Source organism: Lacihabitans sp. CS3-21, assembly GCF_024343675.1.
GTDB lineage: Bacteria > Bacteroidota > Bacteroidia > Cytophagales > Spirosomataceae > Leadbetterella.
The window spans coordinates 1-115,343 of sequence record NZ_RJUD01000105.1; the positions used below are offsets into that span (position 1 = coordinate 1).

Annotated in this window: 113 protein-coding genes and 4 tRNA genes (1 of these 117 running past the window's edge); 71 read left to right on the forward strand and 46 right to left on the reverse strand. The window is 37.1% G+C overall.

Annotated elements, in window-relative coordinates; translation table 11 throughout:
* Nucleotides 1-185, reverse strand: a 185-nt coding sequence (locus EGI24_RS18380) for a hypothetical protein (RefSeq protein WP_255050026.1), incomplete at its 3' end; no start/stop codon positions are given.
* 67 nt (nucleotides 186-252) lie between these two features.
* On the opposite strand from EGI24_RS18380, the gene EGI24_RS18385 reads away from it, so the two are divergent.
* From EGI24_RS18385 to EGI24_RS18400, 4 genes are read left to right on the forward strand one after another with little or no spacing between them, the layout of a single operon-like run.
* Nucleotides 253-1,182 carry a GDP-L-fucose synthase gene (locus tag EGI24_RS18385; protein ID WP_255050027.1) on the forward strand — a complete coding sequence of 310 codons (930 nt, stop codon included), beginning with the start codon at nucleotides 253-255 and terminating at the stop codon, nucleotides 1,180-1,182.
* 2 nt (nucleotides 1,183-1,184) lie between these two features.
* Entirely contained in the window at nucleotides 1,185-1,913 is a 729-nt protein-coding gene (locus EGI24_RS18390) for a bifunctional 2-polyprenyl-6-hydroxyphenol methylase/3-demethylubiquinol 3-O-methyltransferase UbiG (protein WP_255050028.1), read from the forward strand.
* Nucleotide 1,914: 1 nt separating this feature from the next.
* Complete coding sequence (locus tag EGI24_RS18395) at nucleotides 1,915-2,580, forward strand: TVP38/TMEM64 family protein (protein WP_255050029.1); 666 nt, start codon at nucleotides 1,915-1,917, stop codon at nucleotides 2,578-2,580.
* A 3-nt stretch (nucleotides 2,581-2,583) separates the two neighbouring features.
* A complete protein-coding gene (locus tag EGI24_RS18400) occupies nucleotides 2,584-3,939 on the forward strand; it encodes a deoxyguanosinetriphosphate triphosphohydrolase (protein ID WP_255050030.1) in 1,356 nt (451 codons plus the stop codon).
* Nucleotides 3,940-4,249: 310 nt separating this feature from the next.
* Here EGI24_RS18400 and EGI24_RS18405 read toward each other — a convergent pair whose 3' ends face one another.
* On the reverse strand, nucleotides 4,250-4,555 hold the full coding sequence (locus EGI24_RS18405) for an isoamylase early set domain-containing protein (RefSeq protein WP_255050031.1): 306 nt from the start codon (nucleotides 4,553-4,555) through the stop codon (nucleotides 4,250-4,252).
* 250 nt (nucleotides 4,556-4,805) lie between these two features.
* Here EGI24_RS18405 and EGI24_RS18410 point away from each other — a divergent pair, with 250 nt between their 5' ends.
* A complete protein-coding gene (locus EGI24_RS18410) occupies nucleotides 4,806-7,205 on the forward strand; it encodes a penicillin acylase family protein (RefSeq protein WP_255050032.1) in 2,400 nt (799 codons plus the stop codon).
* A gap of 107 nt (nucleotides 7,206-7,312) precedes the next feature.
* Here EGI24_RS18410 and EGI24_RS18415 read toward each other — a convergent pair whose 3' ends face one another.
* A complete protein-coding gene (locus EGI24_RS18415; RefSeq protein WP_255050033.1) occupies nucleotides 7,313-8,455 on the reverse strand; it encodes a cysteine desulfurase family protein in 1,143 nt (380 codons plus the stop codon).
* 50 nt (nucleotides 8,456-8,505) lie between these two features.
* On the reverse strand, nucleotides 8,506-8,958 hold the full coding sequence (locus EGI24_RS18420) for an Lrp/AsnC family transcriptional regulator (protein ID WP_255050034.1): 453 nt from the start codon (nucleotides 8,956-8,958) through the stop codon (nucleotides 8,506-8,508).
* Nucleotides 8,959-9,105: 147 nt separating this feature from the next.
* On the opposite strand from EGI24_RS18420, the gene rocD reads away from it, so the two are divergent.
* The 3 genes from rocD to EGI24_RS18435 all read left to right on the forward strand — a co-directional run bounded on the left by rocD (nucleotide 9,106) and on the right by EGI24_RS18435 (nucleotide 12,769).
* Nucleotides 9,106-10,347, forward strand: coding sequence for an ornithine--oxo-acid transaminase (rocD, locus tag EGI24_RS18425; protein ID WP_255050035.1), 1,242 nt, complete (start codon nucleotides 9,106-9,108; stop codon nucleotides 10,345-10,347).
* 110 nt (nucleotides 10,348-10,457) lie between these two features.
* Nucleotides 10,458-11,726 (forward strand): DUF5690 family protein, encoded by a 1,269-nt coding sequence (locus EGI24_RS18430; protein WP_255050036.1) that lies wholly within the window; start codon nucleotides 10,458-10,460, stop codon nucleotides 11,724-11,726.
* A gap of 83 nt (nucleotides 11,727-11,809) precedes the next feature.
* Complete coding sequence (locus tag EGI24_RS18435) at nucleotides 11,810-12,769, forward strand: sugar phosphate isomerase/epimerase (protein WP_255050037.1); 960 nt, start codon at nucleotides 11,810-11,812, stop codon at nucleotides 12,767-12,769.
* Nucleotides 12,770-12,851: 82 nt separating this feature from the next.
* Here EGI24_RS18435 and ftsY read toward each other — a convergent pair whose 3' ends face one another.
* The 4 genes from ftsY to rpmG all read right to left on the reverse strand — a co-directional run bounded on the left by ftsY (nucleotide 12,852) and on the right by rpmG (nucleotide 14,849).
* The gene (ftsY, locus tag EGI24_RS18440) at nucleotides 12,852-13,808 is read right to left on the reverse strand and encodes a signal recognition particle-docking protein FtsY (RefSeq protein WP_255050038.1); all 957 of its coding nucleotides are present in this window, start codon (nucleotides 13,806-13,808) and stop codon (nucleotides 12,852-12,854) included.
* 87 nt (nucleotides 13,809-13,895) lie between these two features.
* A complete protein-coding gene (locus EGI24_RS18445) occupies nucleotides 13,896-14,291 on the reverse strand; it encodes a thioesterase family protein (protein ID WP_255050039.1) in 396 nt (131 codons plus the stop codon).
* Nucleotides 14,292-14,455: 164 nt separating this feature from the next.
* Nucleotides 14,456-14,608: a DUF4295 domain-containing protein gene (locus EGI24_RS18450; RefSeq protein ID WP_255050040.1), complete on the reverse strand. Its 153-nt coding sequence runs from the start codon at nucleotides 14,606-14,608 to the stop codon at nucleotides 14,456-14,458.
* A gap of 58 nt (nucleotides 14,609-14,666) precedes the next feature.
* Nucleotides 14,667-14,849 (reverse strand): 50S ribosomal protein L33, encoded by a 183-nt coding sequence (gene rpmG, locus EGI24_RS18455; RefSeq protein WP_255038599.1) that lies wholly within the window; start codon nucleotides 14,847-14,849, stop codon nucleotides 14,667-14,669.
* 166 nt (nucleotides 14,850-15,015) lie between these two features.
* Here rpmG and EGI24_RS18460 point away from each other — a divergent pair, with 166 nt between their 5' ends.
* The 3 genes from EGI24_RS18460 (at nucleotide 15,016) to EGI24_RS18470 (ending at nucleotide 17,496) form a co-directional block, all read left to right on the forward strand.
* Nucleotides 15,016-16,017 carry an NADP-dependent oxidoreductase gene (locus tag EGI24_RS18460; RefSeq protein WP_255050041.1) on the forward strand — a complete coding sequence of 334 codons (1,002 nt, stop codon included), beginning with the start codon at nucleotides 15,016-15,018 and terminating at the stop codon, nucleotides 16,015-16,017.
* Nucleotides 16,018-16,066: 49 nt separating this feature from the next.
* A complete protein-coding gene (locus EGI24_RS18465; RefSeq protein WP_255050042.1) occupies nucleotides 16,067-16,696 on the forward strand; it encodes a hypothetical protein in 630 nt (209 codons plus the stop codon).
* Between the two features lie 77 nt (nucleotides 16,697-16,773).
* Nucleotides 16,774-17,496: a YebC/PmpR family DNA-binding transcriptional regulator gene (locus EGI24_RS18470; protein ID WP_255050043.1), complete on the forward strand. Its 723-nt coding sequence runs from the start codon at nucleotides 16,774-16,776 to the stop codon at nucleotides 17,494-17,496.
* 167 nt (nucleotides 17,497-17,663) lie between these two features.
* Here the strand turns inward: EGI24_RS18470 and EGI24_RS18475 are convergent, their stop codons facing one another.
* The gene (locus tag EGI24_RS18475) at nucleotides 17,664-18,101 is read right to left on the reverse strand and encodes a hypothetical protein (protein ID WP_255050044.1); all 438 of its coding nucleotides are present in this window, start codon (nucleotides 18,099-18,101) and stop codon (nucleotides 17,664-17,666) included.
* Between the two features lie 203 nt (nucleotides 18,102-18,304).
* On the opposite strand from EGI24_RS18475, the gene tpiA reads away from it, so the two are divergent.
* Complete coding sequence (gene tpiA, locus EGI24_RS18480; RefSeq protein ID WP_255050045.1) at nucleotides 18,305-19,072, forward strand: triose-phosphate isomerase; 768 nt, start codon at nucleotides 18,305-18,307, stop codon at nucleotides 19,070-19,072.
* A gap of 1,292 nt (nucleotides 19,073-20,364) precedes the next feature.
* Here the strand turns inward: tpiA and EGI24_RS18485 are convergent.
* From EGI24_RS18485 to EGI24_RS18495, 3 genes are all read right to left on the reverse strand, one after another.
* Nucleotides 20,365-20,913 carry a hypothetical protein gene (locus tag EGI24_RS18485; protein WP_255050046.1) on the reverse strand — a complete coding sequence of 183 codons (549 nt, stop codon included), beginning with the start codon at nucleotides 20,911-20,913 and terminating at the stop codon, nucleotides 20,365-20,367.
* 111 nt (nucleotides 20,914-21,024) lie between these two features.
* Nucleotides 21,025-21,267, reverse strand: a complete 243-nt coding sequence (locus tag EGI24_RS18490) for a response regulator transcription factor (RefSeq protein WP_255050047.1) — start codon at nucleotides 21,265-21,267, stop codon at nucleotides 21,025-21,027.
* 222 nt (nucleotides 21,268-21,489) lie between these two features.
* On the reverse strand, nucleotides 21,490-21,858 hold the full coding sequence (locus tag EGI24_RS18495) for a DUF3127 domain-containing protein (protein ID WP_255050048.1): 369 nt from the start codon (nucleotides 21,856-21,858) through the stop codon (nucleotides 21,490-21,492).
* Between the two features lie 61 nt (nucleotides 21,859-21,919).
* On the opposite strand from EGI24_RS18495, the gene EGI24_RS18500 reads away from it, so the two are divergent.
* The 12 genes from EGI24_RS18500 (at nucleotide 21,920) to EGI24_RS18555 (ending at nucleotide 32,384) form a co-directional block, all read left to right on the forward strand.
* On the forward strand, nucleotides 21,920-22,948 hold the full coding sequence (locus tag EGI24_RS18500; protein WP_255050049.1) for a hypothetical protein: 1,029 nt from the start codon (nucleotides 21,920-21,922) through the stop codon (nucleotides 22,946-22,948).
* Nucleotides 22,949-23,033: 85 nt separating this feature from the next.
* The gene (locus EGI24_RS18505; RefSeq protein WP_255050050.1) at nucleotides 23,034-24,005 is read left to right on the forward strand and encodes a gliding motility protein; all 972 of its coding nucleotides are present in this window, start codon (nucleotides 23,034-23,036) and stop codon (nucleotides 24,003-24,005) included.
* Nucleotides 24,005-25,819, forward strand: a complete 1,815-nt coding sequence (locus EGI24_RS18510; RefSeq protein ID WP_255050051.1) for an ABC transporter ATP-binding protein — start codon at nucleotides 24,005-24,007, stop codon at nucleotides 25,817-25,819. The genes EGI24_RS18505 and EGI24_RS18510 overlap by 1 nt, the downstream gene beginning before the upstream one ends.
* 1 nt (nucleotide 25,820) lies before the next feature.
* Nucleotides 25,821-26,237: a Fur family transcriptional regulator gene (locus tag EGI24_RS18515; RefSeq protein WP_255050052.1), complete on the forward strand. Its 417-nt coding sequence runs from the start codon at nucleotides 25,821-25,823 to the stop codon at nucleotides 26,235-26,237.
* 10 nt (nucleotides 26,238-26,247) lie between these two features.
* Entirely contained in the window at nucleotides 26,248-26,850 is a 603-nt protein-coding gene (gene yihA / locus EGI24_RS18520) for a ribosome biogenesis GTP-binding protein YihA/YsxC (protein ID WP_255050053.1), read from the forward strand.
* A gap of 44 nt (nucleotides 26,851-26,894) precedes the next feature.
* Nucleotides 26,895-27,803: an ROK family protein gene (locus EGI24_RS18525; RefSeq protein WP_255050054.1), complete on the forward strand. Its 909-nt coding sequence runs from the start codon at nucleotides 26,895-26,897 to the stop codon at nucleotides 27,801-27,803.
* A 104-nt stretch (nucleotides 27,804-27,907) separates the two neighbouring features.
* The gene (locus tag EGI24_RS18530) at nucleotides 27,908-28,348 is read left to right on the forward strand and encodes a nucleoside deaminase (RefSeq protein ID WP_255050154.1); all 441 of its coding nucleotides are present in this window, start codon (nucleotides 27,908-27,910) and stop codon (nucleotides 28,346-28,348) included.
* Between the two features lie 63 nt (nucleotides 28,349-28,411).
* Nucleotides 28,412-28,534, forward strand: a complete 123-nt coding sequence (locus tag EGI24_RS18535; RefSeq protein WP_255050055.1) for a hypothetical protein — start codon at nucleotides 28,412-28,414, stop codon at nucleotides 28,532-28,534.
* 286 nt (nucleotides 28,535-28,820) lie between these two features.
* Entirely contained in the window at nucleotides 28,821-29,435 is a 615-nt protein-coding gene (locus EGI24_RS18540; RefSeq protein ID WP_255050056.1) for a superoxide dismutase, read from the forward strand.
* 431 nt (nucleotides 29,436-29,866) lie between these two features.
* Nucleotides 29,867-31,288, forward strand: coding sequence for an anthranilate synthase component I family protein (locus tag EGI24_RS18545; RefSeq protein ID WP_255050057.1), 1,422 nt, complete (start codon nucleotides 29,867-29,869; stop codon nucleotides 31,286-31,288).
* Between the two features lie 71 nt (nucleotides 31,289-31,359).
* The gene (locus EGI24_RS18550; protein ID WP_255050058.1) at nucleotides 31,360-31,806 is read left to right on the forward strand and encodes a hypothetical protein; all 447 of its coding nucleotides are present in this window, start codon (nucleotides 31,360-31,362) and stop codon (nucleotides 31,804-31,806) included.
* An 11-nt stretch (nucleotides 31,807-31,817) separates the two neighbouring features.
* Complete coding sequence (locus tag EGI24_RS18555; protein ID WP_255050059.1) at nucleotides 31,818-32,384, forward strand: aminodeoxychorismate/anthranilate synthase component II; 567 nt, start codon at nucleotides 31,818-31,820, stop codon at nucleotides 32,382-32,384.
* Nucleotides 32,385-33,157: 773 nt separating this feature from the next.
* Here EGI24_RS18555 and EGI24_RS18560 read toward each other — a convergent pair.
* Complete coding sequence (locus tag EGI24_RS18560) at nucleotides 33,158-33,427, reverse strand: hypothetical protein (RefSeq protein WP_255050060.1); 270 nt, start codon at nucleotides 33,425-33,427, stop codon at nucleotides 33,158-33,160.
* A 150-nt stretch (nucleotides 33,428-33,577) separates the two neighbouring features.
* Here EGI24_RS18560 and EGI24_RS18565 point away from each other — a divergent pair, with 150 nt between their 5' ends.
* From EGI24_RS18565 to EGI24_RS18615, 11 genes are all read left to right on the forward strand, one after another.
* Nucleotides 33,578-34,246 carry a SprT-like domain-containing protein gene (locus tag EGI24_RS18565; protein WP_255050061.1) on the forward strand — a complete coding sequence of 223 codons (669 nt, stop codon included), beginning with the start codon at nucleotides 33,578-33,580 and terminating at the stop codon, nucleotides 34,244-34,246.
* A 57-nt stretch (nucleotides 34,247-34,303) separates the two neighbouring features.
* Nucleotides 34,304-37,615 (forward strand): type IX secretion system sortase PorU, encoded by a 3,312-nt coding sequence (gene porU / locus EGI24_RS18570; protein WP_255050063.1) that lies wholly within the window; start codon nucleotides 34,304-34,306, stop codon nucleotides 37,613-37,615.
* Nucleotides 37,616-37,687: 72 nt separating this feature from the next.
* Nucleotides 37,688-38,857, forward strand: a complete 1,170-nt coding sequence (gene porV / locus EGI24_RS18575) for a type IX secretion system outer membrane channel protein PorV (RefSeq protein WP_255050064.1) — start codon at nucleotides 37,688-37,690, stop codon at nucleotides 38,855-38,857.
* 66 nt (nucleotides 38,858-38,923) lie between these two features.
* Entirely contained in the window at nucleotides 38,924-39,748 is an 825-nt protein-coding gene (gene prmA, locus EGI24_RS18580) for a 50S ribosomal protein L11 methyltransferase (protein ID WP_255050065.1), read from the forward strand.
* Nucleotides 39,745-44,496, forward strand: coding sequence for a hypothetical protein (locus EGI24_RS18585; protein WP_255050066.1), 4,752 nt, complete (start codon nucleotides 39,745-39,747; stop codon nucleotides 44,494-44,496). Before prmA ends, EGI24_RS18585 begins: the two co-directional genes overlap by 4 nt.
* A gap of 744 nt (nucleotides 44,497-45,240) precedes the next feature.
* Nucleotides 45,241-48,411 (forward strand): SusC/RagA family TonB-linked outer membrane protein, encoded by a 3,171-nt coding sequence (locus EGI24_RS18590; RefSeq protein ID WP_255050067.1) that lies wholly within the window; start codon nucleotides 45,241-45,243, stop codon nucleotides 48,409-48,411.
* 20 nt (nucleotides 48,412-48,431) lie between these two features.
* The gene (locus EGI24_RS18595; protein ID WP_255050068.1) at nucleotides 48,432-49,889 is read left to right on the forward strand and encodes a SusD/RagB family nutrient-binding outer membrane lipoprotein; all 1,458 of its coding nucleotides are present in this window, start codon (nucleotides 48,432-48,434) and stop codon (nucleotides 49,887-49,889) included.
* Nucleotides 49,890-49,902: 13 nt separating this feature from the next.
* Nucleotides 49,903-50,376, forward strand: a complete 474-nt coding sequence (locus EGI24_RS18600) for a hypothetical protein (protein WP_255050069.1) — start codon at nucleotides 49,903-49,905, stop codon at nucleotides 50,374-50,376.
* 21 nt (nucleotides 50,377-50,397) lie between these two features.
* Nucleotides 50,398-51,573 (forward strand): histidinol-phosphate transaminase, encoded by a 1,176-nt coding sequence (locus EGI24_RS18605; RefSeq protein ID WP_255050070.1) that lies wholly within the window; start codon nucleotides 50,398-50,400, stop codon nucleotides 51,571-51,573.
* Nucleotides 51,574-51,654: 81 nt separating this feature from the next.
* On the forward strand, nucleotides 51,655-52,761 hold the full coding sequence (locus tag EGI24_RS18610; RefSeq protein WP_255050071.1) for a hypothetical protein: 1,107 nt from the start codon (nucleotides 51,655-51,657) through the stop codon (nucleotides 52,759-52,761).
* A 193-nt stretch (nucleotides 52,762-52,954) separates the two neighbouring features.
* Nucleotides 52,955-54,139 (forward strand): MFS transporter, encoded by a 1,185-nt coding sequence (locus EGI24_RS18615; protein ID WP_255050072.1) that lies wholly within the window; start codon nucleotides 52,955-52,957, stop codon nucleotides 54,137-54,139.
* A 146-nt stretch (nucleotides 54,140-54,285) separates the two neighbouring features.
* Here EGI24_RS18615 and EGI24_RS18620 read toward each other — a convergent pair whose 3' ends face one another.
* The gene (locus EGI24_RS18620) at nucleotides 54,286-54,747 is read right to left on the reverse strand and encodes an Lrp/AsnC family transcriptional regulator (protein ID WP_255050073.1); all 462 of its coding nucleotides are present in this window, start codon (nucleotides 54,745-54,747) and stop codon (nucleotides 54,286-54,288) included.
* A gap of 186 nt (nucleotides 54,748-54,933) precedes the next feature.
* Between EGI24_RS18620 and EGI24_RS18625 the strand changes: the two genes are divergently transcribed.
* The 3 genes from EGI24_RS18625 (at nucleotide 54,934) to EGI24_RS18635 (ending at nucleotide 57,860) form a co-directional block, all read left to right on the forward strand.
* The gene (locus tag EGI24_RS18625) at nucleotides 54,934-55,884 is read left to right on the forward strand and encodes an NAD-dependent epimerase/dehydratase family protein (protein WP_255050075.1); all 951 of its coding nucleotides are present in this window, start codon (nucleotides 54,934-54,936) and stop codon (nucleotides 55,882-55,884) included.
* A gap of 4 nt (nucleotides 55,885-55,888) precedes the next feature.
* The gene (gene kbl, locus EGI24_RS18630; RefSeq protein ID WP_255050076.1) at nucleotides 55,889-57,073 is read left to right on the forward strand and encodes a glycine C-acetyltransferase; all 1,185 of its coding nucleotides are present in this window, start codon (nucleotides 55,889-55,891) and stop codon (nucleotides 57,071-57,073) included.
* A 244-nt stretch (nucleotides 57,074-57,317) separates the two neighbouring features.
* The gene (locus tag EGI24_RS18635) at nucleotides 57,318-57,860 is read left to right on the forward strand and encodes a pyridoxamine 5'-phosphate oxidase family protein (protein WP_255050077.1); all 543 of its coding nucleotides are present in this window, start codon (nucleotides 57,318-57,320) and stop codon (nucleotides 57,858-57,860) included.
* A 5-nt stretch (nucleotides 57,861-57,865) separates the two neighbouring features.
* Here the strand turns inward: EGI24_RS18635 and fmt are convergent, their stop codons facing one another.
* The 3 genes from fmt to EGI24_RS18650 are packed head-to-tail and all read right to left on the reverse strand — an operon-like array spanning nucleotide 57,866 to nucleotide 59,834.
* Nucleotides 57,866-58,792 (reverse strand): methionyl-tRNA formyltransferase, encoded by a 927-nt coding sequence (gene fmt / locus EGI24_RS18640; RefSeq protein ID WP_255050078.1) that lies wholly within the window; start codon nucleotides 58,790-58,792, stop codon nucleotides 57,866-57,868.
* Between the two features lie 13 nt (nucleotides 58,793-58,805).
* Nucleotides 58,806-59,273 carry a DUF4293 domain-containing protein gene (locus EGI24_RS18645; protein ID WP_255050079.1) on the reverse strand — a complete coding sequence of 156 codons (468 nt, stop codon included), beginning with the start codon at nucleotides 59,271-59,273 and terminating at the stop codon, nucleotides 58,806-58,808.
* Nucleotides 59,274-59,333: 60 nt separating this feature from the next.
* Entirely contained in the window at nucleotides 59,334-59,834 is a 501-nt protein-coding gene (locus EGI24_RS18650) for a cupin domain-containing protein (protein WP_255050080.1), read from the reverse strand.
* Between the two features lie 58 nt (nucleotides 59,835-59,892).
* Between EGI24_RS18650 and gldG the strand changes: the two genes are divergently transcribed.
* On the forward strand, nucleotides 59,893-61,542 hold the full coding sequence (gene gldG, locus EGI24_RS18655; protein WP_255050081.1) for a gliding motility-associated ABC transporter substrate-binding protein GldG: 1,650 nt from the start codon (nucleotides 59,893-59,895) through the stop codon (nucleotides 61,540-61,542).
* 51 nt (nucleotides 61,543-61,593) lie between these two features.
* On the opposite strand, the gene EGI24_RS18660 is transcribed toward gldG, so the two are convergent.
* From EGI24_RS18660 to EGI24_RS18680, 5 genes are all read right to left on the reverse strand, one after another.
* The gene (locus tag EGI24_RS18660; RefSeq protein ID WP_255050082.1) at nucleotides 61,594-61,959 is read right to left on the reverse strand and encodes a DUF3244 domain-containing protein; all 366 of its coding nucleotides are present in this window, start codon (nucleotides 61,957-61,959) and stop codon (nucleotides 61,594-61,596) included.
* A gap of 351 nt (nucleotides 61,960-62,310) precedes the next feature.
* Nucleotides 62,311-62,862 carry a transcription termination/antitermination protein NusG gene (nusG, locus tag EGI24_RS18665; RefSeq protein WP_255050084.1) on the reverse strand — a complete coding sequence of 184 codons (552 nt, stop codon included), beginning with the start codon at nucleotides 62,860-62,862 and terminating at the stop codon, nucleotides 62,311-62,313.
* 15 nt (nucleotides 62,863-62,877) lie between these two features.
* Nucleotides 62,878-63,069 carry a preprotein translocase subunit SecE gene (secE, locus tag EGI24_RS18670; protein ID WP_255038556.1) on the reverse strand — a complete coding sequence of 64 codons (192 nt, stop codon included), beginning with the start codon at nucleotides 63,067-63,069 and terminating at the stop codon, nucleotides 62,878-62,880.
* A gap of 40 nt (nucleotides 63,070-63,109) precedes the next feature.
* Nucleotides 63,110-63,180, reverse strand: a tRNA-Trp gene (locus EGI24_RS18675).
* A 48-nt stretch (nucleotides 63,181-63,228) separates the two neighbouring features.
* Nucleotides 63,229-64,452 (reverse strand): TCR/Tet family MFS transporter, encoded by a 1,224-nt coding sequence (locus tag EGI24_RS18680; protein WP_255050085.1) that lies wholly within the window; start codon nucleotides 64,450-64,452, stop codon nucleotides 63,229-63,231.
* 128 nt (nucleotides 64,453-64,580) lie between these two features.
* On the opposite strand from EGI24_RS18680, the gene EGI24_RS18685 reads away from it, so the two are divergent.
* Nucleotides 64,581-66,365 (forward strand): acyl-CoA dehydrogenase, encoded by a 1,785-nt coding sequence (locus EGI24_RS18685; protein ID WP_255050086.1) that lies wholly within the window; start codon nucleotides 64,581-64,583, stop codon nucleotides 66,363-66,365.
* A 2-nt stretch (nucleotides 66,366-66,367) separates the two neighbouring features.
* On the opposite strand, the gene EGI24_RS18690 is transcribed toward EGI24_RS18685, so the two are convergent.
* The 9 genes from EGI24_RS18690 to EGI24_RS18730 form a co-directional block, all read right to left on the reverse strand.
* The gene (locus EGI24_RS18690; protein WP_255050087.1) at nucleotides 66,368-67,123 is read right to left on the reverse strand and encodes a DUF1080 domain-containing protein; all 756 of its coding nucleotides are present in this window, start codon (nucleotides 67,121-67,123) and stop codon (nucleotides 66,368-66,370) included.
* A gap of 34 nt (nucleotides 67,124-67,157) precedes the next feature.
* Nucleotides 67,158-68,087, reverse strand: coding sequence for a sugar phosphate isomerase/epimerase (locus EGI24_RS18695; RefSeq protein WP_255050088.1), 930 nt, complete (start codon nucleotides 68,085-68,087; stop codon nucleotides 67,158-67,160).
* A gap of 128 nt (nucleotides 68,088-68,215) precedes the next feature.
* Nucleotides 68,216-69,403 (reverse strand): elongation factor Tu, encoded by a 1,188-nt coding sequence (gene tuf / locus EGI24_RS18700; protein ID WP_255050089.1) that lies wholly within the window; start codon nucleotides 69,401-69,403, stop codon nucleotides 68,216-68,218.
* Nucleotides 69,404-69,520: 117 nt separating this feature from the next.
* Nucleotides 69,521-69,592, reverse strand: a tRNA-Thr gene (locus tag EGI24_RS18705).
* Between the two features lie 13 nt (nucleotides 69,593-69,605).
* Nucleotides 69,606-69,678, reverse strand: a tRNA-Gly gene (locus tag EGI24_RS18710).
* A gap of 14 nt (nucleotides 69,679-69,692) precedes the next feature.
* Nucleotides 69,693-69,778 (reverse strand) — tRNA-Tyr (locus EGI24_RS18715).
* Between the two features lie 414 nt (nucleotides 69,779-70,192).
* Nucleotides 70,193-71,299: a hypothetical protein gene (locus EGI24_RS18720; RefSeq protein ID WP_255050090.1), complete on the reverse strand. Its 1,107-nt coding sequence runs from the start codon at nucleotides 71,297-71,299 to the stop codon at nucleotides 70,193-70,195.
* A 5-nt stretch (nucleotides 71,300-71,304) separates the two neighbouring features.
* Nucleotides 71,305-72,147 (reverse strand): hypothetical protein, encoded by an 843-nt coding sequence (locus EGI24_RS18725; RefSeq protein WP_255050091.1) that lies wholly within the window; start codon nucleotides 72,145-72,147, stop codon nucleotides 71,305-71,307.
* A 12-nt stretch (nucleotides 72,148-72,159) separates the two neighbouring features.
* Nucleotides 72,160-72,720: an RNA polymerase sigma factor gene (locus EGI24_RS18730; RefSeq protein ID WP_255050092.1), complete on the reverse strand. Its 561-nt coding sequence runs from the start codon at nucleotides 72,718-72,720 to the stop codon at nucleotides 72,160-72,162.
* Between the two features lie 74 nt (nucleotides 72,721-72,794).
* On the opposite strand from EGI24_RS18730, the gene EGI24_RS18735 reads away from it, so the two are divergent.
* The 6 genes from EGI24_RS18735 to EGI24_RS18760 all read left to right on the forward strand — a co-directional run bounded on the left by EGI24_RS18735 (nucleotide 72,795) and on the right by EGI24_RS18760 (nucleotide 77,448).
* Nucleotides 72,795-73,373 carry a Crp/Fnr family transcriptional regulator gene (locus EGI24_RS18735; RefSeq protein ID WP_255050093.1) on the forward strand — a complete coding sequence of 193 codons (579 nt, stop codon included), beginning with the start codon at nucleotides 72,795-72,797 and terminating at the stop codon, nucleotides 73,371-73,373.
* A 30-nt stretch (nucleotides 73,374-73,403) separates the two neighbouring features.
* Nucleotides 73,404-74,195 carry an indole-3-glycerol phosphate synthase TrpC gene (trpC, locus tag EGI24_RS18740; protein WP_255050095.1) on the forward strand — a complete coding sequence of 264 codons (792 nt, stop codon included), beginning with the start codon at nucleotides 73,404-73,406 and terminating at the stop codon, nucleotides 74,193-74,195.
* Between the two features lie 50 nt (nucleotides 74,196-74,245).
* Nucleotides 74,246-74,875 carry a phosphoribosylanthranilate isomerase gene (locus EGI24_RS18745; protein WP_255050097.1) on the forward strand — a complete coding sequence of 210 codons (630 nt, stop codon included), beginning with the start codon at nucleotides 74,246-74,248 and terminating at the stop codon, nucleotides 74,873-74,875.
* Complete coding sequence (gene trpB, locus EGI24_RS18750) at nucleotides 74,872-76,068, forward strand: tryptophan synthase subunit beta (RefSeq protein WP_255050099.1); 1,197 nt, start codon at nucleotides 74,872-74,874, stop codon at nucleotides 76,066-76,068. Before EGI24_RS18745 ends, trpB begins: the two co-directional genes overlap by 4 nt.
* 249 nt (nucleotides 76,069-76,317) lie before the next feature.
* Complete coding sequence (locus EGI24_RS18755; RefSeq protein ID WP_255050155.1) at nucleotides 76,318-76,656, forward strand: Dabb family protein; 339 nt, start codon at nucleotides 76,318-76,320, stop codon at nucleotides 76,654-76,656.
* Nucleotides 76,657-76,665: 9 nt separating this feature from the next.
* Nucleotides 76,666-77,448, forward strand: coding sequence for an SDR family oxidoreductase (locus tag EGI24_RS18760; protein ID WP_255050100.1), 783 nt, complete (start codon nucleotides 76,666-76,668; stop codon nucleotides 77,446-77,448).
* A 47-nt stretch (nucleotides 77,449-77,495) separates the two neighbouring features.
* Here the strand turns inward: EGI24_RS18760 and recF are convergent, their stop codons facing one another.
* Nucleotides 77,496-78,560 (reverse strand): DNA replication/repair protein RecF, encoded by a 1,065-nt coding sequence (gene recF, locus EGI24_RS18765; RefSeq protein WP_255050104.1) that lies wholly within the window; start codon nucleotides 78,558-78,560, stop codon nucleotides 77,496-77,498.
* A 138-nt stretch (nucleotides 78,561-78,698) separates the two neighbouring features.
* On the opposite strand from recF, the gene EGI24_RS18770 reads away from it, so the two are divergent.
* The 18 genes from EGI24_RS18770 (at nucleotide 78,699) to EGI24_RS18855 (ending at nucleotide 93,652) form a co-directional block, all read left to right on the forward strand.
* A complete protein-coding gene (locus tag EGI24_RS18770) occupies nucleotides 78,699-79,031 on the forward strand; it encodes a PadR family transcriptional regulator (protein ID WP_255050105.1) in 333 nt (110 codons plus the stop codon).
* Entirely contained in the window at nucleotides 79,028-79,780 is a 753-nt protein-coding gene (locus EGI24_RS18775; protein WP_255050106.1) for a hypothetical protein, read from the forward strand. The genes EGI24_RS18770 and EGI24_RS18775 overlap by 4 nt, the downstream gene beginning before the upstream one ends.
* Complete coding sequence (locus EGI24_RS18780) at nucleotides 79,777-80,445, forward strand: hypothetical protein (RefSeq protein ID WP_255050107.1); 669 nt, start codon at nucleotides 79,777-79,779, stop codon at nucleotides 80,443-80,445. Before EGI24_RS18775 ends, EGI24_RS18780 begins: the two co-directional genes overlap by 4 nt.
* Nucleotides 80,446-80,457: 12 nt before the next feature.
* Nucleotides 80,458-80,742: a 4a-hydroxytetrahydrobiopterin dehydratase gene (locus tag EGI24_RS18785; protein WP_255050111.1), complete on the forward strand. Its 285-nt coding sequence runs from the start codon at nucleotides 80,458-80,460 to the stop codon at nucleotides 80,740-80,742.
* A gap of 48 nt (nucleotides 80,743-80,790) precedes the next feature.
* Nucleotides 80,791-81,810: a pyruvate dehydrogenase (acetyl-transferring) E1 component subunit alpha gene (gene pdhA, locus EGI24_RS18790; protein WP_255050112.1), complete on the forward strand. Its 1,020-nt coding sequence runs from the start codon at nucleotides 80,791-80,793 to the stop codon at nucleotides 81,808-81,810.
* Between the two features lie 128 nt (nucleotides 81,811-81,938).
* On the forward strand, nucleotides 81,939-82,649 hold the full coding sequence (locus tag EGI24_RS18795) for a tetratricopeptide repeat protein (RefSeq protein ID WP_255050113.1): 711 nt from the start codon (nucleotides 81,939-81,941) through the stop codon (nucleotides 82,647-82,649).
* 77 nt (nucleotides 82,650-82,726) lie between these two features.
* Nucleotides 82,727-83,206 carry a 6,7-dimethyl-8-ribityllumazine synthase gene (gene ribH / locus EGI24_RS18800; RefSeq protein ID WP_255050114.1) on the forward strand — a complete coding sequence of 160 codons (480 nt, stop codon included), beginning with the start codon at nucleotides 82,727-82,729 and terminating at the stop codon, nucleotides 83,204-83,206.
* A 68-nt stretch (nucleotides 83,207-83,274) separates the two neighbouring features.
* The gene (locus EGI24_RS18805) at nucleotides 83,275-84,606 is read left to right on the forward strand and encodes an aspartate kinase (protein WP_255050115.1); all 1,332 of its coding nucleotides are present in this window, start codon (nucleotides 83,275-83,277) and stop codon (nucleotides 84,604-84,606) included.
* Between the two features lie 2 nt (nucleotides 84,607-84,608).
* The gene (locus EGI24_RS18810; RefSeq protein ID WP_255050116.1) at nucleotides 84,609-85,052 is read left to right on the forward strand and encodes a DinB family protein; all 444 of its coding nucleotides are present in this window, start codon (nucleotides 84,609-84,611) and stop codon (nucleotides 85,050-85,052) included.
* On the forward strand, nucleotides 85,040-86,311 hold the full coding sequence (gene serS / locus EGI24_RS18815) for a serine--tRNA ligase (RefSeq protein ID WP_255050117.1): 1,272 nt from the start codon (nucleotides 85,040-85,042) through the stop codon (nucleotides 86,309-86,311). The genes EGI24_RS18810 and serS overlap by 13 nt, the downstream gene beginning before the upstream one ends.
* A gap of 245 nt (nucleotides 86,312-86,556) precedes the next feature.
* Nucleotides 86,557-87,336: a succinate dehydrogenase cytochrome b subunit gene (locus EGI24_RS18820; protein ID WP_255050118.1), complete on the forward strand. Its 780-nt coding sequence runs from the start codon at nucleotides 86,557-86,559 to the stop codon at nucleotides 87,334-87,336.
* A gap of 29 nt (nucleotides 87,337-87,365) precedes the next feature.
* Nucleotides 87,366-89,345 (forward strand): fumarate reductase/succinate dehydrogenase flavoprotein subunit, encoded by a 1,980-nt coding sequence (locus EGI24_RS18825; RefSeq protein WP_255050156.1) that lies wholly within the window; start codon nucleotides 87,366-87,368, stop codon nucleotides 89,343-89,345.
* Between the two features lie 37 nt (nucleotides 89,346-89,382).
* Entirely contained in the window at nucleotides 89,383-90,135 is a 753-nt protein-coding gene (locus EGI24_RS18830; RefSeq protein ID WP_255050157.1) for a succinate dehydrogenase/fumarate reductase iron-sulfur subunit, read from the forward strand.
* Between the two features lie 231 nt (nucleotides 90,136-90,366).
* Entirely contained in the window at nucleotides 90,367-91,698 is a 1,332-nt protein-coding gene (gene rseP, locus EGI24_RS18835; protein ID WP_255050119.1) for an RIP metalloprotease RseP, read from the forward strand.
* Between the two features lie 5 nt (nucleotides 91,699-91,703).
* Nucleotides 91,704-92,195 carry a DUF6702 family protein gene (locus tag EGI24_RS18840; protein ID WP_255050120.1) on the forward strand — a complete coding sequence of 164 codons (492 nt, stop codon included), beginning with the start codon at nucleotides 91,704-91,706 and terminating at the stop codon, nucleotides 92,193-92,195.
* 94 nt (nucleotides 92,196-92,289) lie between these two features.
* Complete coding sequence (locus EGI24_RS18845; RefSeq protein WP_255050121.1) at nucleotides 92,290-92,754, forward strand: MarR family winged helix-turn-helix transcriptional regulator; 465 nt, start codon at nucleotides 92,290-92,292, stop codon at nucleotides 92,752-92,754.
* Between the two features lie 10 nt (nucleotides 92,755-92,764).
* Nucleotides 92,765-93,211 (forward strand): hypothetical protein, encoded by a 447-nt coding sequence (locus EGI24_RS18850; protein WP_255050122.1) that lies wholly within the window; start codon nucleotides 92,765-92,767, stop codon nucleotides 93,209-93,211.
* 6 nt (nucleotides 93,212-93,217) lie between these two features.
* Nucleotides 93,218-93,652: an NUDIX domain-containing protein gene (locus EGI24_RS18855; RefSeq protein ID WP_255050123.1), complete on the forward strand. Its 435-nt coding sequence runs from the start codon at nucleotides 93,218-93,220 to the stop codon at nucleotides 93,650-93,652.
* Between the two features lie 35 nt (nucleotides 93,653-93,687).
* Here the strand turns inward: EGI24_RS18855 and EGI24_RS18860 are convergent, their stop codons facing one another.
* Nucleotides 93,688-94,755: a hypothetical protein gene (locus EGI24_RS18860; RefSeq protein ID WP_255050124.1), complete on the reverse strand. Its 1,068-nt coding sequence runs from the start codon at nucleotides 94,753-94,755 to the stop codon at nucleotides 93,688-93,690.
* 138 nt (nucleotides 94,756-94,893) lie between these two features.
* Nucleotides 94,894-96,348, reverse strand: coding sequence for a pyruvate kinase (gene pyk / locus EGI24_RS18865; RefSeq protein ID WP_255050126.1), 1,455 nt, complete (start codon nucleotides 96,346-96,348; stop codon nucleotides 94,894-94,896).
* A 256-nt stretch (nucleotides 96,349-96,604) separates the two neighbouring features.
* Here pyk and EGI24_RS18870 point away from each other — a divergent pair, with 256 nt between their 5' ends.
* The 6 genes from EGI24_RS18870 to tsf all read left to right on the forward strand — a co-directional run bounded on the left by EGI24_RS18870 (nucleotide 96,605) and on the right by tsf (nucleotide 101,564).
* A complete protein-coding gene (locus tag EGI24_RS18870; RefSeq protein WP_255050127.1) occupies nucleotides 96,605-97,765 on the forward strand; it encodes a 2-isopropylmalate synthase in 1,161 nt (386 codons plus the stop codon).
* Nucleotides 97,766-97,799: 34 nt separating this feature from the next.
* Nucleotides 97,800-98,375, forward strand: a complete 576-nt coding sequence (locus EGI24_RS18875) for an O-methyltransferase (RefSeq protein WP_255050128.1) — start codon at nucleotides 97,800-97,802, stop codon at nucleotides 98,373-98,375.
* A gap of 303 nt (nucleotides 98,376-98,678) precedes the next feature.
* On the forward strand, nucleotides 98,679-99,128 hold the full coding sequence (gene rplM / locus EGI24_RS18880; protein ID WP_255050130.1) for a 50S ribosomal protein L13: 450 nt from the start codon (nucleotides 98,679-98,681) through the stop codon (nucleotides 99,126-99,128).
* Nucleotides 99,129-99,151: 23 nt separating this feature from the next.
* Nucleotides 99,152-99,538: a 30S ribosomal protein S9 gene (rpsI, locus tag EGI24_RS18885; protein WP_255050132.1), complete on the forward strand. Its 387-nt coding sequence runs from the start codon at nucleotides 99,152-99,154 to the stop codon at nucleotides 99,536-99,538.
* 175 nt (nucleotides 99,539-99,713) lie between these two features.
* Nucleotides 99,714-100,625 carry a 30S ribosomal protein S2 gene (rpsB, locus tag EGI24_RS18890; protein WP_255050133.1) on the forward strand — a complete coding sequence of 304 codons (912 nt, stop codon included), beginning with the start codon at nucleotides 99,714-99,716 and terminating at the stop codon, nucleotides 100,623-100,625.
* A 105-nt stretch (nucleotides 100,626-100,730) separates the two neighbouring features.
* On the forward strand, nucleotides 100,731-101,564 hold the full coding sequence (tsf, locus tag EGI24_RS18895) for a translation elongation factor Ts (RefSeq protein WP_255050134.1): 834 nt from the start codon (nucleotides 100,731-100,733) through the stop codon (nucleotides 101,562-101,564).
* Between the two features lie 496 nt (nucleotides 101,565-102,060).
* On the opposite strand, the gene EGI24_RS18900 is transcribed toward tsf, so the two are convergent.
* From EGI24_RS18900 to dinB, 10 genes are all read right to left on the reverse strand, one after another.
* On the reverse strand, nucleotides 102,061-102,810 hold the full coding sequence (locus EGI24_RS18900) for a hypothetical protein (RefSeq protein ID WP_255050135.1): 750 nt from the start codon (nucleotides 102,808-102,810) through the stop codon (nucleotides 102,061-102,063).
* Between the two features lie 180 nt (nucleotides 102,811-102,990).
* Complete coding sequence (locus tag EGI24_RS22030; RefSeq protein ID WP_409035495.1) at nucleotides 102,991-103,143, reverse strand: helix-turn-helix transcriptional regulator; 153 nt, start codon at nucleotides 103,141-103,143, stop codon at nucleotides 102,991-102,993.
* A 395-nt stretch (nucleotides 103,144-103,538) separates the two neighbouring features.
* On the reverse strand, nucleotides 103,539-104,225 hold the full coding sequence (locus tag EGI24_RS18905; RefSeq protein ID WP_255050136.1) for a hypothetical protein: 687 nt from the start codon (nucleotides 104,223-104,225) through the stop codon (nucleotides 103,539-103,541).
* Between the two features lie 50 nt (nucleotides 104,226-104,275).
* On the reverse strand, nucleotides 104,276-105,022 hold the full coding sequence (locus EGI24_RS18910) for a hypothetical protein (protein ID WP_255050137.1): 747 nt from the start codon (nucleotides 105,020-105,022) through the stop codon (nucleotides 104,276-104,278).
* Between the two features lie 12 nt (nucleotides 105,023-105,034).
* On the reverse strand, nucleotides 105,035-106,258 hold the full coding sequence (locus tag EGI24_RS18915) for a M14 family zinc carboxypeptidase (RefSeq protein ID WP_255050139.1): 1,224 nt from the start codon (nucleotides 106,256-106,258) through the stop codon (nucleotides 105,035-105,037).
* An 11-nt stretch (nucleotides 106,259-106,269) separates the two neighbouring features.
* Nucleotides 106,270-108,375 carry a penicillin-binding transpeptidase domain-containing protein gene (locus tag EGI24_RS18920; protein ID WP_255050141.1) on the reverse strand — a complete coding sequence of 702 codons (2,106 nt, stop codon included), beginning with the start codon at nucleotides 108,373-108,375 and terminating at the stop codon, nucleotides 106,270-106,272.
* A gap of 12 nt (nucleotides 108,376-108,387) precedes the next feature.
* A complete protein-coding gene (locus tag EGI24_RS18925) occupies nucleotides 108,388-108,768 on the reverse strand; it encodes an FtsL-like putative cell division protein (RefSeq protein WP_255050142.1) in 381 nt (126 codons plus the stop codon).
* 105 nt (nucleotides 108,769-108,873) lie between these two features.
* Nucleotides 108,874-109,791 carry a 16S rRNA (cytosine(1402)-N(4))-methyltransferase RsmH gene (rsmH, locus tag EGI24_RS18930; RefSeq protein ID WP_255050144.1) on the reverse strand — a complete coding sequence of 306 codons (918 nt, stop codon included), beginning with the start codon at nucleotides 109,789-109,791 and terminating at the stop codon, nucleotides 108,874-108,876.
* A 158-nt stretch (nucleotides 109,792-109,949) separates the two neighbouring features.
* Nucleotides 109,950-110,462 carry a DUF1761 domain-containing protein gene (locus EGI24_RS18935; protein ID WP_255050145.1) on the reverse strand — a complete coding sequence of 171 codons (513 nt, stop codon included), beginning with the start codon at nucleotides 110,460-110,462 and terminating at the stop codon, nucleotides 109,950-109,952.
* 73 nt (nucleotides 110,463-110,535) lie between these two features.
* Nucleotides 110,536-111,609, reverse strand: a complete 1,074-nt coding sequence (gene dinB, locus EGI24_RS18940; protein ID WP_255050146.1) for a DNA polymerase IV — start codon at nucleotides 111,607-111,609, stop codon at nucleotides 110,536-110,538.
* 140 nt (nucleotides 111,610-111,749) lie between these two features.
* Here dinB and EGI24_RS18945 point away from each other — a divergent pair, with 140 nt between their 5' ends.
* Complete coding sequence (locus tag EGI24_RS18945) at nucleotides 111,750-113,132, forward strand: DEAD/DEAH box helicase (protein ID WP_255050147.1); 1,383 nt, start codon at nucleotides 111,750-111,752, stop codon at nucleotides 113,130-113,132.
* 81 nt (nucleotides 113,133-113,213) lie between these two features.
* On the opposite strand, the gene EGI24_RS18950 is transcribed toward EGI24_RS18945, so the two are convergent.
* Nucleotides 113,214-114,002 carry an HpcH/HpaI aldolase/citrate lyase family protein gene (locus EGI24_RS18950; protein WP_255050148.1) on the reverse strand — a complete coding sequence of 263 codons (789 nt, stop codon included), beginning with the start codon at nucleotides 114,000-114,002 and terminating at the stop codon, nucleotides 113,214-113,216.
* A 1-nt stretch (nucleotide 114,003) separates the two neighbouring features.
* Nucleotides 114,004-115,343, reverse strand: partial view of a glycerol kinase GlpK gene (glpK, locus tag EGI24_RS18955; RefSeq protein ID WP_255050149.1) — the 3' portion only. Its footprint extends 157 nt past the window's final position; the window shows 1,340 of its 1,497 coding nt (coding positions 158-1,497); the start codon falls outside the window, past its right edge; its stop codon occupies nucleotides 114,004-114,006.

Consider the following 115,343-nt stretch of genomic DNA (forward strand, 5'->3'; position numbering starts at 1 on the left):
TTCAAATTAGCCTTTGGTAAGTTTACATCAAGCGGCACAGTATCTTCTATTCGCTCCTCCAAAGTCATTTTTTTACGGTCAGCCTTTCTTTCTGCTTTGGTTTTAGCCTTCGGAATAATGTCCTGAGCCGAAACAAACGACGAAAATCCAATAATTAAAATGTATATGAAAAGAATTCGTTTCATTATAAGATACCTGTGTAGTACTTTTGTGAGCAATTTGAATTTTCAAAACGTAAATTTCAACAAAAAATTGGAAATATCCGATAAAATATATGTCGCTGGCCACAACGGAATGGTAGGCTCAGCCATAGTCAGAAAACTAAAAAGCCTTGGTTTTACAAATTTCTTGCTAAGAACGTCAAAAGAACTAGATCTTCGAAATCAAACCGAAGTTTTTGATTTCTTGCAAACTGAAAAACCAGATTACGTATTTTTAGCAGCAGCAAAAGTTGGTGGTATCGTGGCCAATAATACCTATAGAGGGCAGTTTTTATATGAAAACTTGCAGATTCAAAATAACGTAATTCACGGATCATATTTGGCTGGTGTTAAGAAATTGATGTTTTTAGGTTCATCGTGTATCTATCCAAAACTCGCACCACAACCTTTGAAGGAGGATTATCTTTTGACCGGACTTTTGGAACCCACCAACGAGCCTTATGCCATAGCCAAAATAGCGGGCATAAAAATGTGCGAAGCTTACCGTGACCAATATGGATGTAACTATATTTCGGTGATGCCCACTAACTTGTACGGTCCAAACGACAACTATGACCTCAATAATTCTCATGTATTGCCAGCGATGATTCGTAAATTTCATGAAGCCAAATTGGAAAATAAACCCAGTGTAGAATTATGGGGAACGGGCTCGCCCATGCGTGAGTTTTTACATGCCAACGACCTCGCCGAAGCTTGTGTTTATTTGATGGAAAACTACAACGATAGTACTTTGGTAAATATCGGCACAGGTGTTGATGTAACCATAAAAGAGTTGGCAGAAACGATCAAAACTGAGGTAGGTTACGAAGGTGAAATAGTTTGGAATACCGAAAAACCAGATGGAACACCTCGCAAATTGATGGATGTAAGCAAACTCAATGGGCTAGGCTGGAAACATTCCATTGAACTCAAAGACGGTATAGCTATGGTTTACAATGAATATAAAGCTCTGCACTCATAAACATGGCCGAATGGTTTGCAGAGTGGTTTGATACACCTTTTTACCACATTCTGTATAAAAGCAGAGGTAATAACGAAGCACAGAGATTTATCGATAATCTTTCTGAAAAACTAGCATTTCAAACCAATTGGCAATACTGCGACATGGCCTGTGGTAAAGGTCGTCATGCGATTTATCTGAATTCAAAAGGATTTGATGTAGTAGGACTAGACCTCTCTCCCAACAACATTTGGCATGCACAAATGTCTGAAAACGAAACGCTTCAATTTCATGAACATGACATTCGTGAGGTATTTAGACCCCAATTTTTCGATGTAATGCTTAACCTTTTTACAAGTTTTGGATACTTCGAAAATCAAGAAGAAAACCAAAAAGCTGTAGTGGCCATGGCCGAAAATATAAAACCCAACGGAACCTTGGTGTTAGACTATATGAACAGCCGCAAAGCCATAGAAGGATTTAATTCTTACTATCAAAAAACGGTTGATGGAATAGTATTCAATATCAACAAAAGAATAGAATTGGGCTATATTTTCAAAAACATAAGCTTCGAAAATGAAGGCGATAAACACCAATATGAGGAAAGGGTAAAATTGCTTTTCTTAGAAGACTTTAGGCACTTTTTTGAAAAAGCAGATTTGACTTTAACCGCAGTTTATGGAGATTACGACCTCAATCCTTACCAAGACTTGGTTTCAGACAGAATGATCATGGTTTGTAAAAAGAATTGATATGCAAACTTCCAAACTTCCATCCATTCTGAGTTTTGTTGGTTTTACGCTACTTCCTCTTTTTAGCACTTCATTATTAAGTTATTACCTACTTAAATACGAGTCAACGATTTCTACTTTTGGTTTATTAGAATGGTTGGTTCTAACTTTATTTCTTACACTGGGAGCGACCATCGCACTTTGTCCTCCAACATTTTTGGCCATAGTTTTTGGATATTTTATGGATTTTAAAGCCATTCCTTATCTGTTAATTATCAATTTCGGTGCCATTTTCCTTATTTATGTTTTTTATAAAATATTGGATTTCAAATGGATAGAGGGCTATTTTGAAAAAAACGAAAAAATAAAGAATCTCTTAAAAAACATCAAAGCAGACGAACTCAAAATCATTTTTTTTGCCAAACTCTCCCCTATTTTGCCTTTTGCTTTGACCAATCTTACTTTTGCGGTCTCGGGGGCAAAACTGAGGAATATCCTCATTGGTGGTTTTGGAGGTATGCTGCCAAGGACGCTTTTGGCGGTTTACACAGGTAGTCAAGCCAAACAAATACGGACACTCATACAAAACCCAAACGAAGGTCTTTTTTCAAAAATATTGGTACTTTTGCTCATTATTGTGTCTGTTTGGGGCATCACACATTATTTTAGAAAAGCTGTAAAAATGTAAAAAATGGATTGGCAAACACTGTATTCAAACAAAAGATTGGGTTCGCAAAATACACATGCCAGAGACGAGATTCGTGGCGATTATATGCGAGATTATGATCGCGTAGTTTTTTCATCACAGTTTAGGCGTTTACAAAACAAAACCCAGGTGTTTCCACTGCCAGGAGCAGTTTTCGTTCATAACAGGCTCACACATAGCCTCGAAGTAGCCTCCGTGGGTCGGTCTCTTGGAAAAGCTGTAGGTGAACTTTTAGCCACTAAATACAAAGATCAGTTCACCAAAAACGCCAACGATTTCTATAGATTCGAACTTTCGGACGTTATCCAAACGGCTTGTCTTTCACATGACATCGGCAATCCCCCTTTCGGACATTTTGGAGAAGAAGCCATTCGCACTTTTTTTAGCGACTTTTTTTCAAAAAATGAAATAGTAACTGACATTTCCGAAAATCAAAAACAGGATTTGATAAAATTTGAAGGAAATGCAAATGCCTTTAGAATACTGACAACGATTTTTCAAGAAGCTGGACTAAAACTCACCTATACCACCTTGGTGTCTATCATAAAATATCCTACAGACTCTCAGTCGGGATTCAATAAAGCATCTTTAGGCACCAAAAAGTCAGGATTCTTTGATTCAGAAATCAAACATTATCAAGAGATTATAGAGGAATTAGGCATTAAAAAACTAGATGAAACTAAAAATATCTACGCACGCCATCCTTATGTGTTTTTGGTTGAGGCTGCCGATGATATTTGTTATAGAATTATCGATTTGGAAGATGCATTTAAGTTGCACGTTATTTCTTTTCAAGAAGCACAAGATTTACTTTTGCCTTTGTTTATAAACGACCCAAGCTACAATTATATCTCTCAAAAACTCGAAACCATTTCAGACGAAAGCCAAAAACTTTCACTTTTGCGGGCCATGTTGGTCAATAATCTTACCCGAAAATGCACCCAAGTATTTCTTGAAAACGAAGAAGAACTTCTAAACGGAACATTGAACAAATCACTCATTGATTTGATAGACGAGCCTTCCATAGCCCAATTGAAAAAAATTGATATGCTATCGTTTCAAAAAATCTACAATCATCCATCTGTAGTAGAAAAAGAATTGGCAGGCTACCATGTCATTTATGGTCTGCTAGAAGATTTTGTGGGAGCATTGATGCAACCTCATCAAGCCAAATCTCAAAAAGTACTTCGATTAATTCCAAACCAATTTCACATTTCAGAAGAAAATACACGCTATCATAACCTACTTGCTATCATAGATTTTATTTCTGGCATGACGGACGTTTATTCCATGGATTTGTTTAGAAAACTACGAGGAATTCAAACCCCAGAGTTTGGTTGATTGGTTAATTCTCGCCCTGAGCGAAGTCGAAGGGGGTTAATTGGTTAATTGGTTAATTGGTTAATTGGTTAATTGGTTAATTGCTAATCATTTTATAACCAAAAGTTCATTTCAAACAAAATATTAACGAAATCACTAAAATATATTCTTCAATATTTAGGGAATAAAATCCTTAAAAATGGCGATATTTTGGAAATTGCAGTTCTTAGACAAAACATACATGAAGTAAAATCGAAACAATAAGCACAAAAAAATAGCGACCAAATGATCGCTATTTTTAAAATCTATTCAACCTTAAATAAAAAACTTTTTATAATGCAACTACAGAATTAAAATCTGCTGAAACTCCCGAAGGTACATATTTGTCAGCAGCGTCGTCGTTGATCCAGTTTTGACCATCTACTAAGTAACGAAACTGAGTCTCTGTGCCTACTGGTAATTCTATTGTCGTTTTGAAATATCCATTTTTTTGTTTCTTCAACTGAGTTCCTTCTGAATCCCAATTGTTGAAATCTCCCAATAATAAAACCTGATTTCCTGAAACTTGTTCTGGAGCCAACTCAAAAGTCACTTTGCAAACTGGCTTTGATTTTAAAAACTGTTTAGCTAATGCCATAGGTAATTTTTGTTTGATTACATTGCAAATTTACCACCATATTTTTTTTAAGTGTATGTTTATGAGTGCCTTAATTTTCAAAATTCTTGAAATAGTACAATAAAAATATTGATGTATTCAAATATTTCAGCAAAAGAAACTTAAAAAGTTCTTAAAATTTCAAAATCTTCCATTTTTCGATTTATTCAAATTTGCACTATACAATGAAATAATTTCATAATTTTGAAGTATCATCCTTTAAACCAAATCAATGAAGACCTTCAAGAAAATAATTTTCTTTGCCCTCGGCTTTATCATTCTCTTAACCGCCAGTATTTATGGATATTTGGCCTACCTAAAACCAGACCTAAACGCCAACCTTTCGTTGCCTGGACTAAAATCTGAAGTAGAAGTATTGTATGATAACCACGGCATTCCACATATTTATGCTCAAAACGAAGAAGATCTTTTTTATTCCTTTGGCTACGTACATGCCCAAGACAGATTGTTCCAAATGGAAGTACTTAGGAGACTTGCAGACGGCCAGCTTTCCGAACTTTTTGGGGAACCTGCCCTAGAAAGCGATAAATTTTTCAGAACCTTGAGTTTCAGAGAACATGCTAAACTCACCATAGCCAATACTTACAAAGACCCCAACTCTCCATTTGTCAAAGCCGCTAAAGCTTATATAAAAGGAATCAATCAATATATCCAAAACGGCAAAACGCCCATAGAGTTTACGATTGCAGGTATTCCAAAGACAGAATTCACCCTCGAAGACATGGAAATCATTGTAGGTTACATGGGCTATACCTTTGTGGGGGCATTTGGTGCAGAGGCTGTTTCTACAGACATCATGAATAGATTGGGACCAGATTATTTCAAAGATGTATTGACAGCATGGCCAGATTCCCTACATAGAATACCAGTTCAAAAAAATGGATCTGCTGCAAAAAACTTGGCAATGATGCACAATCAATTGACCAAAATGAACCAAGACTTGGCTTTCCCGCCTTTTCATGGCTCCAACGGCTGGGTGATTTCCGGTAAAAAAACCAAATCTGGCAAGCCGATATTGGCCAACGACACACATATCGCCTTCTCACAGCCCTCGGTTTGGTATGAAGCCCATCTCGAATGCCCTACTTTCAAAACTTATGGAAATTTCCTAGCCGGAACGCCTGTACCTGCACTTGGCCATAATGACAATGGCGGCTGGGGACTAACGATGTTTGAAAATGACGATGCTGATTTCTTCAGAGAAACATTAAATCCGGCCAACCAAAATCAGGTAAAATACAAAGACACTTGGGAAGAAATCAACATAAGGAAAGAAATTATAAAAGTAAAAGACAAAGCCGATGTAGTCTTAGAGGTAAAAAAAACCAGACATGGTTATTTGTTGAATGGAGCTTTTAAAAATGTCGAAAGTATCAAAGACCCGATAGCTCTTTGGTGGGTGTATCATCAATTTCCCTCTCAACATCTAAACGTTTTTTATAATATCTGTAAAGCAAAAAATGCCACAGATATGGGCAAAGCTGTAGCTCCTTTAACCTCGCCTGGCCTTAATTTTATGTGGGCAGACACCGAAGGAAACATCGCATGGTGGGCTGCAGGAAAACTGCCAATAAGACCTAAACATGTAGACCCACAGATAATTTTAGATGGCTCCACAGGCTTAGATGACCCGCAAGGCTGGTACGATTTCAGCTTAAACCCGCAAATACTAAATCCCGAAAGAGGAGCTTTGTATACTGCAAATAACCAACCCGATGATATGGGCAATGGCCTGGTCCCTGGCTATTATGTACCATCCAATAGAGCTAAAAGAATCGAAGAATTGATATTCACCGATAAGAATGACTGGACAGAAGAAGAGGTAAGAAAAGTTATAAATGACGTTAAAAGTACCAGCTATCCAGGCATGATTCAAAGCATTTTTGCCGGAATAAATGATACAGAACTGAACAAGGAAGGTAAAGAACTCAAAGCAATCCTTAGCAAATGGGATGGTACACATGAACTAGAAAACATTGAGCCAACCGTTTTCTACAAATTATTGTTTAACATTTACCAACTTTCTTTCTTAGATGAACTGGGTCCTGATGTTTTTGCCGCATTTGAGCATAATTTTGGAATGAAACGAAACACCGAATTTTTCTTGAAAAATCAAAATTCGAAATGGTGGGATAACATCAAAACCAAAGAAAAAGAAAACAGAAAAGATATCATTTTAAAAGCTATAAGCCTTACTAGTAACAATTTAACAACCCAACTCGGCAACGATAAAACACAATGGAAATGGGGAAAAGTACATACCATTGAGCACAAGCATCCGCTTGGGATAGTTCCAGTAATAGGCAAATGGTTTAATGTTGGACCTATTCCAGTTAATGGCGGTAGAGAAACCATCAACAATCTTGACTTCTTTATGGACTCAACGGGTACTTACAAAGTAGTTTATGGACCAGCTTTAAGAAGAATCATAGATTTTGGCAATCCAGAGGATGCCCAAAGTGTAAACCCGACTGGGCAAAGTGGCTACTTTATAAGCAAAAGATACGACGACCAAGCCGAGATGTTTGCCAAAGGTGGTAAAAGACCAGAACTAACCAATAGAAAGGCAATTGAGAAGGTGCTTTATGGGAAGATGACTTTTAGGCCGTGAAGTAAATTTCTGAATTAGGATTGTTTCATGAAAAGGTTAAAACTTATTCTTTGAATGTTCATGCACATGAACATTCAAAGAATCCTAAAAATCCTAATTCTGCATTTTTATTTACTCGCAAACAACCCCTCCAAAACATCAACCGCCCTTTCAATTTCTTCTTCAGTAGTGAACTTACTGAAAGAGAAACGCACATTCGCTCTGTTTGGATCGGCTTTGAGGGCATTCAGTACATGCGACCCAAGGTTTGTTCCGCTAGAGCATGCACTTCCGCCTGAGCATGAAATCCCTTCAATGTCAAGATTGAAAAGTAGCATTTCATTATCAGGATGAGGTGGAAAACTTACATTCAGAACGGTATAGAGACTATTTTCAATATCACCAGAGGCACCATTAAAGGTTATTCCAGCAATTTTTTCTTGAAGCAATGACTTCATTCTTCCCTTCAAGCCTTGGATGTGATTTTTGTGACCTTCTAAATTAGCATTGGCAATTTCTAGTGCCTTTGCAAGGCCTATAATTCCATAAATATTCTCAGTACCTCCACGCATATTACGCTCCTGAGCACCACCATGTATGAGCGGATTTATTTTAGAGTTTGCATTGATATACAAAAAACCAACCCCTTTTGGGCCATGAAATTTATGAGCACCAGCAACCACAAAATCTACTGGCAAAGCTTGCATATCAAAAGTATAATGCCCCATGGTTTGCACAGTATCAGAATGAAACATCGCTTTATGTTGTTTTGCAATCTCCCCTACTCTGTTGATATCTAATAAATTACCAATTTCGTTATTACCATGCATCAAAGACACCAAAGATTTAGGTTTGTCCTTCAGAATTGCACCTAAACTATCTAAATCCAAATTTCCATGTGCATCATTTTCTAAAAAAGACAATTCAATTTTGCCTAATTTTTCGAGATTTTCTAATGTATGCAAAACCGCATGATGCTCCAAATGGGAGGTTACAGCGTGTTTAACACCCAAGGTTTCCACCGACTGAATAATAGCGGTATTGTCAGCTTCAGTACCGCCTGAAGTAAAGAAAATCTCGCTCGGAGAGGTATTTAAAATGCCTGCAACAGTCTTTCTTGCTGTTTCTAAGGCCGATTTTACTTTTCTTCCATGCGAATGAATGGACGAAGGATTACCAAAATGTTCTTTGAAATAAGGAAGCATAGCCTCAAAAACTTCTGGATCGATTGGAGTAGTGGCAGCGTTATCGAGAAATATCTTTTTAGACATGATTTTGAAGATGAAATTTTGTGCAAAAGTAATTTTTTAAAAGCTGAAATTTAATCAATCGGCACATTTCTTTTAAAAGCCCGTCCAAAATCTATCAAGGATTCGGTTTTCAATACCCCTGGAATATGGTCAATTTTTTCGTACAAAACCCTTCTCATGTGTTCACTGTTTTTAGCTACTATCCTGATATACAACGTATACTGACCAGTAATGTAGTAACACTCCACTACCTCAGGAATTTCCTTGAGGGCATCTATAATGATCTCCGAATTACTATCTTCTTTCAGTATAATGCCCGTAAATGCACTCCATTCATAGCCCATTTTGCGTTCGTCAAGTTCAAGGGCCATTTTTTTAATGATACCTTCGGTCCGCATTCTATTAACACGTTGATGCACCATCGTATTAGAAATCTCCATTTTTTTGGCAATGTCAGAGAAAGGCTTTCTGCCGTCTTTTTCTAACTCCTTTAAAATAAGTTTATCGAATTCATCCAATTCCATATTCATTCAATTTGCTAAAAGTCAATTTTAAAATAAAATACTACTTTCAAATTTATATTTTTCTTTTTTATATCACAAATAAAAAATATTTACAATATTTTGTAAATATAAAGAAACATGAACTTTTTTACGTAAAATATCAGAAATATGACTGCAGAAATGACAAAAACTGAAAACTTTATTGAACTCGAAGAAAAACATGGTGCCCACAATTATCATCCGTTGCCCGTAGTATTGGAGCGTGGTGAAGGGCCGTTTGTCTGGGACGTAGAGGGAAAACGTTATTTTGATTTCCTATCAGCATATTCGGCTGTAAATCAAGGACATTGTCATCCAAGAATTATCCAAGCACTTACGCAGCAAGCACAAAAACTTACCTTAACCTCTAGAGCCTTTCACAGTGCTTCTTTGGGTGTTTTTGAAAAATACATCACGGATTTATTCGGCTACGACAAAGTTTTAATGATGAATACAGGTGTAGAAGCAGTAGAAACTTCACTAAAACTTTGCCGTAAATGGGCCTATGAAAAGAAAGGTATTCCCGAAGGTAAAGCCAAAATATTGTTTGCTAGTCAAAATTTTCACGGACGTACTTTAGGCGTAATTTCTGCGTCCGTAGACCCTAGCAGCCGTAATGGATTCGGGCCTTTTTTGCCAGGATTTGATGTGATTGAATATGACAACATAGAAGCATTAGAAAATGCACTAATATCTGACCCGTTTGTAGCTGGCTTTATAGTAGAACCCATACAAGGTGAAGCTGGCGTAAAAGTCCCTGCAAAAGGCTACTTAAAAGAGGCCGCTAAACTTTGCAAGGCTGCCAATGTTCTATTTATTGCCGACGAAATCCAAACAGGAATTGCCAGAACAGGAAAAATGCTTTGCGTGGACCACGAAGAAGTTAAACCTGATATCGTGATCTTGGGAAAAGCCCTTTCTGGAGGCGTGTTACCAGTTTCAGCAGTTTTGGCAGACGACCACATTATGCTGTGTATCAAACCAGGTGAACATGGCTCTACCTACGGTGGTAATCCGCTCGCTTGCGAGGTAGCCAAAGAGGCACTTCAAGTAGTTTTGGATGAAAAATTAGCTGAAAAAGCAGAACATTTAGGAGAAATATTTAGATCTGAATTAAATAAATACATTGAAAAAAGCTCAATTGTTACCTTAGTTAGAGGAAAAGGTCTTTTAAATGCCATTGAAGTAAATACAACGGAAGACTCAGAATTGGCTTGGAATATTTGTTTGCTTTTAAAAGAAAACGGACTTTTGGCCAAACCAACGCATGGCAACAAAATCAGATTTGCACCGCCATTGGTGATTACTGAAGAACAAATACGAGAATGTGTGGCGATTATTACCAATACGATTTCGACTTTTGAGGTTTAGTTGTTGATTTTTCCAATCAAGTATAACCACTAGTCTGCGATTTGAAAAATAGCTTTACGTTTTGAACAGAGCGGAAATTTTCATAATTTGAGAATCCAAAAACCTTAACATTGCTCTCAAAACGAATTTCAAACTTTCCCTATTCTGTCCAAACGCTCTTTGCAGCGGTGGCCGCATTCTGTACTTATTTGTGCTTTTATCCTTTCCGAAGGGCCTACACCGCAGCTACCTTTGAAGAATTATATTTCTGGGGAATACATTTCAAAATACTTATAATCACTGCACAAGTATTGGGCTTTGCAGTTTCAAAAGGCATCGGAGTTAAGGTAGTTTCCGAAATGAAACCAGAAAACCGAGCCAAAGGATTACTACTTTTCACAGGTCTTTCCTGGATTTGTATGTTATTTTTTGGTTTAACTCCAGCTCCCTACAATCTAATTTTTGTTTTTCTGGGTAGTTTACCTCTTGGCTTATTTTATGGTGTTATATTAGGCTTCTTGGAGGGCAGAAAAAGTACAGATTTGCTAGTGGCAGCACTGACAGCCTCTTTTATTATCGGCTCAGGATTTGCAAAAAGCATCGGTAAATGGGTATTGAGTAGTTTTAATGTATCCGAATTTTTGATGCCATTTGTGGCGGATTCTGTAATGTATATTCCTTTGGCTATTTCAGTTTGGTTTTTGGCTCAAGTTCCAAAACCCAACGAAGCCGACAAACTAGACCGTGTCGAACGATTACCCATGGATAAATCAGCCAGAAAAGCATTTATAAAAGAATTTGGAATAGGCTTGGTTTTGTTTATCATTTCTTATGTTTTGCTTACAGCCTATCGAGAATTTAGAGACAATTTTATGCCAGAAATCCTACAAGAATTAGGCTATGGTGGACAAACGGCTCTCTTTACTAAAACAGAAATCCCCATCGCTGTTGTCGTACTTTTACTAATGGCTTCTATGAGGCTTATCCGAAATCACGCAAAGGCATTTTTTGTGATTCAGAGTTTGCTTTTATTAGGAGCATCCATAATTGGAGCCTCAACTTTACTTTATCAACTCGAAATCATAAACCCAATACTTTGGCTAATTGGGGTGGGTTTTGGGGCGTATGTAGCGTATTCTATGTGCAATAGCATTTATTTTGAACGCATGTTGGCAGCATTTAAATATTCTGGAACGGTGGGGTTTATGATAACATTGGCAGACTATTATGCTTACTTTGGAAGTTTGCTAGTGCTTTTCTACAAAAACTTTTTCCAAAACAAAACCACCAATGTCAACTTCTTCATCTATGGTTCATATGCCTTAGCGGCTACATATTTCTTGATGGTACTCGCTTCGTTTTATTATTTTGAAAGAAAAACTTCAAATACAAAAAAATAAAGATACACCGACCAGATAGCTCATTGAAAAATCTTAAAGTATATTTACAGATATTTTTATCAATAATTCAACCTTATTTTTTTATGAAAAAAGTCATTTTTAGTTTAATCTTAAGTAGCATATTATTTGCTGCTTGCAAATCCGAAACTGAACAAAAACCAGATTTAAATATTTCACTAGCTCAGTGGTCGCTGCATAAAAGTTTTTTTGGAGATGCTCTCAATGGTGACTGGGCGGCATTTGGAAGACTCTTGAAAGAAAACCCTGACTCACTTTTACAAGGCAAATTACATCCAGATGATTTCCCGAAAATAGCTGCTGGCTATGGTGTAAATACCATCGAATTGGTGAATACTTTTTATTTCAGCAAAGCAAAAGACATGGCCTACTGGGAAGGATTCAAAAAGAAATGTGATGATGCAGGCGTAAAAGTAGGCTTAATCATGTGTGATGCTTTGGGTGACCTAGGCAATGCGGACTCAGTAGAAAGACAAAAAGCTGTTGAAAATCACCACGATTGGGTCAAAATAGCCAAATTTTTGGGTGCTTCTACCATCAGAGTAAATGCCGCGGGAGTTGGAACAGCAGATGAAGTAGCAAAAAATGCTGCTGATGGTCTTAAGAAATTGGGCGAATTTGCATCAAAAGAAGGTATAAATGTTGTAGTAGAAAACCACGGTGGATACTCATCAGATGGTTCTTGGCTAGCAGGCGTCATGAAAACAGTAAACATGGAAAATGTAGGAACACTTCCTGATTTTGGCAATTTTTGCATAGAAAGAGGCCCAGATGGTTGCCTTAAAGAGTATGACAGATACAAAGGGATAGCTGAACTAATGCCTTATGCGAAAGGAGTAAGTGCCAAAACGCATGTATTCGGAAAAGATGGCAACGAATCAGAAATGGATTACGCTAGAATTCTAAAAATTGTAAAAGATGCAGGCTTTAAAGGCAACATCGGTATTGAATTTGAAGGTGAGGGCATTTCAGAAGATGAAGGCATAAAAGCAACTAAGGCACTGATTGAGAAGCTTTTGAAGTGAGATTAATGCAGGATACTATAGCCAATATAGCAAAAAAAGCGGATTGAAGTCCGCTTTTTTTGTAACTTAATATTTCAGAAATCTATTTCTTAAACAAAGAATCCACAAAGGCTATTTTGTTAAAAACCTGAAGATCTTGCATCTTTTCACCAACTCCAATATATTTTACCGGAATCTTGAATTCGTCAGAAATACCGATTACGACGCCACCTTTTGCAGTACCATCTAATTTTGTAATGGTCAATGAATTCACTTCAGTTACTTTGGTAAATTCTCTGGCCTGAATTACAGCATTTTGGCCGGTGCTACCATCCAAAACCAACATCACCTCGTGAGGAGCTTCGGGCAGAATCTTTTGCATCACACGCTTAATTTTTCCTAACTCGTTCATTAGGTTGACCTTTGTATGTAGCCTTCCTGCTGTATCAATAATAATTACATCTGCACCTTTTTCTACACCTACTTTTATAGCATCGTAAGCTACTGAAGATGGGTCGGTGTTCATACCGTGATCCACAACCTCCACGCCTACCCTTGAACCCCAAAGTTTTAATTGATCCACAGCTGCAGCTCTAAATGTATCAGCCGCTCCCAAAACCACTTTTTTGCCGTTTTTCTGAAAATTATGGGCTAGTTTTCCAATAGTTGTTGTTTTACCTACTCCATTTACACCCACCACCATCAACACATAAGGCTTTGGTAAGTTCTCCGTTTCGAAGCTATTTTGCACGTCTTGTGAGTTATTCTCTTGCAAAAGCTCAGCAATTTCTTCACGAAGAATTACGTCTAATTCCGTAGTATTTGTGAATTTATCTCTTGCAACACGGGCTTCAATACGCTTAATGATTTTGATGGTCGTATCCACACCTACATCAGAACTTATTAAAATTTCCTCCAGTTCATCCAAAACTTCCTCGTCAACGGTTGATTTGCCAACAATTGCTTTAGAAATTTTATCGAAAATACTGGTTTTAGATTTCTCTAGACCTTTGTCGAGTGTTTCTTTTTTTTCTTTACTAAAAAAATCAAATAAGCCCATTTATCAGAGATTGAGTGTTGTATGCAAATTTATCAAATAAATTCCGTTTGTGAGAATTTAGTTTCCTATTGCTTTTAGAAATTGCGGCTACTCCCCAAAATAATTCTCCCACAAATCAGCAGGTACTCGTTTTGGTCGCATGGAAAGTGGATCGAGGGCTACCCAAAGTGTGCGGGCTTTTACCAATAAAATGTGGTCTTTGTAAATTTCATAATTACGGTCAGATGTAACACCTGAAAAGTTATCCACCCATGTTTTGACAATGATACTGTCTCCTAAAAAAGCTGGTTTTAAGTATTCAATCTCATGTTTTTTCACCACCCAACGCATGCTATCTGAAATTTCAGTTGGCACTGACGAATACCAATGTGCCATAGCCCCTTGTTGCAAATAGTTGAAATATACCACATTGTTGACATGATTGAGTTCATCAATATCAGCCTCCGCCACTTTTATAATATGTTCGTAAATTTTTGGTTTCAATTATAGAAAAGTGAATTAAACACTCAATAAAATTAATTCAATATTAGGTATGCAAAACGGACAAATCACAACTCGACCCCCACAGCTCAAAACTATGATGATTGAACAAAACAAAAAGCCTTAACCGAATCGGCAAGGCTTTTACAAATATCTTTGAAAACTTATTATTTTAAAGCTTCAGCGATGTTGTCTACAGCAACCATCTCTTCTTTAAAAGTGTAAGCACCAGTTTTATCAGATTTCACAGCTTTGATTACTTTCGCAAAACTCTTCAACGCTGATTTATCCCTTAGGGTTGCAACTACTTTCTTTGCCATTGTATTTTTATGTTAAATGTTTGATGTTCGACTTTGGCCGTGGCCATTTTCAAACAAATTACTTGATTTCTTTGTGTACTGTAACTTTTTTCAATACAGGATTGTACTTCTTCAATTCCAAACGCGACGTAGTATTCTTACGGTTTTTGGTAGTGATGTATCTAGACATTCCTGGCTGACCTGTGGTCTTGTGCTCGGTACATTCTAATATAACCTGAACTCTATTTCCTTTCTTTGCCATTATTATAAAATATTATCTTTTTCTAAATCGGGCTGCAAAGATATTAATTTATTTCTTTTTACAAAAACCTTTGTCTAAATTATTTAAGATAAAAAACAGAATAGATATAAAACAGTACTTTTCTCAGTAAAAATGGTTATGCTTGTACTCAAAATCAACAAAATAAATGCAAAACACCCGAATATTACTCAACCAAAGACCCCTTGGAATTCCTACTGAAGATTGCTGGAAAATAGAAACAGTCGAAATCCCAGAAATAAAGGATGGCGAAGTTTTGGTCAAAACCAAATACCTATCCATAGACCCTGCCATGAGGGGTTGGATGAATGATTCTAAAAGCTACATTAAACCCGTTGAATTAGGCGAAACCATGAGGGCATTGGCCGTTGGTGAAATTATAGCTTCAAAAAATCCCAAGTTTACAGTGGGTGAATTTGTGAGTACCGCCACTGGCGTTCAGGAATATGCTATTTCTGAAGGAAAAGATTTTGTGAAAGTTGATCCAAAAATTTTCCCTTTACCGGCTTATCTTGGCACACTGGGAATGTCTGGACTTACCGCCTATTTTGGGCTTCTAGAAACTGGCCAACCCAAAGAAGGTGAGACTGTTGTGGTGTCAGGTGCCGCCGGAGCCGTAGGAAGTGTGGTAGGTCAAATAGCCAAAATAAAAGGCTGTAAAGTAATTGGAATAGCGGGTGGACAAGACAAATGTGATTACGTCATCAATGAATTGGGTTTTGATGCATGCATAGATTATAAAGTAGGAAATCTTAGAAAAAACCTGAAAGAGGCATGCCCTACTGGCGTGGATGTTTATTTTGACAATGTGGGTGGTGAAATATTAGACACAGTGTTGACGCTTATCAACAAAAAAGCACGTATAGTTATTTGTGGGGCTATTTCGCAGTATAACTCCACTAAGCCTGAAGGACCAAAAAACTATCTTTCATTGCTGGTTAATCGAGCAAAAATGGAAGGAATAGTAGTTTTTGACAATGTTGCCCGATATGGAGACGCTGCAAAAGAGATGGCTGGCTGGATATTAGCAGGTAAATTAAACGCAAATTTTCATATAGAAAAAGGTGGTATAAAAGCTTTTCCTGAGACCCTAATGAAACTTTTCGCAGGAGAAAATACGGGAAAAATGGTTTTGGAAGTTGATGTATGATTTTGGATAGAAATTCGTTTTTCAGTCACATTAAATACTTTAGATAAAAATGAAAGCATTCTTAAAATTAGGAATAGTTTTGGCTTTAATAATAGGTATATCCGCCTGTAAAACCAACCAAAGTTTTTTAGTTGAAAACGCAAATTCAGTACTTGAGATGCATAAAAGGGTGGCAATTTTGCCCTTTAAAGTAAGTTTCAACGAAGAATACAAAGCCATCAGCAGAGGTGGGAGAGGTCAAAGTAATTGGCAAGAACAAGAACGCGTGGCTGGGCTCGACTTGCAAAAGACTACTTTTAATATGCTCGCTCGCAGAGCCGAGAAAAAAAGGCTTGACTTTACCGTTCAGGATTTTTTAACCACAAACAAAACCCTTCAAAGCGAGAACATCCGATTTTCAGAACTCAAATCTATAGACAAAGGCAAACTGGCTCGGATTCTTGGGGTTGATGCAGTGATTTGGGGAGAAACTGAGATGCAGTTTTCGATGAGAAATTTTGCTGGCCGAAACGGCATGAATACGCAACTCCAACTTATTGATGCTGATTCGGGCGTATTGGTTTGGCAAAATCAAAGTTTTCAAGACATCAGCAATAGAATGGATTCACCTCAAGACTTAGCCGTAAGAGCCGTTCAAAATCTGATTGGAGCCTTACCATACAAATCTCAGAAAAAGTGATTCTTAAAAATTTCTTTTGCAAATGTGAAATCGTAATGATTTTGGTTAATTTTGCACCTTGAAATTTCAAAAAACCTATGGGAAGAGCATTTGAATTTAGAAAAGCACGTAAAATGAAACGTTGGTCGTCTATGGCCAAAGTGTTTACGCGTATTGGCAAAGACATCGTGATGGCCGTAAAATCTGGCGGGGCAGATCCTTCCACCAACTCTCGTTTGAGGGCAGTAATTCAAAACGCCAAGGCTGCCAACATGCCAAAAGTGAACGTGGAGAATGCTATAAAAAAAGCCTCTTCGAAAGACCAAGAGGATTACAAAGAGATGGTATTGGAAGGCTACGGAATGCATGGAGTGGCGGTATTGGTAGAATGCACCACCGACAACAACAACCGGACAGTGGCCAATGTCAGAAGCTATTTTACCAAATGCAATGGCAACCTTGGAACAAATGGCATGCTTGACTTTATTTTTGAAAGAAAATGTATTTTCAAAATAGCCAATTCACCAAGCGTAGATTTAGAGGAACTAGAGTTTGAATTGATAGACTTCGGAGCGGATGATGTGTTTTTGGATGAGGAACACGACCAAATAAATATTTATGGGGAATTCACTGCTTACGGAGCCATTCAGAAATTTTTAGAAGAAAAAGGCTTAGAATTGCTTCACGCAGACTTTGAAAGAATACCCACAGACACCAAAAAACTAAGCGAAGCTGAAGCGGCTGACCTTGATAAGTTATTAGAAAAATTGGACGAAGACGATGACGTGCAGAATGTTTACCACAATATGGTTATCGAGTAATCATTCGTTCCCTGAGCTTGTCGAAGGGTGGTTAATTGGTTAATTGGTTAATTGGTTTCCCGATTGCCATCGGGAGGTTAATTGGTTAATAATAAAGAAATTGACAGGACAATAGTTCAAAATATTTTTAGTTAAAAAGGTCAACGCTTTCGTTGACCTTTTTTTATTTACCCTTTGTTCTCAGGACGACCTCCATGGTGAGGGCCTCCATGATGAGGGCCTCCATGATTTCCACCTCTACCTTTTCTCGTTCCTTCCTTTCTTCTGGCTTCGTTGGTAGCCAATTTTTCCTCGAAAGTCTTGTATTGCTCAGGAGTCAATATCTTTTTCATTTCGTTTTTGTAAGCCAGCTTTTTTGCATCGTGCTTGGCTTTCATCTCCTTGCGTTCTGCTTCGCGAGTGGCTACTGACGCTTTGTTTAGTTTGGTAACAGCGGCAAACTGCTGGTCAGTCAGCTTTAAATCGGCTTTTAGCTTCTCGCTTCTCTTTTCAGCCATTTTTTCGGGATTAAAATCTCGCTTGCCACCTTCGTTTCCACTTTTTTGTGCAAAAGCACCGACAGATAAAGCCGAAATAACGGCCAAAGACATAATTAACTTTTTCATAATTGTTTTTTTATTTGTTATGCAGCTTTGACCGTCACTTTTGCATAAGGTTTAGCTCACAAATGTTAAAAAACATTAAAATCAGAAAATTACAACCTATTTTGATATAACCTGAATTTCTAACATTTTCAAAACGCTTGTTTTCCTTTTTAGCCTTAAAAGCCTATATTTGTGCGATTTTTGAAATATAACGAAAGCAAAAAATGAGAAAAAAATACGCCGCTGGTAACTGGAAAATGAACAAAACTTTTGAAGAAGGTCAAATACTTTTGTCAGAAGTGGTAAATATGGTAAACGACGAAATGAACAACCCAAATGTTCATGTAATTTTGGGCGTCCCCTTTCCTTATTTGAGCACTTTTACCAAATTAGTAAATTCATCGAAAGTATCTATAGCAGCCCAAAACTGCCACCCAAAACCTTCTGGTGCATACACAGGTGAGGTATCGGTGCAGATGTTGAAATCTGTTGGCGTTAGCTCAGTAATCATCGGTCATTCAGAGCGTCGTGAGTATTTCTTGGAATCTGATGCATTTATTGCAGAAAAAGTGGATGCTATTTTGGCAGAAGGCTTAACGCCCATATTCTGCTGTGGAGAAACTTTGGCTCAGCGTGAAGCAGGCATTCACTTCGATTTTGTTTGTGGACAATTGACCAACAGCCTTTTTCACTTATCGGCTGAGGCTTTGCAAAAAGTAGTGATTGCTTACGAACCTATCTGGGCTATCGGCACGGGCGTAACGGCTTCTTCAGCACAAGCACAAGAAATGCACAAAGTATTGCGTGATCACTTGGCAAGCAAATATGGACAAACAGTGGCTGACGAAATCTCGATCCTTTATGGTGGTAGCGTAGGTGCTGGCAATGCAGTAGAGTTGTTCTCTCAACCCGACGTTGACGGCGGACTAGTAGGCGGGGCATCACTCAAATCAAGAGACTTTACAGACATTTCTAAGTCGTTTCCGGCGTAAGAGATTTCTATTTAAATATTCAAAAAGCCAAACCTTTGCATGTTTGGCTTTTTTTGTGAATTCAATATTGAAAAAAAATATTCTAAGAATTGTGACTTTTATTTAAGATACACGTCTAAGCACTTTTCCGATAAATTTACCCACAAAAAAAGACATACCTCTCGGCATGTCTTTTCTCAAAATTTTAACACTGACGTTCCATTCAAAAAGCAAAAGTTATATTTTACTCATTTTAGTTTAGGCGATACATATTTAATTAAAAAAAGTATAGTATACATAAAGGCCTAAAATTAATGCTATACCTATTCCTTTCTCTAATAATTCTTTAATAAGCATTTTCTTCTCTAAGCACCTAATTCTAAGGAAGAAAAGCAGCAAAACTGCGGCAAAAATACTTATATAGACCCATGGTTGATAAACCTTAAAAAGAAATAGAAAAATTGGTAGAATAATAAAAAAACGAACGATTCCTTTAGATTCAATAATTTTTTCCATTTTATTTTATTTTATTTTTCAGCCTTACAACCTATGTACTGTTGCCTAAAATATTCCATTCCAGCTGTACCCGCTATACAAGCTGTATTAGCCACTGCAGCAACTCCTAGACATGCATTATAGATTCATCTACAATTTCCTGCAACCTTTGAATCCCATTAAAAACTCATTAGTTATTTATTTTTATCTTTCAAAAACTTAATTAATTCGGTTAATGCTTTATAAATTAAGTAAAAGAAGTATAATAATACTCCAAATAAAACTATGGGAGCATAGGTGAATAAAAATTCCTTAATCATATTACTCATGCTTCAATTTGGTCAACATGTACAATTCCATCGCAACCAATTAAAATCCAGTACCCTCTTTTGCCCCAAAATAAAAATTAGGTAGTTTTCATACTAACACAATTTAGAAAAAGTATCTTCCCCAAGGTTCACTAAACCTAAGAAAGAAACTAAGAAAAAATTGTTTGTAATTTAACTTTTTAAGTACTTCCTAATAATTTTATAAAGAATATAAATGCCAAAAAATAAAATAACCAATAATAAAATGGGCCACATGTTTTTCATAATTCTATCTTAAAGATGAGTTTTATATTTTATAATACTTTGAAAGTCTCTTTTGTGAAGTAAATTAGATTATTGTTGTATTTCATCAATAGAAACATTTCCATTACACCCTATTAAAACTCTATAACTAACTGGTTCACTATAGAACGTTCCAATTCCTTCAATGAATATAACATAATTCCTTGTTCCATAAATCCAAGTTTCAATTGTATCACTATACCTATTTTAAGTAAAAAATCCCTGGTTCCAAGAATAACCAAAAATAAAACCTGAAAGCCAAGAATTTAAACTTGTAATATTCCCATTTGAAATATTCGCACCAAAATTAATGGTACTAAACCATGAAAACCCAGTATGAAAAGCAATTGCGTTGTTCCAATTTCCACATCCGGAATTAGAAATACTAAAATTCTCATCTATAACTGTACCTTTAGATTTTGGAATTTTACCCTTGTAATTTTGATAAATTTTAGAAAAATTAGTTGTAGACCTTTCTAAATGAGCAAAAACAGTTTCGTGCGGTGCTTTAGATTTGACCAATTTCAAAAACAATTTTGCATCATCTATACTATTAAACTCCAATCCATTTGATGCATTTATCTTGGCATCTCTAGAAACCTTAAAACCCAATTCTCTCCCAAATTTTTCCAAATCAGTTTCCTCTTTCTCAATATTCGAACTAAGATTTAATTTTGCAGCATTTGGCTCTATATTCTTATTTTCATTACATGAAATAAAGGAGACCATTAGTAAGGCAATGATGATTTTTTTCATAATAATTTGTATTTCAAGTGAATAATATGTCCAAAACTAAATTAAAGGAAATATTCATGAAATAGGAAAAATTCCTATTTGTATAAAATCAAAAGAAAATAGGAATTATTCCTATCCTGATAAATAAGTGTCTGCACCCCCCAAATCTTGCAATAACGCAGCATTTGAAAAAGCATAAAAATTCAATTCAGCAGTAGTTTTAAAGTCTAGTTTTATACAAATATTGCTTTTATGATTTTTGACTGTATGCGTGCTTATGAAAAGCTTCTCAGCTATTTGCTTTGATTTAAAACCAAGAGAAATAAGTTGCAGAATTTTCTTTTCTTGTGGACTGAGATTAATTAAAGTGTGCATTAGCAAAAGTTTATATGGTAGATTGAATACTCAAATCAAAAGTCTTCTAACCTCAAAAACAAACATTTCTAAAAATATATTTTCAAAACAGCCGTTTGACTTGACCTGCATCAATTTTGGCACTTTCCCACTGAAAATTTACGACATTTATTAAAATTTAACCCATAAAAAAAGACACCCCTCTCGGCATGTCTTTTCTCAAAAAAATATCTTTTCTAAATATTAAAACGGCAAATCGTCTTCTCCTTCCAATGCAGCAGGTATCGGTGCTGGTGTAGATGGGGCAGAAGCGGCAGCGGCCGGTGCAGAAGTAGCTCCGCTTTCTTTTTCTATTCTCCAGCCTTGTATGCTGTTAAAATATCTGGTTTCGCCTTGCGGGCTTTGCCACTCTCTCCCTCTTAGATTTATTGAAACTTTTACAGCATCACCTACGGCATAGCTGTTTAGCAAATCGCATTTGTCTTGCGTAAACTCTATCATTATGTGCTGCGGGTAAGTCTCTTCGGTAGTTACTACCAATTCTCTTTTCTTAAAAGTGGGGCTTACTTGCTGCTCAGGGTTTATTACTTTGATATTTCCAGAAACTTCCATCGTATTATGTATTTTTGTATAAATTCTCATACAAATATAAAAACGATAAGTAGGTTTAAAAATGATAAGTGGAATTATTTCGGAAATTGCCAAAAAACTGAGCCAAAATAAAGGCACAAATCCCACCTTTTCTATCAGAAAAAACGACCTTTGGGCATATAGAAGAGATGACGACAATATTTTTGCACTGGCCTCTACTTTGTTTATTTTACAACAATATGCATCGCTTCTAAGTGTCAATCAAAAAAAGATTTTTGAAGATATTCAGGCTCAAATATTGGCTTTTTATCCAAACTATCAAAACAAAGACGGCCGATTGACCTACAATTTCTATCCAACACAACCCTCAGGTCATTTCCCCAACGGGCGATTAATGCGGAAGTTCGACCATTTCAGACTTCCAGATGACATTGATGATACCGCACTCATTTACCTCACTTCAAACTACTCAAAAGAGCAAACTTTGTGGTTAAAGAGCCATCTCTATGGCTTTACAGATCAATATGCTGGTGTAGAAAGTGGTAAAATCTACAGCACTTGGTTCGGGAAAAATATGCCAAAAGAACAAGATGTGTGTGCTTTATTGAATTTGATGTATTTGTTTTTTAAACACCACATAGATTTAGACGAAACGGACAAAAACACCTTAGAATTCATTGGCAATTCGGTAGATGAAATCCAAAATAATCCTTTCAAAATTTCACGGCATTATGGACATCCAGCTTTGATAATCTACCATTATGCCCGTTTCATAGGAGAAAATTCATATCAGATATTGGATCAAAAAAAAGGCCTTTTAATAAGATTTGCTAAAGAATTATTGATAAAAGAAAAAACCAAGCTATTTAGAATTCTTCTTGAAATTTCGCTCATAAAACTAGGTGAAAAAAGAATAAAAAGCGACCTCAATTTTGGCACTGAAAAACCATTTTACTCCTTCATTGGGGCTCCATTTGCTCCATTTCAAAGCCCTTCCTTGAGGTTTATTGCAAAAAAAAAATGGTCTCAGATTTTCTGGAAGTCAGAAATACATGAGTTGGCTTTGAGATTGGAGTATGCATGTTTATTTCAAAAACAAAATATTGTATAAAATGCCCGCTTTAAACCATTCATACTGATGGTTTTGAGACAATAAATAGCTAAATTTGCGTTTTGATTACAAAAAATCTAATTGAATGCGTGTTAAATTTCTTTATATAATTGCTGTTTTTTCGATTGTATTGACTTCGTGTGGAGAAAGAAAACCAGATGTTGAAGTAAAAATCAGACGATTTGAAAGAGAGCTGATGGCTGTAAAAAGTCAGCCTGAAATGGCAACTCTTCTACAAAAAAACGAAAACATAGTAAAGTCACTTTACAGAACATTTCCCGACGATACTGCATTTGTGTCACATATATTTTATTTGTCATCACACCCAGAAACCCGAAAACTTTATGACCAAACACAAGCGGAATTTGGAGAATTGGCCGACATGCAAAAAGAACTAGAAGAAGCTTTTGTTAACATAAAATCAAATTTTCCAGATTTTAAAGAACCCAAAATAGTTACTACTTTTTCAGGTTTAGAAAACGATCTTTTTGTATCTGACACTTTGATAATCATAGCCTTGGAGTCGTTTCTTGGCCCAAAAGCCCCCTATAGACCCGACCAGCCCAACTATATCCTAAAGCGATATTCCAAAGAATATATTGTGCCAACGGTTATCAGATATTTATCCAATTCTTACAACAAACTTGACCCAAAAGACCAGTCTTTTTTGGCGGATATGTTGTTTTTTGGAAAATCCTTAGAGTTTACAAAAGAAATGCTCCCAAATACGCCCGATTCTTTAATTATTGGATATTCAGCATTAGAATTAACTGAAACCTGGGAGGCACAAGACTTGGTATGGGCTCATGTGGTTGACAAAAATTTGCTGTATAATCCCAATCCACATTTAAAAGAAAAATACTTTGGCGAAAGGCCTTCGGTACCGGAAATTGGCCCAAAATGCCCAGGAAGAATAGGCCAATGGCTTGGCTGGAGGATAATCCAGCGTTACCGAACCGAAAACCCCAAAGTAACGTTTCAAGAATTAATGGCAAATGACAAGCCTGGGGACATCCTAAGGGAATCGAAATACAGAGGACAGATAGAAAAAGAATAATGGCAAAGGGCAGACATGGTGCAGGAGTAGATTTGGCACCCGAAGATAAAAAAAAACTAAGTAAAGACGGATTGAAGAAAGCGATTGCTCTTTTCAAATTTACACTACCCTACAAAAACACCTACATCATAGGTATGTTGTTTCTGGTATTTTCTACGGTTACCACTATGGTTTTTCCGCTTTTGATAGGCGAAATGACCAAGGTAATGGAAGGAAAATCGCTTTATAATATCAACCAAGTGGCTATTTTCTTTGCAGTGATATTGGTTGCACAAGGTATTTTTTCATTTTTCAGGGTTTACTTTTTCTCTATTGTCAGCGAAAAAACCGCGGCAGATATTCGCAAGGTAGTTTATGACAAATTTATCACTTCGCCCATTTCTTTTTTTGAAAACAACCGTGTAGGCGACCTCATGAGTCGCATCACATCAGATGTTTCTGCCATTCAAAGTGTGCTTTCTACCACTTTGGCGGAGTTTTTCAGACAAGTGGCTACTTTGGTAATAGGCATAGCCATGTTGGTTTATATCTCATGGAAACTTACATTGTTCATGTTGGCTACCTTCCCTATTATTGTGATTGCTGCTTTGGTTTTTGGAAAATATATCAGAACCATCTCCAAAAAAGTACAAGAAAAACTTGCCGAAGCAAATGTCATAGTGGAAGAATCATTGCAATCCGTTTCTATAGTTAAGGCATTTACCAACGAAAAACTGGAGTCTAAAAGATTCTCCAAATCCGTTGCCGAGTCTGTAACTTTAGCTCTCAAAGCAGCCACGCTTAGAGGCGGATTCATCACGTTCTTTATTATCGGACTTTTTGGAGGCATCGTTTTGGTCATATGGTTTGGTGGAAATTTGGTCATAGAAAAAGAAATTTTGATAGCCGACCTGATTACCTTTCTTACCTTAACAATATTCATCGGAGGCTCCATGAGTGGCCTGGGTGATTTATATGCCCAACTACAAAGAACCGTAGGAGCTTCCGAGAGAATATTGGAAATATTGGAAGAAAAATCTGAAGTAGACATTGAAAAAGAAAAAGTTTTGAATCCTATTGAAGGGAATATATCATTCAAAAACGTTAAATTCAGCTATCCTTCTAGAAAAGATGTAGAAGTACTGAAAGGTATAAATTTTGAAATCGAGGCAGGTAAAAAAATAGCCCTAGTTGGACATTCTGGTGCAGGAAAATCAACTATAGTACAATTGCTCATGAAATTCTACCCTGATTTTCAAGGCGAAATACTTATCGATGGTCAAGATATTAAAAACCAAGACGTCACATTCTTGCGTCAAAATATAGCCATAGTGCCTCAGGAAGTAATTTTGTTCGGTGGCACAATTTTCGAAAACATAGCTTACGGAAATCCTGGAGCAAACCTAAAAGAGGTAGAAGAAGCAGCACAAAAAGCCAACGCCTTGGAATTTATAGAGAAATTTCCGGATAAATTCGAGACTATAGTCGGCGACAGAGGCATAAAACTCTCTGGTGGTCAAAGACAACGAATTGCCATAGCTAGGGCAATTTTAAAAGACCCAGCAATACTTTTGCTCGACGAAGCAACGAGTGCATTAGACTCGGAATCGGAGAAATTGGTACAGGATGCCTTAAACGAACTCATGAAAGGTCGTACATCCATTATCATTGCACATAGATTGGCTACGATCAGAAATGCTGACCAAATATATGTTCTGAAAGATGGAGAAATAGCAGAATCTGGCACGCACGAAAGTTTGATTTTGAAAAACGAAGGAATTTATGCAAATTTGGTAAAAATGCAGTTTGACATAGTTTCATACGAAATGGTATAAAATGGATAGAAACGCACTGGGCATCTTACGCCAATACGACCTCAGACATACCGATACGCGAGAAAACATCCTGAATGGTTTTCTACAAAAAACAACTGCACTATCTCACAGCGACATAGAAGTTTATCTAAACGATGGTTTTGACAGAGTAACCATATATAGAACACTAAAGACTTTCTTGGACAAAGGCATCATCCACAAAATTTTGGATGATAATGGCGGTGTAAAATACGCACTTTGCAAAGACCAATGTGCCTCTGGCCATCACCACCACGACCACGTACATTTCAAATGTTCGGAATGTAACGAAACCTTCTGTTTAGAAAAATTTCTGATTCCAGAAATTATTCTTCCCGCAGGTTACCAAAGAAAAGATATCAATGTTTTGGTGCAAGGAACTTGCCCAAAATGCAATTAAAAACAACAAAATGTATCAAATAAAAGAAGCGAAGTTTAATAAAAGTGCTGCGAAAGTAGAGCATTGTCCACAAGACGACCTACCCGAAATAGCATTTATAGGTAGGTCAAATGTAGGAAAATCCTCTTTGCTCAATATGCTCACTGGCGTAAAAAATCTTGCTAAAACGTCCTCAACGCCTGGCAAAACTCAGTTAATTAATCATTTTTTGATAGACAATAAATGGCATTTGGTAGATTTACCCGGATATGGTTATGCAAAAGTACCTGTTTCTGAAAAAGCTAAATGGGAGAAAATGACTTGGGACTATTTACTCCAAAGAACCAACTTGCTTTATGTTTTTGTACTGCTCGACATCCGACTTTCACCACAAAAAAAAGATTTAGAATTTATACAAAAATTGGGTGAAAACGGAGTTCCTCTAAAATTGGTTTTTACAAAAGCTGATAAAGTGAAAACTATGGAAGGACAAAAGAACATTACGGATTTTATGGGGGCTCTTTCGGAAACTTGGCAAATATTACCAGAGTATTTTATAAGTTCAGCGGAAAGAAAAACAGGTAAAACAGAGATATTGGGATTAATAGAAGAGATAATCTTCCCTAATTATTAATTTATTTTAATTTATATTTGCATAAAACTTTATAAATCATCGGGATGGCAACAGAATATTTGGGAATTGACGTTGGTGGGACAAATGTTAAAATGGGCATTGTAAATGCCGAATCAGGCAATATAACGAACTTTTATAGTCATGACACTGGCTCTTGGAGAGCGACTGGTCATTTTGTAGACAACTTAGGTGATGCTATTGCTGTTCAACTTAAAGAAAACCCCGAAGTTAAAAAAATAGGTATTGGTGTACCTGGCCTTATCTCAAGAGATCGGTCTACTTTGATGGAAATCACTGCTATACCCGAAACTGATGGAACGCCGATTATTCCTCTATTGAAAAAAAGATTCCCAGAGCATGATTTTTTCTTAGAAAATGACGCCAATGCAGCGGCCCTTGGCGAATACTATTTTGGGGAAGAAAAACTACCGGAAGACTATATATTTGTAACACTCGGTACGGGTGTAGGCGGTGCAGCCATTATAGACAAATTGGTATTTAAAGGAGGCGGTGGAAACGCCATGGAACCCGGCCATATGCCATCAGCCAATGGCAAAGTTTTAGAAAGAAACATAGGCAAAAACGAGCTTTTGGACTTGGCAAACAAAATGAGAGGCGAGTTCAAAGGAGAGACAAGACTACCGAGCGATGGTTCTATTTCTACAACAGGATTGGTAGCTGCTGCATCAGATGGTGACGTTCTTGCTCTTCAAATATTTGATGTAGTGGGCACATTATTAGGCGACGGTTTAGTATCCATGATAAGAATCCTCGACATCACCACTATTCTTATTGGTGGTGGCCTATCGGCTTCGTTTGATTATATTATGCCTGCCGTAAATCGTCAATTAAAATATTGGTTGACACCCTATTATATGAAAACATTAGACATAAAAAGAGCCACTTTGGCAAACGATGCTGGCTTATTAGGTGCTGCCAGTTTGTGTTTCTAAAAAAATAAAATATTCTCAAAACGCCTCATTTTTAAACATTTGAGGCGTTTTTTTATTAATTTCATTTCTCATAATCGAAGACCTTGGCCCGAAACCCGCATCCTATTTATTCGCACGAATTTTTCATGGCAAAAGCCTTGGACTTGGCCATGGATGCGTATGAGAATGACGAAGTACCTGTGGGTGCCATAGTAGTAGCCGAAGGCAAGACAATAATTGGAAAAGGAGTAAACCAAACAGAACAACTGCACGATGTAACAGCCCACGCTGAAATATTAGCTATAACTGCAGCCTCTAACTTTTTAGGTGCAAAATATCTCAAAAACTGCACACTCTATGTAACCCTTGAGCCCTGTGTAATGTGTGCTGGGGCCTTAGCTTGGTCACAAATTGACCGAGTGATTTTTGGGGCTTATGACAAGAAAAAAGGTTTTACACTCATTCAACAGCCCATATTACATCCAAAAACCGATGTCCTTGGAGGCATACTTCAATCTGAGTCTGAGGAAATGTTAAAAAGTTTTTTTAAAAAACTAAGAAACTGAGCCTTTGTGACATTTATCATTTGAATAACCTCATTTTTCATTGATTTTTGTAAGAAAAAACAAATGACTTTAGCTTATATTATTGCCGCAGTGGTCATTCTTCATTTTGTGGTTGGAATAGTCTATTTGATTTATAAAATCAATACCGCTAAACCTAATGAAAATTTGAAAGAAGAGATAAAATAAAATTCTATCCAAAATCTATTAAATTTCAACATATTTTTCATATTGAGGTTTCGATTTTTGAGCGATATCAGGAAATTTTATTATAAAAATTATCGATAAACCTCCACATTTCAGGTCGTATCGAAATTTACTTTCTCAAAATCAAATTGATTTTGAGAAACTAATTACATCACGAAAGTAAAAAACAACCCAGCTCTTCACTTTTTTTTCTTCCCTTTCGAACACATTTTAAAAAACTGATGTTTATCATTTATAGATCGAAAAATAAGTTTAAAGAAATACAATTATGGCTTTTACATTAGCACCCCTTCCTTACGCCAATGATGCATTGGAACCACATTTTGACGCCATGACAATGGAAATTCACCATGACCGTCACCACAATGCTTATGTTACAAATCTTAATGCAGCTATAGCTGGTACGGATTTGGAAAACAAAACAATCGAAGAAATTTTGGCAAATATAAGTAAAGCATCACCAGCTGTTAGAAATAACGGAGGCGGGCATTATAACCACGATTTATTCTGGAATATACTTGCCCCTCAAGGCGTGGGTGGTAATCTTTCAGGTCCGTTAAAAGAAGCTATCATTGCGGCTTTCGGTGGAGTTGATGAGTTTAAAGCGGCATTTAAAACAGCTGCAACAACAAGATTTGGCTCAGGATGGGCATGGTTAATAGCCAAAGAGGATGGTTCTGTTGCAGTATGTTCTACACCAAACCAAGACAATCCATTGATGGATTTGGCTGAAGTAAAAGGTACACCATTGTTGGGTCTTGATGTTTGGGAGCACGCATACTATTTGAAGTTCCAAAACAAACGTCCTGATTATGTAGATACATTTTGGACATTGGTAAACTGGAACGCCGTTGAAGAGAGATATGCAGCAGCAATAAAATAAAATTTAGATGTTTAAAGTTTGAAGGAGGGTAGACGATTGTCTGCCCTTTTTTTTGTGTTTGCCTTTTTCAAAAAAAAATCTAAAAAATTTTGAATTATAAATTTCATAGCTACATTTGCGACATGAAATTATCAAACAGCATAGCAAACAAAGGTTGGTGGCGTTCTTCTCTTTTGAGTTGAGCAACATTCCGCTATGTGGTTTTTTACATAATTACGGCTTGCTGTTCAAAACGGCAAGCCGTTTTTTGTTGTGGCTTCGGCTACGCTCAGCCACCAAAGTGTCGACTCGGCTCAGCCAGCAAAGTGTCGGCTCTGCGGAGTCATAAATGCCCAACAAAATGACTAATATTTTAATGAATTATTAAATAAAAAAGAATTACCTCCGATGACTAAGTGAAGTAAGAGGTTAACAATAAGAAAAAAAGCATTATGAAATTTAATATTACCACAAGAAGCAAAAGACTATTAGCAGACACACTAACACCGGTTAGTATTTTTCTAAGAATAAGAGAGCAGTTTCCACTTTCAGTTATTTTGGAAAGTGCTGATTATCATGCCATGCACAATAGTTTCAGCTATATCGCTTGCGACCCGATTGCCTCATTTATTCTCGATAACGATGAAGTTATTCAAAACTTTCCTGATGGAAGTTCGGAAAAATTTAAACTGGCTTCAAGAAAAGATGCCGTGAATGCCCTCCAAGCATTTGCGAGTCGATTTACCCCCTCAGAAAACGAACATTCTTTTATATCCAACGGACTTTTTGGACATATCACTTACGACTCAGTTGAATATTTTGAAGATATTGAAATCCAAGAAAAAAGCTCTGAGACTGCCATTCCTCAGATACTTTATAGAGTCTATCGATATGTGATAGCAGTCAACCATTTCAAAGACGAGCTTTTTATGTTTGAGCACGCATATGCCAAAGAGGGCGAAGAATTGAAATTTAAGGAAGATGGTTTAGATACGTTGGAGTTTTATGTAAAAAACCCAAAAAGAACCTCAAGTAGTTTCTCCAAAAAAGGCGAAGAACAAACCAATATCAACGATGCCGATATGGTTAAAATAATCGAAAAATGTATTAAACACTGTTTGCGTGGCGATGTGTTTCAGATTGTTCCATCTCGAAGGTTTTCACAAGAATACACGGGTGACGACTTCAATGTTTACAGGGCATTGCGTAGCATAAATCCTTCACCATACCTTTTTTATTTTGATGGTGGCGATTATCACATTTTTGGATCAAGCCCTGAAAAACAGATATTTATAAAAGATGGACAAGCTGAAATCCATCCAATAGCAGGTACTTTCAGACGAACCGGGGACGATGCCAAAGATGCCGAATTGGCACGACAATTACATGCTGATCCCAAAGAATCTGCAGAACATGTGATGTTGGTAGATCTTGCTAGGAACGACCTTTCACGGAGCTCCGACCATGTGCAGGTAGATATTTTCAAGGAAGTACAATTCTATAGTCATGTGATTCATTTGGTTTCGAAAGTTACTGGACACATGACTGAAGGAACAAATCCACTGCAATTAGTGGCCGATACTTTCCCTGCAGGAACACTATCAGGTTCGCCCAAACACATGGCCATGAGCTTGATAAACCAAATGGAACCTACCAACCGCAGTATTTATGGCGGAGCGATTGGATTTATGGATTTCAAAGGTAATTTTAACCATGCCATAGCCATTCGCACTTTTTTAAGCAAAAACAACACATTGTATTTTCAAGCAGGCATGGGCGTGGTAGCAAAATCAGTCATAGAAACCGAAATGGCTGAGATTCACTTAAAGTTGGGAGCCTTGAGAAAAGCTATTGAAATGGCAGGTGAAATTTGATAATAAATTAAAAATACTAATGGCGTGTTAAATTAAACTAGCCAGTTAATTATTTCAAAAAAACTAATAAAATGAACCCTTTACTCAAAAAACTGAATTTTAAAGAGCATAGAAGTATGGTAGTACTGAATGCTCCACATGATCTAGACGCTATGTGGGAAGAGTTTAAAACGCACATTGATGTGAAAAAATCACTTGGGGAAACCAAAGTAGATTTTGCCTTGATTTTCTGTACCAAACTAGATGAAGTCATTAAATTTGGAACAATGGTTGATGCCAAAATGGAAGATAATGGTCTTTTCTGGTTTGTTTATCCCAAAGGCAGCTCCAAGAAATATAAATGCGAGTTTAATAGAGATAATGGTTGGCAATCAATGGGTGGCTTGGGCTACGAACCCGTAAGAATGGTGGCTTTGGACGAAGATTGGAGTGCCTTGAGATTTAAAAAAGCAGAAAACATAAAAACCATGACAAGAGGTGTAGAATGGAGAATGTCTGAAGAGGGAAAGAAGAAATAAAAATGAAAACAATGAAAATATTAGTATTAGACAATTACGATTCTTTTGTGTACAACTTGGTTTATATCCTCAAAGATTTGGGTGGAGATGTAGATGTAATCAGAAATGACAAAATAGCTTTAGAAGACGTAAAAAAATATGACAAAATCTTACTTTCTCCTGGTCCGGGAATTCCTGAAGAAGCTGGAATAATGATGGAATTGTTGGCCGAATATAAAACTACCAAAAGCATATTTGGTGTGTGCCTTGGTCATCAAGCCATTGGAGAGGCATTTGGGTCAAAACTGCATAACATGGATGATGTTTTACATGGTGTAACCACCCAATGTATCGTAAAAGACGAAAACGAGCTACTTTTCAAAGGATTACCCAAGTCGTTTGAAGTTTGCCGTTATCATTCTTGGACTGTCATCCCCGAAACCATGCCAGACGACCTAAAAATTACGGCTGTCGACGAAAAAGGGTACGTTTTAGGCGAAGCTCACCAAAAATATGACATTCGTGGTGTACAATTTCATCCAGAGGCATATTTGACAGAACATGGCGTAAAAATGGTAAAAAACTGGCTGAAAGGCTAATGTATTACTACTCGAGATTTCCAAAGCCCGAAACCTAGTATAAAGTTTCCAATTGAAATCAATGAAAAAGAAACAATAAAGTTTTTGTCAACATTATGATTAAAAATATTAAAACCTCCAAAAATATCATGTAGTGACAACAATATTATTCCCATTTGAATATAATTTACACCGCTATATTTTTTGAAATAAAAAATATAGCTAAAAAACAAAGCTTGCACAACTGAATCAATAATTATTAAGAATGAACTTGAAATGTCTAAATTTGCATCATTATATACAAAGTATCCAATAGAAAATGACAAAAGTTGAGGGCCAAGAATTTTAAAGAAATCCACGGGATTATTGAACATATATTCCTTTACGAAATTTCGAAATATTAGGATCAATGCAATCTTAGAAAAAAGATAAAAAGCAATACCTTGTTTAAGAAAAGTAAGATCCTCGTAAAATACGATTAAGGACTCGCCAATAGTGATTAGTACAAAGTAGGATAGAACATTAACACGATAGTGAAAGTAATGTGCCTTAAAAAAGGGATATGCGAGAATACAATTTGCACCAATTAAAAATGATAATTGTAACTTTGAATCGAAAAAAATTTGAAAATAAATTTTAGCTAAACACAATAGCAAATACAGTGACAATAAAATAACTCCTTCGTATATATTGCGTTCAGGGCAAACTGTTTTTATTGTTTCCAATGCTATATAGAATTTTAATAATTCTAAAGTACTAAATAAACTATTAAATGCTCCATAAAGAATTCTTAATTACAAACTGTTGCAATTCAAGTCTTTAATAGCATCATTCGCTTCTTTCACTTCAGCAACTGTAAGTGAAGGGCAATCTTTGAGATAATTAGAAGCAGCACTTTTAAAAGCTTCACATTTACTTTTACTGGTAAAATCAGTAAAAAAGGCGGTTGTAGCTGCTGTAAATTTTTCGGCTGATTTTTCGCAACCAGCCAGAGGATCAACAAGTTTTGATCCACAAGAAGTCATTAAAACGGTTATTGATAACAAGCTTAGTACTTTTTTCATGCTTTTGATTTTTTTTCAAATTTAGTTCTTGATGACTATTTAAATAGGATAAAAACCATATTATTAAGTAGAATTTTATTTTGTGGTTTTGTGATAGAAAAAATTTCAAAGCTCTGATTAGGTTATATTTGTGCTTAATATTAAAATAGAATGTCATTGTTCGGATTTCTAAAGAAAAAACCAGCGTCTGTTGTAAAAACTTCCTCGGAAAAGCTTGAAAATTTGCTTTCTGCCAAGATTCCTATTGTTGCTGTTTCCTACATTATGAGCTTATGGAAAGACCACCCGTTCAACTTTTCTATCACGAAATCAAGAAAATCTTGTTTGGGCAATTACCGTTTAAAGGACGGCCAACACTTCATAACTGTCAATGGTGATTCCAACACTTATTCATTTTTAGTGACCTTGGTTCATGAAATTGCTCATCAGCACGTAGCTCTAAAAATGCGATTATTTAGAAGAAAACCAGCTCCACATGGAGTGGAATGGAAAACTACTTTTTCTAGCCTAATGCAACCATTGCTCACAGAAGCCGTATTTCCAGAAGAAATCCTTAAAGTGCTTAAAAAACATATGGTAAATCCAGCAGCCTCCTCTACAAGAGATCCGTTGTTGGTAAAAGTTTTGGGCATTTTCAATGAAAAAGAAAATGCTGATGGCCCAATATTGTCAGAAATACCAACTGGCAAAATTTTTGTTTTCAATAACAAAAAATATCGAAAGATAGAAAATAGGAAAACCAGAACGCTTGTTGAGTGTACTTCATCCAAAAAAAAATACACCATTGCTTCTTATGCTCCAATCCAAATAATCGATTAATTCTAATACCAATTTCACCTTGATTACGTTCTATTCTTGCCGTTTTACAAACCATTTATGAGATTATTATTTTGCTTCTTCATGATTATCAGCATTGGGCTTCACGGCCAAAAATCTGTTCTATCAGAAGGCGAATGGATAAAAGTAAGTGCCAGAAAGTCAGGAGTATACAAGATAGACTATACATTCCTTAAGAAAAACGCTTCGAACTTTAAAACCATAGACCCACAAAAAATAAGGGTATTTGTTGGGAATATAAAAAGTTTACCCCAAAATAACTCCAGTGAAAGAACCAAAGATTTGAGACAAATTCCGGTAATGGCAAATGATCTGAATAGAAAGTTAGACATTAATGATCAAATACTTTTTTACGCAGAATCTCCACATGAAGAATTCTTTGATTCGTTGTCTTCGAGAATCAGACATAAACTAAATGCCTACTCAGATGAGAACTTTTATTTTATAAACATTGGAAAAGAAGATGCTATAAAAATAGAAACGCTGCCCACAACACAATCAAATTCTTCTCCTATTCAGGTACTAACCTATTTTACCTACGAAGAAAAAGAACGTAAAAACCTACTTTCATCAGGCAGGAATTGGTTCGGTGACTTTTTCTATAACAATTACTCGTTAAATTTAACTAATCCAGATGCTCAATCAGACATACGACTGAACATGAGCGTATTGGGCATGGGAAGAAGCGACCAAACACTGAATCTGAAAATTGGAGACGAAAGTATAACAAATCTCACATTGCCAAAGTCCTTTTACAATTCTGCAGATAATTATGCGAGGTACAACAGAGTTTCGAACCATACAGATTTCGAACTTAACATTCCAAAATCAAAAGCCAACGCTAATCTAGAACTAAGTTTAAGCACGGCTGGCTCAGCTAATGCTGGGGCTTATATGGATTATTATGAAATCCAATATGAACGAAATATCACCTATAATCCCAGTGCAGCAATAAAATATTGGTCTTTAAAAAATTCAAGAGAAACCACATTTCGTTTAAATCGAATGGATAAAAACACGGAGGTTTGGTTGGTGGACAACGCTTTTCAACCTTCCAGATTTAGCCTAAAAAATGACGGAACGTTTGGAGAGGATTTAAATGATAGTGAAACAAAACAGATAATTGTATTTGATAAAGAAAGTGTTGAAACACCAACATTTATAGAGAAAGTGGCAAACCAAAGCATTATTGACCACAATACGCCAAATTTACTGGTTGTGTACCCTGAAAAGTTTAGGGCAGAGGCAGAACGGCTAATGATTTTTAAAAAACAAACACAAAATATTGATGTGTTAGGATTTAGTACCAAAGAGATCTACAATGAATTCAGTTCTGGTAAATTAGACCCTACAGCTATTCGTGATTTTTGCAGGCATTTTTGGTTAAAAGACAAGGCAAAGCTCAAGCACTTACTGTTGATAGGCGACGCTACTTTTGACTATAAAAATAACAACGAGATTGGCTATGTGGACACTAAAAACTTTGTGCCAACCTACCAATCCAGAGAGTCTTTAGAACCCATTTACAGTTTTTCTTCTGATGACTACTTTGGGTTTCTTGAAGATCATGAAGGAGATTGGTCGGAGGGGTTTAGTCAGAAAAATATTTGGATAAGCAACCGAGACAATGACCACACCATGGATATAGCTGTGGGTAGGCTTCCGGCTAAAACATTATTTGAAGCCAAAGGTCTCATTAGCAAAATCATCAATTATCAAAATGCTGAAATAAAAAACGGCGATTGGAAAACAAAGATTGCCTATGTGGCCGACAACAGAGATTATAACATTCATCAGCAAGATGCAGAATCCCTTAGTCAATTGTCAAAATCGGCTTATGGTGGTTTTCAACTTGAGAAAATTTACTTGGATCAATTTCCGATTAGCACAAACAATACAGCTCCAAAAGCCACCGAGGCTATTGATAATGTGCTGAAGAATGGCTCATTTTTAGTAAATTATAACGGACATGGTTCAGAAGATGGTTGGGCAAACGAAAAATTACTAACCATTGCGGACATTCAAAATTTTAGAAATCCAACCAAACTTCCCATCTTTTTTACAGCAACTTGTCAATTCGGAAAATTTGACAATCCCGCTTTGGTTTCAGGTGCTGAGCTTGCTTTGCTAAATCCAAGTGGCGGATGTATAGCCCTGCTTACTACCACTAGACCGGTGTATTCTAGCACAAACGAACGAATAAACAGTGCTTTTTATAACAACATATCGAATGCAAAAACCTTGGGTGAGCTTTTTGTTTTGACCAAAAATCAATCTATTGAAGGCGAAATAAATCGAAACTTTAGTCTATTAGGAGACCCCAGCCAGCTACTTCCAGAATTTAAAAACCATGTAGAACTGCTCAAAATCAATGACAAACAGCCAAATGGCCAAGTATTGAAAGCCTTAGAAAAAATTCAAGTTGTGGGCAAAACCGAAAAAAAAATTACAGGTAAAATTAAAGTCACAGTTTATGACAAACCTACTCAAGACGTTACTTTAGGAACTTTTGGTGATGGCCCGAAATTCAGCTATTATTCATCAGAGAAAAAACTTTTCGAGGGTTTGTATGCAATAAACCATGGGGAATTTATGGCTCAAATTATTTTACCTAAAGACCAGGCTTTTGGATCTGGCAAAGGACTAATGACTTTTTATGCCATAAACGAAGACTCTACTGAAAACATTTACGGATATTTTGATGATTTTATGCTTTCCCATCTAACCAAACCGGAAAGTGAAGACAATACCGGCCCTGAAGTTAAAATAAGTCAAAACTCAAACGAACTTATTAATTTTGAAATTTTTGATGAAAATGGAATAAATATATCAGACTTTGATGCCAACCACAAAATGCAGATTGTGTTGGATGATACACTCATTATAGTCGCAAATGAACTTTATACGCCATCTCAAAGTGCATATCAAGGTTTTGTGAATTTCTACGTAGGGAATCTAACTTCTGGGAAGCACAAACTGAAATTTATTGTTTACGACAGCTATAATAATAAGACAGAAAAGTCGTTTGAATTTAACATTGAAAAACCAGAGTTTGCTATAGTAAATTACCTAAACTATCCCAATCCGTTTTCCAACTATACCAATCTCATTTTTAAACACAATAGACTTGGTAATGATATTTTAGCACACCTGATGGTTTATGATATTTTTGGGAAAACTATTGTTGATTATCAAAAATCTTGTAAAAATTGTGAAGAAAAAATTGAATTTGGACTGGATTTTGAGGGTAAAGCTGATATACCAAGCCAACTATATTATAAAATAAATCTGTTGTCTGTCTCTGAAAATGAAACTACACAGAGCTCTGGCAGATTAATCTTTTGGAAATGACAATAATAATTCATTATTTTGAACACTTTTTTAATGAAAATTAGGAATAAAAAATTCTTGAATAACTCATATATGAACAAAAATTCGCTTTTAGGAATCTTCTCCTTAATGATGATTTCTACTGCTATCCATGCCCAATCACAACCAAAAAATTACCAAGTTGTTACCACCGCTGTACCTTTTCTTACACTAACTCCCGACTCAAAATCGGCTTCAATGGGCGATGCAGGCGTAGCTTCGGCTCCTGATGCCAACGCCATGTATTGGAATACCTCAAAGCTGGCTTTCATTGAAAATAAGTTTGGTGCTAGTTTTTCTTATGCACCGTGGCTCAGAGATATCGTTCAAGACATGGGCTTGATGAGTGCGAATGGTTACTACAAAGTAAGTGATAAGCAAACAATAGGAGCAGGAATTACTTATTTTGACCAAGGAGATATTCAATTTACCAACACCTTTGGTGATAATCTTGAAAAATTCCATTCAAAAGAATTCAGTTTAGCCTTAGGAATTGCCCAGAAATTAAACTCAGATTTTTCTATGGGTCTTAATCTTAAGTTTATCAATTCCAATTTGGTAGGAAATACCGTTATAAATGGTCAGGCAGGAAAGCCTGGCAGAACTGGTGCAATAGATCTGGGTTTTTACTATAACAAAACTCGACCAACCGATAAAAACTCTGATAAGCCTAAGAAAACGGATGTGGATTATGGCTTAGTCCTTCAAAACCTCGGTGGAAAGGTGAATTACGGTTTTGGTGAATATTTTATTCCTGCAAATATAAAATTTGGCACTAAAATATCACACAAACCAGATGATTTAAATACTTTCACGTTTTTGATAGACTTGAACAAATTGTTGGTACCTACTCCAATAGCCAATACACCTATCAGCAGCAAGAGTATTTTCTCTACGATGTTTTCTTCATGGAGCGATGCTCCTGGTGGTTTTCAAGAGGAAATTCGTGAAGTAATGGGTTCATTAGGAGCAGAATATTCTTATGCAGATTTAATAGCCTTAAGAACTGGTTATTTTTATGAATCTGGAAGTAAGGGAGCAAGACAATATTTTACTACAGGATTTGGAATAACGTTGAAAGATATTTACAAATTAGACATGGCATATCTTATCCCAACCAAAGCTGGAAATCCATTGGCCAACACATGGAGGATTTCATTAAACATCGGCATTCCGACCAAAAACTTAAAATCTCAAGAGCTTAAAGGAGACGAAGAAGAATAAAAAGCTATAAAAATTGTTAAGAAAGCCCGAAATCGGGCTTTTTGTATTTATAAAAAACCAAAGTAAATGGACTATTTTGAACTTTCGCTAAGTGTTGAACCTGATTTTTCAGAAATTCTAATGGCTGAACTTGCCGAAATCGGTTTTGACTCATTTATAGAAACCGACGAAGGTCTTCAGGCATATGTTCTCGAAAGTGAATTTCAAGAACGCAGCCTAAAAGCACTGATGGAAAATTATGCTGACAAAACTCCTCTAAGCTACAGTCTTAAAAAAATAGAAAAGCAAAACTGGAACAAAGAATGGGAGTCCAATTTTTCGCCGATTGAGGTTTTAAACAAAGTTTATATCAGAGCTACTTTTCACGAACCTGCAGCCGAGAAATTTGACCATGAGATAATTATAACACCCAAAATGTCATTTGGAACTGGCCACCACGAGACCACTTCGCAGATGATGGAGTTACAGCTAGAAATTGACCATAATCAAAAATCGGTACTTGATGTAGGAACAGGAACAGGTATTTTAGCCATTCTAGCCGCCAAACTTGGGGCTACCAAAATCCATTCCTTTGACATAGATGAATGGTCGGTAGAAAACACTATAGAAAATATTCAACTCAATGACACTGATTTGATAACCATAGAACTTGGCACCATTGATAGTCAAAAAACTGAAGTTTACGATATCGTTTTGGCCAACATCAATAGAAATATTCTTTTGGAAGAAATTCCCAAATATGCAACCTTCACCAGAGACTATCTACTTTTAAGTGGCTTCTATGAGCACGACATAACCGACATTCAGCAAAAGGCTGAAGACAATGGATTGAAAAAAATAAAACATATAAGTAAGAATAACTGGGCAGCGGTCGTTTTTAAAAAACATTGAGCGTAAATACTATGCAGTATAAGTCATTATTTGTTTTAATCATTGCTATATCTGTATTCTTTTCGAAAGTTCAAGCCCAAGTTCTAACTTTGGCCAATGAGCCTGAACAGTTTATAGTAGATTTTCAAAAACAAATGGAAAAGCAGCTTGGATCCTATGCCAAGGCTCCCATGGGCGATTTTTCGGTTTTTTATAAAAATACGCTAGACGCCAAGGCCAGAACAGAAACTGTAAGCCTAATACAGTTTTTGACAAAAAAAGGCATAAAACCTCTTGAACTATTGACTGCGGTCAATATTCTGCAAGCCTATCACAAATCCGGAATCGATGTGAATACTTTAGGCACTTTTACCAGCTATTTGAGAAAGACTTTTGAGCCTCAGAGTCAAAAAAACATCAACGAGGTAATACTTCAGTTAAATAATTTCTTTAAAAATGGTAATGTCTATACCTCGGCTTTTAATAAAGTGAGGGTAGTCAACGGACAATATAAATTTGCTTTTTTTGACAAAAAACAAGATTACTTTAATCCTACACTTGCTGTTGCTGCTGACCCTAACCCTAAAGAAGCCAAAGAAGAAGATATTGGATGGGGTGAAAACGAAAAAGTAGAAGAATATGACCCATGGAACGACCCAAAACTAAATGTTAATCCTGAAATAACTTTAGAAAACGAAGTGATTGTTAAAATTCCCAAAATAGAAGGAATCCACATAGTTTTTGAAAATTCAGATTTGGTTTTGCTCAGCCCTTCCGATTCAATTGTAATTAACAAAACGTCAGGAGCTTATGAATTTACAAATGGGGTATTTGTGGGTCAGAGTGGCGAAATTGGTTGGTTGGCTGCAAACGAAAACGCCAAAGCTATTTTGGATAAATTCTACTTGAAGTCACAAAATGGTAAACTCCTAGCTGACAAAGTAAAAATGGAGCACCAAAATGTTCTAAAAAAACAAATTGAAGGAGTATTGGAAATAAAGCTGGAAAAAAGACAGAAAAATGAAATTTCATCTTACCCAAGATTTAAGTCATATCACAATGACGCCGATTTGGTCTTGAAAATCCCTAGTTATGAATATAAAGGAGGGTATACACTAGTAGGATCAAGAATAACTACTTCATCTGCTTTTGATAACTATACCAAACTTATAGCAAACAAAAATCAGAAAAACACTTTTGTGGTAATCGGCAGGAACTTAACTATTACTGACTCATTAATTACTTCCGATAAAGTCAGTTTTGTTACAAAATTTGGAAACGACTCGGTTTCTCATCCTGCATTGAGAATGGAGTACGATTTGAAAAATAACCATTTACAGCTCAACAAATTACAGAAAAGCGGTTTCCGGACAAGCATGTATTCTGATACTTTCCACCAGGTGGATATTCGATGTGATGCCATGTCATGGGATTTGGCTGGAGGAAAAATGGACTTTTACATTGTTTCAGGAAAAACCGAAATACCTGCCCTTTTTGAATCCTTCAATTATTATAACCCCGAACGTGTCAGAGCCCTGAGTACTGCCTCAGGCTTTAATCCTTTAATAGCTGCAGGAAATCTATATGCAAGAAAAAAAGTAAACGCTTTCACCATTGAAGAAATGATAAACATCACCAAAAAGGAGCGTTTTCAAGTAAGCAACGGCATGTTGATAGGCCACCAGATGGGTTTTTTTGATTATGATCCCTACAAAAATATATATTCTTTGAGCAGAAAAGGTCAGCATTATTTCTTGTCGTTCAATGGCAAAACTGACTTTGACGATTTGGTACTTTCCTCTTTAGCCTCAGGCAATGGCTCTGGCAATGCTTCTATAAATTTGGAATCAAAGGCATTGGATATTAAAGGGGCACAAGACTTCAAATTAAGCGATTCACTCGGTATAAGTTTCGTTCCAACGGATCAAAGCATGAAAATCGTAGGCAATAAAGTGTTTCGATTTAATGGAAAAATTATCGTTAAAAACTTCAAATTTTATGGCGACTTTGAGGTGGAGTATGAAAACTTTCTGGTGAAACTAAAAAGAATTGACTCAATTACCTTTATACCCTTGGAGAGTTTCAAAAAAGGCGGCAAAAATGAGATTGGGGCACATTTTGCTTTTGGACAAACAGGAACTTTGTATCTCAATAGCCCTGACAATAAATCAGGTAGAAAAAAATTGGCCGAATATCCTAAACTAAATATTCCCGGAGGACTGACCGTAACTTTTAACGAAAACGGAAGATTACAGAAATATGAAGATAATGTAGTTTTCAAGGCCAGCAGCATAAATATCGATAGCTTAAATGCCGTCAATCCAGTTTTTGCTGGCACATTTACACCTGGAAATATATTCAAATCTATCCCTGAAAACTTGGTGGTATTACCCGATAGTACCATGGGAATTGTTCATAAAGCCAAGATTCCCTACAAATTATATGGCACAGAAAGCACCATAAAAGCAGAAGCAGAGATTGTTCTAAACAAAAGAGGCATGAAAACCTCAGGTGAAATCACGCACCTTGCAGGCAAACTAAAAGCCACAGAGGTGAAGTTTTTTGGTGACTATCTCAACGCCAAAGGAGAATCAGGAAAAATAATAGAAACTACCAATGCGACCTCTTATTTTCCTGAAGTAGCTATTTCAGAATTTCAAATGTTTTGGAGTCCGTCACTGGATAGTATGATTGTAAATTCAGCAAAAGGTTTCAACTTCTATGCGGGTTCGTCAATACTCAAAGGAGACATTATTTTAAAGAAAAATGGACTTTTTGGAAATGGAGTTTTGGATAGAATCGATTCTGATACTAAGTCTGAAAATTTCAAATTCAACAAATCTGGCTATTTGGCCAACAAAGCTACCTTCAATGTCAAATCTGCAGAAACGGGTGGAAAACCCGTATTCTCAGGTAAAAAAGTGGGCGTAGATTTCAATATTGTAAAATCAATAGTCAATATTGCTTCGCAAAACAGCGATTTCAGTGATGCCCAAGCTTCAGTTTTAGAATTCCCCTATTCGTCTTACAATACCACGATTGATAAAGCTATTTGGAATATAAAAGACAAAAAAATCACCATGGAAGGTGTATTGGAGAACTCAATATTCGCCTCCACACTTACCTCACAATATGGTCTTAAATTTAACGGAACTGCTGCCGTTTATGACATAGCAAATCTCAACCTTAAAATCTCTGGCGTCAATGAAATACACTCAGCAGATGCGGCCATCATACCCAATAAAGGACTTGTTGCAGTTAAAAAAGACGGAATGCTAGAAGATTTCACCAATGCAAAAATCATTGCTGATACACTCAATAGATATCACAATTTGACAAAAGCCACGGTAAAAATAAATTCAAGAATATCATTTGCTGGAAATGCAGATTACCAATTTGTCAATGTAAGTGCCGATACTTTTAATATCAAATTGGGCAATTTTGAATTTGCTGAACTCGCTGCCGACGGCTCATTATTGAGTTCAAAGGCCTCAAATAAGCTCTCGACGATAGCCAGAGCCAAAGTTTCTGAAAAAGATGGGGTCTATTTATCTCCAAAAATGCTTTATAAAGGAGAAATAACGATGTTGGCCCCATTTAAAAATCTATCATTGAATGGCCAAGTATTACCCGACTTGAAAAAATACCCAATGCTGGGTGGATCTTGGATTAACTATAGCGGCAATAAATCAGAGGCGATTAGCATCAATGTAGATGAAACACTTAAAGACGGCGGAAAACCACTTCATGTAGGGTTACACCTAAAAAGCAACGCCCAAATGGACGCCATTTATCCCACATTTTTATCTTCTAAAAAATCGGAAGATGACCTTGACGTAATGGCCGTTACAGGGATTTTCAAAAGAGACGAACCAAACAAGAAATTTGTGGTGAGTTTGGCGGATGTGAATGCAATTGGCAATAAATATGAGTTTTATGATGAAAAAGGCATAATAGCTTTAGAAGGTAAATTTAACCTTCTGGGGTTACCTTCGAAAATATTTGAAACAGTGGGTATAGCCAATGTTTCGATGGATTCTATGAAATATCAGTTTTCTACGATGATGAAATTTGACTTTCCACTTTCAATACCGACTACACAAAAATTGGGTGGAAATATCGTAAAAGCCAATCTTGACGCAGGAAACAGTGATCCAGCCATAGAACCAGAATCGCCCTATTTCCTTTCAAAACTTGCTCAATATATAGGATTCAAAGACGCCGAAGGCTATAAAAACAAAAGTTTAAAAGAACATCTTCCTTTGTTTAAAGAATCTACAAAGTTCTTAAGTTCAATTGTGCTTTCAGATGTAAATCTCAAATGGAACCCAATAAGCAATGCCTATTATAGTATTGGGAAAATCGGAATCTCAAATATTGGAGATGTAGATATCAACGCCATGACCGAAGGCTATGTAGAAATAGCAAAAAGCCCACAAACAGGTGACGAAATCCATTTATTTTTTGAAATATCACCGGCTAGCTGGTACTATTTTGTATATAGAAATGGCAGTATGGGCATAGTTTCTACCGATGAGGATATAAACAAAATTCTCAACGCTCCTTCGGCTGGAGGAAAAGAAAAGAAATCAGACGTTCAGTTTATGGATACTGCAGAAGCAGTAAAGTTTAGAAGACGTTTCTTACAAGTCTACAGAGGAATCAAAGAATCAGAGGTAGCCAAAAAGCCTTCAGAAAAAGCAAAACTTCCAAACGCACCAGCAACAAAAACTCCTACAAAAAAAGAAGAAGAAAAAGAGGGTTTCTAAGATTTGTCACAGTTTGTTATTTATAAAAATACAACTACTAATTTGGTATTTGTGTGTATACACATGACAAATACCTAGTATTTTCAAATCAAACACATTCATTCAAATACAAATTAGTCATAAAAATAATACAAGATTCTTCAAAATATAACGAAGTGTAAATTTTTATCAATTTTCATATAATTTATGAAAAAATGACAAAAATAGGTTTGCAAAAACTGTTTTTACATGAATTTTTTGTCACTATTTAATAAAATAGGTTTAAAAATAGTGATTTTTAAAGAAATGAATACTGAATACATTTGACTATTTTCTTAAAATTTTCTCAAAATATTGAACAAAACAGATTTTTATTTTTATTATTTCAATATTATTTAAAATTAGTAATCTTTTTATTTAAAATAATTTTTTAAATAAATTTCACCACATTAATATTGGTACATAAATATTAAAAAATTACAATATTTATAATTCTTCAAGTATTCATTTCCGACCGCAGAAGGTGAATATTTTAAAGGTTTCTTTTTTGGACACGACTTTATATAAGCGGTTTTCTAAGGCTCAATTGAGTCAGTACAACGACAATAAATTTATTAAGATTTAAAAATGGCGAAATCAAAATGATTTGGCCGATTAAAGACTTTGCCACCGAAGCTTAGCTTATCTAACACTGAGCGGTCGGAGTTTTGCATTCGCTATGGCGATGGTGGCATTTATTATCTAAACTGTTAACCAATGAAAAAGATGAAGAGAATTCTACGATTAAGTTTTATCCTTCTTTTCGCTCCAGTGCTGCTGATGGCACAAGAAAAAAAGGTCACGGGCATCGTCAGCTCAGTGTCTGATGGCATTCTACCTGGCGTATCCGTATTAGTAAAAGGCACCAGCCAAGGTACCGTAACAGACGCTCAAGGCAAGTTCTCTGTAACATTGACAAACCCCGATGCTGTTTTGGTTTTTAGTGCGATAGGTTTTACACCTATGGAAGTGGCAGTAAAATCGAAAACTACCCTCGACATTATGATGGAAACAGATTCTAAACTTCTAAACGAGGTAGTCGTTACTGCACTGGGTATTTCGAGAGAAAAAAAGTCGTTGGGCTTTTCACAACAAGAGGTGAAAGGCGAAAGTCTGACAGAATCGAGATCTACTAACGTAGCCAATGCCCTCTCAGGCAAAGTGGCAGGTGTGAGAATAAGTGCAAATGGAGGCCCAGGAAGTGGCTCAACTATCCAAATCAGAGGTTCTTCTTCGGTTTCAGGCAATAACCAGCCCCTAATAGTAGTAGATGGAGTGCCTTTGCAACAAGATCAAAACAAGCAATTTGGTGGAGGAATTTCAGAAATTAACCCTGACAATATAAAGGAAGTATCGGTATTAAAAGGACCTAATGCAGCTGCATTGTATGGTTCAAGAGCGGCAAACGGCGTAATCTTGATTACTACCAAAAACGGTGCAGGAACAAAAGGCCTAGGTATAGAATTCAATACAAACTATACCATGGAAAGACCGCTAGTAAAGCCTGATTTTCAGGACATTTACGGTGGTGGTAATGGATATAGGACTTGGTACTCAGATGGTTGGAGTGGCGTAATAGCACCAGATGCTTACAGCCAATACGCCGCGGCTTATGGCTCAGTTTCGCCTGGTAAAACCACCGGAACTGATGGAACAGACGAAAGCTGGGGTGCACCGATGGACGGACGCTTGGTTAGACAATGGTGGACAGGAAAAGATGTTGCTCCACTGACACCACAACCAAACAACTGGGATGAGTTCTGGGATACAGGTACCTCTGCTACCAATTCGATAGCCCTATCAGGTGGAAACGACAAAGGGAGTTTCAGAATGAGTTATTCAAACCTTACCCAAAAAGGAATAGCGGCATTCAATGGTTTCAATAGAAATAACTTCAAATTGAATTCAGCCTATACTATCAACAAATTTTTATCAGTAAATACATCAGGAGAATACATCAAATCAGGAGGAAATAGAACATTTACTGGCGGAGATCAATTTATTTGGTCGCACAGACACGTTTCTTGGGATCAGTTAGCTAATTGGAGAGATTACACTGGCGTACATATTCAGAGAGCAGTTGCTGGTAAACTTCCTGATACTGATCCACCAAACTGGCAACATACATTCTTCACTAACCCATTCTATTTGAACGAGTTACTGCCTAACATCAATGACAAAGATAGAATTTTGGGTAATATTTCATTGAGCATAAAAATCAATGAACACCTCAAGGCTTTGGTAAGAACGGGTACTGACATGTGGACAGATACCCGAACAAACATCGTAAACTTTGAAAGAGTTAGAAACGGAAACAAAACGCCGGGAAGATATTCAGAAGAAGTGTTGAGAAGTCAAGAAACCAATCATGATTTCCTTTTGACATACGATAGAATGTTTGGTAAAAACTTCTCTTTGGTAGCTTCGGCAGGTGGAGCTCAGAGAACCAATTTCTACAAAAGAAACTTTACGAACGTAGCAGAATTGGTAGTGGATGGCGTTTATAACCTTGGAAACTCTAACCCAAGCCAAAACACTGTAGCGAGTACAATCACTGAATCTGAAGTTCAGAGTGTTTATGCTTCTTCGCAGTTTGGATACAAAAATGCTTTGTTCCTAGATGTAACGGCACGTAACGATTGGTCAAGCACTTTACCTTCTATTGACAGATCATATTTTTATCCTTCGGTATCAGGAAGTGCTGTTCTTACAGATTTGCTTTCTATCTCGAATCCAATTTTGTCTTATGGAAAAGTGAGAGCTTCTTGGGCACAAGTAGGAAATGACGCCGATCCTTATCAGCTAGCACAAACATTCAGAGCAGCTGGATCATGGAACGGTAGTGTTCCGCAGTATTTCGAAAATCTTACGATTTCAAACTCCACGCTTAAACCTGAAATAACGACAGGAATTGAATTTGGTTTAGATTTGAAATTCTTAAAAAACAGATTATCACTAGATGCAACTTACTATGACCAAACCACTAAAAACCAAATACTTGGTGTAGAAATATCAAAAGCCAGTGGATATGACAAGCGTATTTTGAATGCTGGTAAAATATCTAACAAAGGAGTAGAAATCTCACTTTCAGGCTCACCTTTGAGTGCAAGCAGCAAACTGAAATGGGAGATTGGCCTAAACTATGCAAGAAACAGAAACTTGGTAGAAGAACTTGCAGAAGGCTTAGACACTTACACTTTACAAGAAAGAAGAGGACTAATTTCAATAGCCAAAGTTGGCCAACCTTATGGTACTTTGTTCGGAATCGGATTTGTTCATTCTCCTGATGGTCAGGTTGTTTACAGCAACGGCTTACCAGTTGTAGACAATACACCAAAAATATTGGGTAATGTACAACCTAAATGGACTGGAGGTTTGAGCAACTCATTCACTTACAAAAGATTTGTATTAAGTGCATTGCTAGATGCCAAAGTAGGTGGCGATTTGTTTGACGAAGGAACAGGTACAGCAAGATGGACTGGCCAATATGAAGAAACAGCAATTGGTAGAGAAGAAGGGGTAATAGGTACAGGTGTGATGAACATTGGAACCGCCGAAAACCCAAGCTACGTAGCCAACGATGTTGTAGTAGCTGCCAACCAATTGTACGGTTTCAATAACCCAAGAAGATACCATGAAGCATCTATTTACGATGGTACTTATGTGAAATTGAGAGAGATGTCATTTGGCTATAAAATTCCTGAGAGACTTTCTCAAAAACTTAAAATCCAAAGTGCTAAATTCTCAATTGTGGGAAGAAACCTAGCCATTCTTTTCAAAAACACTCCTCATATCGACCCAGAAGTGGATAGATTCGGAGGTAACTCACAAGGATTTGCATATGGCGAATTGCCGAATTCTAGAAGCTTAGGTTTCAATCTAAATCTTGGTTTTTAATCAATTAAAATTTCAGAATTATGAAAAATAAAAGTTTGATATTCCTGGGCGTGTTTTGCTTGAGTATTTTCTCTTGCACCGATGGTTTCGACGAAATGAACACCGACCCCAACAACCCAACAAACATCAGCCCACAGTATTTATTGCCCTTTGCTATCGAAAGAACAGTGGATCGTTACTGGGGTGGCAATGCCCGTTTTGAAAGATTAAATATTGACGGAGCTATGCTTTGGGTACAGCAGTTATCTCGCAATATTTACTCCAACGAAGGTGACAATTACGGTATAACGCCTACTTTTTACAACAATACTTGGAAGTCTTTCTACACAGACGGACTTGTAAATTTCCAAAGAATTGTTGAGCAGTCTAAAGCAGACGGAAATCTTCCAAACACCAATTATGAAGGCATAGCATTGGTAATGCGTTCATGGACGTTTTCACTTTTGACAGATCTTTACGGACCAATTCCTTATAAAGAAGCCATAAAAGGTTCGGCTTCTGAGCCTGTCTACAATCCTTCTTTTGATAGCATGGATGTGGTTTACTCTGGCCTTTTGGCGGACTTGAAAGAGGCGAATGAAAAGTTAAAAGTAGGTGGACCAGCTGTTTCAGGAGATATCCTATACAATGGAGACATTTTAAAATGGAAGAAATTTGCAAATTCATTGAGAGTAAGATTGGCCAATAGGCAAGCCGCCAAAAAATCAGCTGAATCTAAAGCAGTTTTAGCAGAAATTCTTGGAAATGCCTCTACTTACCCAATTTTCACTTCTAATGATGACAATGCGGTTTTAAAAAACACGGATTCTCGTCCCTCAAACAACGAATTCAACGAGGTAATGATTGTAGGTGGAAGAACAGACTGGAACTTAAGCAAGACTATCGTAGATAAACTATTGGCTCTGAAAGATACGAGATTAGCCGTATTCGGTACCCCTGTTAAAGGTATTTACGAAGGAATTCCAAACGGTTTGCCAGATGCTATCGCCACCACTTATTTGAGTTCTGCGGCTACTTTGGGCAACTATTTTACCAAAGCAAGTGCTCCAAGTGTATTGATGACTTTCAGCGAACTTCAATTAGACTTAGCAGAGGCAGCTATCGATGGAGACATAACTGGTAGTGCAGATGAATACTTCAAAAAAGGTATCAACGCATCATTTACTCAGTTTGGAGCTACCATTCCTGCCGATTATTTCACGACGGTTGGAGTGGTGAGCAAAGAAAAAATATTAGATCAAAAATGGATTGCATTGTTTGGACAAGGCGTAGAGGCTTGGACAGAATATCGAAGAACTGGCTATCCAGTGTTGCCGGCCAAAGACCCAAGAGCTGTGTTTGAAAACAACGGTATAATTCCAACGCGTTTGCCTTATCCTACTACTGAATACTCATTGAACAAAACCAAACTAGATGCAGGTATAAGTTTGATTGGTAAAGATGATATGCAAGCAAAACTTTGGTGGTCAGAAAAATAAAACATAAAAAATCATGAAGAAATTAATAAATATATTCGTAATAGCACTTTTGGGAGCGGGTTTCGCTTCATGTGAAAAAGCTGATCCATTTGTGGCCAGAGTCGTATCGCCAGTACTTTTATTGGTGCAAGGCAGCGACGGAGTACTTTCAAACGGAATGACAACCGAACCAACGGTACCTTCATTAATAGCTGCAGACGCAAGTGTTGCTCTAAAAGTTTTAGAATTGGACAAATCCGGAATTCTTGACTACAAAGTTGGCATAGATTCTTTGCCAGTTTCAGGAGTAAAAATCACTTTTAAACTTCGTACAGGTGCTGTATTAAAGGAAGTCTCCACTGACACCAAAGGTGTTGCTACTTTGAGCACTACGTGGGCATCTTTAGGCATAACTGCTCCTAAAGCAGGGTCATCAGTTAAACTAACAGCAACTGGGATTTATAAGGACGTCACTTTTTCTAAATATTTCATAATAAGCGGTAAATAATAAACTTTAAATAACAAAACAATGATGAACAGACGTAATTTATTAAAAAATGGATTGTTAACTTTGGGTGGATTGGGCATAGCTCCACACCTTATGCAAGGTGCATTTGCAGCCACAACTTTGAAGGTAGACGCCAAAAATAGACTTATCTATAGCCCTTTTATGCGTGAGCATTTTCTTGATGAATCTCTTACCCCTCCTATAATAAAAGCCAAACTAAATGCCAACGAAAACCCTTACGGACCTCCTATGAGTGCTCAAAATGCCATAAAGGAGTCCGTGGCGGGTGGCAACCGTTATGCTTGGAAAGAAATGTCAGACTTGGTTTCGAAAATCTCTAAAAAAGAAGGTGTTCCTGTGGATCACATCATGATGGGACCTGGCTCTTCGGATTTATTAGAAAAAGTAGCCATTGTGCTATTTATGAATGGAGGAAACATCGTTTCTGCTGACCCAACTTACATGTCACTTATCAGAGTGGCGGAGTCAGTAGGAGCTACATGGAAAGCCGTACCATGTAAAAAAGACTGGTCACATGACCTCAAAGCCATGGAGGCGGCAATAGACAAAGATACCAAGTTGGTTTATATCTGTAACCCAAATAACCCAACGGGTAGTCTGACTTCAGGAAAAGAATTGATCGATTTCTGTTCACGAGTATCTGAAAAAGTGCCGATCTTCATAGACGAAGCTTACTTAGAATTAGCTGCTGGTCAAACAGAGTCAATGGTTTCATTGTTGAGCCAAAAGAAAAACGTAATCATCGCTCGTACTTTCTCAAAAGTTATGGGCATGGCAGGTATCAGAGTAGGTTACGTTGCAGCTTTACCAAGTTTCTTGGACTCTATCAACAAAATTACTAGAGGTGGAATGGGGATTTCATTGACATCTATTTTAGGTGCAACTGCTGCCATTGACGACAAAGAATTCCAAGACATGAGTATCAAACTCAATGCCGAAGCTAAGGAATATGTTTACGGTGAGCTTACCAAAATGGGCTATACATACATACCATCTTATACCAATTTCATTCTTTTCCCAATAAAAATGAACGGAAAAGAAATGCTTAAAAAGATGGCAGATAAAGGTGTAGGTGTACGTTCGTTTGACATCCAAAACCAAACCTACTGTAGAGTAAGTATTGGCACAATGGAGGAAATGAAGATGTTCACCAAAGGATTTGCTGAATTGAGTTAACCCTATCTTATAAAATAAATATTCGAGCTGTGACTTTTGTTGCAGCTCGATTTTTCAACAACACTCTTAAGACTTTCAGTGATGAATGAGGCATTACAAAAATCTCTAACGCTTATTTTACTTATTTTGCTGGGTATTTTCTTAAAAGCAAAATATAAAAACAATGACATGGTGGGGGGCATCAAAGAAATGGTGCTTACTGTAGCCTTACCATCTACCATCTTTATAGCTTTGATGAAAATTCCACTCGATTCCACCCTCGCTTTGGTGCCATTGATTACGGTTGTTTTCAACTTTTTCCTGTATTTTCTTATTCCACCAGTTCTAGGTTTTTTCAACATTGACAAAAACTCAGCAAAGGGGCGAACTATAAAAATGCTCTTGCCTTCGCTTGCTCCAGGGCTATCTTGCTTTCCGTTTGTTGCGGAGTTTTTAGGTGAAAAAAGCCTCGCCATAGCTGCTATGGCCGATGTTGGAAACAAGTTTTTTGTGCTTATTTTCCTTTATATCATAGCCCTAAACATGTTTTTGGAACTTAACAAAAACGAAAATGCCAATGCTTGGACAAAAATAAAAAGCTTGCTTTTGAGCATGGTAAAAGAGCCTATCAACTCTATCATGATTGTGGCCATTTTGCTTTTGATCTTTGATGTGAGTTACAAAACCCTCCCAACCTTGGTCACTGATATTTTTGATAAAACAAGTGCCATGATGACGCCCCTCATTTTACTATTCATTGGATTAGCCGTTCAACTCAAACAAAGCAAAAAACGCATTATAGTATCCCTATTATTTTTTAGAGCAGGCATAAGTATTCTATTCAGTGCATTGTTGGTGGCTATTTTGGGCATACACGACCCCAACCTTATGCTTTTGGCCTTGGTTGTACCCTTAAGTTCAGCTAGTTTTTGGCCATTTGCACATATATCTGCATTTAATCTGAAAGAAGATAGACTTGAAATAGCAAAAGAAAAAAGAACATTCAATATCGAATTTGCTGTGCTGATTCTTGCATTTTCTTTGCCATTTTCGTCAGGATTGATACTTGGAATTTTATCCTTTGGGACTTTCTTTGCCAACAACCTCACTATGATCTATATGGGTATTTTGATGATAGCCATAGCAGTCATTCCGATATTCATCAGCAAACTTTCACTTCGCTTCTCAAATACAATAGCTAAAAACTGAATACAAAAGGGGTTTCTAGATTCAATTCTGGAAACCCTTTTTGTTTCTAAAACTAAATTTTCAATTCACACAAAATATAAACATTCTCATAATCAATTTGATATAACCCAAAAGTCTGAACATTCGGCCTGATTATTGGCATAAAACAAATAGCTAAGAATTAATTTTGAGTACAATTTAGCATTTGAAAACCATGACCATAGCAAGTCAGCAATTAGACCGAGGCTTAGCCACAAATATCGAATCCACTAGATCAAGAATAAGATGGGCGGTGTCGGCATTTTATTTCTTCCAAGGTTTGTGTTTTGCATCTTGGGCTAGTCGAATTCCGGATATCAAAACTGCCCTACAACTCTCCGATGGGGCCATGGGTTCTATTCTTTTCGCCCTTCCTGCAGGACAAATGCTCACTATGCCTTTTTCTGGTTATTTGGCTGGTAAATATGGGAGCAAAAAAATCATGTATTTTGGCCCACCATTATACGCTCTGGCCATGATTGCACTGGCATTGGCCAACAGTCCATTTCAGTTGGCTCTTGCATTATTTTTCTTTGGGATTTCAGGAAACTTAAGCAACATTTCTATTAACACACAGGCCATAACGGCCGAGAAAATGTATCGACGCCCAATAATGGCGTCATTTCATGGCTCATGGAGCTTGGCAGGATTTGCAGGTGCTCTCATCGGGCTTTTAATGGGCGTGTTGCAGGTTTCACCTTTGTTTCATTTCATTATTGTTGCGGCCATATCCATTGGAGCCACATTTCTTAATTCACAATATCTTTTGGAAGAAGTGAGTGTTCGACATGAAAAGACGAAATTGTTTCCTAAACCTGACCGGTTTATACTTTCATTAGGCGTGATCGGTTTCTTTGCGATGTCTTGTGAAGGAGCCATGTTTGACTGGAGCGGCGTATATTTTAAAGACATCGTAGGAGCAACAGGCGGCTGGGTGACCTTGGGATATGCCAGTTTTATGGTGATGATGACTATTGGTAGATTTATTGGAAACAAACTCACCGCACAGTTTGGTAAGAAAAAAATGATGCAAATCAATGGTGTTCTGATAGCCGTTGGTTTATTGATAGCCGTTATTTTCCCCTATATTCCAACCGCAGTTTTTGGATTTTTATTGGTTGGTTTTGGTATCTCTACAAACATTCCAACTGTATTTAGTTTAGCTGGAACGCATAAAAACATGTCTGCTAGTACTGCTCTGGCTTCCATATCAAGCATCAGCTACCTCGGTTTTCTTTTAGGCCCACCCATGATTGGCTACGTTTCCGAAGTCTTCAATCTCCGTATTTCTTACTTACTTATTGCAGTTTTTGGCTTGATGATTAGTGTGTTAGTGACTAGGATTAAGGCGATTAGGTAAACCAACTCAAATGTATAATCTTATCAATTTTAGCCAATAAGCTTAATTTTTTGACTAAGTATAGGTGGATTGAAATCTTTAAATAGAATCAAAATTCTTAAGTTAACATTTAATTTAAATGGTCCCTTAAATAACATTTACCCACATCAAATATAATACTCCGAACTGTGTTTGATTTCTTTCAGTACAAAAGTGCTATTCAAAACACCGATATTTTCAATTTTTGAGAGTTTGTATTTGATAAAATCGTGGTATTCTTCAAGGCTATTTACATGGATTTTCAGCACAAAATCAACTTGGCCGGCTAGGTGATAACATTCTTGTACTTCTTCCAATTTCTGAATTTCCTGCTCAAAATTTTCAATAAAAGCCTCATTGTGATATCGCATCGAAACCTGACAAATGGACGTTACCGACTTATTAATTAAGTCTTTATCTAAAATAGCCACGTATTTTTTTATAAATCCCAAACCCTCCAATCGCCTGATGCGGTCATAAATCGGTGAAGGAGTTAGCTTCAGTTGCCCTGCTATTTCCTTGGCTGTTTTTTTGGCGTCTTTTTGTAAAATCCTCAGGATAATTTTATCGGTTTCGTCCAATTGCTCCATAATGCACTAAAATTTATTTCATACAAAGTATAAATATAGTACTATTTAGTAAAAAACACTTTTAAAGTAGACATAATAAACTATTTTTACTGATTTATAGGACAATTAAACAACATAATATTTCATTTGATACTTTTGTGAGTAAATATTACTTCGAACAAATACACTTCATCAACAAATAAAACTATGAAAACGACAAAGGTTTTGGTAGTGGGTGCTAATGGACAACTTGGGTCAGTTTTGACACAAGCTCTTCAAACTAAATACGGCAGCGAGCAAGTTCTTGCCTCAGATTTGTTTCAAAAACCAGAATTTGATGGCTATTTTGAAATTTTAGACGGCACAAATTTTAATCAGCTACACGAAATTGTGGTTCGACATGGGATCACGCAAATCTATCATTTGGCGGCCATTCTTTCGGCCAATGGAGAAAAAGACCCGCTTCGCACTTGGGATATAAACATGAAAGCCTTGCTAAATGTCTTGGAAGTAGGCAGAATTGAAAAATTAGACAAAATATTTTACCCAAGTTCCATCGCCGTTTTTGGTAATTCGGCTCCTAAAGGTACTTGTCCACAGGAAACTTTTTTAGACCCAACTACCGTTTACGGAATCAGCAAAGCCACAGGCGAAAATTGGGCAAATTATTATTTCAATCGCTACGGTTTAGATGTGCGTTCGTTGCGTTATCCTGGGGTTATTGGCTACCAATCTTTGCCAGGCGGGGGTACGACCGACTACGCCATTGATATTTTTCACAAAGCAGTTTCCGACGAACCATACACCTGTTTTTTGGCAAAAGACACCCGTTTACCCATGATATTTATGGATGATGCCATCAAGGCAACACTCCAACTCATGGAAGCACCAAAAGAAAATATCAAAACTCGGACATCTTATAATTTGGCAGGGTTGAGCTTTACGCCCGAAGAAATTGCGGCAGAAATCAAGAAAACCATTCCGAATTTTGCAATCTCTTACGAGCCAGATTTTAGACAACAAATTGCTGAATCGTGGCCGCAAGTAATTGATGATAAGGAAGCTAAAGCTGAATGGGGTTGGCAATCAAACTATACTTTGAAAGAAATCGCTGAAACCATGATTTTTAAATTACAGGAACAATTAACATTTGCATAAAATTATGTTTGATAACATCAGAGAATACTATTCAGAAGAAATAACAGCCATCAAAGAGGCAGGTTTGTATAAATCAGAACGGATAATAACAACCCCACAGTCGGCTACGATAAATACACAAAATAAGGAAGTTTTAAACTTCTGTGCCAATAATTATTTGGGACTTTCGTCGCACCCCGAAGTTCTGGAGGCGGCCATCGAAACCATCAAAACGCATGGTTTTGGTATGTCTTCTGTGAGATTTATCTGTGGTACACAAGATATTCACAAAGATTTGGAGCGTAGAACGGCTGAGTTTCTCGGCACAGAAGATTGTATTTTGTACGCTGCGGCTTTCGATGCCAATGGCGGTGTTTTTGAACCACTTTTGGGTGCAGAAGATGCCATTATTTCGGACGAACTTAACCACGCTTCTATCATTGATGGTATTAGATTGTGCAAGGCTGAGCGTTTCCGTTATAAAAATAACAATATGGACGATTTAGAGCAGCAACTCATTGCGGCCAGTCATTGTAAGAAAAAGCTCATTGTAACCGATGGTGTTTTTTCGATGGATGGTTCGATTGCTCAGTTGGACAAAATCTGTGATTTGGCTGATAAATACGGGGCTATGGTAATGGTTGACGAGTGCCACGCAACGGGTTTTATGGGAAAAACAGGTCGAGGAACGATTGAATTGAAAAATGTAATCGGTAGAGTTGACATAGTAACAGGTACTTATGGAAAAGCACTGGGCGGTGCATCGGGTGGCTTTACGGCTGCAAGAAAGGAAATCGTTGAAATGCTTCGCCAACGCTCTAGACCGTATCTTTTCTCGAACACACTCGCTCCAGCTATCGTTGGTGCTTCCATAAAAGTATTGGATATTTTACAAAAATCTACAGCACTGAGAGACAAACTCGAAAGAAATGCTGCGTATTTCAGAGCAAAAATGACAGAAGCAGGTTTTGATTTGTTACCAGGCGAGCATCCGATTATCCCAATAATGCTTTACGATGCTCCTTTGGCTCAAAGTTTTGCAGCCAAGTTATTGGAAGAAGGCATTTATGTCATTGGTTTCTTTTATCCAGTTGTACCCAAATCGAAAGCCAGAATCAGAGTTCAGATTTCGGCAGGTCACGAAATCGAGCACTTGGATAAGGCCATTGCGGCTTTTACCAAAATCGGCAAAGAGCTGAAAGTTATTTAATGCTATTCAACTCTCTTTATTGCAATCCACCGGGTGTCTTTTTTTAGATTTTCGGTGGTTTTTGTTTAATAACTCCTTTGGTTTTGTTTTTATCCTAAACAGTGGGCTATACAGATATGGCATTAGACCTTACTCAATTTTAAACTACTGCAAATACAAGCCTTTTGTTTGGAATACATTCAGGTCCCGAACGAACTTTTTTTCAACAAAACTACTTCATTGTATAAATAAATAAAAAAAGCCGATGGGAAAACAAACTGATAGAATTGAGCCAGAAATCAGAACTTTCATAGAAAACCAGAAAATTTTCTTTGTGGGCACGGCTATGACAACTGGAATAGTGAATATCTCCCCAAAAGGCATGGATAGTTTGAGAGTTTTAGGTCCAAATCGAGTTATCTGGCTAAATGTGACTGGCAGTGGCAATGAGACCGCCACCCACATACAAGAATCGAACAGGATGACAATTATGTTTTGTGCATTTGAAGGAAAACCCTTGATTTTGAGACTCTATGGCAAAGCCAAATCTTATCATCCGCGTGATATCGAATGGAACGAATACATTGACCTCTTCCCCAAATATACTGGTGCAAGACAAATTTTCGACTTGGAGGTGAATATAGTTCAAACTTCTTGTGGAATGGCCGTTCCTTTTATGGACTATCATAGTGAACGCGAGGAACTAAACACTTGGGCAGACAAACAAGGAGAATCAGGTATCAATAAATACTGGCAAAACAAAAACACAGTAAGCTTTGATGGACATCCAACAGGCATATTTGAATGAGCTTATTAAAACCTATAACCTCTCAAAAACTCATCAGTTGTCATTCTCTTTTTTCCTTCTAATTGAAGGCTCTTTATGGCTAAATGGCCGTTTGAAGTTTGAATGAGTAGTTGTTTTTTGTGATCAGTTTTTAGGTTAAAATCTTCAAATGCTTGATTATCCATATTTGGAAATACTTCATTGACAATTTCTGTTTCAAATATCTTTAAAACTTTACCGTCCAAAGTTGTCCATGCGGCTGGGTACGGGCTCAGGCCTCTTACAAAATCGTATATAGATTTAGAATCTTTCTGCCAATCTATTTTGCAGGTTTCTTTAAAAATTTTAGGTGCGGGTTTCAGTTCTTGCGAAAAATCTTGTTTCTCACTTGGATAAACTCCTGATGCTATCGCCTTTACCGTTTTCACCATCAAATCGCCACCAATCCACATCATTCGGTCGTGCAAATCACCAGCAGTATCTGTGGCCTTTATTTCTATGTTTTCAGAAAAAATAATATTGCCTGTATCTATTTCTTTTTCAATGAAAAAAGTCGTTACGCCTGTCAAGGTTTCGCCATTAATGACCGCCCAGTTGATAGGAGCAGCACCACGGTACTGCGGCAGCAAGGAGCCATGTAGATTTATAGTGCCCATTTTCGGCATAGCCCAAACTGCTTCGGGCAACATCCTGAAAGCTACAACTACTTGCAGGTCGGCTTTATAAGTAGCCAACTCTTCAAGAAAATCTTTGTTCTTTAATTTTTCAGGCTGCAAAACTGGTATTCCCTGTGATAGAGCGTATTTCTTTACAGGCGATTCGCTCATTTTTTGGCCTCTCCCAACTGGTTTGTCAGGGGCGGTAATGGCAGCCACTACCTCAAAACCATTTTCCACCAATCTTTGCAAAGTTGCCACCGCAAAGTCAGGTGTACCCATAAATATAATTCTCATTTATTCTTAGATTTTAACGCATTCTGTCGGCGTCTTTTACCAACTTTTCGTCTTTTTTTATGAATCTATTGGCCAACCAATTGGCTGCCAAAGCCACAAAAGCGGCCCACATACCCAAGCCGTAAGTACCTTCACCACTTCCAAGTTTTATAGCGTCTGTCTGTATATGATACACTGTAATGGCCAAAGCTGCACCAATCAAAAGTGAGTTTAAAGCCACAAAAAGCATCTGACGGATACGATTTTTATACTGAAAAATAGTAAAAATGGTCAGAATCAAGGCCAAACCACCCAAAACGGCGACATAATAAATATCTTTATTAAAACTCGCTAAATTGCCAGTTTGATGAAAAACATGGTAAGGATTTACGACCACTTTCTCACTTGGACTAATGGCCTTCACAAACGAATTTGTACCCAAAAAAACACCTAAAGCTAAGGCTGTTAACAACAACAAAACGGATTGAACTCTCTGTAACATATAAAATTTAAATATTTACAAAACTAATATATAGATTCAATTTTCGGACAAAGTATTTGATTAATGGGTCAATTTCAAGATAATATCGCTGAATTCGGGATAAAGTTTTAGCAATTCGTCTCTTTCGGGCATTTCGAAATCTTGAAAATCAAAGCCAGGAGAAACCGTACAACCTACCAAAGCATAATCACAACCTTCGGGCAAATAGCTTCCAAACCAACAATTGGCAGGCACCACAGCTTGTAAAACTTCGCCTTTTTCAAAATCCCTACCCAATTTTATAAAATTCAATTTCGCTTCTGCATCTATAAAGCAAATTTCAAGCGGATGTCCTTCGTAAAAATGCCACATTTCGTCAGATTTTATCTTGTGAAAAGCAGAAAAGTGACCCTTTTTTATCAAAAAATAAATACCCGTTGAAAATACCCTAGCTCCATTAAATCTTGTAGGTAGACCTTCATGAGCAAAACTTTCCGAAGATTTGTAAGTTTCTTTGAAAAATCCACCTTCGGGATGGGCCTCCATACCGAGATTTTCTATCCAATAATCTGCCGTTTGCATTTCAAACTTTATTTTTAGCCAAATTTAGCGTAATTTTAGGTCAAATTTAAATTACCGAATGAGCAAAATATTGAAAAACAATATTATTCTGATTCTCTTCCTAATAGCACTCAACATCTTAGGTTTTTGGGTTTATTTCAGAGCCGACTTAACAGCCGACAAAAGATATTCTATTTCAGAATCAAGCAAAAATCTCCTCAAAAACCTCAATGACGAGGTTATTATAAAGGTTTATCTGGATGGCGAAGGATTACCTGGTGGATTTGAGAGATTAAAAAGAGCGGTAAAGGAAACTCTGGTAGAATTCAAATATTTTGGAAAAGATAATATAGATTATCAATTCATAAACCCTTATGATGGATCTGAAGAAGAACGAAATACCCTTTTTAAACAATTGGTGGAAAAAGGAATGCAGCCAACCAATATTTTTGCAAAAGAAGATGGTAAAAAGGTCGAAAATCTGGTTTTTCCGTATGCGACCATTTGGTATCAAAACAAAGAAGTTTCGGTTTTGCTGCTCAAGGCCAATCTAGCCCAAGATTCACAAACAAAACTTAATCAGTCTTACGAAAACGTTGAATATGAACTGGCCACAGCCATTCAGAAACTTACCATCACCAAAAAGAAAAAAGTTGGACTGCTCTCTGAATTTACCAATCTTCAGCCTATAAACTTTGCAGGACTAATCAATACGCTACAAGAATATTACGATTTGTACATCATAGAGTCTAAAAAATCTCCTTCGTTCGCGGGATTAGATGCTCTTATTGTCCCTAAACCCGACAAGCCCGTGGATGACAGCACAAAAGCCAAGATTGACCAGTACATCATGAATGGTGGCCGAGTTTTATTTTTCGTTGATGGTCTCAAAGTAGATTCTGTGGGTTTAGAGGGCTCTTTTGCCCAACCACTGGATGTCAATCTTGATGACATGCTTTTCAAATATGGTGTGAGAATAAATAAAAACATAGTTAAAGACGGCTTAAATGCGGCCATAATACCGATGGTGGTAGGCAATATGGGTGACAAACCGAATATTCAACCTATGCCTTATCGATATTTTCCATTGATCAACAACTTTAGTAATAGCTTAATTACCAAGAATATAGATATGGTTTATACCAAATTTACAGCAAGTATAGACCCCGTAAATGGAAACGATGGCTTAAAGAAAACACCACTATTGCTTACTTCGCAATACACCAAAGTATTGAATGCCCCAGCCCTAATTACCTATAATGAGGCTCGAACAGACACGGATGAAATGGAATATCAAAATGGTGTAAAAACGGTTGCTTATTTGATTGAAGGAACTTTTAAGTCTATACTTCAAAAGAGCTTTACGAATTCAGAAATAAAAACAACTTCGGTTCCGACTAAAATATTGGTTTGTTCCGATGGAGATATTATTGTAAACGAAATTGACAGAAAAACTGGCAATCCCTACCCTATGGGATTCGATCGATTCTCGCAGCACCAATATGGCAATCAAGACTTTGTAATAAACACACTTAATTATTTATTGGATGAGCAAGGTTTGCTTACTGCCAAATCAAAAAGTGTTGGATTGAGACCCTTAGATAAGTTAAAAATCAGTAATCAAAAAACAAAATGGCAGCTGATTAATATTGTTTTACCGCTGGTACTGTTGGTGGTTTTTGGTTTCTTGAGATTCTACTACGTGAAAAATAAATATGCTCGGGCATAAAATACAAAAGGCAGCCAATGGCTGCCCTCTGTACTTTTTTATTACCTAAACTTATAAAATAATCTTTTTCTCTACTTCCACTTTCTCAGTGTTTACAACATTGAGATCTTTCACAAAAACCTCTTTGTCGTTTGTAATTTCGAGCTGATAAGCACCGGTTTCTAACTGGGCCAAATCAAAGCAGTAGGCGGCTTTGCTGCTTCTCTTGTCGGCATACTTGGTCACCATAACTGCACCGTTTTTGTCTTTTAATTCTACTTTCAGATTATCCCCTTTTTCTTTTTCAACGAAAACTTTTAGTGAGTGAGAGTTCTGAACATTGTACATACCAACTTTGAAACTTTGCGGCTTAGGATTAGCCAAAGAAACCGAAACAGAGATCAACAACAACGCGAATGTTTTAACTAGCTTTTTCATAATTGTACTTTTTTTTAATTTTAATTGTAATAGCTTTTCATTTAATTAACGATACAAAGATAATAGTACTATGCACTACAAGGTACTATTTATACATTAGTGGTCGATTGGTTTATGTGAACGGTAATTATTTTGTAATAGCTTTGAATGATAGATGTGATAATGCAGCCAAACGTTGCATTAAAGATGTTAAGAAAGGTTAAAAAGAATATTTGGACAAAGACTTTCGAACAAAACTCTGTGAGGTATTAATAAGAAATAGAAATAAAGTAGATTCTCAATGAATAAATAACGCAAAAAGGGCCGATTCTTTCGAATCGGCCCTTTCAATATTTTTATAAAAAATAAGTCTTACATTTTTTCTACTTGAAGATAGCCAAGCTCCACAGGAGTGCTTCTACCAAAGATTTTAACACTTACACTTAGTTTTTTCTTCTCGTCATACACTTCTTCCACAGTTCCCTCAAAGCCGTTGAAAGGTCCATCAACAACCTTAACTGACTCTCCTTTGGCAAACGATACGCCTGAATCAACACTTTCCTCCGAATTTTGTTCCTGAACACCCAAGATCCTATTCACCTCAGATTGTCTCAAAGGTTCAGGCTCTATTGAAGCACCACCATTTTTACCTAAAAAACCAATAACGCCAGGAATACTTTTGATTAAGTGAAGTACTTCACCGTTACTCAAGTCAGCATTCACCAAAATATATCCAGGGAAGAAGTTTTTCTCTCTAACAGTTTTCTTTCCGTTTTTTACGGAAACAACTTTTTCTGAAGGTATCATAATTTCAGGAATAAAATCCGTCAATTTCCTTCTTCCTGCTTCGTTCTCAATGTAGTTTTTGATTTTTTTCTCTTGCTGAGAAACCGCTCTTACTACATACCAATTGAATTCACTCATGATGGGAATTTATAATTATATTGATTGATATAACAATCTCAGGGCGTTATCAATCAAAAAGTCAATACTACCTACTACTAAAGCAAATATAATAGATGCAATCAACACGAGCGTGGCACTTGCTTGTAATTCACTCATTTTAGGCCAATGAACTTCATTGGTAACTTCATGCCATGAATCTTTTACAAACTGAACTAAACTATTCATAATTCTATATTTTTTTCAGACAATTCCATTGTCATTTTTGCACAGGTACTAGGACTCGAACCCAGACCGACGGTTTTGGAGACCGTAGTTCTACCTTTAAACTATACCTGTTTATATCAATCGGGCTGCAAATTTAGTTTATTTTTTTTGTTGGAGCAATTAATCCTTTAAATTTTCTTTTTTAATTGTCCTAAAAACTAACAATAAACTTATCAATGACAGTAATCCTCCCATCAAAAACGGGGCCCCTGGAAAATATATGGGTGCATTTTCTTTGGTGAATATCCTAAACAAACCCAACATCAGCGGCTGACCAACAATCGCAGCAATGCTCATTAAGCTTGTTAAACCACCTTGCAACTCGCCTTGTTCGTTTTTTCCAACTTGGTTAGATATGATTCCCTGAAAAGCCGGACCCGCCAAACCACCTATTGCAAAAGGAATCATAATAGCATACATCATCCAAGAAGAAGACGCAAACGCAAATGCAGCCAAACCCAATGCATTTATAGCTAAACCTAAGAATAAAGATCTTTCCTGACCAATTTTGGGAATAATAACTCTGATTAAACCGCCCTGAACTATGGCTACCATTAATCCCACAAAGCCCAATGACAAACCTACTTCTAATTTTGACCACGAAAATTTCTCAATTCCATAAAAAGACCAAGTACCTTGAGTTGCGAAGTTTGACACATTTACTAAAAACAAAGACAAAACCAGTGCCAAAACGTACGGGTATTTTTTTAAATTCAACAAACTACCAATTGGATTTGCCCTTTTTATATCAAATTTTCGGCGATTTTCGGGCAAAAGTGACTCAGGCAAAATAAAATAGCCATACAACCAGTTAAGAATTGCCAAACCTGCTGATACCCAAAACGGAATTCTTGTGCCATACTCTCCCAAAATCCCTCCCAATGATGGCCCAATGATAAACCCAAGTCCGAAGGCCGCCCCAATCATACCAAAACTTTGGGCTCTTTTCTCAGGCTCAGTAATGTCGGCAATGTAGGCGTTGGCGGTAGTAAAACTTGCTCCAGCAATACCGGAAATGATTCTTCCCACAAAAAGCCAACCGATACTCGGAGCCAATGCCAAAAAAATAAAATCTAAACCAAAACCAAAAAGAGACATCAATAATACTGGTCTTCTACCATACTGATCACTTAAACCACCAATTATCGGGGAAAAAATAAACTGCATTAAAGCATATATAAAAACCAAATATGCCGAATATTGTGAGGCTTCACTCACTGTACCACCTGTAAGTTCTTGATATAAACTTGGCATTATTGGAATGATAATGCCAATTCCAATAACATCAATAAGTACTGTTACGAGGATAAAAAAAATAGCTTTGGAGTTCTTTTTCTCAGACATAAATAAGGGTTAATCCAACAAAGATACGAAAATTGAGGAAAATGGATTGAAAACAAGAATTCTAAAAAACAGATTACAATTTAGAGAGAATTGTATTATTTTACAGAATCCTTAATAATCAAAAAAAAATGCCAGCAAAATTCTTTGACCGACAAACCACGAATTTCTTATTGGAGCATGTTCATGCAATTGACACATTGACCCAATTGCCCTATTTTGCCGATCACAACTCTGAAACATTAAAAATGGTGCTAGACACGGCAGAGAGTATTGCTGAACGAATCATGTTTCCGGTGCTCAAAGATGTGGACCAAAATCAACCTGAGTTAATCAATGGTGAAGTTATCGTTCATCCAGCAATCAAGGAATACCTCAAAGCAGTTGGAGAAGCGGGATTAATTTCAGCAGATTTTGATTATAAAGATGGCGGTTCGCAGCTTCCATTTGCCATAAATAGTGTGGCTGGGTATATTCTGATGGCGGCAAATAATGGTATGATGTACACTGGTTTGACAAGCGGAGCTGCTCGCTTAATAGCTCACTTTGGCTCAGACTATCTGAAAAACAAATATTTAGAACCTATGTTAAACGGCAGGTTTCAGGGAACGATGTGTTTAACTGAGCCACAAGCAGGTTCATCTCTTTCGGATATTATTAGCACAGCAGAGCCATTTGGCGAAGGTACATTTAGAATAAATGGCCAAAAAATATTTATCTCCTGCGGCGACCACAACTATTGTGAAAACGTTATACACCTTTTTATTGGACGAATAAAAGGAGCACCAGCGGGAACTAAGGGAATTTCGTTGTTTGCAATTCCAAAATATCTAGATAATGGACAAAGAAATGATATTCATAATGTAGGAATTTACCACAAACTTGGTCAAAGAGGCGTGCCAGCAATGCACTTAGAGTTTGGCGAAAAATGTATTGGTTACATAGTAGGAGAAGAAAACAAAGGACTTTCATACATGTTTCAGATGATGAACGAAGCCCGAATTGGCGTTGGTTCTACCGGAGCGGCCATATCAACGGCAGCTTATCATGCTGCTCTACAATACGCAAAAGAAAGGCCACAAAGCCGAAGATTGAACAAAAAAGCAGAAATAAATGCACCTCAAATCCCTATAATTCAACATCCTGATGTGAGGCGATTATTATTTTCGCAAAAAGCGGCAGTAGAAGGTGGGCTTTCGTTGGTCATACAAACTGCCAAATATTACGACTTGGCCCATCACAGTGAGACCGAAGAAGAAAGGGAAAAATATTTACTTTTATTAGAAATTCTAACACCGATAACCAAAACCTATCCTTGCGAATCTGGATTAAAAACCACCAGTGATGCCCTACAATGCTTCGGCGGCTATGGTTTTACGGAAGATTTTCCAGCTGAACAATATTATAGGGACATCAGAATAACACCCATTTATGAAGGAACTACAGCCATACAGTCGCAAGATTTGCTTGGAAGAAAAGTTAGCTTGGCAAACGGCAAAGCCATGGGATTGCTTTCTGGTGAGATAATAGATTGTATAACCGAGGCTATAAGTCATGAAAAACTAAGAAAATACGCAAACCAATTGGCCTCAGAATTAAAGTCTTACAACAAAACCCTTCAGCATCTTTTTGGAATTGCTCAAACAGGCGATACTGAAAGGTATCTTTCAGACGCAGCATTGTTTTTGGAGTTGACAGGCACGCTTATAATCGCTTGGCAGTGGCTAGCAATGGGTTTAGCTTCAGAAAAAGCATTGGCGAAAAATGAATTGGAACCTGATTTTGCACAATCAAAAATAGAAACCATGAAATTCTATTTCCATTATGAACTACCCAAAACCACTGGCTTAACCACCAGACTTATGGATGAAGAGGTAATTACGATTTTGGGCGAAATAGATGTATTTGATAACTAATATTATTCTTTGATCTCTTGCAGTAACACATTTTTATAAAAAACCTCAGATCCTTCTGCTTGAAGTAGAATTTTACCTTTAGTCAGAGGGATCCAAGCATTCAGTTTGGCATCCCATTTTTTCATGGCTATAGCCTCATTGACAAAGTGATCATTAATATAAAACTTTGCATTGTCCCCTTTCACCACAAGGACTACCTTGTTCCAACCTTCTTTTTCCCAATAATAAGATCTTGCGAATCGATTATATTCAGACGAAAGTGTCCCAGCCGTCACTAATAATCCATTAACATCAAAGTTTTTATTTTGCGGATCTACTGTTGTACTAGCTTGAGCCTTCACAATCCATAAATCGCCAGTATCTCCTTCTTGAATTTGGCACTCAACACCAGCAGGCCAAATATTTTCATTTCCAAAAACATGAAACAAAACTCCGGCATCCCTTACACTTTCATCACGAGGTTTAAATTTCTTAACTCCCCATTTGTATTCTAAAGTCAAAACATAGTTGCTATACTCCTTATCAGTTATTAAACCACCGAATGATTGTGTGGAAAGGGCAGTTTGGGTTGCATAAGCGTGAATAAGACCATCTTTAGTTGAAAACAAATCTCGCTCAACACCCTGGTTATCATAAGACTGATGCCATCCATCAAAATTTTTGCCATTAAAAAGCAATTGCTCTTTTCCTAAAGTAAGTTTAGGCTGACTAAAACCATTGAGTGAAATAATAATGAATACAATAAACCAACATTTCATATTTGAAATTTAATGAGTTTTGCAAAGCCAAAAATCAAAGAGAGTTATTAACAACTGATCGCATCTTATCAATCCCCAATTGACAAGCAGCCATAGCATCCATTTTCCAAACGTCTTCGTTGAAAATCTCTAAAGAGAGTACTATTGGTGTATTTTTTTTATTCAAAATACCCAAAATTTCTTTAAATGGAGCCACACCATCACCCGGCATTACACGCATACCGTCTGTTATTGTGTTTTTATCGGCATTGGCAGGGAAGTCATTCATGTGGAACATCTGCATTTTATTCCCAGCAATCATACGCAAAGCCTCAAAAGGTGAACCTCCTCTGAATAAATGATAAACATCTGGTAAAATTATGGCATCAGGATGTCCACTTTCGGCAGCAACAAACAAAGTTTCACCAAAAAGATGAAGGTTTTTTGAAAATCCCCATAGTTCGAGTTGTGGCAAAACACCCATTTCCTTACCCAATTCTACCACTTTATAAAAACGCTCAGCAGCTTTTCTTAGGTCTACGTCAGCACCTGTTGTTGCACCAAACGGTGGAGCGGCAATACGCTTACAGCCAATCTGAGCCAACATATCCATTTCACGCTTAAGCTGCTCCATGGCCTTACCTCTTTCAGTTTCGTCATCAACTATCCATTTGGCAAAGCCAATAGAGTCTTCAATTAAAATACCTAAGTCAGTAGATTTTTTCTTTACATCAGCCAACTTACCTCCGTCCTTTATGTATTTCTCTAACGTACCCATCCAAATTTCTATGCCGTCAAAACCAACTTTAGCGGCAGTTTCGATTTCGGCCATTAATCCGATGTTTTGTTTACGAATGGTGCTAGTGTTTAAGCAAAAAGTAAAATTATGCTTGCTTTTCTTTGGTTTGGCTGCAAATGTTTCCAAACTGGTGGAAACAACAGCAGCACCAGCTATTGTTGATTTGAGAATTTCTCGACGATTCATTCAGTTTTTTTTAATTAATGGTTGAAAAGTAAAGTAAACGAATATTTACTTACTTATAAAATATAAAGGCACAAAAAAAAGCACCCCATTTCTGGAGTGCTTTCTTGTTATATGATTAATCTAATCGATTACTCAAGGATTTCAGTTACCTGACCAGCACCTACAGTACGTCCACCTTCACGAATCGCAAAACGAAGACCTTTGTCCATCGCAATAGCGTTGATCAAGTTTACAGTAATAGTGATGTTATCACCAGGCATAACCATCTCAACATTTTCTGGAAGGAAGATCTCTCCAGTAACGTCTGTAGTTCTGAAGTAGAACTGAGGACGGTATTTGTTAAAGAATGGCGTGTGACGTCCACCTTCTTCTTTCGAAAGAACGTAAACCTCAGCTTTGAATTTAGTGTGAGGCTTCACAGAACCTGGCTTACAGATTACCATACCTCTTTTGATAGACTCTTTGTCGATACCTCTCAACAAAAGACCTACGTTATCACCAGCTTCACCTCTGTCAAGGATTTTACGGAACATCTCAACACCAGTTACTACTGATTTAAGACCTTCAGCACCCATACCAAGGATATCTACTGCCTCACCAGAGTTGATGATACCAGTTTCGATACGACCTGTAGCAACAGTACCACGACCAGTGATTGAGAACACGTCCTCAACTGGCATCAAGAATGGCTTGTCAGTTGCACGAGCAGGAAGTGGAATGAAAGTATCTACAGCTTCCATCAATTCTTCGATTTTAGCAACCCACTGAGGCTCATTGTTCAAACCACCAAGAGCTGAACCTTGAATTACAGGAATATTGTCACCGTCGAATTTGTAGAATGAAAGCAACTCTCTGATTTCCATTTCTACTAGTTCAAGTAATTCTGGATCATCTACTAAGTCAACTTTGTTCATAAATACAACAAGCTCAGGAACACCAACCTGACGAGCAAGAAGGATGTGCTCACGAGTTTGTGGCATTGGACCGTCAGTAGCAGCTACCACGATGATGGCTCCGTCCATTTGGGCAGCACCAGTTACCATGTTCTTAACGTAGTCAGCGTGACCTGGACAGTCAACGTGTGCATAGTGACGATTAGCAGTCTGATACTCTACGTGAGAAGTATTGATTGTAATACCACGCTCTTTTTCTTCAGGTGCATTATCAATTGACGAGAAATCTCTAACCGCAGCTAGACCTTTGTTGGCCAAAACTGAAGTAATAGCAGCTGTCAATGTAGTTTTACCGTGGTCAACGTGACCGATTGTACCGATGTTTACGTGAGGTTTACTACGGTCAAAATTTTCTTTTGCCATTTTATTTGATAAAATTTATGTTGTTCAAAATTGTTTTTACTAAAAAAGAGCAATCAGAATTTCTAATTACTCGAAAATCGTTTCCATTCGAAAATACTTAGCCCAAATTCAGTATAGAGCCTTTGAGCAGAATCGGACTGCCGACCTCTTCCTTACCAAGGAAGTGCTCTACCACTGAGCTACAAAGGCTTTATGGAATCAGAGCGGGAGACCGGGCTCGAACCGGCCACCTATAGCTTGGAAGGCTATCGCTCTACCAAATGAGCTACTCCCGCTTAAACACTTTTATTGGTGGGGGCGGATGGATTCGAACCACCGTAAGCGTAAGCTAGCAGATTTACAGTCTGCCCCATTTGGCCACTCTGGTACACCCCCAAATACTCTCAAAGAACACACCCTTTTCGAAAGGAGATGCAAAAGTAGAATCTTTTTTTAGAACCACAAAACTTTCACAAAAAATTTCTTGATAAAATTTCATATTTCCCCTCTCCTTCCCTTCAAAAAATCAATATTTGCCTTATTATGAGGATTTAGAATACTTATGCATTTAATGAAAGTATTTACGTTGTTCATTTCCTAAAATGTAAATATTAACTGTTTCATTCTAAATTCTAGAAATATTTCTTATATACTTTCCCAAGTATACAATTTGGAATATTGTAAAATATTAAAAACCTACAGGAGTTGTCCAAATTCAGCATTTTTTTAAGTTTAATCTCAAGGAAGAAATGAAACTGTTTAAAATACAAAAAGGGCCAAAAGCCCTTTTTATATTAGTTTTATGAAGTTTTATAGTCTGAAGCCTACACTAAATGCTTGAATATCATTAAAGCTAGTTTGGTTTTCCTTGAAAAGTTTGTTCATATCATATCTCACGAAAAGCGTCATTCCATTCTTTTTACCAATTTCGGCGGTTACCCCATACACAAAATCATTCAATCCAAAGTCTCCTTTTATCTTATCTTCGCTTCTTCTTGAGAATTTTTCCATGCTGTAACCTCCCACTCTGTAGCCCGCATAACCACCCAGACCGATTTTGAATTTATCTTCTTTGAAACCGAAATTTAACAAAACTGGAAAATTCACATATGGCATTACCAATTTACTTTTTTCAGTTTCTTTGGTGTTTTCAACAAACGCTACTTGATTTATTGGCCTTCCATTTACCACTACATCTACCTCTCTAGCTACATTGCTATTTTTAAACATAAAATTATACCAAGCTATTTCAGGGCCATAACTAAACGCAACATCCATTTTTTTACCTTTTATCAATGTTGCATTTTTCCTCAATGAAAGTGCTACATATCTCGACTGCCAAGTGCGAAGACCAGTTAGTTCATTTGGCGATTTTGATTCATTGGCATGTGCAAAATTATTTAGCCCCAGATAGATACCAAAGTCACTTTTTGAAAAGAATTTTTTCTCTTTGGGAGTTTTTTGTTTTTTATTATCGTGGTTTCCATGCTCTTTGTGATCACCATGATCGTCATCAAAAGACTCGATCTCATCTTCTACTTCTTTTTCAATTCGTCTTTCCATTTGTTGTTCTGTCTCCTTTATGGTAGTGTCTTTTTTAGAAATGATGTCTTTGGTAATGATTTTGATTCTCTGGCCTTCTTTCGAGAACACCAGTAGGGTATCTCTTTTATCACCACCTTTTGAAATCAAAACCAAAGCACGCTCACGTTCATTGGAATCTACACCAACAGCTTTCAATACATTATCTAAATTCAAAGATTTAGGCAGCTCAATGGTTTTATTGTTACCAGTTATAACTTTCACCTTGTTATTCGTGCCCTTATCGTTGAATTCAATAATGGTGGTATCTTTAGGATATCCAAAAGCAAATGCCTGATATCCTGTGAGTAATGTAATTAATAATAACTTTTTCATAATTGTTAATTGTTGTTTAATCTTGCTTTTATCCAGTTTATTTTGTCTTTTATTTGGTTTGTTTCTGATACTATAAATCCTTCTTTGTCTAAGGCCAACTCCTCGATAGGCTTGAATCCTAACTTGTTAAAATCAACTTTTTCGCCCTTTTTCAAATTCTTCACTTCGTCCAAAACTCTTGTTACCAACGATTTGTCATCTGAGAAATATTCGTCAGTACTTTTAGTTACTTTACTATTTGAATTCTCTAAAATTTCAGGATTCACCCCAAAATTATTCACTTGATTTAGGGCTAATATTGGTGTTAGAAAAATCAAGGTCTCTTCTAAGTTTTCACTTTTAAATCCCGTCTTATTGGCCAAGACTGTTTTTGAATCAATTCCTATTTTTGAATTAACATCTATTAAACTAATTTCTTTTGGCTCATTAATATCAACATTATCAGCACTTTCAATCGGCACAACAGCTAAAGCAATAACATCATTTGGCTTTTTTATAGAAAATTCTGCAAATCCTGTTTTAAGGTATTTACTTGTTGGTACCAAATCAGCTAGATTTTCTTCTTTTTTGTTCGCCATTTCATTCAATTCAGAAGGAGAGGTAGCCTCCTCTGAATTTGGTAGGGTTGAAGTCAAAGTGTGATTAGAAACTTTTGACTTATTGTAAAAATATACACCTGCCAAAGAAACAATAAACAACGAAGCGGCCATAGCAAAGTACCTGTAAGGCACAATTCTCCTCTTTTTTTTGTTTTCTAGTTTACTCAAAAACAATTGATTAGCCCTATCGCTAGGCTTTACCTCTTGGTTTGCGAGTTTTTCCCTAAAAAAATCATCTATAGGATTCATATTCAATTTTTTTTAAACGATATATCCGTACCTCTCATTTTTTGTCAATTGTTCTTGCAAAATTGCTCTAGCTCTACTTAGCTGCGATTTCGAAGTTCCTTCTGAAATTCCAAGCATTTCAGCTATTTCGTTGTGATTATAGCCTTCAATGGCATAAAGATTAAAAACTGTCCTATATCCATTTGGAAGCGATTGTATGAGTTTCATTAATTCGTCGGACTCAAAATCTAAACTTTGATTATAAGAATTAAGAGATTCATTTACTTCATCTATTCCCACTTCGAGCATTTTTTTACTTCTCAGATACATCAAAGCCTCGTTCACCACTAATCTTTTTGCCCAACCTTCAAAACTTCCCTTAAATCCAAACTGACTAACTTTATCAAAAATCTTCATCATGCTTTCCACCATCAGGTCTTCAGCGGCCATTTTATCGCTAATATATCTGCAACAAATAGCTAAAAACCTATGTGAAAACTTTTCGTAGAACATACGCTGAGCATAAGCGTCTCCCTTTATGAGAGCCTTAGCTAAATCGTACTCAGTTTCGAAAAGTGATAAAATTTTTGCCATATAATCGGTTTCAATCTCAAGATGCAATTTTTTTATGTTAGGGTTGCATTATATTTGTAAAAAAATATAAGCTTATGTTTACATCTTTTGTGGAATCATTGAAAGCGATTCATCCAATAAAAAAGGAAACTGAAAAACTTCTTATCAAAAAACTTACTCGCCATACGGGTAAGGCTGGCGATATACTGGTAAAAGCAGGCGATATAAATGACAGGCTTTACTTTATAGAAAAAGGCCTGGTAAGATCATATTATACCATAGAAGAAAATAAAACAAAAACGGATGTTACTTCATGGTTTGTGGGCGAATTTGGTTTTATCTATATACCACACAGTTACATCCCAAAAGTTCCTTCTGTAGAAACTATCGAACTTTTGGAAGATTCAGAGATGATTTCGATAACAAACAAAGCCATGCAGGAGTTGTATGATACGGTTCCCGAGGCCAATTACATAGGGCGTATTCTGACAGAAATGTATTTGGTAATGTATGACGAACGCGTCCGTTTTATGAGAATGATGAGTGCACAAAAACGAAATGATGCTTTCAGGGATATGTTTCCGGATATCTATGATAGAGCACCAAAAAAATATATTGCCTCGTTTTTGGGTCTCTCGCCCGAAACCTTGAGTAGAGTAAGAAAAAAAGCGTAGTTTGAATTTTCCAGAAAGAAAAGAGAATAAATGACGATTTTAGATCAAATAATAGAAAATAAAAAAATTGAAATAGCCCGAGCTAAAGAAAAAGTAACTGTTGAAGAACTTAAAAGTTCGGTTTATTTTCAAAGAGAGACCATTTCTTTAAAGTCGGCTCTATTAGCGGAGAATTCAACAGGAATTATTTCGGAATACAAAAGAAAATCACCCTCAAAAGGAGATATTAACGTAGGTGCGGGAATAGCTGAAACCACTTTGGGATATACAAAAGCTGGAGCAGCAGGTATAAGTGTACTCACGGACACTGTTTTTTTTGGCGGCTTCAAAGAAGATTTATTGATTGCTCGTGAAAACAACCCAACTACTCCACTACTCAGAAAAGACTTCATGATAGATGAATATCAGCTATATGAAGCTAAAGCTTGGGGGGCTGATGTGATTTTACTAATCGCAGCTAATTTAGAAAGCTCAGAGATAGAATCATTAAGCAAAAAAGCACATGAATTAGGTTTAGAAGTCCTTTTGGAAGTTCATGACCAAGCCGAAATAGACAAAAGCCCGATGCAAAATGTGGATATTGTTGGTGTAAATAATCGAAATCTCAAAAATTTTGCAGAAAACAATGTGAATGCCTCGATTGAACTTTATGATTTTATCCCGAAAGAAAAAGTAAAAATATCAGAAAGCTGTATCAGCCATCCAGATACCGTAAAACAATTGAGAGAAATAGGCTACAAAGGATTTTTGATGGGAGAAAATTTCATGAAAACAAGTAACCCAGCTAAAGCCTTAGAGGAATTTGTAGAATTGATAATTTAAAACATTTGTTTCATTAGCTTGATACTTCAGTGCCTTTTAAAAAAAACAAAATGCTAAAAATCAAAGTTTGCGGAATGCGGGAAAGTCAGAATATACTGGCTTTGGCAGAGTTGCAACCAGATTTTATGGGGTTTATTTTTTATGAAAAATCGGCAAGGTTTACTGGTGATATTTTAGATAAAAAAACGCTCAGAAGTTTACCTCAAAATATCAAAAAGACAGGGGTTTTTGTAAATGAGAAATTAGAAAAAATAGTTGGGATTTGCAAAGAATACGATTTAGATTTTATACAATTACATGGAAATGAAACCATTGAGTTTTGTAGAAAATTAAAAAATGAGGGTTTAAAAATCATAAAAGTATTCTCAGTGGATAATTCTTTTGATTTTGCTGAAACCACTCCCTTTGAGACGTTTATTGATTATTTTCTATTCGACACCAAAGCCGATGGCGGATATGGCGGCCATGGAAAAACATTCGACTGGCAAATTTTAGATAATTATGCTGGTGAAAAACCTTTTCTATTAGCAGGAGGGATATCGTTAGAAAACTTGGAGGATTTGAAAAATATTAGAAATAAGAATTTTGCGGGAATTGACGTCAATAGCAAATTTGAAATAAGCCCTGCAAATAAAAACATGGAAGCCTTGATAGAGCTTTTTGAAAAAATAAGAATATGAAAAGTCTAAAAGAAAACTCACCGTTTCAGGTGGACGAGAGAGGTTATTACGGAAACTACGGCGGAGCGTTTATTCCCGAAATGCTTTATCCAAATGTAGAGGAGCTACGTGAAAACTATCTCCAAATCATGTATGAACCTAGTTTTCAAGAAGAATTTCAACGTTTATTGAAAGATTATGTGGGACGCCCAACTCCACTTTTTCATGCAGAGCGACTTTCAGAAAAATACCAAACCAAGGTATATCTCAAAAGAGAGGATCTCTGTCATACGGGGGCTCACAAGGTAAACAATACCCTTGGCCAAATATTATTGGCTAAAAAACTTAATAAAAAGAAAATCGTAGCAGAAACTGGAGCTGGACAACACGGCGTGGCCACCGCTACCATGTGTGCATTGATGGGTTTAGAATGCATCGTGTATATGGGCGAAATCGACATTGAACGCCAGGCTCCAAACGTGGCCCGTATGAAAATGCTCGGTGCGGAAGTGAGACCAGCAAAAAGTGGATCAAGAACCCTCAAAGATGCCACCAATGAAGCCATGAGACACTGGATAAACAACCCGACTGATACGCATTATATCATCGGTTCGGTAGTGGGCCCTCACCCCTACCCCGACATGGTGGCCAGATTCCAGTCGGTTATTTCTGAGGAAATCAGAACGCAACTTTTTGAGCAAACAGGATCAGAAAACCCAGATTATGTGATAGCTTGTGTTGGAGGAGGGTCAAACGCCGCAGGTACTTTTTACCATTTCTTAGACGAACCTTCTGTTAAAATAATAGCTGCTGAAGCCGCAGGACATGGTGTAAATACTGGCAAATCAGCAGCAACCACGTTTCTTGGTAAACCAGGCATCTTGCATGGAAGTAAAAGCTTATTGATGCAAACGTTTGATGGTCAAGTGGTTGAGCCACATTCTATTTCTGCTGGCTTGGATTATCCTGGTATCGGGCCACTTCATGCACATTTGTGGGAAAGCAAAAGGGCTACCTTCTACGGAATTACTGATGAGGAGTCATTGACAGCAGGCTTTGAACTCACCAAATTGGAAGGCATTATACCGGCCATAGAATCGAGTCACGCTTTGGCAGTTCTCAATTATTTGGGAGCTGGAAAAGACGAAGTCGTGGTGATAGGACTTTCAGGCAGAGGTGATAAGGATTTGGCAACATATATGAAGCATTTGTAAGAATTTCAGTCTTAAAACGGCCTGTTTTGGACTCCAAATTTCATTTTGAAGCTCATAATTTTGCTATAGTTTTAGATATTTAATTTTTAATCCAAACATAAGTTTATTATTTCTTCCCAATTAATTTTATTAAAAGGAAGGTATTTCTATTTTTGTTGAAATAATAAAAATTACAACATTCAACCATTCCCAAATATGCAAATTTTCAGTTCCTTACCTTTCAAATCATTCTTATTCGCGGCTTTATTTATGGCAATTTCAACAGGTGGTTTTTCACAAAAAAAAGAACTACGACATGTAGTAATGTTCAAATTCAAGGACACCTCATCTGCAGCCGATGTTAAAAAAGTGGAAGATGCTTTTCACGGACTAAAAGACAAAATCAAGCAAATAAAAGACTACGAATGGGGAACCAACAACAGCCCTGAAGGACTTGATAACGGTTTTACTCACTTGTTTTTTGTGACTTTTAAGAGTGAAGAAGACAGAGCCATATACTTGCCTCATCCTGACCACAAAGCATTTGTAGAAGTTTTGATGCCACATCTTGATAAAGTTATGGTATTGGATTATTGGGCAAAAAAATAAGTCACAATAATGAATCTCAATCTCAAAGAAAAAGTAATAATTGTTACAGGCGGAGCCAAAGGAATTGGAGAGGGAATTTCGTCACAATTGGCACTTGAAGGTGCATTTCCGGTAATTATCGGAAGAAACGCAAAAGATAATGAATCAGCTCTTGAGAAAATAACAGCGGCTGGAGGCTTTGGATTTACGGTAGAAGCCGAACTTTCGAACCCTGACGAGTGCAAAAAGGCTGTAGATACGGTTCTGGCAAGGTTTGGAAGGATACATGGATTAGTTAATAATGCAGGAGCCAACGACGGAATTGGACTCGAAAACGGTGATTACGAAGGCTTTATGGCCTCCTTACATCGCAACGTGGTCCATTATTATTTATTGGCAAAATATTGTCTGCCATCGTTGATAGAAACCGAGGGGTCTATCGTAAACGTCACCTCGAAAACCGCAGAGACTGGTCAAGGAGGCACTTCAGGATACGCAGCAGCCAATGGGGCACGTAATGCTCTGACAAGAGAGTGGGCTGTAGAATTGCTAAAATATGGCATAAGAGTAAACTCCGTGGTGGTTGCAGAATGTTATACCCCGCTTTATGACAAATGGATAAAAACCTTGCCTAATCCAGAGGAAACTCTAGAAAAAATTAAAGATAAAATTCCATTAGGAAAACGTATGACCACTGCCGAAGAATTGGCAAACATGGTGGTATTCTTGCTATCCAATCGTTCGAGTCATACCACCGGCCAGCTCATTCATGTAGATGGTGGTTATGTGCATTTGGATAGGGCTTTGTTGTGAAAAAATTAGATGGTCGGTTGTGTCCGCACAACCGACAGCAATAAACCTTACCCAATCTCCAAAAACCTCACATCAATACCCTTTAACAATTCTTTGGTTCTGTTCGGACGAGCATCTGTCAAAAAAACCTGACCAAAGACTTTGTTATCAATCATTTCTACCAATTTCTTGATTCGCTTTTCGTCTAACTTATCAAAAATATCGTCGAGTAAAAGAATAGGTTTAAAGCCTTTAATTTGGGTAAGTATATCAAACTGAGCCATTCTGATAGCCATAATAAAGGACTTTCGTTGACCTTGCGAACCGAATTTCTTCACGGGTTTCCCCTCCATCCAAAACTCATAGTCGTCTTTGTGAATTCCTTTGGTGGTACGTTGAGCTGCCAAATCATTAGCAATGGATTTCAAAAAAATTGCCTCAAAATTTTCTTCCGAACACTCCGAATTATAATTGATTTCGACAACTTCTCTGTTGTCAGAAAGGTCGTCATAATGCTTCTTGAACAAAGGCAAAAACTGGGATACAAAATTCTTCCTAAGGTCAAATATTTTTTTACCCGTAACCAAAAGCTGATCAGAGTAAATTCTAACCAAATCCTCATCGAAATAATTGTGCTCGCCAAATTGTTTTAGCAAACTATTCCGCTGATCAAGCGATTTATTATAAGACAAATACAGCTTTAAATATTCTCCATCTATTTGCGAAAGTATACCATCAAATAGTTTTCGGCGAGTTTCACTTCCATCGCGTATCAGATCTGTGTCATCAGGAGCAATCAGAACAACTGGATATTTGCCGATATGCTCAGAGAGTTTTTCATAAGGTACTTTGTCATAAAAAAATGACTTCTTACCTCCTCTTTGCATCGAGCAAGTGATCAGTTCTTTTCCAAAACGGCCCTCAATTTGAGCAAAATCCGTGTCAAAATTTATACTCAAAGCATCCTGACTATGAATAGAACTTTTACACAAAGACAGGAAATAAATGGCATCAAGAAGATTGGTTTTACCGCTTCCATTTTTACCAACTATACAATTCAATCCATCCGAAAACTCGTAAAATTGATTTTCGTAATTTCTGAAATTGGATAACTGGAGTTTTTCTATGTACATAATGACTACAAAGGTGCAGAAGAATTATTGCTTGGTCAAATTCATTTTTGAATCCGTAGAATTTTAAAAAAAACAATACCTAACATTTGGATGCATAAGAATATTATGTATGTTTGTATTAAATATTATCAATTTATTATGAATCAGCATCTGAAAGGCAGTTTGAGTACCATTATCCTGAAATTGTTACACGACAACGGCAGAATGTATGGTTACGAAATCACGCAAAAAGTAAAAGAACTCACCCAAGATGACATTCAAATAACCGAAGGAGCACTTTATCCTATTTTGCATAAATTGGAAGCTGAGGAAGTCCTAACTGCTGAACTCGAAAAAGTGGATGGCCGCACAAGAAAATACTACAAAATCACGCCAAAAGGAAATGCCGTTGCAGTGGACAGAATAGCTGAACTTAAGGCATTTGCCGAAAATTTAAACCTCATCTTAAACCCAAAACTTAGTTTATCATGAAACTCAACGAATCACAAATAGCTGAAATTGAAAAATATTTTAATTCTTGTGAACTTACATTCAAAGAATTCTATGATGAGATGTTCGATCATTTCTGCTCCGAAATAGAGCATAAAATGAACGAAAATAAATCTTTTGAGGAATCATTTAATGAAGTCCATGAAAATTTTGACTCATACAAACAGAAAGTTAGGCTTGGCGAAATTTCAGAATTTTATGGTTTAAAAGCCCTAGAATATCAACAAGCAATGTATTTCGACAGGAATATTAAAAAAGAGTATTTCCAAAGTTTAGCTAAGAATTTTTCAAGTTCAAAAATACTAATATGGATATTTTTAGGCTTATTAATTTTTAAGTTTTCGCCATATTCCCAAATTAATTTTAAATTAAATAGCTTAGGAGCTTTTTCAGGTGGGTTCAGTATCCCCTTAAATATTTTTTTAGCTGCATTCATTATTGAAAAAACCAATTTAGTTGAAGGGTTTAAACACTCTACATTAGGTTCATTTTTTTCCACCAAAAGAAGGATTTTTACTGATTTTTCCCTGAAAACAGTTTCGGTATTTAAAATCGCCTTAATACCTATTTCTGCTTTCATCTTTATCATTCAGTTTATCACATTATTTGAAATTCAAATGGATAAAGTAAGTCAGAGTGTTGTCTTTACTATGATTATTCTATTCTTATCAACTACATCGAATTTTTTCATTGAAAAAAAAATATTAAACTTTAAAATATTCAAAGCATGACTCTGACATTTGCCGAAATTAAAAAAATCGAAACCTTCGTAAAATCAAAATACGTAGAATACCACGATATCCAAGTTGAACTCGTAGATCATCTTGCTTCAGCCATAGAAGCAGAGCTAGAACAGTTCCCCAACCAAGATTTCGAAAAATTATTACTCTCAAAATACAAAAACTTCGGTTTGTTTGGTTTCTCAGACTTCGTAACTGAAAGAGCCAAGGCTGCTTATTCAGAAAGTCGCAAGAAATATTGGAGGCACTTTTTTGAGTTCTTTAAACTTCCAAAATTTGTTTACACACTCCTGGTGTTTATATTGACGTTCCTTATTATTAGTAATTTACAGTACAACCAATATAAATATTTCGTACTGCCATATTTTCTAATTACAGCATTGGCAGCAGTTGTAATATTGTTCAAAATGAACCGTGAAGAAAAACTAAAATTGATTCAGAAAAAATATCAACCACTATGGATTTCAATGAGCGGCTCTGTCCTAAACCTCAATAACCTCATATTGAGCGAAAGTTTCAAAAACGTCCTTTTTACCAATCCATATTTTATTTCCATCATTTGCACACTTTCTCTGATTGGCACTTGGGCTGAACTTTCCACCCACAAACAAATACACGAAAAACTTCGTTATCAGTATCCAGAAGCATTCAAATAAACTAAAATATCCTTGGAAATCACGAAAATTCAAATCGAAGAGTTAGGCAAAACAGATTGGAAAACAGTTGAGGGTAAACTAACCAAGATCTACACTTTCAAAAACTATACTGAAGTGATTGGTTTCACGAAAAAAGCCTTTGAAGTAATCGATAAACATAATCATCATCCCGAAATAATTGTCAATTATAGCAAAGTAGAGGTATCGGTAAATAATCATGAAGAGAAAAACCTCTCCGACAAATGCTATCTTTTAGCCAAAGACATAGATTTTATCAATAATATTCCTTCTATTTAGTTTTAATCCTTATTTTTGCAATCCAAAAAAATTCTAAGCGAAAACTTTATGGCAACCAGCAAAAAGAAAGAGGCGGCTCAAGTAAAATACACAAAAGAACAATATATCTTTTGGTATGAAACTATGCAGTTGCAACGCAAATTTGAAGAAAAAGCAGGGCAATTATATGGTCAGCAAAAAATCAGAGGTTTTTGTCATTTATATATAGGTCAAGAAGCGTGTTCTTCAGGAGCAGTTTCGGCATTAGAAAAAGGCGACAAATACATCACTGCTTACCGTGACCACGGTCATCCCTTGGTGTTGGGTACTGACCCTAAGCGTATCATGGCGGAGCTTTATGGCAAAGTAACGGGTACCACGAAGGGTAAAGGAGGTTCGATGCACATTTTCGATAAGGAAGTGGGTTTTGTAGGCGGCCATGGTATAGTAGGTGCACAAATACCTATGGGTGCTGGTCTGGGTTTTGCCGAAAAATATCTGAATACCGGTAAAGTATGTATATGCTATTTTGGAGATGGAGCCACTCGTCAAGGTGCTTTACATGAAGCTTTTAACATGGCCATGACTTGGAAAATACCGACTATTTTTGTTGTAGAAAATAACGGTTACGCAATGGGTACATCCGTAGAAAGAACCTCAAACGTAAGAGAGCTCTACACCTTGGCAGAAGCCTATGATATGCCAGCTGAGCCAGTAGATGCCATGGACGTTGAAATTGTACATGAAGCAGTTGGTAGAGCAGCTGAGAGAGCTAGAAAAGGTGATGGTCCAACATTTTTGGAATTCAAAACATACAGATTCAGAGGTCATTCGATGTCTGACCCACAAAAATATCGTACCAAAGAAGAGGTTGCAGAATGGAAACAAAGAGATCCAATCGAATTGATAAAGGACAGAATTTTGTCTCAGAAAATTGCTACTGAAGAAGAACTAAGTGCTATCGATGCTAAAATAAAGGTTCAAGTTGAAGAATCTGTGACATTTGCTGAGGAGTCACCTTGGCCTAAACCAGAGGAAGCTTTTGAAGACATTTATGTTCAGCAAGATTATCCATTCTTGAGAGAATAAAAATATAATATGTAATTAAAGACCGACAATTCGGTCTTTTTTTTGTGCTAAATTCGTTTTGGCACATTTTTTAGGAGTTTTTATATAAATTTTATGAAGGTTTTTCATAAATTTGCACTCCAAAAATTTTGAACAAAAGAAAAATGGCTGATAAAGACAATAAGGGTATAGAAATTATAGAAAATGCTGACGCACTGAAAAAAGAATTTTTCAAGTACGAAGGACTCTTAGAAAAAAACTCAAAAATACTTACTTACATAGGTGGTGCAATAATAGCAGTGGTTGCTCTCTATTTTGGTTACAAATACTACACGGATACCCAAGAAAAAGAAGCTCAAGTTGCACTTTATGATGCAGTGTTCTCTTTCGAGGCAGACTCGCTTAATCAAGCATTGAAAGGTAAAGGTGGTAACGAAGGCTTATTATCTTTGGCTGATAACTACAGCAGCACAAAAGCAGGTAAATTAGCAAGCCTATATGCAGGTATAGCTTTGATGAAACAAGCGAAATATGCCGAGGCAATTGAAAGATTGGATAAGTTCTCATCTGACGACCAAGTATTACAGGCTAGGGCTTATTCATTGATAGGTGATTGCTACATGGAGACTAAAAAAGTGGAAGATGCTATTACATACTACGAAAAAGCTTCTAACCACAAACCGAACAAGTTTTCTACTCCAGGTTATATGATGAAGTGGGCCAATGCTCTTACTGAGTCTAAAAAAACAAAAGAAGCTATTGAAGTATACGGCGATATCATAAACAAGTATCCTTCTGGCACAGAAACCTTGTTGGCTAAAAAGTACAAATCGAGAATGGAAACCGAAATTGGCGAATAACCGAGATTAAAATATTAAAAATCAAAGGGATAAGCCATCAGGTTTATCCCTTTTTTGTATCAAATATATAAACAATCATGTCTTCTGCTCATAAAAACCTTAGTATTTTCAAAACAGAAAACTTGCCCGACATAAGTTGGAAAAAGTTCGTGGTCATCGTAGCTGAGTGGAACGATGACATCACCGAACCTCTTGCTCAAGGAGCTATAGATACACTTCTTAAGTACGGTGCTAAAGAAACTAACATACTGAAAGTTTATGTTCCTGGAAGTTTTGAACTCAGTTATGGCTCGCAAGTTTATGCCCAAAAAGCTGAAATAGATGCCGTTATAGCAATTGGATGTGTAATTCAAGGAGAAACCAAACATAATGATTATATCAATCATGCCGTGGCTGGTGGATTAACTGAAGTTTCTTTGAAGTATAATAAACCCATAATATTTGGGGTATTAACACCCAACACCCATCAGCAAGCTCTAGACAGAGCTGGTGGCATACACGGCAACAAAGGCGATGAAGCTGCAATTACAGCAATTAAGATGCTCGGTTTAAAGTAAAACTTATTGTCACGCTGTGCAAAACCGGTGACACTCTGTGGTAAAAGAAAAAAATATAACAACAAAATATGCAAGTTTGGAAATTTGGTGGCACTTCGGTAGGAAAGCCAGAAAGAATGAAATCAATCAGAAACCTTGTAACAGAAGATAAAACAAGGAAAATTGTAGTATTATCAGCATTGTCTGGTACCACAAATGGCCTTTTGGCTATCGGTGAGGCCATCAAACAACATAAAAACTCAGAGGCTTTAGAAAACATTTCAAGTCTAAAAAACCACTACCAAACATTCATTGAAGAACTTTACGCTACACCAGAGGGCTTAGCCCAAGGCCAAAAAATCATAGATACTGAATTTGATTTTATAGCTTCTTTGGTCAATATAAGTCCATTTACACAAAAGCAGGACAAAGAATTAGTTGCACAAGGCGAAATACTGTCTACACAAATGTTCGCTGCTTACATGGAAGAGGTAGGCGACAGTGTAGTACTGATTCCTGCTCTTGATTTCATGCGAATAGATGCCGACAACGAGCCTGAGCTTGCTGTAATTGAAGAAAAACTTGGCCATCTTTTGTCAAAACAAACTGACAAACAAATAATTGTAACTCAAGGATTTATCTGCAGAAATCCACGTGGAGAAGTAGATAACTTAAAGCGTGGCGGTTCTGACTACACGGCTTCCTTGATTGGCGGAGCAACAGTTTCAGAAGAAATACAGATTTGGACCGACATAGACGGCATGCACAACAACGACCCAAGAATCGTGAAGCGAACATTTCCTGTGCGTGAGTTGAGCTTTGAAGAAGCAGCTGAATTGGCCTATTTTGGTGCCAAAATACTTCATCCAAGCACAATAACGCCTGCCAAAATGAAAGGTGTTCCTGTAAGATTGAAAAATACCATGGAGCCAAATGCACCTGGCACTTTGATAAAGTCGGATGTTTCGCATACCTCTGAAATCACAGCAATTGCAGCTAAAGACAACATCACAGCCATTTACATTCATTCTACCAGAATGCTGAATGCCTATGGGTTTTTAAGAAAAGTGTTTGAGGTTTTTGAAAAATACAAAACACCAGTAGACATGATAACCACTTCTGAGGTTTCTGTTGCTGTAACGATTGACAACAATGAAAATCTCGATAAAATCACGGAAGAACTTAAACAAATAGCTGATTTAGAACCCCATGATTTCAACCAAAGTATTATTTGTATTGTGGGTAATTTCATGGCAGACAAAGCAGGCATAGCCATAAATGTCATGAACGCCTTGAAAGATATTCCTGTGAGAATGATTGCCTACGGTGCTTCTGAGCACAATATGTCTATTTTGGTAGATACAAAAGATAAAAATGCTGCCTTGGAAGCGTTGAATGAGGGGCTTTTTAAATTTGATTAAAAATGCAAAAATCCCTCTCTGCCGTTTTCGAGAAAGACCTTATTAGGCTTAAATTAGAAATTGAAGCTTATAACAACGAAGAAAAACTTTGGATAAAAGCCGAAGGAATCAACAATTCGGCAGGAAACTTGTGTTTGCATATATTGGGAAATTTGAACAATTATATAGGTACCATTTTAGGAAACACAGACTATGTAAGAAATAGACCAGCCGAGTTTTCAGAAAAAACGACTAAAGACCAACTTTTGAAATCTATAGATGATACCACCGAAATAGTAAAAAATATAATTTTGGGTTTAGATTCATCCGTTTTCGACCAAACATACCCTGATAATGTTTTTGGACATGAAATGAAAACAAACTATTTCTTGATTCATCTTTTAGGCCATCTCAATTATCATTTAGGACAAATAAATTATCATAGAAGAATATTATGTTACAACTGAATTTCATCAAAGAAAACAAAGACTTGACCATCAAAGGTCTGGAGAGAAAGTACTTTAAAAACGCAGCAGAAACTGTTGAGCAGGTTTTGTCCTTGGACCAAATTCGTAAAGACACTCAGCTGGAGTTGGACAATACCTTGGCTCAGTCCAATAACTTGGCCAAAGAAATTGGTGCTTTGATGAAAGAAGGTAAAAAAGAAGAAGCAGAAGCTATAAAAGGTAAAACTGCTGAACTTAAAGTTACGTCAAAAGATTTGGAGGAAAAACTTAAAGAACTAGAAGTTTCTCTCCTCGACATATTGGTAACCATTCCCAACTTACCTCACGAAAGTGTGCCAGCAGGTAAAACACCAGATGAAAACTTGAACATTTTTTCGCAAGGTGAAATTCCAAAACTTCATGCCGAAGCACAACCACACTGGGAGTTGATAAAAAAATACGACATTATTGATTTCGAACTTGGAAATAAAGTATCGGGTGCAGGTTTCCCTTTTTACAAAGGCAAAGGAGCAAAAATCCAACGTGCATTGATAAATTTCTTCTTGAACGAAGCAGAAGCTGCTGGATATTTTGAAGTGCAGCCTCCAATCGTAATCAATGCTGCCTCAGGATTTGGAACTGGACAATTGCCCGACAAAGAAGGTCAAATGTACCATGCAACCGCCGATGATTTGTATTTAATCCCTACCGCTGAGGTGCCTATTACCAACATGTATAGAGATGTTATATTGAATGACAATGATTTACCAATAAAAAACGTAGCCTACACACCTTGTTTCCGTAGAGAGGCAGGTAGCTGGGGTGCACATGTGAGAGGTTTAAACAGACTGCATCAGTTTGACAAGGTCGAGATTGTGCAAGTTCGTAAGCCAGAAGAATCGTACCAGGCACTCGAAGAAATGTTAGAACATGTAAAAGGGCTACTTACAAAACTAGAGTTGCCATTCAGAATTCTTCGATTGTGTGGTGGTGATATGAGTTTCACTTCCGCTCTGACCTTCGATTTTGAGGTTTTCTCAGCGGCTCAAGAGCGTTGGTTAGAAGTCAGCTCCGTTTCTAATTTTGAAACTTACCAAGCCAACAGACTCAAACTAAGGTACAAAGTTGATGGCAAAACCAAGCTTTTGCATACCTTAAATGGTTCAGCATTGGCTTTACCAAGAATTTTAGCTGCTATATTAGAAAACAACCAAACCTCCGAAGGTATAAAAGTGCCAAAAGCACTCCAAGCTTTTTGTGGATTTGAAATGATAAAATAAATCAAAACCTTCAAGATTTTTCTTGAAGGTTTTTTGTTTAACAATTATTTCTAAAAACATTACTATTCAAAATGTGTTTAAATAAAAAAAAATAACGCTAAATTTTTACAGAAAATCAATATCATTTTACCAATAAATTTCAGTATTTATATTGATTCTAAACGGTTTCAGAGTTAGATTTGAACCTCGAAAGTAAATTGGATTTTTCTAAGTATTTACTATTAATTAAATTTTAAAAATATAACATGTCTTGGTTAACAAAAACTTTAACAAGCTCCATAGGTAAAAAACTACTAATGGCACTTACTGGCTTGTTTCTTTGTACTTTTTTGGTGGTGCATTTAATAGGTAACCTACAATTATTCAAAAATGACGGTGGTTATGCATTTAACAATTATGCTGTCTTCATGACCACATTCCCAGTGATTAAAATTGTATCTTACGTAAACTATGCATTGATACTTTTCCATGCTTTTTGGGGACTTTACATTACCTACAAAAACCGTCAGGCTCGTCCGATTGGGTATGCTGTAGTAAAAAACTCATCAAGTGTATTTAGTCGCAATATGGCCATCCTAGGTACAATCCTTTTGGTTTACTTGGTTGTTCACATGAGTGATTTCTGGTACAGATATCATAATGAAGCTTTGCCTTATGTAAAATATACCGAGCAGATAGCTTCAGGAAATATTGAAACAACTCCGATGGAAATTGGTTATACTCAAGAAGCCAAAAAAGTGGAAACGGTTAACGAGGAAGCAGGAACAAGGACAGTAATTGTTAAAGATTTATACAACGTTGTTTCTTTCTCATTTCAAAACATATTGTTAGTATTGTTTTATGTACTTTCAATGTTTGCAGTTGCTTTTCACTTATTTCACGGCTTTCAAAGTGCATTTCAAACTTTGGGCTGGAGTCATCCAAAATACACTCCACTGGTAAAAGGTTTAGGTGTTTGGGTGTTTGCGGTACTTATTCCAATTGGATATGCAGCAATGCCCCTTTATTTTTATTTTTTTAAATAATTTTAGTTTAATTATAAAAAATGGCAACAATAAAATTGGACGCTAAGGTGCCTGAGGGCCCAATAGGTGAAAAGTGGACGAAATATAAATCTTCTGTACCATTGGTAAACCCAGCCAACAAGCGTAGTCTTGAAATTATAGTGGTGGGAACAGGCCTTGCAGGTGCTTCTGCGGCAGCATCATTGGCTGAAATGGGCTACAAAGTTAAAACATTCTGTTTTCAAGATTCTCCTCGAAGAGCACACTCCATTGCAGCTCAAGGAGGTATAAATGCAGCCAAAAATTATCAAAACGACGGTGACTCTACTTATAGATTGTTTTACGATACCATTAAGGGCGGCGACTACCGTGCAAGAGAAGGAAACGTTCATCGTTTGGCAGAAGTTTCAGCCAGTATTATAGATCAATGTGTTGCTCAAGGTGTACCATTTGCTCGTGATTATGGTGGCATGTTACGTAACCGTTCGTTTGGTGGTACGCAAGTTCAACGTACGTTTTATGCAGCCGGACAAACTGGTCAGCAGTTACTTTTGGGAGCCTATTCTGCCCTTGAGAGACAAATAGGCAAAGGTTCTGTTATCAATTATTCTCGCCATGAGATGCTTGATGTAGTTAAAATAGACGGCAAAGCCAGAGGAATTATAGCAAGAAATCTTATCACTGGTGAGCTAGAAAGACACTTCGGACACGCCGTGTTACTTTGTACGGGTGGATACGGAAATGTATTTTATCTTTCTACAAACGCAATGGGAAGTAATGTAACAGCGGCTTGGAAAGCACACAAACAAGGAGCATTATTTGCCAATCCATGTTTTACACAAATACACCCTACTTGTATTCCTGTTTCTGGCGATCATCAATCGAAATTGACTTTGATGTCTGAGTCGCTTCGTAACGACGGCCGTATATGGGTGCCAAAACAAAAAGACGATAAACGTGCGGCCAACGATATTCCAGAAGAAGAAAGAGATTATTACTTGGAGCGTCGTTATCCTGCGTTTGGTAACTTGGTGCCGAGAGATATCGCTTCTCGTGCCGCCAAAGAAAGATGTGATGCCGGCTATGGAGTTGGAGTAACGAAAATGGCTGTTTATTTAGATTTCAAATCTAACTTAATTAACAAATACGGAAGAGCCGAAGCAACAAAATTGGGTATTGAAAATCCTGATTTGGACACTTTGATTCGCCTTGGAAAAGAAGTCGTAAAAGAAGAATACGGTAACTTGTTTGACATGTACAAGCAAATTACCGGTGAAGACCCTTACGAAGTACCGATGATGATATATCCGGCCGTTCACTACACAATGGGTGGCGTTTGGGTAGATTACAACTTGATGACAACCGTCCCTGGTCTTTATTGTTTAGGTGAAGCCAACTTCTCTGACCACGGAGCCAACCGTTTGGGAGCTTCGGCCCTGATGCAAGGATTGTCTGATGGATACTTTGTGATTCCTTACACGATTGGTTCATATTTATCCGCTGAAATCAAAACTAAATCGATTTCAACTGATCATGAGGCATTTGTGGAAGCTGAAAAAGCAACACGTGAGAGAATTGAGAAATTAATTAATATCAAAGGCAAACAATCTCCAGAATCATTCCACAAAAGATTAGGAAAAATCATGTGGGAAAAATGCGGCATGGCTAGAAATGAAAAAGGTTTGACAGAAGCAATTGCCGAAATTCAGGCCTTGAAAAAAGAATTCTGGAGTGATTTGAGGGTTTTAGGAGACATAGACGGATTCAACCCAGAGCTTGACAAAGCTGGCCGTGTGGCTGACTTTATCGAATTGGGTGAATTAATGTGTATTGATGCTTTGAACAGAAATGAATCGTGCGGAGGCCACTTTAGAGAAGAATACCAAGAAGATGGCGGCGAAGCAATGCGTGACGATGAAAACTTTATGTATGTAGCAGCATGGGAACACAAAGGCGAAAGCAAGTGGGAACTGCACAAAGAGGAGCTGAAGTATGAAAACATCAAAATAGCTCAACGTAACTATAAATAATTATTTCAATTTTTTTTGAATTATGAGCACAGGTAATATGACCATTAATCTGAAAGTTTGGAAACAAAAAAACGCCAAAACTTCGGGTAATTTAGAAACATATAAAGTTGATCAAGTTTCGCCAGACATGTCATTTTTAGAGATGTTTGACGTTCTAAACGAAAAACTTGTACAAGAAAATAAAGAACCGATAGCATTTGACCATGATTGCCGAGAAGGTATCTGTGGGATGTGCTCGATGTATATCAATGGCCAACCGCACGGCCCGCTGGAAGGTGTAACCACTTGTCAGCTTCACATGAGAACTTTCAAAGATGGCGACACCATTGTAGTAGAGCCTTGGAGATCTGCAGCATTCCCAGTTATAAAAGACTTGGTAGTAGATCGGACAGCTTTCGACAGAATCATTGCTTCAGGAGGTTTTGTGTCTGTAAATACGGGTAATGCTCAAGACGCAAACAACCTAGCAATTGGTAAAGACAAAGCCGACATGGCTTTTGCTGCAGCTGCTTGTATTGGTTGCGGTGCCTGTGTCGCGGCTTGTAAAAACGCTTCCGCGATGCTGTTTGTTTCAGCAAAAGTTTCTCAATTGGCTTTATTACCACAAGGCCAGCCAGAAAGAGAATCAAGAGCACTTAACATGGTGGCACAAATGGATGCCGAAGGATTTGGTGCTTGTACCAATACAGGAGCTTGTGCAGCCGAATGTCCAAAAGAAATTTCTCTTGACAATATTGCTAGACTAAATAGAGAGTTTTTGGGAGCAAGTATTAGCAGCCAAGAAGTTTAAAAATATTACAAAAATCTTTAGCTGAATTCAATAGTTTTATTAACTTTGCATCAAAGTTGTGTGGATTTAGTAGCGAGACACCCACGTCGGTTTCCGGTGTGGGTGTTTTTTTATGTATTATTTCTATGTAAATTCTCCGATTTTTGCTGGTTTATATTATTTAATTTGAATTTTATACCGATTTTTGCGTTTTAGATACAAAAGACAAACTATCAGGCTTAGCCAAAAAATATGGAAGGATTAATTATGGCCGCTCAGCTTTTGCTGGCACTCACTATTTTAGTTGGACTACACGAATTTGGACATTTTATATTTGCCAGAATCTTCAACATCAGAGTTAATAAATTTTATATTTTCTTCGACTTCCTGTTTCCACTTCCTAACGTCTTGAACTTTGCTCTTTGGAAAAAGAAAAAAGGGGATACTGAATATGGTCTAGGTTGGTTTCCATTGGGTGGCTATGTAGATATTGCAGGTATGATAGACGAAACCAAAGATGCTTCTCAATTATCTTCAACCCCTGAGCCATGGGAATTCAGATCTAAACCAGCTTGGCAAAGACTTTTTGTAATGTTGGGAGGCATAATTGTAAATGTCATATTAGGTATTTTGATATTTTCAGGTGTGAAATACTTTTGGGGAGATGAAGATTATACAAGAGAGGAAATTAACAAAAGAGGAATATTTGCCTACCCAATAGCTGAAAAGATTGGATTGAAAACTGGTGACAAAATCACTAAAATAAATGGTAAAGACTACGCAACTCTTAGTGAATTAAGAGGTTCAATCACCAATGAAAATACGCTTTTTACGGTACTCAGAGATAGTACAACCATAGAGATTCCGATTCCAAATGAGCTTATAGACAAAGTTGCTCAAAAGAATTATTTCATAGATCCCATCATACCATTTGAAGTAGATAGAGTTACTAAAGGAATGCCAGCTGAAAAGTCAGGCTTGAGGGGCGGTGATAAAATTTTAAGCTTCAATGGTACGCCAATTACTTTTTATCAACAGATTCAACCTTTGATAAAAAAATCAGCCAACAAAAAAGTTGACTTGGAGATTGAAAGAAAAGGAACAATCCTTCACATTCATCCAATAGTTACTGCAGATTCGGCAATTGGATTTTATCCTAAAAGCCTTTTGGCATCTACAAAAGCAAAATACTCTTTACCAGAGGCCTTCAAAGTAGGCTCTACTGAAGCTCTTGGAGTTATTCCTCAACAAATCAATGGTTTTGCTAGAATTTTCAAAGGACATATTTCTCCGAAAAATGCACTTACTGGTCCAGTAGGTTTGGCCCAAATGTTTTCTCCAAAATGGGACTGGGAAAAGTTTTGGGGACTGACTGGATTGCTATCAATGGCATTGGCTTTTATGAATGCCCTACCGATACCTGCCTTGGATGGTGGACACGTGATAGTCTTACTGTATGAAATGATTAGTGGTCGTAAACCATCAGAGAAGTTTATGGAGCGTACACAACAAATCGGCACATTCATTTTATTGGCATTGATGGTATATGTATTGTTTAACGATACCATAAAACTGATATTCTAAAAATAATGCTTAGGATTTTGCTCATATTCTGTTTTCTAAACACAAATTGGAGTCCTAAGCATGATTTTCATACTTCACTCACAGAAATTAATTTTAATCCAAAAACGGGTTCTCTAGAATTATCTGTCCGAGTTTTTACAGATGATTTAGAACTAACACTTACCAATTTTAACAAAGGAAAACTGGTGAAAATTGAAGACCCCGAAGCCACGGTAGATCCGCTCATTGAGCAATATATCAGAAAAAACCTCGCATTGATTTCTCCTGGCAAGGAAGTGAAATTTGGGAAATTTTATGGAAAAGAAAAAGAGGCTGACGCTACTTGGATTTACCTAGAAATATTTGACTGTAAACAATTGAAAAATTTCACACTCTACAATACCATAATGCAAGAAATGTTTGAAGATCAGACCAATCTAGTGAACATTATCTACCCCGCTCAGAAAAAAACCATTGTTTTTGATTCTGAAACGAAAGTCTCTCCTTGGCCATTTTAATGGAAATTTTAAAGACAAAATCGGAATAGTATGCTTGCATAACATCAAAAATGTTTAGTTTTGTAAAACTATTGATTAGAATTCTTTGGGCAAGATGAAAAAAGAAAAAACCTTAGACTTTCATATAAAGTGGGTTTGGCACGGTATATCACGCATGTACAATATATATGCGGCAAGTGAAGATATGACAATGTCTATAGGCTATGTCTTGCTCAATATCGACTTGGAAAAGGGCACACCTGCCACAAAAATTGGACCTTCGATAGGTATGGAGCCAAGAAGCCTCACCAGAATGCTGAAATCTTTGGAAGAAAAAGGTTGGATTTACAGAGAAACTGACCCCATCGATAAGAGATTTGTAAATGTCTTCTTGACGGATTTGGGCAAAGAAAAAAGGAGTTTTGCGAGATTGGGTGTAATTGAATTCAACAATAAACTGAGTGAGACATTATCAAAAGAGCAATTGAAAACGTTTTTTGAAGTAATTCAACAAATAAATGAAATTGTAGATAAGACTTCGGCAGATGCCAAAAATACCGAAATTTCAATACTCGACTAATTCTAGTCAAATGATTAATTATTTAAAAGCATATCTTATCATAATTATAGCAGGCTTTGGTACAGCTACAGTAGCACAAAGTGTTGTTTATTACCCTTTTAATTCAGTACTTGGAATTAGCACCAATCCTTCCAAGGCCATTTGGCTTGATGTGAAATTTCAAACCAACTCTTACTTTTCTTCGTTAAGCACAGATATCTCTCCAGAGATAAATCTAAAAAAAACACCGAAGTCTATAACTTATTTAGGAGGAGGCTTGAAGATGAATTATCTAAATGCCATAGAAAATAACAATATTTTAGAAGGTTATTTTATGAATTTTGGGGTGCGATTAATGCCTTTTGAGAAATACAAAAAGGTTCAGATAGCTTTCGAAGTCTCACCTTATGCAGGAAGAAAGTTTGACATAGGCGTGTTCAGAACAAACTTTGGAATAGGTTATAATTTTTCAAGATAAGCTTTGATGAAAACCAGACCCTCGGCTATAATTCTATCTGATAATAAACTACTTACACTCAAGTATAATTACAATGGCAATTTGTTGTATGCAATTCCTGGTGGTAATCTGGAATTTGGCGAAAAACTAGAAGTTGCTTTAAAAAGAGAATTGGAAGAAGAAATAGGCGTGGAGATTGAGATTCAGAATTTACTTTTCTTGGCTGAAGTGCATCAACCGAATAAAGACACCTTACATTGTGTTTTTAACGCCAAAATAGTTTCTGGCAAACTAGAACTTAATCCAAAAGAAACATCTGCATTAGAAATTTGTTGGTTGCCGATAAATAATCTTGATGAATATAACCTCTATCCCAACTTAAATACCCAGATAAAAGAACATTTTATAGAAGCCAAAGATCACCAAGTTTTTCTCGGTGAAATATCTCAACCTTGGTTTTAACAAAAAAATGGCGACCGAAGTCGCCATTTTTATTGTCAGAAATTATTTCCTCTCCTACCCGAATCGTTGGTTTTTCCTCTATCTGGCAAGCTTCTTCTTCCACTGTCACTGCCTCTACTCGATCCATTGTCAGAGCTTTTGGTAGATGGTCTCGGAGTTAGTATTTCCTCTCTCCTATTGCTCTCACGACCTCTTGATGAAGTGCTGGGAGCTTCTGTTCTACTATTTCCATTTCTCTGAGGTGTGGTACTAGGAGCATCGCTTCTAGAGCTTCCACTTCCCCAAGTACCTGAGTTGCTTCTGCTTTCATTTGACTTTGAATCTCTACTGCTTCCACTGTTTCTACTATCTAAAGATCTTGAATCTCTACTACTGCTGTTGTTTCTATTGTCCGAAGATCTCGAATCTCTGCTGTAGTTATTGTTTCTGTTGTTATTCCTGTCTTCGGTTCTGCTACGGTTACTGTTGTTGTTCCAATCTCTATTGCTATTGTTACTTCTATTCCAGCTTCTGTCTCTATCCCAGTTGTCGTTTCTGTTCCAGTTATTGTTTCTGTGATTCCAATTGCTGGTGTAGCTTCTGTTTCTATAATAGACGTGGTTATGAGGAAAAAAAGCTCTTGGGTGATACCCAAACGAAATACTTCCGTAACCTCTTCTGTCAAAACGATAAAAATCATAAGTACTGCCGAAGTACCAAGGCAAATATCCTCTATAGCTCAATCCACGAGCACTATAACCGTAGTAGGTTCTGTCCCAATCGCGAAGTTCAATGCCTATCAAACGGTTAAGATCAACCACGTCCTCCCAGATTTCGTCTTGCTCAAAAGCACTCAAAAACCCGTCAGATTGGTAGGCATACTCTTTTCTTTCGATACGCTCCAATTTGTTATAAAGCCTCTCTGCTTCTCTACGAGTAAGACTACCATTGTCTCTTCCGTCTGAAATCCTCACCCTGATGTCCCATCGCCAGTCAAAATCTTCATCATAAAAGTACCTATCTGGGCCATCGTAAGAAGTGCCATATTCGTCATTATAATCATATTGAGCATTCACATTTGCTCCAAAAAGTATTATTCCGAAAAAAACCACCAAAGCTCTCATAATTGTAGAAGTTTAAATTTGAACATTAGATGCATAAAAGTAACCGAAGGTTTACTAAGGAATTGTTAATGAAAATATAATAATAAAAAAGCCTCCATTTCTAATAAAATGGAGGCTCCAAAAAAATATTTTCCTAACTTAAACCACACTCAACCTCACTGTATTGGTTCTGTTGTTTTCCGTAAGTGGGAAACTCATAGTATTGATATACTTGTCGCCAGTTTGTAACAAACCTTTATCTACCAAATATTTGTTGGCCTCTTCCAGCATATCACCTGAGTTGGCATACTTAATTTTTTCTAATGCAATAACCTCCACACCCCAATACAAGCTCAACTGTGTCATTAGTTTAGTATTTGATGTAAAGATATAAATGTTGGCCTTCGGTCTGTGGTGCGAAAGTCTCACTGCTGTATAACCTGATGAAGTGATACCTATCAAGGCTTTAACATTCAAATCTCTTGCCATTCTACATCCCATCATGATAACAGTATCGTTGTCCTTATCATCAGAAACATAGTCTGCCTCCGTTACTCTTGTATGGTGACGGAAATATAATCTTGAAGGATCCCCAAATTTCTCTACATGAGCGATTGTCTTAGACATGGTCTCTACAGAGAGCAAAGGATATTTTCCTGAAGCACTTTCGGCACTTAGCATAACAGCATCGGCTCCGTCCAATACAGCATTGGCTACGTCACCTACCTCTGCTCTGGTTGGGCTTGGGCTATCTATCATACTTTCAAGCATTTGTGTGGCAACAATCACTGGTTTACCTGCCAAATGGCACTTGTGTATTAATATTTTTTGGATAATTGGAACCTCTTCAGCTGGCATTTCAACTCCTAAGTCACCTCTTGCCACCATTACAGCATCTGTTGCTTCAATGATTTCGTCCATGTTTGTGATAGCTTCAGGCTTTTCAACCTTGGCTATAACTTTAGCAGATGAACCTTTTGATTTTATGTATTCTTTGATATCCAAAATCTCTTTAGCTGTTCTTACAAACGAAAGGGCAATCCAATCCACATCATTAGCCAAGCCAAAGTCCAAATCTGCCCAGTCTTTATCTGTCACAGATGGTTGTGAAATATTGGTATTGGGTAAGTTAACGCCTTTCTTTTGTTTCAAAAGACCCCCATATACTACCTCTGTGGTAACTTCTTGTTTATCTTTATCCACGCTAATCACTCTTACCTCAAGTTTACCATCGTCCATAAGGATTCTGTCACCAAGGCTAACATCTTGAAACATTCCTTTATAAGGCGTACTTGCCCTTTCTGCGTTTCCAACAATATCCTCATTGGTAAAAACAAATTGGTTACCTGCAATTAATTCAACACCAGCATTGCCACCTACCATTTCTCCAACACGAATTTTTGGCCCTTGCAAATCCTGCAAAATGGCACAGTTGAATCCGTATTCTGTATTTATTTTTCTAATTTTTTCTATTCTTAGTTTGTGATCCTCATGCGTGCCGTGCGAAAAATTCAATCGAAATACATTTACACCCGCCTGAGCCAAAGCCACCAACATTTCTTCAGATTCAGAAGCTGGGCCTACTGTTGCTACAATTTTTGTTCTTTTATTCATATAATAGATTAATAATTTCGGAGAATTGAATACTTTTTAAGCCAAAAGATCCGGTATTCGCCACATTTCGATGTTTCAATCACAAAATTAAAAATATTAGTTTACACTAACAGAATAAAATTTCAGTTTGTTAGGATTTGAATAGCATATTATTCCTATTTTCTCTTTAGAAGCCCAACAAAATCAATCTGCATCTGTATTTTAATTATTTTTGTACTCCATTATGAACGAGTACCAAACATTTTAAGACAATACTATGAGCGAGAAAATCTATGTTTTCGATACCACACTAAGAGATGGTGAGCAAGTGCCAGGTTGCCAGCTTAACCTTGAGGAGAAGCTAATGATAGCCAGAGAACTCGACAAACTAGGAGTGGATATTATCGAAGCAGGATTTCCAATCTCTAGTCCGGGTGATTTCAAGTCGGTGGAAGGCATAGCCAGTGTAGTAGAAAATGCTACTGTCTGTGGATTGACCCGCTCGGTAAAAAAGGACATAGAAGTGGCAGCAGAAGCACTTAAGCCTGCTCGAAAGCCTAGAATTCATACTGGAATTGGTGCTTCTGATATTCATATTTTACATAAGTTTAATAGCAACAGAGACGAAATTCTACAAAGAGGCGTAGATGCAGTAAAATATGCTAAGAGCTTTGTAGAGGATGTAGAATTTTATGCTGAAGATGCCGGAAGAGCAGATTTGGAGTTTTTAGCCAGATTAACCGAAGCAGTTATAAAAGCTGGAGCAACAGTTGTAAACCTTCCGGACACAACTGGTTATTTGTTGCCTCACCAAATGTACGACAGAGTAGATTATTTGATGAATAATGTACCAAATGTGGACAAAGCCATCCTTTCTATGCATTGTCACAACGACTTAGGAATGGCTACGGCCAACACTATAGCGGGTATCAGAGCTGGAGCAAGACAAGTAGAAGTAACTATAAACGGTATTGGAGAAAGGGCTGGAAATACATCATTGGAAGAAATAGTGATGACCTTAAAAGTACACAAAGACTTGGGCTTACACACTGATATCAACACCGAAATGCTCTATCCATTAAGTCAGTTGGTATCTAAAACCATGCGAATGCCTGTTCAAGCAAACAAGGCTATTGTGGGTCGTAATGCATTTGCACATTCATCAGGCATACACCAAGATGGTTTCTTGAAGCATTCGCAAAACTACGAAATCATGACCCCGCAAGAAGTGGGCATTAATAAATCTGACATTGTTTTGACAGCTAGAAGTGGCCGTCATGCCTTAAAACACCGCCTTTCATTATTAGGATTTAATGTGGGCAAAGACAAAATCGATGAAACCTACGATCAGTTTCTGGAGCTTGCAGATAAGATAAAAGAGGTAAACGACAAAGACTTGGTGGTTTTGATGAAACAACTCACTGAGGCTGAGGTATAGAAAAAACTCCTATCACATTTTTTCAAAAAAAATAATGGAATCTGAAATTCAGAACGTCCCTAGTTCTTACTATGCCATTGATGTAGCTACCAAAGAAATGGGATTTACGATGCCCTCTGATATTCTCACTTGTTCACTTTTAAAAACGCTGGCTGGGTCAAAACCAAATGGCAAGTTTCTAGAACTTGGTACAGGAACGGGCCTATCTACTGCTTGGATTTTGGATGGAATAAATGAAAAATCTTCTTTGATCTCGATTGACAATGATCCAAAACTTCTAGAAATAGCACAAAAACACCTTGGAAACGATACACGCCTCAGCCTAGAATGTGTCGATGGGGAAGTATGGGTGAACCAGAACTTAGGTCAAAAATTCGATTATATCTTTGCAGATACTTGGCATGGAAAATATTTGATGCTCGATGAAGTTTTGGAAATGCTAAATATCGGCGGTTTGTACATCATCGATGACATGCTTCCGCAGGAGAACTGGCCAGAAGGACACGCAGAAAAGGCACTAAAATTAGAAAAATATTTGGAGAAAAGATCAGACCTGAAATTAACAAAACTAAATTGGGCTACTGGAATTATGATTGCTGTGAAAGTTTAATTAAAAAAACATCAAACCTATTTCTAATAAAATTTGCCATAATCTCCACTAAATCAGCAACAAGTTTTGGTTCGTAAATATTTTTTCATAACTTTGCAGCCCCAAATACCGCCTTATGGGTGCTGCCCGCTCTCGTAAGGCCAAGCAAATTATATGAAAAGTAGGAGTTCCGACCTGCTTTATGTGCTTAAAATTAGCATCTTATAATTAGAAAAAATTTGGATTGAAACAGAGTAAACTGATTGGGTAAGGTCCTCTTTTTGAATTCATAAATTGATTAATTAACGTTAAAAATTAGTACTCGTGGATCAATTAAGTTATAGAACTGTATCGGCAAATCGCCAAACAGTAGAAAAAAAATGGGTTGTGATAGACGCCAGCAATCAAATATTGGGTCGTCTTTCTAGTCAGATTGTAAATATTTTAAGAGGCAAAAACAAGCCTTCGTTTACACCTCATGTTGACTGTGGAGACAACGTGATAGTGATTAATGCAGAGAAAATTCGTTTGACTGGTAAGAAAATGACTGACAAAGTCTATACCCGTCATACAGGCCACCCAGGTGGACAACGTTTCGCTACGCCAAGAGAGCTAATGGCTAAAGATGGTAGAAAAGTAGTAGAAATGGCCATCAAAGGTATGTTGCCTAAGAATCGTTTGGGAAGCAAATTGTATACAAATCTATATGTATACGAAGGAGCTGAGCATCCGCATCAGGCACAAACGCCTACAACTATCGAAATTAATAATTAAGAACGAAAAAAACTTAAAATAAAATGCAGGTAATCAATACCGTTGGTAGAAGAAAAACAGCAGTTGCCCGTATCTATATGAAGCCTGGTACAGGTGGAGTGACCATTAATGGTCGTGAGATGGCAAATTATTTCCCAACAGAGGTTCTTCAAATTATTTTGAACCAACCTTTTGGTGTAGTTAACGCTACGGGAAAATATGATCTTAAAGTTAACGTAAGAGGTGGTGGTATCGCTGGACAAGCAGAAGCTATCAGAATGGCTATTGCTCGTGCATTGTGCGAAGCCGACACTGAGAACAGACCTCCGCTTAAGAAAGAAGGATTCCTTACAAGAGACTCACGTATGGTGGAGCGTAAGAAATACGGACGTCGTAAAGCTCGTAAGAGATTCCAGTTCTCGAAACGTTAATATTTATAATTTGTTAATTTGGCAATGTGTTAATGTGCTAATTAAGTTTAATATCGCATTGACTAATTATCGAATTAACAAATTAAAAAATTATTCTCGTCCAGACAGTGCTTATCGTGCCCGATGTACTGTGCTGCAAATTCAATTTTTTTCAAAACATTTTTAAACAAAAGAAATGGCACAAATTCAATACAAAGACCTGTTAGATGCAGGCGTACATTTTGGTCACCTTACTCGTAAGTGGGATCCAAGAATGGCTCCATATATTTTTATGGAAAAAAACGGGATTCACATCATCGATTTGAATCACTCTCTTGAAAACCTTGCAGCAGCTCAAGCTTTTGTAAAAAGCGTAGTTCGTTCTGGTCGTAAGATCATGTTTGTTGCTACAAAAAAACAAGCTCAAGAAATCGTTTCAGAAGAAGCAAAACGCCTTAAAATGCCTTTCGTAACTGAAAGATGGTTAGGTGGTATGTTGACTAATTTCTCGACTATCAAAAAATCGTTGAAGAAAATGACCAACATCGACAAAATGCTTTCTGACGAAACAACAGCTAGCAACATTGCAAAAAGAGAGAAATTGATGTTGGGCCGTGAGCAAGCTAAATTGGAGAAATTGCTAGGTGGCGTAGCTGACCTTTCAAGACTTCCAGCTGCTTTGTTCGTTGTAGATATCAAAAGAGAGCACCTTGCAATAGCTGAAGCCAAGAGATTGGGTATTCCAGTAGTAGCCATGTGTGATACGAACTCAAACCCTGAAATTGTAGATTTCGCAATTCCTTCGAATGACGATGCTTACAAATCTATTTCATTGATTACCCTTGCTATTGGTAAAGCCATAGAAGAAGGTATCCTTGAGAGAAAAACTGACAAAGAGTCTGCTGCTTTACAAGAAGAAGAAGATGCTAAAAGAGCAGTTGATACAGCTAGAGAAGTTGTTTCAAGAGGAGATGACGAGGCAGCTGATGGCAAAAGAAAAAGAGTAAAAACAGCTGAAGTTGCTGAAGAAGCAGCTCCAGTAGTTGAGGCAGAGGCTACTCCAGAAGTAGAAGCTGCTGCACCAAGCGAAGAAGAACCTGCGGCATAATATACCGAACGCTTCGATAAGATAATAGAATAGCCCGAAGCATCGCTTTGGGCTGTTCGTTTTAAAAAAAGACTAAAAAATTTATTTACATAAAAATAATATAAAATGAATATTACTGCAGCTGACGTAAACAAACTACGTCAATTAACAGGAGCCGGAATGATGGATTGCAAAAAAGCCCTTACTGAAGCTGAGGGAGATTTTGACAAAGCCGTTGAAGTATTGCGTAAAGCAGGCCAAAAAGTAGCAGCAAAACGTGCTGACAATGAAACTTCAGAAGGTGTTGTATTGGTAGATGTTAGCGATAGCGGAAAAAGTGCAAAAGTATTGGCTTTGGCTTGTGAAACTGAGCCAGTTTCTAACGTAGAAGACTTCAAAAACCTTGCGAATGCTATTCTTCAAGCAGGTGTAAAACACCATGCTAAAGATGCAGAAACCTTGTTGGGCTTGTCTCTAGAAAACGGACAATCAGTACAAGAAAATATCACTGAATTAATTGGTAAAATTGGCGAGAAAATAGTTGTAGCTGCCTACAACCACGTAGAGGGTGAGCAAGTAGTTGCTTATATCCACAGCAACAGAAAAGCTGCTGGTGTAGTTTCTTTCGAAAACACAGGTGGTACTGACGTAACTGACCTAGGTAGAGACGTAGCCATGCAGATCGTGGCAATGAAACCAGTAGGTTTGGACAAAGACAGCGTTGACCCAACTATCGTTGAGAAAGAAATCGAAATCGGTAAAGAGCAAGCACGTGCGGAAGGTAAGCCTGAGGCTATGTTGGAGAAAATTGCTTTGGGTAAATTGAACAAATTCTACAAAGAGCAAACTTTGCTTAACCAAGAATTCGTAAAAGACGGTTCAGTTACCATCGCTCAATTGCTTGAAAAAACTGTGAAAGGATTGACAATCTCTTCTTTCAAAAGAATTCAGATTGGATAATTTTTAGCTGTTGGCTTATAGTTGATGGCCTATATTGAAGACCCTGCAAATTGTTTTGCAGGGTCTTTCTTTGTAATTTGAAGATCTAAGACACTAAAGTTTGTCCGCATCATTCTCTAAAAAAATGGAAATTACAAGTCTGATCCAACTAGATTTAAGTAATTTACTAGACTTATTCTTACACACTCCAATCAATCGAAAATACAGAACAAGACTGTTATTAAATCCTGTTCACTACATGAATTATTTCTTACTATCATACTTTTTTATTCTCAATTTAAAAATTATTATCCCACAGACTACGACATAAACAATATTAAATATCCACATATATGTATTGAAACTTTCAGAATTTCGAAAATAATTCCTACCTATATAACCGATAATCCAAACATACATGATAATAAATATCATCTGAATTATTCCAAATTGCCTCAACTTCTTTTTCCTCATTACATCGTTCTTTTCCATTTTATTCCTTTTACAAATATGTATTTTAATAACCGCAAGCCCTGCTACAAATATCTAATTGCTGAAGAGCTGCATTAAAACTATTCCACCAATTATATGAAACGCCAGCCATACAGATTGACCATCCATCGGCTGCAACCGGTAGACCCACGCCTGTTGCACCAGCCAATCCTGCTCCAGCACTGCAAAGACTACCGTTAACTGCAAATGCTTCATAAGCAGCTGCTTCACTAATACTAAAACTTACACTACAAATGTAAGAACAATCATATTTCGCATTTTTAACAAGTTTAGCCTTGAATTCATCATTTTTTCTTTTGGCATTTTCATGAAATGCTAATACTACTAATTTTTGAGCATCCTTTTCTCCTTTACCTTTGCTTTTAGCAAAATTTTGAAGCTCTAAGAATTTTGAAACGTTGAAATCAATAAAATCATATAATTCATCTGGATTGTCATCTAATATCAAAAGTGCCCGTTTGATTTCCTCCTTATTTTTAGCCTTACTGAATGCAATTTCAAATTCCTTGAAATCTATATTTTTGCTCTTTTTTGTCTTATCAAAATTCCTAACTTTTTTTGCAACATACTTTTCCTGAAAATCCATCAGTTCTTTAAATGGTTTTGAATTCAACATATCATTAATTTCATTTTGCTCTGTAGATGTTGAATTTTGACTTAATTCTATCTCTAAAGAATTTGGTGATGGCATTTCATTTTTGATGCTGCAACTAAAAGCAATAAAAAATGAGAGTAGGAAAATAATTTTTTTCATTTTGTATAATGTTATGAGTGTTTAATAACATGCCAAAACAAAAACATTTCATTAAGAAAAAAAATAGGAAAAATTCCTATATTTCGTTCTTTCGATAAAATAGGAAAAATTCCTATCCCCCCCCTATTTACAACATTGATGCAATTATACAAGTCTGAGAATATAATTCATGCCCCGAATTCAATCTAGCTTCACACAGATATTAGTCTTATGATTTTTGACATTAGGTCTAATGATAAAAAGCTTTTCCGCAATTTGTCTTGATTTTAGACCTTCCAAGATGAGTGAAATAATTTTAATTTCTTGATTTGTTAGTGTTGTAATGCTGTTCATAAAAATATATTATGGATTCATTTTTTCAAATATTTAAAGAAATATTTAATAAACAAAGAATTAATTCCATAAACAAAATTTACGTTTGACACAGGTCAATTTTGGGATAATAAAAATAATATCTTCACCATATGCCTTAGAAATTTATCAATTATTCGTTGACAATAAAATTTAAATGAATATTAAACTTAGTCATATCTCTTCTTTCAAAAGAATTCAGATTGGATAATGTTTTAGCTCTTGGCTTTTAGCCTATAGCTTATAGTTTATATTGGACCCCACAAACTTTTTGTGGGGTCTTATTTTTATGCCGTGAAAGTAGAAGTCTTGAAATCCAGAATAAAAAAGGACTTCTAGCCAAAGCTAAAAGTCCAGTAAAATGAGGTTTACAAAGATTATTTACAACCAAAATGCACAAAAACAATCTTTTCAAACTTATTCCAGTCTGAGTCTTTCTTTAGTGCGGCCATGGCCGCGGCACAGTCTTTGAAAAGCTCTTTTGATTGTTCATCATAATCTCCTTTGGTAATTTTGTAAGCTGGTTTGTTACCGACTTTCACAAAATATGATTTGTCCAAGCCACCTACTTTCATTGGACCGACACCTACAGACATGGTTTCACTGGCAAAAGGATTAAAATAAACCCTCACTTTATTATGAAACCCAGGGTTGACCAATTGCATCAACAGGGGCTGCACTTTCCCCTTAATATCTACTTGCGTATATTCAAAAAATGCATATCCATCGCTAATTCTGTCATTGTTGAGATCTTTTGAAAGGTTGGTGCCTACTTCCATTTGCTTACTAAACTTATCCAAACCCGAAGCTGGTAAATACATTTCCTTTATTTGTTCTGGCTTAAAAGTCTTTTTCTTCCCATCAACTTTAATAGTAATTTCGGAGATATTGCCCTTTTTGCGGTCCAAATCGTCGATATCACCCTCTACTTTGGTGCCATCAGTCAAGGTTAGATAAGAGATTTTCTTTGATGAAAACCTGTCAAATCCTTCCATGAAGTTTTGAGAATAAGTACTAAATGTGGCAAATACTAAAAATGCCAAAATGCAAGTTTTTGATTTCATAAATTTATAGTGTTTAAGTTATAAATTTACCAAAAAATTTGAACAAACAACTATCTCAAACGTCTGATAATTCTGGTATTGCGGAAGTCGCCCAAACATTTTAATATTTTGAAAGTTAACTCATAGTCTGTGGCATTGAGTATAAAATCTTGTGTGGGTTTGCAAAAAACCATGAAATCGGCTAAGTCTTCTTCTTGCAAATGGGTAATTTGGGCCACCACTTGCTTGTTGTATTTGAGGTCAGCATAAAAACTTTTGGCATCCTGAAACTGCATATCTGCTAATTTTCGGTTCACTTTGCCCTCTTTACTAAACATATCATATAGAGCATCTATAGAAATTCCTATGCCAGGTTGACTGGTGTTGGTGTTGAGCATGCTTTTCAATATCTCATTTCTGATGGCCTTAGAATCGTTGGGATTGGCCAAAAAATCCTGAATTTCTTTGTGAAGATCACTCAGTTTTTTATCTTTTACAACCAGCTCTTGCAACATAAACGGCTGCAATTTTACCTCGAAAACTGGATTTCGCTCTTTGCCATCCCAAAGAATTCCTTTGCGGTTATAACCAAAACTCGTGATGATGATAGAGTCTCCGGCCATGGCACGAATATAAAAATCACCGGTGTCGTTGGTGGCTACTACTTGATTGGAGCGTTTATTTAAGACATTTAGCGTAGAAATTCCTTTTTTTGTGCTGCTGTCTATCACTTTTCCATACACCGATTTTTCTTGAGAAAACCCAGAAAACGCAAAAACAAACAAGTAGATGAAAACAAATATCTTTTTGATAATCAATATTTTAAAAAATTACTCGACAACTTTTCCATTTAATATAGCCGTTTGATGGTTACCATGGTCTAAAACAAAAAAAGCCTCCTCACCTTCTTCAACCTGAAAATTTTTATAAACTCCAAGTCTATTTGCGATTTCAGGGAAATCAGAAAATGGCCTTAGAAACGCACCTTGGGCATCGAGCGTTTTTATTCCCCAAAAAACCGACAAGTCTCCCATATCTTCAATAACGCTTTTATGGATGAATTCGCTTGCTCCAAGAATATTTTTTTCTTCGAAATTAACGCCTAAATCAATATTAAAAATAGTATTTCCAAGTTTTATTTTGGCATTTATGATTTTCAAATCAAACAGATACTTTTCATTCTGAGGTATTTGTTGGTATTCTTCAAGACTATATTTCTGATATCCATCTTTCAAAATAACATCAAAAGCACTCAAAATTGAAATAAAATTAAGCTTTCGAATAAACTGTTTCTCTGTATCGTGTTTGTATCCACCAGATTCAATTAATATAAGGCTACTTCCCCATTTCTGGATGTTATCGCCGAACGCTCTGGGTTCAAATTCATCAGAAAAACGCCCAATATTATATGGAATAAAATTCTTAAGTACTTCATTCATAGCACTTATCACCTGCCGTGACTTGGTCCTTACCTCATTCCATTCCGTTTCTTGGTTATAAGCTGTGGCTAAAAACGAGATAGTGGCTTGCTCAGATGAAATACCAGCCGAGTACCGGATGTTTTGGTCGTGAAGATTAAAGGAAAACTCAGGTTCTAAATCAATAACTAAGCTTTTCAGAATTTTACTTTCAGGGCATTGCAGTGCCAATGCATCACGGTTCATATCTATACCTTGGGCATTACGACGAATGAATCTCTCAGCACCGTCGGGGTTGATCATGGGTACAAAATGAAGCTCGAGTTTATTTAAAATTTCATTTCTAAAATCCTGAAAATCATCATCTTGCGGCTTTAGAAAATTAAGAATATCGAAGATAGCCATTGTAGCCGTGGCTTCGTTGCCATGCATTTGCGACCACAACAATATTTTTCTTTTCCCTTGTCCAACTTTTATTTTATATATTTCTCGCTGCTCAAAAGACAGTCCAACAATCTGTTTTTCAAATGGTAAAGCATGAATTAAACCAACGATATCTGAATGTTTAAACCTCCTTTTTTGTAGAGAAAGTTCTTTATAATTGATATGTTTATCAAATAGTTTTTGGTAAATCATCTATTTTAAATTTACTGAAGCACAAGAGCTACTATGTTTTTGCCAACCATCGAATAGGCCTTTACTCTGCCAATACCCGAATATTTAACTTTAAAACCTTTGTTTTCGAGCAACGGAAGGGCATCTTTGAGAGACAACCCTTTGACTGCCTCAATGTTTTTGTCAATATTTTTTGTTTCCCAAACCACAGAATCCTGTCTTACAATCCTTGGGTTTGTAAATCCTTCTCCTTCGGGTTGATTATTTATACCTAGTTTCTGACCAATATATCTATGGTCAGCAATTTTCCCTGGATTATGCTTGGTTACCAGCTTTTGTACATCACTTTTCAAAACTAAACGAGGGTGTATCGAAATATCATAAGCAAATATTTTATCAGCGATGGTTTTGAATACTGGAGCACAAACATCGGCGGCATAAATATTCGTTCCTACGGGTTCGTCAATGACAACTACACAACTATATTTGGGTTTTTTGGCAGGAAAATAACCGATAAATGAAGTATGGTAGAGTCCTTTTTTGTAATTACCCCCTACTCTTTTTTGTGAAGTACCCGTTTTACCTGCAATCTGACAGGTACCGCCGTTTACATTTTTAGCTGTTCCATTTAGTACCACTCCCTCCATCATTTGCTTTATTTTTCTAAGCGTATTGGCTGAGCACAAAGGTTCCGAAATTCTGTTTGCCGTAATTACCTCTTCCACCTTAGTGCCACGTCTAATTTCCTTTACGATTATGGGTTGAATCCACTGGGCATCGTTAGCTATAGCATTATAAAAAGTGAGCATCTGAATGGGCGTAATTCTCGACTCATAACCTATTGACATCCAAGGCACTGTCGTGCCACTAAAAGTAGAACTTCTAGAGTTTTTCAATATGGGATATGGCTCTCCTTTAAGCTGAAAACCCGAAGGTTTGTCTAATCTAAACTGACGTAAGTAAGCAAAATAATCTTCCGCAGTAGCAAAGCCAAAGTGCTTTTTCATCAAACTATAAATACCAATATTGCAGGATTGTTCAAAAATCTCTTGCACTGTGAGTTCGCCGTGTTTGTGCGAACAAGTAAACGAAAGACCGTTATGGCGAATTTCACCTGGACAGTTAACTCCTATCTCGGTCAGTTGTAAATTTGCCTTTTCAAGCAAAGCCACCATGGTAGCCAATTTAAAGGTAGACCCAGGATCCGTACCTTCTTTTACTGCATAATTTTGGTCTTCAATAAAGCTTACCACACCATCAGCATCGGTGATACGTGTAAGATTGGCTATGGCTTTTACTTCTCCAGTAGCTATCTCCATTACTACAGCAGTACCGTATTTGGCTTGCGTTTGGAAGACTTGATTGCGAAGTGCACTCTCCACAATATCCTGAAAGTTTACATCTAAAGTGGTAACTACATCCCAGCCTGGCTCTGAGTTAATATCTGATTCAAGATTGACAGGTTTTTGATAACCTCCCGCCAATCGCTCATAGAAACCTTTTCCATCTTTACCTTTCAAATAATTCTCAAAACTCGCTTCAACTCCAAAATCTCCTATTTTTTTGGTCTTGGGGTCGAGCTTTCCTATGGTTCTCATGGCCAAATTATTAAATGGCAAGAACCTAAATTCTTCTATTTCAAATCTTCCCCCACCTTTGTTGGGTCCTTCTCTAAAAAGGGGAAATTTCTCAATCTTCTCTTTTTCTACATGGTCTAACTTTCGGTTGCCGCCAAAGAGCATATACCTCGTTTTGGTTTTCCGTGCTTTCGAAATTTTCTCTTTGTATTCCAAGTAACTGTAATCTTGAAAATACGCAGATAGTAAAATAGAAAGGGAGTCTAGGCTATTGTCGAAAAGCTCTTTTTTGGACTGATAAGGGTCTAATACTACCTGATATTTGGGTATGGAAGTGGCCAAAAGACTATGACCATCCGAGGCATAAATATTCCCACGAGTAGCATCTATTATTCGCTCTTTCATTTGAAAGTCAATGACTTTTGAAAGCAACTCGGCTTTTTGACTTGTTTGAAGATAAATTATTTTAAAAAAAATAGCAGCTCCAACTATACTCAATGCCAAGATAGTCCATCTTGACCGCCCCTTTATTTGTTCCTTTATTGAACTTTTACCAGACATTTTTTAGGATTTTTAAGGTTTTTCGAAAGCTATTTTTATGGGCGGCTGAGCATTCTTTTCAAATCCTCTCTGTTCAAGTTTCTTTTCAACTTCAGATTGCTTACTTGCAAAAAGATATTTGGATTTATGAGAAATAAAAGATGCTCTTTGTTCATTGAGGAGCTTTTCTGCCCTGTCAAGTTTCCTAATTAGGCCGTCGAAATTGTGCTGAAAATAGATGTAAATAGTCACTAAAAAACCCACCCAAAGCACCTTACGCAGGGTGGTTGGAGACAAGCGTTCGTCTATTTCTAATTTACGATTGACCCACTTGGCCATGGGGTCTATTAAGTTGAAGCTAAAGGACTTAGAGCTATCCTGCTCTACCCTTCTTCTGGGGCGGTTCTGTGACATTAATCTAATTTTTATGGGAAGCACTATTCAAAATTAAAGAATTTTTTCTTTAAAATTTATCCAAGCGATTTAAAAAATTTAAATTGATTCCCAAAACGGAACGAATTACGCTAACTTTTCGGCGATTCTCAACTTGGCACTCCTTGCCCTTGGATTTTGAATCAGTTCGTCCTCATTGGCCTCCACGGGTTTTCTTGTCACACTATGAAGTGGTTTGAGTTCATTGCCAAACAAATCCTTCTCTACCTCTCCAAAAAACTTACCACTACGGATAAAATTCTTTACGGGGCGGTCTTCCAAAGAATGATAGGACATTACCACCAACCTTCCAGTGGGAGCTAAAAGCTCTGGCACTTGCTCAAGAAATTCTTCCAAGACTTTAAGTTCCTCGTTTACTTCAATTCTCAATGCCTGAAATACCTGGGCAAAAAATTTATTCTCCTTTCCGCGAGGGGCATATCTTTGTAAGGCAGCTTTAAGCTCACTTATCGTTTCTATAGGCCCAGTTCCTCTTGCCGAAACAATGGCCTGGGCCACTGTACGGGCATTTTTCAGCTCTCCATAAATGCCAAAGATCTTGTGTAGAGCCTCAAAACTATATTCATTTACAACAGATTTTGCAGATTGTTCTTGCTGAACATCCATCCGCATGTCGAGGTCCGCATCGAATCTGGTAGAAAACCCACGCTCGGCGGTGTCTATTTGGTGAGAAGAAATACCTAAATCTGCCAAAATACCATCTACCTGTTTCACGCCATAAACCCTTAAATACTTGCGTAAAAACCTGAAGTTTGCTGAAATAAAAGTGAAATTTTCCGAATCAATTTTTGCAGCTTCTCGCTTAGCGTCATCGTCTTGATCAAAACTATACAAATGGCCAGTAGTAAGCTTAGATAAAATCTCTCTACTATGACCACCACCACCAAAGGTAACATCTACATAGATGCCGTCTGGCTTTATGTTGAGGCCTTCGAGGCACTCTTTGAGCATTACAGGTTTGTGATAGTCGTAGTTTGGTTCCAATGAAATGAGTTATTTTTTGAAACGCAAAAATACGGTTTTTTATGGAGAATTCGGGTCAAAATAGATTCGGAATGTTTGTAAAGATACAAAGTTGGGTTGGTTGGAAACACAAACCAATCGAACGAGTGGTTTGTGTTTCAAAAAATATTCTACCTAAATTATTTCTGCCAAGCACAGATAATTCCACCCATCAGCATCAGGCTTACTGTCCAATAGCCCACATTGATAAAGATATATTTCCAGCTTTTTCTCTCGAAAAGTCCGTTGGTACCAATAACTGGTAAAACAAAGAATAAAGCGTACATTAATCCATGAAAAGCCCCGTGTTTGAATGTCCTGAACTCGTTGCCGTATTTCGCCATAAAGTCAGCGATATCAGCAGTAGCTAATGTTTTGGCGGCCTCGTCAGTTCCTTGCAATTGGTTCATGCAAATAGAAAACAGGTGCATTTGGTGAATCACCAGAGAGTTTACAGTCGAGGCAAGCATAAATGCAAAAAGCAATGAAACACCAAAAATAACAGCCATGTTAGCACCTTTTATACTTTCTTCTGTCACTCCTGCTTCTTTCATCCAAACATTACCGAATGTTTTGGGATTATACCATAAAAATCCAACAATAAAGTTTACAAATGCCGCAACAATCACAGCCCACCAGTTTACAATTTCCATAGGTTTTAATATTTAGAGGTTAATAATGTTTATCGATTTACAAAATTCTACTTATTTATCAAAAAAATCTGGCTTATAGTTCAAGTTTCAGTTGCTTTCCATTTCCAGTTTCCTCTTCTAAAAAATTAGAAACACTTAGTCCCAAAAGTCTAATTCCCTTCGGAAACGGCAGTAGATTTTCTATCAAATAATCAATGGTTTTGTTTATTTCTTCTTTCTGAAAATACCCATTTTCAAGTGTCTTACTTCTTGTAATTGACTCAAAATCAGCATATTTTATTTTTATAGTCAGTGTTTTACCCACCAGATGGTGTTTTTGGGTTCTGACCAAAAGCGAGTCGGTGAGTTGGTATAAATGTCCATAAATTTCAGAAACCAATTCTAAATCTGTTGTGAACGTATTTTCTACGCTTACCGACTTGGTTTCTCGTTCGGCTACTACTTCTCTATGATCCTGTCCACGGGCAATTTCGAAATAATATTTACCTACTTTTCCGAAATTTTTCACCAAAAACTCTTGAGATTGTTCCTTTAGTTCTTTGCCTGAATTTATACCCATCGCTTTCATTTTTTCGGCGGTTACTCGTCCTATTCCATAAAATCTATGAATGGGCAAAGTCTCCACAAATGCCTCCGCCTGGCTGGGTTTTATCACACATTGGCCGTTGGGTTTGTTGATATCGGAAGCCGTTTTGGCTAAAAATTTATTAAATGAAATACCAGCCGAAGCCGTCAATTGTGTTTTTTCAAAAATCTTCTGCCGAATTTCGGTCGCTATTTGGGTGGCGGTTTCTATACCTTTTTTGTTTTCGGTAACATCCAAATATGCCTCGTCTAGCGAAAGTGGCTCTATAAGATCCGTATATTCAGCAAAAATCTCCCTGATTTGCATGGAAACTTGTTTATATGCATCAAATCTGGGTTTTACAAAAATCAAGGACGGGCACAGACGCTTGGCCGTTTTGGAAGGCAAAGCCGATTTTACACCAAATTTTCTGGCTTCATAACTGGCTGCTGCCACTACGCCACGTTCGGCACTGCCACCCACAGCTACGGGTTTTCCTCGTAACTCAGGGTTATCACGCTGCTCCACAGATGCAAAAAATGCGTCCATGTCGATGTGTATTATTTTGCGAAGGTTTGGCAAATCTTATTGTTTGATTTTGGCAAAAGTAGAAATTTTTAAGAATCTTTTATTGATGACTTCTCTGAAACTGGCTGTTGGTTTGAGTAAAATCTAAGTCGATTCGCTATTTTATTGGTATCTTTGCACCCAAATTGTATATTATGGAAAACACCTTCAAGAAATTTGACCTCAATAAACAGCTGCTTATAGCTGTGGACGATTTGGGTTATACTGAGCCCAGTGAGATTCAAGACAAGGCTATTCCTTTGATATTAGCAGGCCACGACGTGTTGGGAATTGCACAAACGGGTACAGGCAAAACTGCGGCTTACCTTTTGCCAATTTTGATGAAAATCAAATATGCACAAGGCAAAGATGCCCGCTGTATGATATTCGCCCCTACGCGTGAGTTGGTGATGCAAATTGATGCTTCAATCGTTGAACTCGCAAAGTATACCGATATACGACATGTAGCTCTTTTTGGTGGTTTAGGACCAAAAACTCAAATAGAAACACTCAAAAAAGGGATAGATATCATAGTAGCCACACCTGGAAGATTCATGGATTTGTATCTTTTGGGGGAAATAAATACCAGAAGTCTTCAATATTTGGTACTCGACGAAGCCGACAAAATGATGGACATGGGTTTTATGCCACAGATTCGTCGAATATTGGAGGTTATACCACGCAAAAGGAAAAACCTTTTGTTTTCGGCCACATTTCAGCCAAGGGTAGAAAAGCTTTCAGAAGAGTTTCTTGAAGATCCCTTAAAAATTGAAATTACGCCATCCGCCACAGCAGCTAGCACGATTACGCAGACCGTTTACCATGTACCCAATTTTAAAACAAAAATAAATCTTTTGGGCTATTTGCTTGACTCTGACGTGATAACCCGAGCGATGGTTTTTTGCAGAACCAAAACCGTGGCCGACAACGTCTTTAAGTTTTTGGAAAGAAAGGTTTTAGGTGCCAATAGTGTAAGGGTAATTCACGCCAACAAAGGCCAAAATACTCGAATAAATGCCGTGGAAGACTTCCGTGGAGGCAAAATCAAAGTTTTGGTATCTACCGACGTGGCGGCAAGAGGCATTGATGTAAATGCAGTGAGCCATGTGATAAACTTTGATGTGCCGCTTATTTATGAAGACTACGTACACAGAATTGGCCGCACAGGCCGAGCAAAATTAGAAGGCGAAGCCATCACTTTTTTGTTGCCTTCAGAAGAATATCATTTGAACAAAATTCAGAAGATTATTCGTACCACAGTGCCCATTTTAGAGCTTCCATCACAAGTACGAATAGAAGAAACGGAGTTTGAAGAAAGTCAAGCTATGCTCCGTGAAATGGATGAGCAACGCAAAAAAGAAGACCCAGATTTCAGGGGAGCGTTCCACGAAAAATCAGAAAAGAATCAAAAGTTTATAAAACTCAGAGAAGCTCAAGCAAAAGCCAAAGAGAAAGCCAAGGAAAAAGCTCCAAAAACTAAACCAAAGAGCAACGCTAAAAAACCACAAAGCAAGGGTAATTTTAAGAAGAAATACTAAATTTGGCGAATATAATCCGCAAATTCATATGAATTCAGGGATTACATTAGCCAGAATAATGATTTTTTCAAAAGTAAGAACTCAGTAACTGCCCAATTTCCCCTTTTCTCCTGAACCTTCAAACTCTGCAAGGGTTGTTTTGGCAATCGCTTTTAAAGCAGAAGAATCGTTGATCATCGTCACAAATTTATATCCCAAATCGGCAAAGAGACGTGCGTTTTGAGGTGTAGCGGCATGAATACCGGCCACAAGATTATGCTCAGTGGCAACTGCCAATATTTCTTTTAGTATATTTAAAAAACTTGGGTCCTGAAAATCGGCCAGTTTTTCATACCCTAACGACATACTCAAATCCCATGGCCCTACATAAAACCCGTCCAAATTAGGCACTTTGGCCATTTCTCTGATGTTTTTAAGAGCATCAGGAGTTTCTATCATCGCCAGTGTTATAGTAAAATCGTTGGCATAGCTGGCATAATCTTCTCCATAAACTACGTTTGAGCGGGTAGGCCCGAGACTTCTGTTTCCTTTTGGGTAATATTTGGCTGCTCTTACAAATGCGGCAGTTTCTTCTGCAGTATCGAGCATCGGGCATATCAACCCAACCACACCAGCGTCTAGCATTCGCATAATGTAGGCGGCATTGTTGTCGGGCAATCGCACGAATGGCACAGTTCCACTACCTTCGATGGCTTGTAGCATCGGCAACATGGTGGTCAAGTCAGGAGCTAAACCATGCTGAGCGTCAATCGTCATCACATCAAAACCCACACTGGCCATTATTTCAGCCGACCATGAACTGGGCGTACTTATCCAAGCATTGGTAACGGGGTCACCATTGGCCCATTTTTGTTTTATCTTATTTTGCATTTCAATCTTCCCAGTTTAATGAACGTTCAATGGCTTTTTTCCAACCTTTAAAATTCTTGTCTCTCAATGTATCGTCCATCTTTGGCGTCCAGGTTTTATCTACACCCCAGTTGGCAATCAAGTCATCAAAATTTTCCCAATAACCCACTGCCAAACCAGCCGCATAGGCTGCACCGAGTGCTGTAGTTTCTATCATCATTGGCCTGATGACAGGTACTTTGAGCATGTCTGACTGAAACTGCATCAAAAGCTCATTTACAGTCATACCGCCATCCACTCTGAGCGAGGTTATTTCTATACCGGCGTCTTTTTCCATGGCTTCTAAGACATCGAGCGTTTGATAAGCAGTGGCTTCCAAAACTGCTCTCGCTATGTGATTTTTGTTTACATATCTTGTTAAACCTGCCACCACGCCACGGGCGGTATTTTCCCAATATGGAGCATATAATCCCGAAAAGGCAGGTACAAAATAGGCTCCTCCGTTATCATCCACAGCCTCCGCCAATGTCTGAATTTCGCTACTTTCTTTTATCAAGCCTAGATTATCTCTCACCCATTGCACCAAAGCTCCCGTTATGGCCACAGAACCTTCTAAAGCAAAATGAACAGGTTGATTTTCAAATTGATAAGCAACGGTAGTCAATAGGCCATACTTAGATGGAATGGCTTTTTCACCTGTATTGAGTAACATAAAACAACCCGTTCCATACGTATTTTTAGCCTCGCCGGGCTTGAAACAAGTTTGTCCAACCAAGGCCGCTTGTTGATCGCCCAAAATTCCTGCAATCGGGACACCAGCCAATGGCTCGGCAGTGATGTCGCCATACTTCATACTGCTAGGTTTTATTTCTGGCAACATGGCCTTGGGAATGTTCAATTTCTGAAGAATTTCGTCGTCCCAAGTTTGGGTTTCGAGATTCATCAACTGAGTTCTGGAAGCGTTGGTTACATCGGTGATATGGATTCCACCTTTTATACCGCCCGTCAAATTCCACACCAAAAAAGTATCCATGTTCCCGAAAATGGCCTCTCCTTTTTCAGCATCTTCACGTAGTCCATCCACGTTTTCGAGTAACCACTGAATTTTTAGTCCACTGAAATAAGTAGCCAAAGGTAAACCAGTTTTTGCCCTTATCCAGTCGCTTCCAATTTCCTTTTCAAGTTTTTCTACCGTTTTACCCACGCGGGTATCCTGCCAAACCAAGGCATTATAATAAGCTTTACCCGTGCGTTGATTCCAAACAACAGCCGTTTCTCTTTGATTGGTAATACCGCAGGCAACGATGTTTTCTATTTTGATTCCCTTTTTTATACGAGCTTGGGCTATCACTTCTTGCGTAT

Bases quoted from the DNA above. Each gene is read 5' to 3' on its own strand.
- EGI24_RS18390 (WP_255050028.1), top strand. From the start codon at position 1,185: ATGGCCGAATGGTTTGCAGAGTGGTTTGATACACCTTTTTACCACATT.
- EGI24_RS18395 (WP_255050029.1), top strand. From the start codon at position 1,915: ATGCAAACTTCCAAACTTCCATCCATTCTGAGTTTTGTTGGTTTTACG.
- EGI24_RS18400 (WP_255050030.1), top strand. From the start codon at position 2,584: ATGGATTGGCAAACACTGTATTCAAACAAAAGATTGGGTTCGCAAAAT.
- EGI24_RS18405 (WP_255050031.1), bottom strand. From the start codon at position 4,555: ATGGCATTAGCTAAACAGTTTTTAAAATCAAAGCCAGTTTGCAAAGTG.
- EGI24_RS18410 (WP_255050032.1), top strand. From the start codon at position 4,806: ATGAAGACCTTCAAGAAAATAATTTTCTTTGCCCTCGGCTTTATCATT.
- EGI24_RS18415 (WP_255050033.1), bottom strand. From the start codon at position 8,455: ATGTCTAAAAAGATATTTCTCGATAACGCTGCCACTACTCCAATCGAT.
- EGI24_RS18420 (WP_255050034.1), bottom strand. From the start codon at position 8,958: ATGGAATTGGATGAATTCGATAAACTTATTTTAAAGGAGTTAGAAAAA.
- rocD (WP_255050035.1), top strand. From the start codon at position 9,106: ATGACTGCAGAAATGACAAAAACTGAAAACTTTATTGAACTCGAAGAA.
- EGI24_RS18435 (WP_255050037.1), top strand. From the start codon at position 11,810: ATGAAAAAAGTCATTTTTAGTTTAATCTTAAGTAGCATATTATTTGCT.
- ftsY (WP_255050038.1), bottom strand. From the start codon at position 13,808: ATGGGCTTATTTGATTTTTTTAGTAAAGAAAAAAAAGAAACACTCGAC.
- EGI24_RS18450 (WP_255050040.1), bottom strand. From the start codon at position 14,608: ATGGCAAAGAAAGTAGTTGCAACCCTAAGGGATAAATCAGCGTTGAAG.
- rpmG (WP_255038599.1), bottom strand. From the start codon at position 14,849: ATGGCAAAGAAAGGAAATAGAGTTCAGGTTATATTAGAATGTACCGAG.
- EGI24_RS18460 (WP_255050041.1), top strand. From the start codon at position 15,016: ATGCAAAACACCCGAATATTACTCAACCAAAGACCCCTTGGAATTCCT.
- EGI24_RS18465 (WP_255050042.1), top strand. From the start codon at position 16,067: ATGAAAGCATTCTTAAAATTAGGAATAGTTTTGGCTTTAATAATAGGT.
- EGI24_RS18470 (WP_255050043.1), top strand. From the start codon at position 16,774: ATGGGAAGAGCATTTGAATTTAGAAAAGCACGTAAAATGAAACGTTGG.
- EGI24_RS18475 (WP_255050044.1), bottom strand. From the start codon at position 18,101: ATGAAAAAGTTAATTATGTCTTTGGCCGTTATTTCGGCTTTATCTGTC.
- tpiA (WP_255050045.1), top strand. From the start codon at position 18,305: ATGAGAAAAAAATACGCCGCTGGTAACTGGAAAATGAACAAAACTTTT.
- EGI24_RS18485 (WP_255050046.1), bottom strand. From the start codon at position 20,913: ATGAAAAAAATCATCATTGCCTTACTAATGGTCTCCTTTATTTCATGT.
- EGI24_RS18490 (WP_255050047.1), bottom strand. From the start codon at position 21,267: ATGCACACTTTAATTAATCTCAGTCCACAAGAAAAGAAAATTCTGCAA.
- EGI24_RS18495 (WP_255050048.1), bottom strand. From the start codon at position 21,858: ATGGAAGTTTCTGGAAATATCAAAGTAATAAACCCTGAGCAGCAAGTA.
- EGI24_RS18500 (WP_255050049.1), top strand. From the start codon at position 21,920: ATGATAAGTGGAATTATTTCGGAAATTGCCAAAAAACTGAGCCAAAAT.
- EGI24_RS18505 (WP_255050050.1), top strand. From the start codon at position 23,034: ATGCGTGTTAAATTTCTTTATATAATTGCTGTTTTTTCGATTGTATTG.
- EGI24_RS18510 (WP_255050051.1), top strand. From the start codon at position 24,005: ATGGCAAAGGGCAGACATGGTGCAGGAGTAGATTTGGCACCCGAAGAT.
- EGI24_RS18515 (WP_255050052.1), top strand. From the start codon at position 25,821: ATGGATAGAAACGCACTGGGCATCTTACGCCAATACGACCTCAGACAT.
- yihA (WP_255050053.1), top strand. From the start codon at position 26,248: ATGTATCAAATAAAAGAAGCGAAGTTTAATAAAAGTGCTGCGAAAGTA.
- EGI24_RS18525 (WP_255050054.1), top strand. From the start codon at position 26,895: ATGGCAACAGAATATTTGGGAATTGACGTTGGTGGGACAAATGTTAAA.
- EGI24_RS18535 (WP_255050055.1), top strand. From the start codon at position 28,412: ATGACTTTAGCTTATATTATTGCCGCAGTGGTCATTCTTCATTTTGTG.
- EGI24_RS18540 (WP_255050056.1), top strand. From the start codon at position 28,821: ATGGCTTTTACATTAGCACCCCTTCCTTACGCCAATGATGCATTGGAA.
- EGI24_RS18545 (WP_255050057.1), top strand. From the start codon at position 29,867: ATGAAATTTAATATTACCACAAGAAGCAAAAGACTATTAGCAGACACA.
- EGI24_RS18550 (WP_255050058.1), top strand. From the start codon at position 31,360: ATGAACCCTTTACTCAAAAAACTGAATTTTAAAGAGCATAGAAGTATG.
- EGI24_RS18555 (WP_255050059.1), top strand. From the start codon at position 31,818: ATGAAAATATTAGTATTAGACAATTACGATTCTTTTGTGTACAACTTG.
- EGI24_RS18560 (WP_255050060.1), bottom strand. From the start codon at position 33,427: ATGAAAAAAGTACTAAGCTTGTTATCAATAACCGTTTTAATGACTTCT.
- EGI24_RS18565 (WP_255050061.1), top strand. From the start codon at position 33,578: ATGTCATTGTTCGGATTTCTAAAGAAAAAACCAGCGTCTGTTGTAAAA.
- porU (WP_255050063.1), top strand. From the start codon at position 34,304: ATGAGATTATTATTTTGCTTCTTCATGATTATCAGCATTGGGCTTCAC.
- porV (WP_255050064.1), top strand. From the start codon at position 37,688: ATGAACAAAAATTCGCTTTTAGGAATCTTCTCCTTAATGATGATTTCT.
- prmA (WP_255050065.1), top strand. From the start codon at position 38,924: ATGGACTATTTTGAACTTTCGCTAAGTGTTGAACCTGATTTTTCAGAA.
- EGI24_RS18590 (WP_255050067.1), top strand. From the start codon at position 45,241: ATGAAGAGAATTCTACGATTAAGTTTTATCCTTCTTTTCGCTCCAGTG.
- EGI24_RS18595 (WP_255050068.1), top strand. From the start codon at position 48,432: ATGAAAAATAAAAGTTTGATATTCCTGGGCGTGTTTTGCTTGAGTATT.
- EGI24_RS18600 (WP_255050069.1), top strand. From the start codon at position 49,903: ATGAAGAAATTAATAAATATATTCGTAATAGCACTTTTGGGAGCGGGT.
- EGI24_RS18605 (WP_255050070.1), top strand. From the start codon at position 50,398: ATGATGAACAGACGTAATTTATTAAAAAATGGATTGTTAACTTTGGGT.
- EGI24_RS18610 (WP_255050071.1), top strand. From the start codon at position 51,655: ATGAATGAGGCATTACAAAAATCTCTAACGCTTATTTTACTTATTTTG.
- EGI24_RS18615 (WP_255050072.1), top strand. From the start codon at position 52,955: ATGACCATAGCAAGTCAGCAATTAGACCGAGGCTTAGCCACAAATATC.
- EGI24_RS18620 (WP_255050073.1), bottom strand. From the start codon at position 54,747: ATGGAGCAATTGGACGAAACCGATAAAATTATCCTGAGGATTTTACAA.
- EGI24_RS18625 (WP_255050075.1), top strand. From the start codon at position 54,934: ATGAAAACGACAAAGGTTTTGGTAGTGGGTGCTAATGGACAACTTGGG.
- kbl (WP_255050076.1), top strand. From the start codon at position 55,889: ATGTTTGATAACATCAGAGAATACTATTCAGAAGAAATAACAGCCATC.
- EGI24_RS18635 (WP_255050077.1), top strand. From the start codon at position 57,318: ATGGGAAAACAAACTGATAGAATTGAGCCAGAAATCAGAACTTTCATA.
- fmt (WP_255050078.1), bottom strand. From the start codon at position 58,792: ATGAGAATTATATTTATGGGTACACCTGACTTTGCGGTGGCAACTTTG.
- EGI24_RS18645 (WP_255050079.1), bottom strand. From the start codon at position 59,273: ATGTTACAGAGAGTTCAATCCGTTTTGTTGTTGTTAACAGCCTTAGCT.
- EGI24_RS18650 (WP_255050080.1), bottom strand. From the start codon at position 59,834: ATGCAAACGGCAGATTATTGGATAGAAAATCTCGGTATGGAGGCCCAT.
- gldG (WP_255050081.1), top strand. From the start codon at position 59,893: ATGAGCAAAATATTGAAAAACAATATTATTCTGATTCTCTTCCTAATA.
- EGI24_RS18660 (WP_255050082.1), bottom strand. From the start codon at position 61,959: ATGAAAAAGCTAGTTAAAACATTCGCGTTGTTGTTGATCTCTGTTTCG.
- nusG (WP_255050084.1), bottom strand. From the start codon at position 62,862: ATGAGTGAATTCAATTGGTATGTAGTAAGAGCGGTTTCTCAGCAAGAG.
- secE (WP_255038556.1), bottom strand. From the start codon at position 63,069: ATGAATAGTTTAGTTCAGTTTGTAAAAGATTCATGGCATGAAGTTACC.
- EGI24_RS18680 (WP_255050085.1), bottom strand. From the start codon at position 64,452: ATGTCTGAGAAAAAGAACTCCAAAGCTATTTTTTTTATCCTCGTAACA.
- EGI24_RS18685 (WP_255050086.1), top strand. From the start codon at position 64,581: ATGCCAGCAAAATTCTTTGACCGACAAACCACGAATTTCTTATTGGAG.
- EGI24_RS18690 (WP_255050087.1), bottom strand. From the start codon at position 67,123: ATGAAATGTTGGTTTATTGTATTCATTATTATTTCACTCAATGGTTTT.
- EGI24_RS18695 (WP_255050088.1), bottom strand. From the start codon at position 68,087: ATGAATCGTCGAGAAATTCTCAAATCAACAATAGCTGGTGCTGCTGTT.
- tuf (WP_255050089.1), bottom strand. From the start codon at position 69,403: ATGGCAAAAGAAAATTTTGACCGTAGTAAACCTCACGTAAACATCGGT.
- EGI24_RS18720 (WP_255050090.1), bottom strand. From the start codon at position 71,299: ATGAAAAAGTTATTATTAATTACATTACTCACAGGATATCAGGCATTT.
- EGI24_RS18725 (WP_255050091.1), bottom strand. From the start codon at position 72,147: ATGAATCCTATAGATGATTTTTTTAGGGAAAAACTCGCAAACCAAGAG.
- EGI24_RS18730 (WP_255050092.1), bottom strand. From the start codon at position 72,720: ATGGCAAAAATTTTATCACTTTTCGAAACTGAGTACGATTTAGCTAAG.
- EGI24_RS18735 (WP_255050093.1), top strand. From the start codon at position 72,795: ATGTTTACATCTTTTGTGGAATCATTGAAAGCGATTCATCCAATAAAA.
- trpC (WP_255050095.1), top strand. From the start codon at position 73,404: ATGACGATTTTAGATCAAATAATAGAAAATAAAAAAATTGAAATAGCC.
- EGI24_RS18745 (WP_255050097.1), top strand. From the start codon at position 74,246: ATGCTAAAAATCAAAGTTTGCGGAATGCGGGAAAGTCAGAATATACTG.
- trpB (WP_255050099.1), top strand. From the start codon at position 74,872: ATGAAAAGTCTAAAAGAAAACTCACCGTTTCAGGTGGACGAGAGAGGT.
- EGI24_RS18755 (WP_255050155.1), top strand. From the start codon at position 76,318: ATGGCAATTTCAACAGGTGGTTTTTCACAAAAAAAAGAACTACGACAT.
- EGI24_RS18760 (WP_255050100.1), top strand. From the start codon at position 76,666: ATGAATCTCAATCTCAAAGAAAAAGTAATAATTGTTACAGGCGGAGCC.
- recF (WP_255050104.1), bottom strand. From the start codon at position 78,560: ATGTACATAGAAAAACTCCAGTTATCCAATTTCAGAAATTACGAAAAT.
- EGI24_RS18770 (WP_255050105.1), top strand. From the start codon at position 78,699: ATGAATCAGCATCTGAAAGGCAGTTTGAGTACCATTATCCTGAAATTG.
- EGI24_RS18775 (WP_255050106.1), top strand. From the start codon at position 79,028: ATGAAACTCAACGAATCACAAATAGCTGAAATTGAAAAATATTTTAAT.
- EGI24_RS18780 (WP_255050107.1), top strand. From the start codon at position 79,777: ATGACTCTGACATTTGCCGAAATTAAAAAAATCGAAACCTTCGTAAAA.
- pdhA (WP_255050112.1), top strand. From the start codon at position 80,791: ATGGCAACCAGCAAAAAGAAAGAGGCGGCTCAAGTAAAATACACAAAA.
- ribH (WP_255050114.1), top strand. From the start codon at position 82,727: ATGTCTTCTGCTCATAAAAACCTTAGTATTTTCAAAACAGAAAACTTG.
- EGI24_RS18805 (WP_255050115.1), top strand. From the start codon at position 83,275: ATGCAAGTTTGGAAATTTGGTGGCACTTCGGTAGGAAAGCCAGAAAGA.
- EGI24_RS18810 (WP_255050116.1), top strand. From the start codon at position 84,609: ATGCAAAAATCCCTCTCTGCCGTTTTCGAGAAAGACCTTATTAGGCTT.
- serS (WP_255050117.1), top strand. From the start codon at position 85,040: ATGTTACAACTGAATTTCATCAAAGAAAACAAAGACTTGACCATCAAA.
- EGI24_RS18820 (WP_255050118.1), top strand. From the start codon at position 86,557: ATGTCTTGGTTAACAAAAACTTTAACAAGCTCCATAGGTAAAAAACTA.
- EGI24_RS18830 (WP_255050157.1), top strand. From the start codon at position 89,383: ATGACCATTAATCTGAAAGTTTGGAAACAAAAAAACGCCAAAACTTCG.
- rseP (WP_255050119.1), top strand. From the start codon at position 90,367: ATGGAAGGATTAATTATGGCCGCTCAGCTTTTGCTGGCACTCACTATT.
- EGI24_RS18840 (WP_255050120.1), top strand. From the start codon at position 91,704: ATGCTTAGGATTTTGCTCATATTCTGTTTTCTAAACACAAATTGGAGT.
- EGI24_RS18845 (WP_255050121.1), top strand. From the start codon at position 92,290: ATGAAAAAAGAAAAAACCTTAGACTTTCATATAAAGTGGGTTTGGCAC.
- EGI24_RS18850 (WP_255050122.1), top strand. From the start codon at position 92,765: ATGATTAATTATTTAAAAGCATATCTTATCATAATTATAGCAGGCTTT.
- EGI24_RS18855 (WP_255050123.1), top strand. From the start codon at position 93,218: ATGAAAACCAGACCCTCGGCTATAATTCTATCTGATAATAAACTACTT.
- EGI24_RS18860 (WP_255050124.1), bottom strand. From the start codon at position 94,755: ATGAGAGCTTTGGTGGTTTTTTTCGGAATAATACTTTTTGGAGCAAAT.
- pyk (WP_255050126.1), bottom strand. From the start codon at position 96,348: ATGAATAAAAGAACAAAAATTGTAGCAACAGTAGGCCCAGCTTCTGAA.
- EGI24_RS18870 (WP_255050127.1), top strand. From the start codon at position 96,605: ATGAGCGAGAAAATCTATGTTTTCGATACCACACTAAGAGATGGTGAG.
- EGI24_RS18875 (WP_255050128.1), top strand. From the start codon at position 97,800: ATGGAATCTGAAATTCAGAACGTCCCTAGTTCTTACTATGCCATTGAT.
- rpsI (WP_255050132.1), top strand. From the start codon at position 99,152: ATGCAGGTAATCAATACCGTTGGTAGAAGAAAAACAGCAGTTGCCCGT.
- rpsB (WP_255050133.1), top strand. From the start codon at position 99,714: ATGGCACAAATTCAATACAAAGACCTGTTAGATGCAGGCGTACATTTT.
- tsf (WP_255050134.1), top strand. From the start codon at position 100,731: ATGAATATTACTGCAGCTGACGTAAACAAACTACGTCAATTAACAGGA.
- EGI24_RS18900 (WP_255050135.1), bottom strand. From the start codon at position 102,810: ATGAAAAAAATTATTTTCCTACTCTCATTTTTTATTGCTTTTAGTTGC.
- EGI24_RS22030 (WP_409035495.1), bottom strand. From the start codon at position 103,143: ATGAACAGCATTACAACACTAACAAATCAAGAAATTAAAATTATTTCA.
- EGI24_RS18905 (WP_255050136.1), bottom strand. From the start codon at position 104,225: ATGAAATCAAAAACTTGCATTTTGGCATTTTTAGTATTTGCCACATTT.
- EGI24_RS18915 (WP_255050139.1), bottom strand. From the start codon at position 106,258: ATGATTTACCAAAAACTATTTGATAAACATATCAATTATAAAGAACTT.
- EGI24_RS18920 (WP_255050141.1), bottom strand. From the start codon at position 108,375: ATGTCTGGTAAAAGTTCAATAAAGGAACAAATAAAGGGGCGGTCAAGA.
- EGI24_RS18925 (WP_255050142.1), bottom strand. From the start codon at position 108,768: ATGTCACAGAACCGCCCCAGAAGAAGGGTAGAGCAGGATAGCTCTAAG.
- EGI24_RS18935 (WP_255050145.1), bottom strand. From the start codon at position 110,462: ATGGAAATTGTAAACTGGTGGGCTGTGATTGTTGCGGCATTTGTAAAC.
- EGI24_RS18945 (WP_255050147.1), top strand. From the start codon at position 111,750: ATGGAAAACACCTTCAAGAAATTTGACCTCAATAAACAGCTGCTTATA.
- EGI24_RS18950 (WP_255050148.1), bottom strand. From the start codon at position 114,002: ATGCAAAATAAGATAAAACAAAAATGGGCCAATGGTGACCCCGTTACC.